Annotated in this window: 101 protein-coding genes and 1 rRNA gene (1 of these 102 running past the window's edge); 74 read left to right on the top strand and 28 right to left on the bottom strand. The window is 47.3% G+C overall.

Annotation, left to right across the window (positions count from 1 at the left end):
* The 8 genes from LRL21_RS46325 to LRL21_RS45730 all read left to right on the top strand — a co-directional run.
* On the top strand, positions 1-1,156 hold the end of the coding sequence (locus tag LRL21_RS46325; protein ID WP_240418000.1) for a stalk domain-containing protein. Its footprint begins 2,303 nt before the window's first position; only the last 1,156 of its 3,459 coding nucleotides appear in the window; its start codon lies off the left edge, out of view; its stop codon occupies positions 1,154-1,156.
* 39 nt (positions 1,157-1,195) lie between these two features.
* The gene (locus LRL21_RS22325; protein WP_240417999.1) at positions 1,196-3,964 is read left to right on the top strand and encodes an adenylate/guanylate cyclase domain-containing protein; all 2,769 of its coding nucleotides are present in this window, start codon (positions 1,196-1,198) and stop codon (positions 3,962-3,964) included.
* A gap of 24 nt (positions 3,965-3,988) precedes the next feature.
* The gene (locus LRL21_RS22320) at positions 3,989-4,486 is read left to right on the top strand and encodes a GNAT family N-acetyltransferase (protein ID WP_240417998.1); all 498 of its coding nucleotides are present in this window, start codon (positions 3,989-3,991) and stop codon (positions 4,484-4,486) included.
* Between the two features lie 72 nt (positions 4,487-4,558).
* On the top strand, positions 4,559-7,615 hold the full coding sequence (locus tag LRL21_RS46320) for a HEAT repeat domain-containing protein (protein ID WP_240417997.1): 3,057 nt from the start codon (positions 4,559-4,561) through the stop codon (positions 7,613-7,615).
* A 23-nt stretch (positions 7,616-7,638) separates the two neighbouring features.
* Positions 7,639-8,067, top strand: a complete 429-nt coding sequence (locus LRL21_RS22310) for an ATP-binding protein (RefSeq protein WP_240417996.1) — start codon at positions 7,639-7,641, stop codon at positions 8,065-8,067.
* A 162-nt stretch (positions 8,068-8,229) separates the two neighbouring features.
* A complete protein-coding gene (locus LRL21_RS22305) occupies positions 8,230-8,568 on the top strand; it encodes an STAS domain-containing protein (protein WP_240417995.1) in 339 nt (112 codons plus the stop codon).
* 36 nt (positions 8,569-8,604) lie between these two features.
* Positions 8,605-10,053, top strand: coding sequence for a PP2C family protein-serine/threonine phosphatase (locus tag LRL21_RS22300; RefSeq protein WP_240417994.1), 1,449 nt, complete (start codon positions 8,605-8,607; stop codon positions 10,051-10,053).
* Positions 10,054-10,200: 147 nt separating this feature from the next.
* Positions 10,201-11,223: an eCIS core domain-containing protein gene (locus tag LRL21_RS45730; RefSeq protein WP_275900846.1), complete on the top strand. Its 1,023-nt coding sequence runs from the start codon at positions 10,201-10,203 to the stop codon at positions 11,221-11,223.
* 130 nt (positions 11,224-11,353) lie between these two features.
* Here the strand turns inward: LRL21_RS45730 and LRL21_RS22285 are convergent, their stop codons facing one another.
* Positions 11,354-11,692 (bottom strand): hypothetical protein, encoded by a 339-nt coding sequence (locus LRL21_RS22285; RefSeq protein ID WP_240417993.1) that lies wholly within the window; start codon positions 11,690-11,692, stop codon positions 11,354-11,356.
* Between the two features lie 166 nt (positions 11,693-11,858).
* On the opposite strand from LRL21_RS22285, the gene LRL21_RS22280 reads away from it, so the two are divergent.
* The 5 genes from LRL21_RS22280 to LRL21_RS22260 all read left to right on the top strand — a co-directional run bounded on the left by LRL21_RS22280 (position 11,859) and on the right by LRL21_RS22260 (position 16,159).
* A complete protein-coding gene (locus tag LRL21_RS22280; protein ID WP_240417992.1) occupies positions 11,859-12,476 on the top strand; it encodes a nitroreductase family protein in 618 nt (205 codons plus the stop codon).
* 620 nt (positions 12,477-13,096) lie between these two features.
* On the top strand, positions 13,097-13,828 hold the full coding sequence (locus LRL21_RS22275) for an amino acid ABC transporter ATP-binding protein (RefSeq protein ID WP_240417991.1): 732 nt from the start codon (positions 13,097-13,099) through the stop codon (positions 13,826-13,828).
* Positions 13,829-13,849: 21 nt separating this feature from the next.
* Positions 13,850-14,731 carry a glutamate ABC transporter substrate-binding protein gene (locus LRL21_RS22270; RefSeq protein ID WP_240417990.1) on the top strand — a complete coding sequence of 294 codons (882 nt, stop codon included), beginning with the start codon at positions 13,850-13,852 and terminating at the stop codon, positions 14,729-14,731.
* Positions 14,732-14,814: 83 nt separating this feature from the next.
* On the top strand, positions 14,815-15,477 hold the full coding sequence (locus tag LRL21_RS22265; protein WP_240417989.1) for an amino acid ABC transporter permease: 663 nt from the start codon (positions 14,815-14,817) through the stop codon (positions 15,475-15,477).
* Positions 15,478-15,508: 31 nt separating this feature from the next.
* Positions 15,509-16,159, top strand: coding sequence for an amino acid ABC transporter permease (locus tag LRL21_RS22260; RefSeq protein WP_240417988.1), 651 nt, complete (start codon positions 15,509-15,511; stop codon positions 16,157-16,159).
* Positions 16,160-16,294: 135 nt separating this feature from the next.
* Here LRL21_RS22260 and LRL21_RS22255 read toward each other — a convergent pair whose 3' ends face one another.
* Entirely contained in the window at positions 16,295-17,524 is a 1,230-nt protein-coding gene (locus tag LRL21_RS22255; protein ID WP_240417987.1) for an aminopeptidase, read from the bottom strand.
* A 213-nt stretch (positions 17,525-17,737) separates the two neighbouring features.
* Here LRL21_RS22255 and LRL21_RS22250 point away from each other — a divergent pair, with 213 nt between their 5' ends.
* Both LRL21_RS22250 and LRL21_RS22245 read left to right on the top strand, forming a co-directional pair.
* Entirely contained in the window at positions 17,738-18,268 is a 531-nt protein-coding gene (locus LRL21_RS22250; RefSeq protein ID WP_240417986.1) for a hypothetical protein, read from the top strand.
* Positions 18,269-19,162 (top strand): Kiwa anti-phage protein KwaB-like domain-containing protein, encoded by an 894-nt coding sequence (locus LRL21_RS22245; protein WP_240417985.1) that lies wholly within the window; start codon positions 18,269-18,271, stop codon positions 19,160-19,162.
* Between the two features lie 39 nt (positions 19,163-19,201).
* On the opposite strand, the gene LRL21_RS22240 is transcribed toward LRL21_RS22245, so the two are convergent.
* The gene (locus LRL21_RS22240) at positions 19,202-20,164 is read right to left on the bottom strand and encodes an SPL family radical SAM protein (protein ID WP_240417984.1); all 963 of its coding nucleotides are present in this window, start codon (positions 20,162-20,164) and stop codon (positions 19,202-19,204) included.
* A gap of 573 nt (positions 20,165-20,737) precedes the next feature.
* Between LRL21_RS22240 and LRL21_RS22235 the strand changes: the two genes are divergently transcribed.
* The 3 genes from LRL21_RS22235 to LRL21_RS22225 all read left to right on the top strand — a co-directional run bounded on the left by LRL21_RS22235 (position 20,738) and on the right by LRL21_RS22225 (position 23,290).
* A complete protein-coding gene (locus LRL21_RS22235; RefSeq protein WP_240417983.1) occupies positions 20,738-20,953 on the top strand; it encodes an ATP-binding protein in 216 nt (71 codons plus the stop codon).
* A 271-nt stretch (positions 20,954-21,224) separates the two neighbouring features.
* Complete coding sequence (locus LRL21_RS22230) at positions 21,225-22,811, top strand: copper amine oxidase N-terminal domain-containing protein (RefSeq protein ID WP_240417982.1); 1,587 nt, start codon at positions 21,225-21,227, stop codon at positions 22,809-22,811.
* 161 nt (positions 22,812-22,972) lie between these two features.
* Positions 22,973-23,290 (top strand): transposase, encoded by a 318-nt coding sequence (locus LRL21_RS22225; RefSeq protein ID WP_240417981.1) that lies wholly within the window; start codon positions 22,973-22,975, stop codon positions 23,288-23,290.
* A 78-nt stretch (positions 23,291-23,368) separates the two neighbouring features.
* Here the strand turns inward: LRL21_RS22225 and LRL21_RS22220 are convergent, their stop codons facing one another.
* Both LRL21_RS22220 and LRL21_RS22215 read right to left on the bottom strand, forming a co-directional pair.
* The gene (locus tag LRL21_RS22220; RefSeq protein ID WP_240417980.1) at positions 23,369-24,163 is read right to left on the bottom strand and encodes a copper amine oxidase N-terminal domain-containing protein; all 795 of its coding nucleotides are present in this window, start codon (positions 24,161-24,163) and stop codon (positions 23,369-23,371) included.
* Between the two features lie 62 nt (positions 24,164-24,225).
* A complete protein-coding gene (locus LRL21_RS22215) occupies positions 24,226-24,423 on the bottom strand; it encodes a hypothetical protein (RefSeq protein ID WP_240417979.1) in 198 nt (65 codons plus the stop codon).
* Positions 24,424-24,613: 190 nt separating this feature from the next.
* Between LRL21_RS22215 and LRL21_RS22210 the strand changes: the two genes are divergently transcribed.
* The 3 genes from LRL21_RS22210 (at position 24,614) to rnhA (ending at position 28,182) form a co-directional block, all read left to right on the top strand.
* Positions 24,614-25,492, top strand: a complete 879-nt coding sequence (locus tag LRL21_RS22210) for a glycosyltransferase family 2 protein (protein WP_240417978.1) — start codon at positions 24,614-24,616, stop codon at positions 25,490-25,492.
* 160 nt (positions 25,493-25,652) lie between these two features.
* The gene (recQ, locus tag LRL21_RS22205) at positions 25,653-27,419 is read left to right on the top strand and encodes a DNA helicase RecQ (protein ID WP_240418119.1); all 1,767 of its coding nucleotides are present in this window, start codon (positions 25,653-25,655) and stop codon (positions 27,417-27,419) included.
* Positions 27,420-27,480: 61 nt separating this feature from the next.
* The gene (rnhA, locus tag LRL21_RS22200; protein ID WP_240417977.1) at positions 27,481-28,182 is read left to right on the top strand and encodes a ribonuclease H; all 702 of its coding nucleotides are present in this window, start codon (positions 27,481-27,483) and stop codon (positions 28,180-28,182) included.
* A 150-nt stretch (positions 28,183-28,332) separates the two neighbouring features.
* Here rnhA and LRL21_RS22195 read toward each other — a convergent pair whose 3' ends face one another.
* Complete coding sequence (locus tag LRL21_RS22195) at positions 28,333-28,464, bottom strand: DUF4023 domain-containing protein (protein ID WP_240417976.1); 132 nt, start codon at positions 28,462-28,464, stop codon at positions 28,333-28,335.
* Between the two features lie 496 nt (positions 28,465-28,960).
* Here LRL21_RS22195 and LRL21_RS22190 point away from each other — a divergent pair, with 496 nt between their 5' ends.
* The 3 genes from LRL21_RS22190 to LRL21_RS22180 all read left to right on the top strand — a co-directional run bounded on the left by LRL21_RS22190 (position 28,961) and on the right by LRL21_RS22180 (position 32,317).
* On the top strand, positions 28,961-29,818 hold the full coding sequence (locus LRL21_RS22190) for an ABC transporter permease (protein WP_240418118.1): 858 nt from the start codon (positions 28,961-28,963) through the stop codon (positions 29,816-29,818).
* A gap of 10 nt (positions 29,819-29,828) precedes the next feature.
* Positions 29,829-30,695, top strand: coding sequence for a carbohydrate ABC transporter permease (locus LRL21_RS22185; protein ID WP_240417975.1), 867 nt, complete (start codon positions 29,829-29,831; stop codon positions 30,693-30,695).
* An 89-nt stretch (positions 30,696-30,784) separates the two neighbouring features.
* Positions 30,785-32,317, top strand: a complete 1,533-nt coding sequence (locus LRL21_RS22180; protein ID WP_240417974.1) for a type 2 periplasmic-binding domain-containing protein — start codon at positions 30,785-30,787, stop codon at positions 32,315-32,317.
* 110 nt (positions 32,318-32,427) lie between these two features.
* On the opposite strand, the gene LRL21_RS22175 is transcribed toward LRL21_RS22180, so the two are convergent.
* Complete coding sequence (locus LRL21_RS22175) at positions 32,428-34,644, bottom strand: DUF4838 domain-containing protein (protein WP_240417973.1); 2,217 nt, start codon at positions 34,642-34,644, stop codon at positions 32,428-32,430.
* 217 nt (positions 34,645-34,861) lie between these two features.
* A complete protein-coding gene (locus LRL21_RS22170; RefSeq protein WP_240417972.1) occupies positions 34,862-37,141 on the bottom strand; it encodes a helix-turn-helix domain-containing protein in 2,280 nt (759 codons plus the stop codon).
* A gap of 268 nt (positions 37,142-37,409) precedes the next feature.
* Between LRL21_RS22170 and LRL21_RS22165 the strand changes: the two genes are divergently transcribed.
* From LRL21_RS22165 to sdaAA, 6 genes are all read left to right on the top strand, one after another.
* Complete coding sequence (locus LRL21_RS22165; protein WP_420832478.1) at positions 37,410-38,186, top strand: glucosamine-6-phosphate deaminase; 777 nt, start codon at positions 37,410-37,412, stop codon at positions 38,184-38,186.
* Positions 38,187-38,267: 81 nt separating this feature from the next.
* Complete coding sequence (locus tag LRL21_RS22160) at positions 38,268-39,254, top strand: Gfo/Idh/MocA family protein (RefSeq protein WP_240417971.1); 987 nt, start codon at positions 38,268-38,270, stop codon at positions 39,252-39,254.
* 272 nt (positions 39,255-39,526) lie between these two features.
* Positions 39,527-40,567, top strand: coding sequence for an NAD-dependent epimerase/dehydratase family protein (locus tag LRL21_RS22155; protein WP_275900845.1), 1,041 nt, complete (start codon positions 39,527-39,529; stop codon positions 40,565-40,567).
* The gene (locus LRL21_RS22150; RefSeq protein ID WP_240417970.1) at positions 40,567-41,637 is read left to right on the top strand and encodes a dihydrodipicolinate synthase family protein; all 1,071 of its coding nucleotides are present in this window, start codon (positions 40,567-40,569) and stop codon (positions 41,635-41,637) included. The genes LRL21_RS22155 and LRL21_RS22150 overlap by 1 nt, the downstream gene beginning before the upstream one ends.
* Positions 41,638-41,656: 19 nt before the next feature.
* A complete protein-coding gene (gene sdaAB / locus LRL21_RS22145; RefSeq protein ID WP_240417969.1) occupies positions 41,657-42,337 on the top strand; it encodes an L-serine ammonia-lyase, iron-sulfur-dependent subunit beta in 681 nt (226 codons plus the stop codon).
* Positions 42,334-43,233 (top strand): L-serine ammonia-lyase, iron-sulfur-dependent, subunit alpha, encoded by a 900-nt coding sequence (sdaAA, locus tag LRL21_RS22140; RefSeq protein WP_240417968.1) that lies wholly within the window; start codon positions 42,334-42,336, stop codon positions 43,231-43,233. The genes sdaAB and sdaAA overlap by 4 nt, the downstream gene beginning before the upstream one ends.
* A gap of 141 nt (positions 43,234-43,374) precedes the next feature.
* On the opposite strand, the gene LRL21_RS22135 is transcribed toward sdaAA, so the two are convergent.
* Complete coding sequence (locus tag LRL21_RS22135; protein WP_240417967.1) at positions 43,375-43,620, bottom strand: hypothetical protein; 246 nt, start codon at positions 43,618-43,620, stop codon at positions 43,375-43,377.
* A 178-nt stretch (positions 43,621-43,798) separates the two neighbouring features.
* On the opposite strand from LRL21_RS22135, the gene LRL21_RS22130 reads away from it, so the two are divergent.
* The 14 genes from LRL21_RS22130 (at position 43,799) to LRL21_RS22065 (ending at position 63,935) form a co-directional block, all read left to right on the top strand.
* Positions 43,799-45,271 carry a SulP family inorganic anion transporter gene (locus LRL21_RS22130; RefSeq protein ID WP_240417966.1) on the top strand — a complete coding sequence of 491 codons (1,473 nt, stop codon included), beginning with the start codon at positions 43,799-43,801 and terminating at the stop codon, positions 45,269-45,271.
* Between the two features lie 100 nt (positions 45,272-45,371).
* Positions 45,372-46,457, top strand: coding sequence for a sugar ABC transporter substrate-binding protein (locus LRL21_RS22125; RefSeq protein WP_240417965.1), 1,086 nt, complete (start codon positions 45,372-45,374; stop codon positions 46,455-46,457).
* A 77-nt stretch (positions 46,458-46,534) separates the two neighbouring features.
* Positions 46,535-48,046 (top strand): sugar ABC transporter ATP-binding protein, encoded by a 1,512-nt coding sequence (locus LRL21_RS22120; RefSeq protein ID WP_240417964.1) that lies wholly within the window; start codon positions 46,535-46,537, stop codon positions 48,044-48,046.
* On the top strand, positions 48,043-49,032 hold the full coding sequence (locus tag LRL21_RS22115; RefSeq protein WP_076230357.1) for an ABC transporter permease: 990 nt from the start codon (positions 48,043-48,045) through the stop codon (positions 49,030-49,032). The genes LRL21_RS22120 and LRL21_RS22115 overlap by 4 nt, the downstream gene beginning before the upstream one ends.
* Before the next feature lie 79 nt (positions 49,033-49,111).
* The gene (locus tag LRL21_RS22110; protein WP_240417963.1) at positions 49,112-49,894 is read left to right on the top strand and encodes a DUF554 domain-containing protein; all 783 of its coding nucleotides are present in this window, start codon (positions 49,112-49,114) and stop codon (positions 49,892-49,894) included.
* A gap of 107 nt (positions 49,895-50,001) precedes the next feature.
* Positions 50,002-51,795, top strand: a complete 1,794-nt coding sequence (locus LRL21_RS22105; protein ID WP_240417962.1) for a cache domain-containing sensor histidine kinase — start codon at positions 50,002-50,004, stop codon at positions 51,793-51,795.
* Positions 51,796-51,838: 43 nt separating this feature from the next.
* Positions 51,839-53,539, top strand: coding sequence for a response regulator transcription factor (locus LRL21_RS22100; protein ID WP_240417961.1), 1,701 nt, complete (start codon positions 51,839-51,841; stop codon positions 53,537-53,539).
* 92 nt (positions 53,540-53,631) lie between these two features.
* The gene (locus LRL21_RS22095; protein ID WP_240417960.1) at positions 53,632-54,549 is read left to right on the top strand and encodes a carbohydrate ABC transporter permease; all 918 of its coding nucleotides are present in this window, start codon (positions 53,632-53,634) and stop codon (positions 54,547-54,549) included.
* A 4-nt stretch (positions 54,550-54,553) separates the two neighbouring features.
* Positions 54,554-55,393, top strand: a complete 840-nt coding sequence (locus LRL21_RS22090; protein ID WP_240417959.1) for a carbohydrate ABC transporter permease — start codon at positions 54,554-54,556, stop codon at positions 55,391-55,393.
* Between the two features lie 109 nt (positions 55,394-55,502).
* Positions 55,503-56,828 carry an ABC transporter substrate-binding protein gene (locus LRL21_RS22085; protein WP_240417958.1) on the top strand — a complete coding sequence of 442 codons (1,326 nt, stop codon included), beginning with the start codon at positions 55,503-55,505 and terminating at the stop codon, positions 56,826-56,828.
* Positions 56,829-56,922: 94 nt separating this feature from the next.
* Positions 56,923-58,638, top strand: a complete 1,716-nt coding sequence (locus LRL21_RS22080) for an MGH1-like glycoside hydrolase domain-containing protein (protein WP_240418115.1) — start codon at positions 56,923-56,925, stop codon at positions 58,636-58,638.
* 188 nt (positions 58,639-58,826) lie between these two features.
* Positions 58,827-60,569 (top strand): ABC transporter ATP-binding protein, encoded by a 1,743-nt coding sequence (locus LRL21_RS22075; protein ID WP_338044661.1) that lies wholly within the window; start codon positions 58,827-58,829, stop codon positions 60,567-60,569.
* A gap of 77 nt (positions 60,570-60,646) precedes the next feature.
* Positions 60,647-62,800 carry an ABC transporter ATP-binding protein gene (locus LRL21_RS22070; protein WP_240417957.1) on the top strand — a complete coding sequence of 718 codons (2,154 nt, stop codon included), beginning with the start codon at positions 60,647-60,649 and terminating at the stop codon, positions 62,798-62,800.
* Positions 62,801-63,002: 202 nt separating this feature from the next.
* Entirely contained in the window at positions 63,003-63,935 is a 933-nt protein-coding gene (locus LRL21_RS22065; protein WP_240417956.1) for an MBL fold metallo-hydrolase, read from the top strand.
* A gap of 148 nt (positions 63,936-64,083) precedes the next feature.
* Here LRL21_RS22065 and LRL21_RS22060 read toward each other — a convergent pair whose 3' ends face one another.
* From LRL21_RS22060 to LRL21_RS22045, 4 genes are all read right to left on the bottom strand, one after another.
* Positions 64,084-65,256 carry a conserved virulence factor C family protein gene (locus LRL21_RS22060; RefSeq protein WP_240417955.1) on the bottom strand — a complete coding sequence of 391 codons (1,173 nt, stop codon included), beginning with the start codon at positions 65,254-65,256 and terminating at the stop codon, positions 64,084-64,086.
* A gap of 138 nt (positions 65,257-65,394) precedes the next feature.
* On the bottom strand, positions 65,395-65,985 hold the full coding sequence (locus LRL21_RS22055) for a guanylate kinase (protein ID WP_240417954.1): 591 nt from the start codon (positions 65,983-65,985) through the stop codon (positions 65,395-65,397).
* Positions 65,986-66,090: 105 nt separating this feature from the next.
* Positions 66,091-68,010, bottom strand: a complete 1,920-nt coding sequence (locus LRL21_RS22050; RefSeq protein WP_240417953.1) for a DEAD/DEAH box helicase — start codon at positions 68,008-68,010, stop codon at positions 66,091-66,093.
* A gap of 242 nt (positions 68,011-68,252) precedes the next feature.
* Positions 68,253-68,939, bottom strand: a complete 687-nt coding sequence (locus tag LRL21_RS22045; RefSeq protein WP_240417952.1) for a hypothetical protein — start codon at positions 68,937-68,939, stop codon at positions 68,253-68,255.
* 331 nt (positions 68,940-69,270) lie between these two features.
* Between LRL21_RS22045 and coxB the strand changes: the two genes are divergently transcribed.
* From coxB to LRL21_RS22015, 6 genes are all read left to right on the top strand, one after another.
* Positions 69,271-70,311 carry a cytochrome c oxidase subunit II gene (gene coxB, locus LRL21_RS22040; RefSeq protein ID WP_240417951.1) on the top strand — a complete coding sequence of 347 codons (1,041 nt, stop codon included), beginning with the start codon at positions 69,271-69,273 and terminating at the stop codon, positions 70,309-70,311.
* Positions 70,312-70,381: 70 nt separating this feature from the next.
* Positions 70,382-72,193: a cytochrome c oxidase subunit I gene (ctaD, locus tag LRL21_RS22035; RefSeq protein WP_240418113.1), complete on the top strand. Its 1,812-nt coding sequence runs from the start codon at positions 70,382-70,384 to the stop codon at positions 72,191-72,193.
* A complete protein-coding gene (locus tag LRL21_RS22030) occupies positions 72,190-72,810 on the top strand; it encodes a cytochrome (ubi)quinol oxidase subunit III (RefSeq protein WP_240417950.1) in 621 nt (206 codons plus the stop codon). Before ctaD ends, LRL21_RS22030 begins: the two co-directional genes overlap by 4 nt.
* Positions 72,811-73,125, top strand: a complete 315-nt coding sequence (locus tag LRL21_RS22025) for a cytochrome C oxidase subunit IV family protein (RefSeq protein WP_240417949.1) — start codon at positions 72,811-72,813, stop codon at positions 73,123-73,125.
* 107 nt (positions 73,126-73,232) lie between these two features.
* Positions 73,233-74,141 carry a cytochrome c oxidase assembly protein gene (locus LRL21_RS22020; RefSeq protein ID WP_240417948.1) on the top strand — a complete coding sequence of 303 codons (909 nt, stop codon included), beginning with the start codon at positions 73,233-73,235 and terminating at the stop codon, positions 74,139-74,141.
* 28 nt (positions 74,142-74,169) lie between these two features.
* The gene (locus LRL21_RS22015) at positions 74,170-74,625 is read left to right on the top strand and encodes a DUF420 domain-containing protein (protein ID WP_240417947.1); all 456 of its coding nucleotides are present in this window, start codon (positions 74,170-74,172) and stop codon (positions 74,623-74,625) included.
* Between the two features lie 82 nt (positions 74,626-74,707).
* Here LRL21_RS22015 and LRL21_RS22010 read toward each other — a convergent pair whose 3' ends face one another.
* On the bottom strand, positions 74,708-75,736 hold the full coding sequence (locus LRL21_RS22010) for a C40 family peptidase (RefSeq protein ID WP_240417946.1): 1,029 nt from the start codon (positions 75,734-75,736) through the stop codon (positions 74,708-74,710).
* A 413-nt stretch (positions 75,737-76,149) separates the two neighbouring features.
* Between LRL21_RS22010 and LRL21_RS22005 the strand changes: the two genes are divergently transcribed.
* Positions 76,150-77,553, top strand: coding sequence for an NAD-dependent malic enzyme (locus LRL21_RS22005; RefSeq protein WP_240417945.1), 1,404 nt, complete (start codon positions 76,150-76,152; stop codon positions 77,551-77,553).
* A gap of 235 nt (positions 77,554-77,788) precedes the next feature.
* Here the strand turns inward: LRL21_RS22005 and LRL21_RS22000 are convergent, their stop codons facing one another.
* Positions 77,789-78,757: an aldolase catalytic domain-containing protein gene (locus LRL21_RS22000; RefSeq protein WP_240417944.1), complete on the bottom strand. Its 969-nt coding sequence runs from the start codon at positions 78,755-78,757 to the stop codon at positions 77,789-77,791.
* Between the two features lie 207 nt (positions 78,758-78,964).
* Positions 78,965-79,243, bottom strand: coding sequence for a magnetosome magnetite crystal formation protein family (locus LRL21_RS21995; protein ID WP_240418112.1), 279 nt, complete (start codon positions 79,241-79,243; stop codon positions 78,965-78,967).
* 444 nt (positions 79,244-79,687) lie between these two features.
* Here LRL21_RS21995 and LRL21_RS21990 point away from each other — a divergent pair, with 444 nt between their 5' ends.
* Entirely contained in the window at positions 79,688-80,572 is an 885-nt protein-coding gene (locus LRL21_RS21990) for a cation diffusion facilitator family transporter (RefSeq protein WP_240417943.1), read from the top strand.
* 114 nt (positions 80,573-80,686) lie between these two features.
* Here LRL21_RS21990 and LRL21_RS21985 read toward each other — a convergent pair whose 3' ends face one another.
* A complete protein-coding gene (locus tag LRL21_RS21985) occupies positions 80,687-81,196 on the bottom strand; it encodes a hypothetical protein (protein ID WP_240417942.1) in 510 nt (169 codons plus the stop codon).
* 91 nt (positions 81,197-81,287) lie between these two features.
* On the opposite strand from LRL21_RS21985, the gene lspA reads away from it, so the two are divergent.
* Positions 81,288-81,758, top strand: coding sequence for a signal peptidase II (gene lspA / locus LRL21_RS21980; RefSeq protein ID WP_240417941.1), 471 nt, complete (start codon positions 81,288-81,290; stop codon positions 81,756-81,758).
* A gap of 108 nt (positions 81,759-81,866) precedes the next feature.
* On the opposite strand, the gene LRL21_RS21975 is transcribed toward lspA, so the two are convergent.
* A complete protein-coding gene (locus LRL21_RS21975; RefSeq protein WP_240417940.1) occupies positions 81,867-83,135 on the bottom strand; it encodes a BaiN/RdsA family NAD(P)/FAD-dependent oxidoreductase in 1,269 nt (422 codons plus the stop codon).
* Positions 83,132-83,755, bottom strand: coding sequence for a DedA family protein (locus LRL21_RS21970; protein WP_240417939.1), 624 nt, complete (start codon positions 83,753-83,755; stop codon positions 83,132-83,134). Before LRL21_RS21970 ends, LRL21_RS21975 begins: the two co-directional genes overlap by 4 nt.
* Positions 83,756-83,937: 182 nt before the next feature.
* Here LRL21_RS21970 and LRL21_RS21965 point away from each other — a divergent pair, with 182 nt between their 5' ends.
* From LRL21_RS21965 to acpS, 4 genes are all read left to right on the top strand, one after another.
* Positions 83,938-84,678 (top strand): polysaccharide deacetylase family protein, encoded by a 741-nt coding sequence (locus tag LRL21_RS21965; RefSeq protein WP_240417938.1) that lies wholly within the window; start codon positions 83,938-83,940, stop codon positions 84,676-84,678.
* A gap of 111 nt (positions 84,679-84,789) precedes the next feature.
* The gene (locus tag LRL21_RS21960) at positions 84,790-85,224 is read left to right on the top strand and encodes a BrxA/BrxB family bacilliredoxin (protein ID WP_240417937.1); all 435 of its coding nucleotides are present in this window, start codon (positions 84,790-84,792) and stop codon (positions 85,222-85,224) included.
* Positions 85,225-85,338: 114 nt separating this feature from the next.
* Complete coding sequence (nadE, locus tag LRL21_RS21955) at positions 85,339-86,148, top strand: ammonia-dependent NAD(+) synthetase (RefSeq protein ID WP_240417936.1); 810 nt, start codon at positions 85,339-85,341, stop codon at positions 86,146-86,148.
* A gap of 65 nt (positions 86,149-86,213) precedes the next feature.
* Complete coding sequence (gene acpS / locus LRL21_RS21950) at positions 86,214-86,615, top strand: holo-ACP synthase (RefSeq protein ID WP_240417935.1); 402 nt, start codon at positions 86,214-86,216, stop codon at positions 86,613-86,615.
* A gap of 58 nt (positions 86,616-86,673) precedes the next feature.
* On the opposite strand, the gene LRL21_RS21945 is transcribed toward acpS, so the two are convergent.
* The 3 genes from LRL21_RS21945 to LRL21_RS21935 are packed head-to-tail and all read right to left on the bottom strand — an operon-like array spanning position 86,674 to position 88,534.
* Positions 86,674-87,054 carry a c-type cytochrome gene (locus LRL21_RS21945; protein WP_240417934.1) on the bottom strand — a complete coding sequence of 127 codons (381 nt, stop codon included), beginning with the start codon at positions 87,052-87,054 and terminating at the stop codon, positions 86,674-86,676.
* Positions 87,051-87,644 carry a hypothetical protein gene (locus tag LRL21_RS21940; RefSeq protein ID WP_240417933.1) on the bottom strand — a complete coding sequence of 198 codons (594 nt, stop codon included), beginning with the start codon at positions 87,642-87,644 and terminating at the stop codon, positions 87,051-87,053. Before LRL21_RS21940 ends, LRL21_RS21945 begins: the two co-directional genes overlap by 4 nt.
* Complete coding sequence (locus LRL21_RS21935; RefSeq protein WP_240417932.1) at positions 87,641-88,534, bottom strand: AraC family transcriptional regulator; 894 nt, start codon at positions 88,532-88,534, stop codon at positions 87,641-87,643. The genes LRL21_RS21940 and LRL21_RS21935 overlap by 4 nt, the downstream gene beginning before the upstream one ends.
* A gap of 38 nt (positions 88,535-88,572) precedes the next feature.
* Here LRL21_RS21935 and mutY point away from each other — a divergent pair, with 38 nt between their 5' ends.
* Entirely contained in the window at positions 88,573-89,718 is a 1,146-nt protein-coding gene (gene mutY / locus LRL21_RS21930) for an A/G-specific adenine glycosylase (RefSeq protein ID WP_240417931.1), read from the top strand.
* A gap of 1 nt (position 89,719) precedes the next feature.
* On the opposite strand, the gene LRL21_RS21925 is transcribed toward mutY, so the two are convergent.
* The 3 genes from LRL21_RS21925 to LRL21_RS21915 all read right to left on the bottom strand — a co-directional run bounded on the left by LRL21_RS21925 (position 89,720) and on the right by LRL21_RS21915 (position 92,461).
* Positions 89,720-90,406, bottom strand: coding sequence for a Crp/Fnr family transcriptional regulator (locus tag LRL21_RS21925; protein WP_240417930.1), 687 nt, complete (start codon positions 90,404-90,406; stop codon positions 89,720-89,722).
* A 25-nt stretch (positions 90,407-90,431) separates the two neighbouring features.
* On the bottom strand, positions 90,432-91,550 hold the full coding sequence (locus LRL21_RS21920) for an HD-GYP domain-containing protein (protein WP_240417929.1): 1,119 nt from the start codon (positions 91,548-91,550) through the stop codon (positions 90,432-90,434).
* A 293-nt stretch (positions 91,551-91,843) separates the two neighbouring features.
* Entirely contained in the window at positions 91,844-92,461 is a 618-nt protein-coding gene (locus LRL21_RS21915; protein ID WP_240417928.1) for a superoxide dismutase, read from the bottom strand.
* Between the two features lie 372 nt (positions 92,462-92,833).
* Here LRL21_RS21915 and LRL21_RS21910 point away from each other — a divergent pair, with 372 nt between their 5' ends.
* From LRL21_RS21910 to folE, 7 genes are all read left to right on the top strand, one after another.
* Positions 92,834-93,256 (top strand): GNAT family N-acetyltransferase, encoded by a 423-nt coding sequence (locus LRL21_RS21910; RefSeq protein WP_240417927.1) that lies wholly within the window; start codon positions 92,834-92,836, stop codon positions 93,254-93,256.
* A gap of 322 nt (positions 93,257-93,578) precedes the next feature.
* A complete protein-coding gene (locus LRL21_RS21905) occupies positions 93,579-94,124 on the top strand; it encodes a DUF402 domain-containing protein (protein WP_240417926.1) in 546 nt (181 codons plus the stop codon).
* Positions 94,125-94,144: 20 nt separating this feature from the next.
* Entirely contained in the window at positions 94,145-94,741 is a 597-nt protein-coding gene (gene lepB, locus LRL21_RS21900; RefSeq protein ID WP_240417925.1) for a signal peptidase I, read from the top strand.
* Between the two features lie 24 nt (positions 94,742-94,765).
* Positions 94,766-95,911, top strand: a complete 1,146-nt coding sequence (gene queG / locus LRL21_RS21895; RefSeq protein WP_420832477.1) for a tRNA epoxyqueuosine(34) reductase QueG — start codon at positions 94,766-94,768, stop codon at positions 95,909-95,911.
* A gap of 108 nt (positions 95,912-96,019) precedes the next feature.
* The gene (locus tag LRL21_RS21890; RefSeq protein ID WP_240417923.1) at positions 96,020-97,051 is read left to right on the top strand and encodes an HD-GYP domain-containing protein; all 1,032 of its coding nucleotides are present in this window, start codon (positions 96,020-96,022) and stop codon (positions 97,049-97,051) included.
* Between the two features lie 97 nt (positions 97,052-97,148).
* Complete coding sequence (locus tag LRL21_RS21885; protein ID WP_240417922.1) at positions 97,149-97,364, top strand: YneF family protein; 216 nt, start codon at positions 97,149-97,151, stop codon at positions 97,362-97,364.
* Between the two features lie 24 nt (positions 97,365-97,388).
* Positions 97,389-97,979: a GTP cyclohydrolase I FolE gene (gene folE, locus LRL21_RS21880; RefSeq protein ID WP_240417921.1), complete on the top strand. Its 591-nt coding sequence runs from the start codon at positions 97,389-97,391 to the stop codon at positions 97,977-97,979.
* 122 nt (positions 97,980-98,101) lie between these two features.
* On the opposite strand, the gene LRL21_RS21875 is transcribed toward folE, so the two are convergent.
* Complete coding sequence (locus LRL21_RS21875) at positions 98,102-99,121, bottom strand: alpha/beta hydrolase (protein ID WP_240417920.1); 1,020 nt, start codon at positions 99,119-99,121, stop codon at positions 98,102-98,104.
* 323 nt (positions 99,122-99,444) lie between these two features.
* Here LRL21_RS21875 and LRL21_RS21870 point away from each other — a divergent pair, with 323 nt between their 5' ends.
* On the top strand, positions 99,445-100,188 hold the full coding sequence (locus tag LRL21_RS21870; protein WP_240417919.1) for an IclR family transcriptional regulator: 744 nt from the start codon (positions 99,445-99,447) through the stop codon (positions 100,186-100,188).
* Positions 100,189-100,372: 184 nt separating this feature from the next.
* On the opposite strand, the gene LRL21_RS21865 is transcribed toward LRL21_RS21870, so the two are convergent.
* A complete protein-coding gene (locus LRL21_RS21865) occupies positions 100,373-101,743 on the bottom strand; it encodes an S-layer homology domain-containing protein (RefSeq protein WP_240417918.1) in 1,371 nt (456 codons plus the stop codon).
* A 283-nt stretch (positions 101,744-102,026) separates the two neighbouring features.
* On the opposite strand from LRL21_RS21865, the gene LRL21_RS21860 reads away from it, so the two are divergent.
* Complete coding sequence (locus tag LRL21_RS21860) at positions 102,027-105,887, top strand: S-layer homology domain-containing protein (protein ID WP_240417917.1); 3,861 nt, start codon at positions 102,027-102,029, stop codon at positions 105,885-105,887.
* A gap of 194 nt (positions 105,888-106,081) precedes the next feature.
* Here LRL21_RS21860 and acnA read toward each other — a convergent pair whose 3' ends face one another.
* Positions 106,082-108,790 carry an aconitate hydratase AcnA gene (acnA, locus tag LRL21_RS21855; RefSeq protein ID WP_240417916.1) on the bottom strand — a complete coding sequence of 903 codons (2,709 nt, stop codon included), beginning with the start codon at positions 108,788-108,790 and terminating at the stop codon, positions 106,082-106,084.
* A gap of 269 nt (positions 108,791-109,059) precedes the next feature.
* Between acnA and LRL21_RS21850 the strand changes: the two genes are divergently transcribed.
* From LRL21_RS21850 to LRL21_RS21820, 7 genes are all read left to right on the top strand, one after another.
* Entirely contained in the window at positions 109,060-110,085 is a 1,026-nt protein-coding gene (locus LRL21_RS21850; protein ID WP_240417915.1) for an amidase domain-containing protein, read from the top strand.
* 76 nt (positions 110,086-110,161) lie between these two features.
* The gene (locus tag LRL21_RS21845) at positions 110,162-111,286 is read left to right on the top strand and encodes a D-alanine--D-alanine ligase (protein WP_240417914.1); all 1,125 of its coding nucleotides are present in this window, start codon (positions 110,162-110,164) and stop codon (positions 111,284-111,286) included.
* A 48-nt stretch (positions 111,287-111,334) separates the two neighbouring features.
* Positions 111,335-111,655, top strand: coding sequence for a hypothetical protein (locus LRL21_RS21840; RefSeq protein WP_240417913.1), 321 nt, complete (start codon positions 111,335-111,337; stop codon positions 111,653-111,655).
* Positions 111,656-111,784: 129 nt separating this feature from the next.
* Positions 111,785-112,771, top strand: a complete 987-nt coding sequence (uvsE, locus tag LRL21_RS21835) for a UV DNA damage repair endonuclease UvsE (protein ID WP_240417912.1) — start codon at positions 111,785-111,787, stop codon at positions 112,769-112,771.
* 133 nt (positions 112,772-112,904) lie between these two features.
* A complete protein-coding gene (fabI, locus tag LRL21_RS21830) occupies positions 112,905-113,675 on the top strand; it encodes an enoyl-ACP reductase FabI (RefSeq protein WP_240417911.1) in 771 nt (256 codons plus the stop codon).
* 265 nt (positions 113,676-113,940) lie between these two features.
* Positions 113,941-114,807, top strand: a complete 867-nt coding sequence (locus LRL21_RS21825) for an inositol monophosphatase family protein (RefSeq protein WP_240417910.1) — start codon at positions 113,941-113,943, stop codon at positions 114,805-114,807.
* Positions 114,808-115,259: 452 nt separating this feature from the next.
* Positions 115,260-115,343 (top strand): 16S ribosomal RNA (locus tag LRL21_RS21820); the annotation flags it as partial.

Below are 115,343 nucleotides of genomic sequence, written 5' to 3'. Positions count from 1 at the left end.
TATCCTGCAGAATGGCGGTAATGGAGGAACAGGGACAGGCGCAGGTGCTACAGGGAATGGTACTGACAATAACGCTGGAGGTGCTGGTGGAACGGGTGGGACCAACATAGGTGGAACCACGGGTACTACTGGCAATTCGGGAAGTCAGGCAGGAAGTGGAGCAACTGGAGGCTCTGCTGGTGGTAGCAGCGGAGCAACGCCTGGCGGTACTGGAAACGGAGCAGGAGCAGGAACTGCTGCGGGCGCAGGGGCCGCTGCTGAGCAGGCCGCACTGGTGAAGCGACAGGAGGAATTGGAGCTAAAGGTGAAGCAGGCTATAACCTCTGGAGATGCCCAGGCAGCAGCAGCACAGTTGACTACACTCATGGACACAGCTGGCAAGCTGGCCATATTGGAAAGCGGTAGCGCAGCTAGTATACAGGCGCTGCAGGATGCGCTTATCAAGCTGCAGGATGCGCAGCAAGCGGCTCAAGCACAAAAGGACACAGGCAAGGTCGAGCAGCTTCAAGGCTCAATCCATTCATTGAACCTGATGCTGCTGACCGTACAGAAGGAAGCTCTTTTCGCCAAGCTGGATACGATTAACGGTTTATCTGCCGAGCTTCTGAAGGATGCACAGGGGAACTTGTCAGCAACGGCGCAGCTGCCGATAGCTCTGACGGAGCAGCTGGCAGCGGAAAGCAAACAGACAATTGCAGAGATCGGCCAAATGGAGCTTGCCAAATATACGCCCGAACAGATGCAGGAGCTTACGGCAGCCACTGCGGAAATCGAACAGTCCTGGGGAGCACGTGCGCGGATTTTTCCGACAGAAAGTGTCATTTCGCCCAATTTAGTAGTCTCTTTTTCCGCTCCGCCTGTTATAATGAATGAAAAGGTATTTTTACCAGTAAGACCTGTTTCCGAAGCATTCGGAGCTATGGTGATGTGGGATGCTGAACAGCATTCCGTAACGATCAGTCTGGATAACACAACGATAGTTTGCAGCATAGATAATCCAGTCGGTTATGTCGATGGAGAGGCTGTTGCTCTGGAGACTATGCCCGTTATGATAGCAGGAAGAACCTATGTGCCGCTGCGTTTTGTAGCGGAGCTGCTGGGCATGCAGGTAGATTGGGACGACGGTACGAAAACCATTCGGATTTCTGCCGACTAGGACAAGCCAAGGCTTGTGAAATCGAGGCGATGAAGAACGATGAAGAAATGGGTAGTAGCTTTGCTGCTCACAGTGCTGATTATGGCTTCAGGTTATGTTGTATATCAAAAAAGCGACGTTATGACAAGCTCACCCTGGCAGCGCAATGTACCATTGAGCAGTATTTCCAAAGCAATAACGGATAAACAGAACAACCTCTATGTGATTCATAACTCCAAGAAGAGCATTGTCAAGCTCGACCCGCAAGGGACCGTCCTCTACACGATCAAGACGAATGATACGTTTAGCGACATTCACAGCTTCAACGGACTGGCAGTAGACAACGAAGGCAACCTGTATACGAGTAAAATGACGCTGGACCCTTATGGGCTCGTCGTCAAGTCGGAGCGGATCGTTAGGTTTTCGCCAACGGGTGAGGAGGTAGACAGCTTCTTTCCTCTGATTTATTCCAATCCTGCAGAGGCGAAGCGATTCAGGTACGGCAGCTTGAAATCGTTGGATGTGCACAATGATGTGCTAACCTTCTTTGTCGAGAACGGTGACAAGGTGACCATGTATCAGATGCCGGCAGGAGGGGAATTGGGAGCAACGCCTCAACCTGCCGGTTCCTGGCAGCTGCCCGCTGGTAAGTTCGTTGCAGGTGTTGTTGGCAATAACGCCAATCTGGTCTATATCACAGCACGCAGTGGTGAAATATACCGCATTAACGAAGGGGGGCAGGCTGAGCAGATTTATCCTTTAGCAGGCGTCGATCGGACCCGGAGGAACTTCCCTGAGCAGCTGCAGCTGGATAAATCAGGGCGTCTGGTATATATCGACTATAATGCTCAAGCGGTAAGCAGACTGGACCCAGCGCAGCCTTATGTGATCGAAGCGCTGTTAACGGTGGAAAAAGCGAAGCGGCAGGGGATCGACCTATCCTTCGAGGATATGACCGGCATCAGTACAGGTGCGGACAACGGATTAATCACTATGCATGAAAGACAAATTATTCGTCAAAATCCGGATGGCACGATCCAACCGCCGATAGTGCAAGGAAGCTATGCTTCTTCACAAATATTGTATAATTGGTTGATTTGGGCAATTGCGCTGGTCGGAGTGCTGCTGCTCGGCTTTGCAATTAGACTGTTTTACCTGCATATCATGCTTCGTCGTATTTCTTTGATGCTGAAGCAGATGATGGTGTTCATTCCGATCATTGTCGGCTCGATGATTTTGCTATCCTATTTTATTTACACCGATTTTACGGAAAAAATGGAGAACGAAACCTTGAGCGAGCTGTCCTTGCTGGCGCGAAACGGTCGTAATTTGATCGATGGTGACAAGCTGGAACGGATGAATTCACCGCTGGATTACAAAACCGCCGATTATAAGGTGTTCCGCCAGAAGATGGATTCGATCTTTGAGGATATCGGAGACAATGATGACGGAGGATTTTACAAAGCGCTGTACAAATACGAGAATGGCACGATTTATCGGATGATTGAAGATGCGGACGATGTGAATATGTTCAATCCGTTCCCCAAAACGCCGAAGAACACGAGGGTCGTGGAGCTTGGTACTGTGGAGACCGATCAGTGGCAGGATGATACCGGATTTTGGATGTATGCAATTGGCCCTATATTTAACAGCTCGGGCAAAATTGTCGGTGTGTTTGAGACAAGTAAAAATTTGGAGGGTATTTTGCAGCACCGCCAAAAGATTTTGCGCAATATTATCCAGACGATTGCCCTTATTACTTTGGTGCTGTTGGCGATTGTGCTGCTGACCTCTTATTATATTCTTTCCTCGATTCGCAAGCTGCGCAATTCGGCACTTGCCATTTCCAAAGGAAATTGGGAGACTGTCGTCGATATCCGTACAAGGGATGAAGTGGCCGATCTGGGAGACAGCTTTAATGTGATGGCATCGCATATTCGCAGCTACATTGCCAAGGTCACTCGGGTTAGCGAAGCGTATTATCGGTTCGTCCCTCAGCAATTTTTGAGGTTTCTGGATAAGGACAGTATTCTGGATGTAGAGCTGGGCGATCAGGTTGAGCAGGAAATGGGCATTTTGATCGTTAACATTCGCTCCTTCTATCTGTTATCCAAGCGGCTGACACCCGAGGAAAACTTTAATTTTGTGAATTCATATTTAAATCGTTTTGGTCCATTTATACGCAATAATGATGGGATGATCAACAAATACCAGGGTGCCGGTTTTATGGCTCTGTTCCCCAAGAGCTCAGATGAGGCGCTGCTGGCGGGCATCGGTATTATCAAGGAGCTGGAGATTTATAATGTACACCGGGCTAACTGCAATTACGCACCGATTGACATGGGCATTGGGCTGCACAAGGGTCCGCTTCGACTCGGTATTATCGGTGAGGAGCAGCGGCTGGAGGGCAACGTGATATCCGACGATGTTTATCTAACCAGCGTATTGGAAAAAATCACTGAGCCGCTTGGTGCGAGCATTCTCGTTTCCAGCTACATTATTGACTCGCTTCAAGCCAAAAGCAGCTTCCAATACCGCAACCTTGGGCTGATCCGGATTGAAGGCAAGGATGAGCCGGTGCAGCTGTATGATGTGTATCAAGGTGAGCCGGACACACTGAGAGCGTTGAAGGAAAAAACAAAGGCAAGGTTTGAGCAGGCGATATTGTTGTATCAGGTTGGACGCTTTTATGACGCAAGAGAAGCATTCCTCCAGGTAATCAAAGCAAATCGACAGGATAAAGCCGCCAAGCTGTACTTCTATTTATGTGATGAATATTTCCAGAATGGTACAACCGAGGATTGGAATGGAACCTTGTCCGTCTCTTAGTCTATTAGAATGGAGCCATCGATCATGAGTAAGGTCATATTTCAGGTGCATGCCATGCAAAATGAAGAGGATGCGGAGAGAGTCAGTCAATTTTTTCTCTCCAAGGATGCTTTTGATGATCAGAACCATACGCCAGGGGAGCTTGTGCATTTTAGCAAATGGCCGCGAGAAAGTCTGCAAATTCCGAATCATCGACATTGGTTTGTGGAGAATGAAGAGAAGCAAATTATCGCTGTTATCAGTACACGGGAAAATGAACACAGAACGGGAGGCTATTTGTGGGATTATCTGGTTGTACATAGGGCATACCGCAACCTTGGGATTGCCAAGCAGTTGTATGAAACCATGCTTGAATTTATAGAGCAGCAGAACGGGCGTTACATTTTGACTTATACGTGCGATCTGCCCCAGTATGCCTCTGTGCAAAACATGTTCGCGAAGCTCGGATTTCAATTGATTGGCAATTATCCCAACTATTATTATGAGGGTGAAGCCCGGCTTGCCTATTGGAAAAAGCTTTAGCCATGTACTGAACCCACTCTGCAAATCACACACGGTAGGCAAGACAGATTATATAGGATTGGACTTGATGATGTGGCTGGTACTTTATTCCGATTACTTGGGCTGCGCACAGAGGACTCGCGTAAGCTTTGGATTATGCTGCCGGTCTTTTATTTTGCCGGTATTGCAGAGTTATTAAGCTATACCGCTTTTATGGCACTTTTTAATCAACGGTTTGGCGTGCAATTCCTGCCATTCGTTTACATTGCTGAAGCGATTATTATGCCGCTTGAGGGGTGGCTGTTGGCTAAGCTGGCGGAAAAGCTGCCTAAGGCTAAGCTGATGCGAACGATGTATCTTCTGATGACAGGGATCCTCCTGGCCAATGGGATGATTTTGCTCGGATTTAAAGCAGGAGGCTGGGATTACCAATGGTATTATCCAATCCTGTTTATTTCATCGAACTTTGTCGTTCGCCAACTGACGCTGCTGCTGTGGAGTACGGCATTTGACCTGTGTCCGACCCAACAGGCCAAGCGGTTAATGCCAATATTCGTAGGGGCTGCTACTGTAGGCGGGATTACCGCCGGTTTTATTGCCCAGCAGGTCGGTAGATGGTCGGGGACAGAAATTGTCTACATGCTGGCACCCTTGTTCCTGCTGATTGGTTTGTTCAATTTCCGCAAGGCGATAGCCAGATATCTGGTTCCGTTAACGCTTAAAGATGACAGGCAGCTGCATAAGCAGGAGCTGACTGCTCAGGGAGAAGCAACGGCTTTATCGGGTCATTACTTTAAGCAAATGATCAAAAGTCCTTTTCTGCTCTGTGCTGTAGGTTTGATGACCTTAATGCCGGCACTTTATTTCTTAATGGAGTACCAATATTTCACGACGACTGAAAAGGCGTTCCCAATTGAGCGTGATTTGACAGCTTATTATGGATTGATTATTACGATCCAGTTCTCGGCCTCGCTGCTGCTCCAGACATTCTCAGGACGGTTGATGAACTGGCTGGGTGCAAGCAATATGCTGCTGGCTATATCGATTGTGTTTATGTTTGGCTTTGGCCTGTCTGCCTTATTTCTGGGTACGGGTTACGCGCTGGCTGTTGTGTCGGCGACCTATGCACTGTTTTATATTTTGTTATATTATACGGCTGAGCCCTGCTACCAGTTGTTTTTCAAAATGCTGCCGATCAATCAGAGGGATGGCATTCGTTATGTATCGCAAGCGATTGCGGCTTCCGGCGGTATATTGCTGGGTGCTTTACTGTCTCTCCTGCATTCTAAAGGGGTCTTAAGCCTGGATTCCGTTGCGATAATCGGTGTGGTTGTCGCTTTATTACTGATTGTGATTGCCTGGTTCGGACGCAGCTTGTATATTAAGGAATTAATCAAAAGCGTGCAATCGTTTCAAGCTGATTTCTCGGAAATGGCTGTTGCCTTTCTGGGAGGTATGCGCAGCACGAAAATGCTGCAGGGGGTGTTGGAGCATCTCCATAATCCCAATGATTATGTGCGCGAGGTTGCGCTTGAATTGATCGGTAAAGCGAAAGACTCCTCTTACTTGCCAAGACTCGTCAAGATCGTTGACGATCATAATCCGCGTATTCGTGTGGCTGCTCTGCGTGCTATGAGCTTGCATAGGGCAACGATCCAGGAGCTGGTGCAGGTGGCTTCCCTGCTGGAGGATGAAGAAGTCGATGTACGAGTTGAATGTGTGAGATTGATAGCGAGAGCCGGGCACATGCAAAGTCAGGCGCATTATTTTATCCGGCTGAAGCTGTTGGATGCGCATCCTCGTGTTGTTGCAGAAGCGGTCAAGGCACTGTATGCGCTTGGCAGCGAAGAAAGCTTTTCCGCGTGTGATGAAGCCATTATTAAGCTGCTGGATAACGGCGGGGATTGGGCTGTGTATGGATGCCGTACGGTTGCTGATTTAGGCTTGTCGAGCTACAGCGATTGGGTCATGTCGTTATTGGAGGATCAACGGCCGGCAGTTCGGGTAGCTGCTGCGCAGTGCCTGGGCAGACTGCAATATGATGAAGCGATAGGTTCATTGCTTCCCATGTACCCTACGGCTGACCAAGAGCTGCGTAAAGCGATTATCCAGGCACTTATCGATATGGGGGACAAAGGTATTGCCGCGCTAATGGAAGGGCTGCAGTATCCGAATCCTTTTATATGGGACGCTTGTGTAGCAGCACTCGCTCATCTGCTTGACGAAGCCCAGATCCGCGAAACCCTGGTTGACTCGTGCATTCAGCGTCTCCAAGGCTCCAATCAGGATAAGGCGCTGTCAGCGGCCATAGCGAAGCTTAAGATGGAAGGTTTGGCGGAACTGGCGGAGCAGCGACTAGGTGAAATTCGCGATGTCATATGTGATGGAGCATGGATTGTTCTGGCGAAGCTGGCCGATGAACGGGTCGTTCAGGTGGTGCGGGAGAGTGTCCAGGATAAGGACGAGGAAATTCGCGAGAATGGTCTTGAGGTATTAGCTGAAGGGCTAGGGGATCGCAAGCTGGCCTATGCTCTGCTTGACATGCTGAAGACCGCTATGGATACGGTAGACCATGGAGAAATCACTGATCCGAGAGCCGTAATTGAGCAGGCTGGACTGGGATCGGATGACTGGCTGCGGGATATCGCACAACATGCGTTAAGTGAGGGGGAGCAAACCGTTATGCCAAATGAGAAGAAGCTGTTAACGATGCTCGACAAGGTACTATTTTTGAAGCAGGTATCTTTATTCTCTAATGTATCCGTTGATGAGCTTGGTCTCATTGCAGGCATTACACATGAAGAGGTATTTCCGGATCAGTCACTGCTGCTGCGCCAGGGAGAAACCAATTCCAACGTATACCTCATTGTAGATGGTCATGTGGAGCTTAGCCTTGTAACGAGCAATGGGGGAGAGGGAACGATTGGTGTATTGGGAGCAAAAGAGGTATTCGGCGAAAGCACGGCATTGGATCAATCGGTGTCAGGAGTTACCGCACAGGTGATTTTTGATGAGGTTCGCGTGCTGACACTGGGAGGCGAAGGCTTGGCGAGACTGATCCGATTGTATCCGGAGATTGGCATCGGTTTACTGCATGCATCTAGTGCGCGTGTCCGTCTACTTGAAGCGATGCTGACGAAGATGGCATAACCCAATGGAAGGCAGGGGATGTTGTGAGCAGCGAGTGTCAACAAATTGAGCTGACAAATAATCTTAAAGAGCTGACAAGATTGGAAGCCTGGTTAGCCTCGTGGGCTGAACAGATGTCTGTGGATTCAAAAACGCTGTTTCAGCTTAACCTAGTCTGTGATGAATTGGTTACGAATACGATTTTATACGGCTGTCAGGCGGATGTCGTACATACGATCAGGATCTCGCTAAAGATAGATAAGGATAGCATTGAGCTGACAATTACAGATGATGGGATAGCATTTGATCCACTTACGCTGCCCTCGCCGGATGTTCAGGCATCTGTGGAGGAGCGCAGAATTGGTGGACTGGGGATCCATTTTGTCAGAGAATCCATGGATGAAGTTGTTTATGAACGCGTCGATAAGTTGAACACGCTGCATATGAAGAAAATAGGGAGGAAAACCCGTTAGCATGTAAAACAAATTTTGTATGAAGACTGAGAGCGGATGCTTACGAAGCGAGTTTTCTACGAAAACTTTAAAGCGGATGCTTACGGAGTGAGTTTTCTTCGAAAACTTTAAGCGGATGCTTACGAAGCAAGTTTTCTACGAAAACTTTAAGGAGGAAGAAGCATGAATGTAACGGAACGAACGGTGGGCGATATTGCAATTGTTGCCGTCGAAGGAAGATTGGATGCCAACACATCAGGCGTGCTGGAGAGCAAGTTTGTGCAGTTGGTCGAACAAGGGCAAACGAAGTTCGTGTTCGATCTTTCTCAGCTTGACTATGTGAGCAGCGCAGGTCTGCGTATACTACTTGTGGCTGCGAAAAAGCTGAAGGCGCTTAAAGGCAGTCTGGCACTGATTGAAATGACTGACAATGTTCGCGATGTATTTGATATGTCAGGTTTTAGTGCGATTTTCTCGATTTATGCGACTGAGGCTGAAGCGACTCAGGCTTTATCTGAGTAAGCCAGAGAGGGATGCCTATAGGCAGGTGACACAAGCATGGGTGTATTACCATATGGCTGGCTGCTCGCGGTCCTGATTTTGCTGCTTGCTTTGGGGGCTGTTGATTGGAGGCGGCGTACGGCTGAAAGAGAGCTGTCGCGCACATTGCAGCTTTTTGAAGTTAGCCAGGAGATGAATTCAACGATCTATAAGCAGGATCTATTGCAAAAAATTATGGATACGACATCCCGTGTTACAGACGCAGAAGCGTCATCAGTAATTCTGGTCGACACGGAGAAAGGTGAGCTGTTCTTCGAGCTGGCGCTTGGCGAAAAAGGCGGTCAGATCCGTGAAATTCGGCTGGCAATGGGTGAAGGTATCGCAGGCTGGGTGGCCCAGTCGGGAGAGTCTGTAAAAATCGATGACGCTGCTAGCGATTCGCGCTGGTCCTCGAAGGTGGCCAATCGGGTGGATTACCCTACGCGTAATCTTATGTGTGTGCCTATGACGAATAAAGGCATGATTATCGGCGTGCTTCAGGTGCTGAATAAACGCAATGGCAAGCATTTTAGCGATAAAGATTTAAAGCTGCTGCAGTCTATTGCATCGCCGACCGCAATATCGTTGGAAAACGCAATGCTGTATGAAGCGTTGGAGAAATCAATTCAGGCATTAAAGGATACGGTTGCAGCCAAAGAGCGGATGGAGAGCGAGCTGCGGATTGCGAGTGATATTCAATTGGGCTTTCTGCCACAGCGTGTTACGTCGTTGAGATCGATTCCCGAAAAATCGGATGCGGGTCTGGTCAATGGCAGCGTGGAAACACCTACGACCTCCGGGCTACTGATGGCGGATTGTGTACGCTCGATGATTCGTCCGGCGAGAGAAGTTGGCGGGGACTTTTACGATTATTTTATGGTCGGAGATTCGAAGCTGTTTTTTACACTCGGGGATGTATCGGATAAAGGGATTCCTGCCGCTCTGTTTATGGCCGTTACGATGACGTTAATTAAAGGTAAGATGAAGGCGGATATGACACCCGGGCAGCTGCTAACGGAAGTGAATCGGGAGCTGTACAAGGACGAATCGGCGATGTTTGCGACGATATTTTGCGGTGTGCTGGATATGGTAACTGGAGAATTAATCTACAGTGATGGTGGTCATTGCACCCCTTATACGGTTCGTGAGGACGGAGGTCTGGAGCCGTTGGTTGGAATTAAAGGGCTTCCTCTTGGGGTGCTTGAGGATATGGAATATTGTGACAATACCGCTTGCCTGCAGCTTGGAGAACGAATTCTTTTGTATACTGATGGAATTAGCGAGGCCGAGGATTTACAGTTACAGCAATACGGGGTGTCGCGCTTGCGGGAGCTTGTGGGTTCGGAGCATCATCTGGATATGGATGCGTTGATGCTGCGGATATTGCAGGATGTGGATTCGTTTACTGCAGGTGCGAAGCAATCTGATGATATTGCGATGCTGCTGATTAAGTGTGTAGGCAAGTAAATCATGATTAAATAGGTTTAGAAATATATTCTCACTTTACAACAATATGGTATAGTTGAGTTAACGAATTTAACAGCAGCGTGTCTCACATAAGATAGATTGTGCTAACGAAGTTAGTTTGCTTCGCAAACTCTAAGGAGGTAAAGCATGCATACCCATCAACCTCGTCATTATAGTAAATCCAGCACAGAAGCCATATTACAAAAAAAGAATGCAGCGGCTAAGGAGCAAGCAGGTCATTCAGCCGCAGCAGGCTCATCCGAGGTGATGAGCTTGCATGAAGTGATCGGAAATCGCAATGTCCAAAGAATGCTGGCTGGCGGCTCTACGGGCAAAATGCCGATACAGGCGAAAATGACTGTAGGACCGGTCGGTGATAAGTATGAGCAGGAAGCGGATCAGGTAGCTGGACAAGTTGTACAACAACTGCAAATGAGATCTGCAACTGAATCGATCCAGCGCGAATCGGAAGGCGGCGAGCTGGAAGAAGAAGAGCTGCAGATGAAGCCGGCGATTGGAGCGATCCAGCGCGAATCGGAAGGCGGCGAGCTGGAAGAGGAAGAGCTGCAGATGAAGCCGGCGATTGGAGCGATCCAGCGCGAATCGGAAGGCGGCGAGCTGGAAGAGGAAGAGCTGCAGATGAAGCCAGCGATTGGAGCGATCCAGCGCGAATCGGAAGGCGGCGAGCTGGAAGAGGAAGAGCTGCAGATGAAGCCGGCAACTGAATCGATCCAGCGCGAGTCGGAAGGCGGCGAGCTGGAAGAGGAAGAGCTGCAGATGAAGCCGGCAATTGGAGCGATCCAGCGCGAGTCGGAAGGTGGCGAGCTGGAAGAGGAAGAGCTGCAGATGAAGCCGGCAGGTGAAGGCTTTGATGTGACGTCTTCCATTGAGCAGCGAATTCAAGCGAAAAGCGGCAAGGGCTCCAAGATGGATGGGAATACCTTATCTGGGATGGAACAGGCTTTTGGGGCCGATTTTGGAGATGTTTCGATCCATCATGACTCAGAAGCGGGAGACATTAGCAGATCAATTGGGGCTCAGGCCTTTACGCAGGGTAAGGACGTATTTTTTGGCAACGGGAAGTATGATCCTGGCAGTCCAGGCGGACAGGAATTGTTAGCCCACGAGCTGACCCATGTTGTGCAGCAAACAGGCGGCTCCAGATCGTAACGAACGAGTACATAAAGATTGAAAATCGTGCAGATTGGTTGATATATAAAAGGCGCTTTGAGGTTAACGACAGCCGTTAACTCCAAAGCGCCTTTTGCTATGCGGTTTAGCATGGCTTCAAGGGTTGTCCCTATTGCTGTGTATAGGAATTCATCGACGACGATTGTGCTTGTGTATTCGTTTGCGAAGCTTGAATTAACCCATTCATTTGCTGAATCGTTTGTTCAATACGCTGCTGGGTTTCAAACAAACGTCTTTTTTGGGCGTCAAGCTGGATATCGATTTGGGACTGAGCTTTTTGTAAATCGTCCTGTACTTGCATCAGCTGCTGTTGGGTTTGTCTGATTTGTTGGGTAAAGTTACTCAGACCGGATGAGGTTAATGCTTGCTGAGCTTGTTGGGCCTGCTGCATCTGGTGCATTTGCTGATCTTGCAAAAATTGCTGATAAGATGGATTCATTGGAGCCATGAATGGCAACCTCCCTGTAATAGTTTACTGTTTGTAAGCCTGAATCTGCTTCTCTTGCCAATTCCCTCTAATAGGTTGTGATAAAAGGATGTACTTTATACAATCTGAGCATCCTAAGATTGTTAAAATGCATAAATATGGAGTTGTTAATAGGAGTGAATACAACATGACTACAACAGATCAACAGCTATCTTCAGAGGAAGTCATTCGTTCGCGGCACTCGGTGCGTAGATATGAACGTGGCGTAGTGATTCCAGAAGCAGAGTGGAATGAAATTCTTGAGCTTGCTCTTCAGGCCCCATCGTCATGGAATTTGCAGCATTGGCGGTTTTTGACGATTCAGGAGCAAGTGAATAAAGATCGTTTACTGCCTATCGCTTATAACCAGCAGCAAGTATCGGATGCGTCAGTGAACGTAGTCGTATTAGGTGATTTGGAAGCTAATCTGGTTGCGCCTGCCGTGTTTGAAAAGGCAACTCCGGAAATTCGTGAGATGATGCTTGGACAAATTAATGGTGCCTATGCTAACAATCCATCCCTTGGTAAAGACGAGGCTATCCGCAATGCTTCCCTTGCGGCTATGCAGCTGATGCTGGCTGCCAAAGCCAAAGGGTATGACAGTGTCCCGATGGGCGGCTATAATCCACAAGCGTTAATTAAAGAATTCAACATTCCCGAGCGTTACATCCCGGTGATGATTATATCCATTGGAAAAGCAGCAGCCCCTGGACGTGCTAGCGATCGTTTACCGATTGAACATCAAGTCATCCAAGAAAGTTTCTAAGTTAAGATACATTCATGAATAGAAGGAGCTTATCCGAATTACGGATAAGCTCTTTTGCTTGTTACTATATTTAGCTCAAATAATCTGCTGCTGCTCTTACCAAAGGCTGCGGGCTGGTTTCTAGTTACCTACAGCCGCATGGAGCTTGTCTGATAGGTGAAACACGGCGATGGCGTTTTTTCACTGCGCGCCGCCGACAAGCCAGACAGTCTCTTACACAGCGGCTGCGGCCGCTGCTAAATTGGTTGCATACATTCGCACAGAAGTTATCGCATCTTCTACTTCTGGTTGTTCCAGTACGTCTTGTTGTATAATTCATGGCTATCACTCCTCTCTCTATAAATTATGTAAATCATAGAGGGGAAGCGTGGACGATCAACAGGGGAAACAGTGTCCAAAATGTTCGAGGCGATAATGGAATCACATCAATGGATTAGGCTGGAATATAGGAAGCATATGATGTCGAAAGCATCAATTTAACTGGATAGTGAGTCATAAATTGCAGGGAGTGGTAATAAGTTGTTAGCTATAGTAAAAACAACGTATATATCACAAGCAGGTAGCACGTATAGAAACGATTTACACAGCTGCTCCATAAAGAAAAGGTTGGGGGGTGTAAAATGATTGAATTTCGTGGGGTCAACAAGCATTATGGGAAGTTTCAGGTTTTGACGCAGATTGATTTAACGATTGAAGCGGGTGAAGTAGTCGTGGTTATCGGACCGTCAGGTTCAGGTAAAAGCACGCTGCTCCGCTGTATCAATCGTCTGGAAACGATCAGTGACGGACAATTAATCGTAAATGGCACCCAACTCCATGACAAACATGCAGATGTTAATAAGCTGCGTCGTCATATCGGCATGGTATTTCAGCATTTTAATTTGTACCCCCATATGACAGTTATTGATAATATTACTTTGGCACCGCTCAAGGTGGCAGGAGTCAGCAAGCAAGAAGCGCTTCAAACGGCTATGCATTACTTGGACAAAGTGGGGATTCCCGAGAAGGCTAATTCCTATCCATCCCAGCTGTCCGGTGGGCAGCAGCAGCGAGTAGCGATAGCCAGAGGACTTGCGATGAAGCCGCAAATTATGCTGTTTGACGAACCGACCTCAGCGCTGGACCCTGAAATGATCGGAGAAGTATTGGATGTTATGAAAAGTTTGGTCCATGAAGGGATGACGATGGTTGTGGTTACCCATGAGATGGGATTTGCTCGTGAAGTGGCAGACCGAGTCGTATTCATGGACCAAGGACAGATTCTGGAGGAAGCGCCGCCGGACGCATTTTTCTCCAATCCACAAGAAGAACGGGCGCAGCTATTTCTAAGTCGATTACTCCAACACAACTAATCGAAATGAGGGGGATTATGGATGATGAAAAAGAGCTGGATGACGTTTACGTTAATGCTTGGTTTGGCAGGGATGGTAATGACAGGCTGTGGAACGAAGACAGATACTCCAACGAATCAAGGTGCGGGTACAACGACTCCGACTGCACCTGCTGCTCCGGCTGGTGAAGCTCCAAAGCCAACAGGCAGCAAAACGCTCGACGATATTCAAAAGCGTGGGAAGCTGGTTGTAGGTGTCAAATATGATACGAAGCTGTTTGGTTTAAAGGACCCCGGAAGCGGTAAAGTAGAGGGCTTTGATATTGATATCGCCAAGGCGTTAGCCAAAAAAATTCTTGGTGACGAGACGAAGCTTGAGCTCAAGGAAGTGACCTCCAAGACGCGTATTCCTCTGTTGAAAAACGGGGACATCGATATGATCATCGCAACGATGACGATTACCGAGGAGCGTAAGCAGGAGGTTGAATTTTCTGATGTGTACTTTAAAGCGGGACAATCACTTTTGGTCAAAAAGGGCAGTCCAATTCAAAGTGTGGCAGATGTGAAAAAAGGTGTGAAGGTGTTGGCCGTTAAAGGTTCTACATCTACAGACAATATTAGAGCCAAATCCCCTGAGGCCACTGTATTGGAGTTTGAAAATTATCAGGATGCATTCACGGCCTTGAAGGCCGGACAGGGAGACACGCTGACTACCGATAATGCGATTTTGTATGGCATGGTGAAGCAGGATCCCAATTATCAGGTAGTCGGTGGAACGTTCACAGATGAGCCGTATGGGATGGCTATTCGCAAAGGCGATACGGGCTACGTTACTTATGTGAATGACTTTTTGAAGGCAATGAAGTCAAGTGGAGACTACGATAAGCTGTATGAGCAGTGGATAGGTGAAAAGCCAAGTAAATAAAGGTTGTTTGGCGATAGGATGAGCGGCCTGCATGGATGGCTGTTCATCCTATTCCATTTCGTATCCAGGAAGGGGGTTGGACGATGGACAAATTCCTTAGCTTCAGCATTTTGATCAAATACTGGGACATGTATCTGGAAGGTTTTTTGAATACGCTTCAGGTAAGTCTGATTGCCTTGGCTGGCAGCTTTATTCTCGGTACCTTGCTGGCCGTTATGCGGATATCCCCTTTGAAGCCGCTCAACTGGATCAGTACGGCCTTTGTTGAATTTATCCGCAATATTCCACTCATTCTGATCGTCTTCTTATTTTTTCTGGGTCCGTCCTCACTGGGTGTACCGATGAGCGGTTTTGTTGCCGGAACGTTGGGTCTTACGATATATACCGCAGCCTTTATTGCTGAGGCTGTCCGTGCAGGGATTCAGGCAGTTCCAAAAGGGCAAACGGAGGCGGCGCGTGCTTCGGGCCTGACTTATGCACAAACGATGCGGTTTATCGTGCTGCCGCAAGCCTTGAAGATTGTTATTCCTCCAATCGGCAACCAGTTTTTGAATTTGGTCAAAAATTCATCAGTACTTAGCGTCGTCGCTGGACTGGATTTGATGTATTATGCTGACCTGATCTCCACTAAAACATTTGTCGTCTTCAGTGTTTACATATTTGTTGCTTTGTTTTATTTGATCATTACGATCCCTTTGAGCCTGGGTCTCGCTTATCTGGAGCGCAGAATGGCCAGGTCCCAGTAAGCTGATGACTATGCATTGGAGGTGAACGTGAATGAATTTTATTGGTGTTTACACCTGGGAGCATATTCGCTTTATGCTTGCAGGGCTTGGAATCACGTTACAGGTAGCGCTTATCGCAATTGTATTCAGCTTTATTATTGGCTGTTTGTTAGGCACAATTCGTTACACGAAGCTCCCTGTGATTTCTCAGCTGACCGCAGCGGTGGTAGAAATTATTCGTAATTTACCGCTGCTGCTCATCATATTTTTCACCTTTTTTGCTTTACCGGAGATTGGAATTAAGCTAAGTGTGATGAATGCGGCAGTAGTTGCGTTAACGGTGTTTGAGGCCGCCATGATCTCGGAGATCGTTCGCAGTGGTTTGAATTCGATTGATAAGGGGCAAATTGAGGCTGCCCGTTCATCAGGTCTTACCTACCTACAGACGCTGCAGCACATTGTATTGCCTCAGGCTTTGCGGCGGATGGTGCCTCCGATGGTCAGTCAGTTTATCTCACTGTTAAAGGACACTTCGCTGGCTGTTGTGATTTCGCTTGGAGAGCTGATGCATAATGCCCAAATTATTAATGGACAGGATGTCAATTTTGTAGTGCCGATTTTACTATTGGCCGCTGTTATGTACTTTGTAGTGAACTTTGCACTTTCCCTGCTGGCTCGCCGGCTGGAAGCGCGTCAGGTGTAATAGTCTCATTGACAATGACCATGCAAGCATTGGATATGGAACATCAAATAACCACGGAAGGCCTCTTAGAGCCAATAATCCGTGGTTGCTGCTATTTTTGCTGGCATATTCCAATAAAAAGGATCAATACGCTATCTATACCCATGCCCCGCGGCGGAATAGAGGCTCGCGAATTCCATCAGCAGTTTCACCGTCAATATCAAGCTCCGCCGAGCCGATCATAAAATCGACATGGGTCAGGCTGCTGTTCGCTCCATGAAGGGCGAGTTCTTCCTTGCTCATCACCGTACCTTCCTTGATACAGAGCGGGTACGCACTGCCGATTGCCAAGTGGGAGGAGGCATTTTCGTCAAATGTCGTATTATAGAAAATGACGTTCATCGCGGAGATCGGCGATCCGTGCGGCACCAAAGCTATCTCTCCCAAGAAGTGCGAGCCTTCGTCGGTTTCGATTAATTGCTTCAGCGTTTCGTAGCCCTCTTCTGCGGTGAAGCTGACAATTCTGCCTTTATCGAAGGTCAATGAAAAACGGTCAATCAGATTGCCGTTAACATTCAGTGGCATCGTGCTGCTTACTTTGCCATGAACCCCTTCTTTTAGCGGTAGTGTGAAGACTTCCTCGGTTGGCAAATTCGGAACGAAGAAGGCACCCTGCTCGTTGTGAATGCCCCCGGCAACCCATTGATGCGCTTCGGGAAGCTCGATAGTCAGATCGGTGCCAGGAGCTTTATAATAGAGCTTTCTGTAATTTTTATCATTTAAAAAAGCCATGCGCTCCTGAAGCTGGCGAATATGCTCCTCCCAAGCGCTAGTCGGGTCCTCACGGTCGAGACGTGTAGCTTGAAAAATATATCCCCACAATTTATCGATAGCTTCATCTGGCGACAGCTCAGGAAATACTTTGGTAGCCCAGGATGGGGTTGGAACCGAAACGATCGACCAACTGACTTTACCCGCTTGCAGGAACGTGCGATATTCCTTCATTTCGTTCATCTGCGTCTTACTGGCCAAGGCAATCTTACCCGGGTCAATATCCTTCAGCAGCTCCGGATTCGGGGCATACACCGTTAAGAAAGCTGCGTCCTGCCGGGCCATTTTGGCATAACCCTCCGCCTTCCAGGTTGGAAATTGCTGAAAGGACTCATCCCTTGCATGCAAAAAGCGAATGCGCCGCAGCGACTCATCGTCCCATTCCACCAATACCTGCCATACTCCCGCTTGATAAGCTTTTTGGGCAATCGTCCTTACAAAATCAACCGCGGCAATCGGTGCGAACACAACGAGTGTTTGCCCCTCGTGAATATTCAAGCCTACCTTTAAAGCCAATTCAGCATACTTTTCCAGCTGTGCGGCGAAATCTCGCATTCTCGATCAACCTCCTTTTGAACCTGCCCTGTGCATATAAATGATTATACGGCATCTTCCGCTTCAATTACGAATCCGGCGGATGGTTCACGGGTTTGAGAGGATCATTCTGCAAGCAAGAAGGGGTGTTTCCCGCTAGTAATAAATGGTAATATAAAGGTAGGGTCAGCATGTCTCAGCATTCCTGCTGCATATCCATCAAGGGGGAGTCGCATGATTGGCAATGTACATAAAGCATTATGGGTTTGCTCTAGCGGTGCGCCCATTCTTATCGCTTTTTCCGCTGCCTGGGTATTGGGCAAATCAACGTTTACGCTGCCTGCTATCTTTGTATTTGTTGCGGTATGGCTCATTGCACTGGCATTGGTTTCTTTCCATAGGATGAAAAGCAGATTGGCTGTCATAGCAGTCAGAGTGAAGAAGGTCACACCTAACGATAAAATCATGATCCAATATGCGCTTTCCTATGTATTACCGTTTACCAGTATTGTTTGGGATAAAATCAATCCTTTTATGTCACTTGGTATTTCTGTTGTCGTGTTAATTGTTCTGCTGCTGGCCCATTCGCCAACCGCCAATCCGTTGTTGTTTTTTATAGGCTATCATTTTTATGAGATTGAGACGGAGAATGGTATTGGCAGCTACACGGTAATGTCCAGAAGGGCTATTCGCAATAAGGACGAGCTGACAAATGTCATTCGGATTACGGAATACCTATTGCTTGATCGATCGGGGGGAAGATGAATGTTCGAAGGTCAGTCTCTATTTGTTATGCTCCAGCAGGAGGAAGAGGCCATTCAGGTTTATCGCATCGAGACTACACAGCAGGCGCAAACAGAGGTTGGTATTTTATTAGGCGAAGCCGCTGCTGTATTCGTTAACCATAAGCAGCCGATTGCTTTCGATGGCGGTTACAAGCCTGAATATGATGAAATGCTCGTGATTCCCGGATTTAAGCTGAGTCCACAAATTGTTCAGGCCTTGAAGGACCCGATCGGTGTGGCCGCATTCATTCCCGATCCGAAGCAGCAGCCGGTGATCAAAGCTATTTTTACTGGCAGACATACAGTCGTAAATGGAAAAGAGCAGCTTGTGGTCGCTTTTCAAAAATTTCGCAAGGAGCAGTACATCACAACGAGAAAAGGAATCAGCCTGTTTCACAGTAAAGAAACGTTTACGATGGATGATCGATTTGGTATTTGTATTACGGATGCTGTAGATTGTGTCGTGGTCAATGATGAGCTGCGCTTTTCGTCCTTCTTTTTCGCCCGCCAGGTGTTCGACCTCTCCGAATACTTCCGCGAAGCGACAGATACGGATGTGGAGAGCTTTATGAAGCATTCGAAAATCAACATCGAGGATGCCAATATTTTTAAAATAAACGCGGATTCCTGGGTACGAAGGAAAATTGCTATCATTGATGAATCACGTATTCTTGATAAATATAAGGTGACGGAAATTAAACATAAGGCGCAGGCATTCGGTTTGACCATCACTGCTGTTAAAAACAAAATCCATTTTCCAAATGATAAAAAAGAGTTAAAAAATATATTAAAATTTTTGGATGATGAAATCTATAAAGGTGTATTCTCTGAACAAATTTTACAAACAAATTCAAAGCGTAAAGCCGAAATTTAATCGTTCGTTCGTCTGATGTAACCACCACTCTTTTTGTATTCAAAATAACGTCAATTGAACAGGTTCTGTACTTGCAGTAGCTTCACCACGAACGCTCGGAGCTTGAGTTGGGGTTGCCATGTACTTGTGATTGGTCATTTTGTGCTTCAGCAGCCAGACATCGATCTTACTCATTACCGGCTCCCGATAGGAGGAAGGCGCATAAGCAGTGCTATGATACAGCTGTGCGTAACGCTCGGTCAGCTGCGGATAATGCTGTCGGAGAGTTTGGAAGAACCATACCTTGACTGGTGAGGTGCTTAAGCGTAAATAGGATGGCATGATGAACTGTGCTCCTGCTTGCGCTGCTGCGGCAATCAGCTCTTGTAAATCCGCTTCATTATCCGTTAAATAGGGCAGGATTGGTGCGATGAATACGCCTGTTGGTATCCCCTCAGCAGTGAGCCTTTCGACTGTGTCCAGACGTTTGGCGGGTGAAGGCGTGGACGGCTCAAATTGCCGCCAGACCTTGTTGTTCAACGTACTGATGCTGATATTAATGGAGATAATGGGGAGCTTCCGCAGGAGATCCAGATCCCTTAGAATTAGTGGAGAGCGTGTAGTGATCGAGACTGGAATTTGAAACTCGGCCAATACCTCCAGACAGCCGCGAGTCAGCATAGCCTTGCTTTCGATCTGCTGATAAGGATCCGTAGCTGTTCCTATAGCAATCGGCTCCCAATTGATGATACGTTTGCCGCCGCGCAAGCGTTTTTTTATTTGTGCTCTGAGCACAGCGGGGGCATCCAATTTCATGAAAATATGGTTCTGAAATGAATCATCCGCGGCAATTCCGAGAAAGGAATGGGTTGACCGCGCATAACAGAAGCTGCACCCATGCTGGCAGCCGCGATACGGATTAATGGACCAGTCAAAAGGCATCGAGGGAGCTTTAACCGGGTTGAGTATGGTTTTGGCCTGCATCGGCTCATAGCGTACTTTGGGAGGTTTGGTTATAAACATATTAGTCGATCACCTCAAATGATGGGAATGTATGTTCTCATTTTATCCTAACAGACAGCGTTCGGGAAATCAAGCGTGAATGGTTATGTCAGACGAATCAGCAGCTAGAGGCATCGGGGCTTCTGTATGGTATACTGGGTAATGGCATATTCTCAGCCTGTAACACTTCTGATCATTGGTGCCGGAATTGGGGTTGCCAGACTATTTTTGGGGTCAGCGCCGCGGCCTATGCTGGTTTCTGGAACATTCTGATTCTGGGTTTGCTGTGCATGCTGCTGAATATTATATTGAGGCGGGTACAATGGAGCTACATCACCAAGATGATGCTCGTGATTGTTACGGTTAATTTGGTGTATTGCATCAACATTGGGATATTGGGTGTCATACCGGCTGACGAATGGAGATTGTGTCAGAGGGTGTGATCGTCAGCGAGATTGCACATGTGCTGCAATTCTATTTTCGCCATATTGCTGAGCAAAAGGGACTTGATTTTGTTATCTATAAGGCACGTGACGCGCCGGAAGTCATTCGAACGGATGCAATGCGTTTACAGCAAATTTTGCGCAACTTGCTGTGGGGATTGGGATTAAGAAAAGCATGCAGGCGGCAATCTTTGAAGCGTTCCAGCAGGCAGATGGTTCGATCAGCCGTAAGTACGGAGGCACAGGGTTAGGGCTGTCGATCAGCCGTGCGATGACAGAGCTGCTTGGTGGTAGCTTAACTGTGGACAGCAGGGAAAGTGAAGGAAGCGCCTTTACTTTATATTTACCAATTCGTGGAGATCATTAAGGGTGGATGCTTCAAACCTGATTTGAATGGGTAAACATTGCTAACTGTCTATATAGCAGTTGGTATACATACATAAGCACTGGCATACAAAAGTGGAGGGGGTTGGTGGAGCAGTGCTCATTTGGAGTGAAGCACGCTTTCCGCTGCCGTCTGATGAACAGGGCATAGCTCTGTTTATGATGAGGTCTTGGGCCTCATTATAGGGTGGAGCTATGTAAAATACGGTGCCCACCAAGGAATTTATAAAGAGAATTAAGGAGATGTGATATTGATGAAGCTTTTGAAATCCAAATTAGCGCTGCTCGTACTTTGTATGGCCCTGATGCTCCCTACCTTGGTAGCTGGAGCAGCACCTGCCAGTAATTCCATTGCAGCTGCTTCTGATCTGCGTGTAGGCCTGGGACAGCTGCTTGGGGAGCATGCCTTGCTAGCTGTACTTGCCATGCAAAAAAATTATGACAAAGCAGTCGATTATAGCGATACAGCCAATCTTCTGAGCAAAAACACAGATCAGCTGGCTGCGGCTATCGCATCGGTATACGGTCCGGATGCCGGAGTGACGTTTAAATCGATCTGGAGCTCCCATATCGGCTATCTGATTGAATATGTAAACGCTACAGCCATTAAAGATGAAGCTGGTCGTGCGGCAGCTGTGGCGAAGCTGGATGACTACCGTGCCAAGCAAGCGGCATTCTTCGCAGTAGCCAACCCGGACAATTTCAAAGCGCCGGCTATTGAGGAAGGCTTGAACATGCACATCGGTCACCTGATCGATTCATTCAATGCTTACGTGAACAAGGATTATGCTGATGCTTACACCAAGGCACGTATGGCTTACAGTCATATGTATGACACAGCGGATATGCTTGCGATTGGCGTGGCTGCCCAGTACCCTGACAGGTTTTCAAATTCCTCTATTCAATCGACAACGGTCGATCTTCGAGGCACACTGGGCCAGGTATTAGGCGAGCATGCACTACTGGCGATTGTGGCGATGCAAAAAGGAATTGATGCAAAGCCGGATTTTGATCAGGCTGCAGCTGCACTTGGACAAAATACGGACGATTTGGCTGCAGCTATCGCTGTCATATACGGTCAAGATGCAGCAGATACGTTCAAACCGCTCTGGGCTTCGCACATTGGCTACCTCTTTGATTACGTCAAAGCGACAGCAGCCAAGGATTATCTGAGTGCGAAGCAAGCTATGGATAACCTGGATGTATATCGTGAATCTCAAGCGCAATTTTTTGCAAAAGTGAACCCGGAGTTTTTTCTTGAAGCTGACATCAGTAAAAGCTTGAAAGAGCATATTAATTTTTTGTTGACGGTTTTTGATACGTATGCCAAAAATGATTATTCCTTTACTTATCCGAATGTAGAAATGGCTTATACACATATGTACAAAACAGCTGATGCGCTGGCAATCGGTATTGCTGCACATTTACCAGCTATGTTTCCGCAGGTGCAGCCGCCGATCGTTACCAACAGCGTAGTAACCTTTACCATCAACAGCACCGAGCTGGATGTAAATGGTCACAAGCTGACGATGGATGTAACTCCTCTAAGAAAAGAAAATTATACGTATATTCCACTTCGCTATGCTGTCGATGCAGTGGGTGCCACCTTAAACTGGAACGAGGCTGATCGTTCCGCAACGGTGGCCTGGAATGGCAACAGTGCGACGTTTTCTTTGGGCTCCGACTTTGTAATTCACAACAGCACCAAGAAAGTTGCGAGCGCTCCATTGACACTGCAAGGTGACAGACTTGTAGTTCCTGTTCAGATCTTCGCAGAGGTGATAGGCTGGACAGTGGATCTTGCTGAAGAGGGTAAAGTTATTCGTTTGCTGGCTCCATAAGTTTTATTGAACTCATACTCATATGTATCAGCAAGGAAAGCGGGCCTCTTGGCTCGCTTTTTTTCACCACAACGTGCGTGAATCGCATTCCTATAAATGCGGCTGTGTTCGTATAATTGTACCGTATATTCCGATACTGAACAGGTGGAGGTGGATGGAGTATGGCATTCGCAATAGGAGCAGCAGTTATTGTGATCCCGATATTTATGTTCTCGGCAGCCAAATGGAATCGCGGTAACGGAGTTGGGCTTGGTTTCGATTGGCTGGCTATCGTAAGCGGCTGGGTGTTTGCGATTATGGCTGCTGTGAAGATTTATGAAATTAATCGGGATCAGGAGGTCATGATGACGACGATCCATAAGCTGTTTGCCGATTTGCGCTTTCTGGCCTGCGGCGCTTATCTGGGCAGTTATCTCCTGTATAGACTGATTGCGGTAGCCTGGGAATCGTATCAGGAAATGAAGCTGCGCCGCAGCTAATAATCCGAACATGAAGCAAGGCACCCCGGACATTAATCATCTGAGGTGCCTTGCTATGCATGATACTGATTTAACTGCTTATTGCATAAAGGGCTTCTTTTCTTTGAGCTCATAAGGCATGGCATCGGGTGGGGTCTGCAGGATCCATTGATCATAGGCGTCTTTATATACATCGCAGGTGAACTCATAGACGACAGATTCGGCAGGTGAGATCGTAATGCCGCTTGTCGATTTGATCGCTTTGGATACGGTGAACCCGGCCTCGAACTTGATTTTGGCGGAGGTGTTATCTCCGTTCATGACGATATCTTTAATGACCATGTCATTTTTCTTAATTCCATCACCACCGGTAAGGGTGACGACGCTTTGAACGAAGCTGCTGCTTTGCGTGACACTATCAATCAGCTTGCGTATCCTCTTTTGCGGTACGTTATCAAAGCTGATTTGCACAGAGCGCTCGGTTTCATCCCAGGCCACATCAGCTCCTGCGGCTTCACTAACAAATCGCAAGGGCATGAAGGTGCTGCCATCACGAATAACCGGAGACACCTCAAGGAAATAAGTCGTTTTATTAACGACTGCCGTTGCTTTATTGATGGTCAGCATAATGGTGAGCCCACCCTTGCTTGCTGTTGCCATCTGTTTGTCTTTATCCCATGATACGGTAAAGTCGAGCTTTTCAAATAGGACGCGCATCGGCACCATGGTATTGCCTTGTATAATAAAAGGCTGCTGCTCCCACTGCTGTTTTTCCTGCGATATATAGATGGGGATCTGAGGGTTGTCCTGAGCACTAGCCGACAAGGGACTGATTAGCAGCATGCACAGACATAGGCCTATAGATATCCATTGTACATTTTTCACTTTAAGCATCGCGGTAAACCTCCTGACTGAATCTTTAAGTTCGTTTCTAGCTGCCACTGTACAGTTCGGATTTATGCATGGTTGCCCTTAAGCTCCTGCTGGGCGTTCTGAAGGGCCTGAATGATCTCGGCGAGCTCCTGCTCGTTCCAATGAAGTGTTATATAATGCGGAACGTATCCGCCGCTGTTCACCTCGAGCATAGCTACTTTCTTGTCATCGTCCACAACAAGAGACAATTGTTCACTATCGTAAATCGGTTTCCATGCCATCCTATGAACCCTCCCGTACACCTAGTTATACATCTAAACACAATTCGACACAAGTAACGTAAATCCTTTTGGTTTAAATAGTCATTATACGGATGAGAGCGTGAATGGTTTCCCTTTTTGCTGATTTTTTGGTATCTTGGGAGTAGCGGCTTTGTATGGAATGACAACATTTGGGGAGGAGACAGACAGGATGGAAGAGATAGTCAGGCAGCAATCTATTGGAGAATCGCCTCTCGTTTCTATTATTATTCCGACGTATAATCGAGCGGATTTTGTGAGTGAGCTGATAGAGTCCTTGTGGAGACAAACGTATCGTCATTTGCAAATTATTATCGTGAATGATGCCGGGGAGCCGGTTGATTTCCTGCGAACGCTTTACCCGGAGCTGGAGCTGAATATCGTCGATATGGAGTACAATTCCAAGCATGTCCATGCCCGTAACCGCGGTCTTACGCTAGTGCGTGGTGAATATATTATGCTGTGTGACGATGACGACCTGCTGCTGCCGACGCATATTGAGCGGATGTTGAAGGAAATTGAAGGCTTCGATATGGTCTATTCCGATGTGGAAATTTTCGATTATAAGGTGGAGGGGCACACAAGGCGGGCGACAGAACGGTTCGTGTTTGCCTATGAGCACGATGTAGCGGCGATGCGCAGATTTTCAACGTTTGTTTCGTCGGGCTGTCTGTACCGCGCGGAGCTGCATGAGCGGTTGGGATTGTTCGACGTGGAGATGTATCATTATTGGGATTGGGATTTCTTTTTACGGGCGGTCGAGCATTATCGGGTCAAAAGAGTGCCGGTAGCCAGCGCCTTGTACGCATTCTCGGAAATAGGCGGCAATATGTCGGGTCAGCATGAGGATATGCGGCCCTACCTGGATAAGCTGTCAGCAAAGCACAGGTTGGGTGAGCTGCCAACCAAAAATTTTCTCGTACTGCTGGAGGAGCCGGAGGTGTTGAGCCGCAAGGCCAAGACCGAAGTGCTATGGGATGGAGAGCCCATCGTATCCAGACGTGCGCTGCAATTCAGGACAAGCCCAGTAGACGGAGCGCATTCCGTATAAAAGATGCGTGTGGACGGAGTAGAACCCATTTAAGCAGCGTATGTAGAAGCAGAGCGAATCTGGATAGACTGTGGTAGTTTCAGGAATCGGATACCTGTGGGTGAGCAGGGAACGGTTCAAGCGCTTATTTAGCAAGGGGGAGCATGATGTGATAGGCACGATGGAGCAAGCGGAAACGCTGCTGAAGACATATTACGGCTACGGTTCCTTCCGTGACGGACAAAAGCAAGTGATTTCAAGTATTTTAAACAAACAGGATACGCTTGGCATTATGCCCACAGGTGGCGGGAAGTCAATCTGCTATCAGGTTCCGGCTATGCTCCTTGAGGGGACAACGATTGTCGTGTCTCCATTGATTTCGCTGATGAAGGATCAGGTGGACGGATTGGACAGCATCGGGGTATCGGCAGCTTACATCAACAGCTCGCTTTCGTATGCCCAGGTGGAGCTGCGTATTCGCAAGGCGCGGCTGGGTGAGTACAAGCTGCTGTATGTGGCGCCAGAGCGGCTGGAGTCGGAGCGTTTCATCGAGCTGCTGGCCAATCTGGAGGTGCCGATGGTCGCCATTGATGAGGCGCACTGTGTCTCGCAATGGGGGCATGATTTCAGACCGAGCTATATGGCGATCAGCCGGCTCGTTACCCTGCTGCAGAAGCGACCGATCGTAGCTGCATTTACGGCTACAGCTACGGATCAGGTGCGTGAAGACATCGTCAAGCATCTGCAGCTGCGTGCCCCGGAAGTGTTCGTAACCGGATTTGCGCGGGAAAATTTGGCTTTGTCGGTTATTAAGGGTGAGAACAAGCGAGATGTGATGCTTGGCTATGTACGTGAGCATGAGGATGAAGTCGGCATTATTTATGCAGCTACACGTAAGGAAGTCGACAATTTGTACGAGCTGCTGCGCAAGCAGCACATTCAGGTTGGCAAATACCATGCGGGCATGACAGATAAAGAACGTGCTGAGGCGCAGGAGCAGTTCCTGTATGATGAAATACGTGTGATGGTAGCAAGCAACGCATTCGGGATGGGTATTGATAAATCGAACGTGCGATATGTCATTCATTATAATATGCCGAAAAATATGGAGGCTTATTATCAGGAAGCTGGACGTGCAGGACGTGACGGAGAGCCGAGTGAGTGCATGCTGCTTTTCAGCTCGCAGGACATCCATATTCAGAAATTTTTGATTGAACAGTCGATTGGAGATCCGGAGCGGCAGGCACAGGAGTATCGCCGTCTGCAGCAGATGGCGGATTACTGTCATACCTCGCAGTGCCTGCAGCGCTACATTGTGCGCTACTTCGGTGATGATGGGGAGGATTGTGGTCGGTGCAGCTCCTGCAGTACCGAGCGGCAGATGACGGATATTACAATCGAAGCGCAAAAAATATTTTCCTGTGTGCGGCGCATGAAGGAACGCTTCGGTGCGACAACGGTTGCATCGGTGCTGAAAGGCTCGCGTAATAAGAAGGTGCTGGAAATGGGCTTCGATAGCCTGACGACCTACGGGCTGTTGAAGGAACGCACGGAAAAAGAAATCGTCGATCTGATCCAGCTGCTTGTGGCTGAAGGCTACTTGATCATTACCGACGGTAAATTCCCTGTACTGCGGCTGCACGCCAGAGCACAGGCTGTCTTGGCGGGCGAGGAGCGGGTCGAGCAGAAGATGCGCATTCGGCAGGCGCCTGTGGCCCGCGAGGTTGAGGCTGACCTGTTCGACGAGCTTCGGCAGCTGCGTATGACGATTGCCAAGCGGGAGGGCATACCCCCATATATCGTATTTCCGGACAGCACGCTTCGGGAAATGTGCGGAATCAAACCGACGAATCCGGCGGCTATGCTGAAAATCAAAGGTGTCGGAGAAGCTAAATTTTTCAAATATGGGGCCTATTTCATCGATTTTTTCAAAAATGTTCAAAGCTAGCCAGTCGGGCTGAATATACAGGCGTTCTTTATTTTATCCTTGTTAGAAGGTGAGCAAATCTGTGGCCAAGCAAAAATATTATGTAGTATGGGAAGGAAAAATACCGGGTATTTACGAGACCTGGGCAGAGTGCCAGCAGCAAACGAATGGCTATCCGCAAGCCAAGTTTAAAGCCTATGAGAGCCTGGCTGAGGCTCAGGCTGCGTTGGCCCGAGGCTGGAAATCGTCCTTTGCGGCGGCCAAAGCAGCGGTCGGTACCAGTATGGGTTCGACAAGCTGGAAGGGCAAGTCAGCAGCTTCAGGAGGCGCAGGCTCATCCAGCGGAGATAAGGCAGCCGGAGGGAAGCAACCTCAACAGGTCGTGCTCGACAGCATATCTGTAGATGTGGGCAGTAAGGGCAATCCGGGTATTGTTGAATACAAAGGGGTAAGCACAAGAACCGGTGAGGTCATCTTCGAGCACCCGCCGATTGCCAAGGGTACGAATAATCTGGGTGAGTTTTTGGCAATTGTTCATGCATTGGCCTATCTGAAGCAGAAGGGCAGCTCGATGACAGTGTACAGTGATTCGATGACAGCGATAAGCTGGATTCGTAAAAAGGCTGTTGCTACGACATTGCCGCGCGACGCCTCAACCGAGGAAATTTGGACGCTTGTCGACCGTGCTCTTAATTGGCTGCATTCAAACACATACAGAAACCCGATTCTCAAATGGGATACGAAGGCGTGGGGAGAGATCAAAGCCGATTACGGTCGCAAGTAGACTAAGCAAGGGCAAGGGAAGCGAATGATTAAGAAGCCTGTTCCGCATGCGGATGTCGAAGGCGAAACTTGCAGCTTGCTGCATGTACATACAAGGAGGCTTTTCCCGAGGCAGTGTTGGTTGCTTTAGGAAAAGCCTCTTTGGCTGTAACTACTTATTGGTAGTGTGCTGCTTGTTGGGCAGCTTGTCCCCTGGGGTTCCTTTACCTTGATGTTTTTTGTTAGCCTCGGCTTTTTTCTGTGTGTCGTGTACTTTCTCTACAAAATCATGTGTATCGTCCATGAGTAAGCCTCCTCTATTGTACAATCACTTGTTACTGTAACCTGTTGATCTCGAAAACATGCATGGCTCAGGTCAGGTAGAGATAGAAAGCAGCCTACAAGAAGCTACATAAACTCAGTACAGCCCGTTACTCAAAAGAGTGAAGCGGGCTATTTGGTATCGTTCATAAGAACAGCGACGCGGTAAACTCGCCATATTCCGTTTTCTAGGTAATCACCATTTTTCAGCGGGTCCAAAAAAGGAACAAGACATAAAAACGTGGAGGTAGCCCGGCATCGGGACTCTCGATATGATGAGATCAATACCAGACGTCGCGAGCTTAGGTCACACAAGCATCATGAAGATCGTGTACATGGACAATCGCTTTTAGAAGGAGGTTACGCTTATGCAATCCCGTTTTGTTACTGGCGATGCGGGTTCGCAATTTGTCGAGAAGCGCACAAGCCGGTTAACGGCTCTCAAACGAAAGTGGCGCAGCAGCAAATATTTGATCTGGATGTTTCTACCTTGTCTATTGTATTACCTCCTATTTAAGTACCTGCCGATATTTGGAATTGTGATTTCATTCAAAAACTACAATTTGTACCGAGGCATATGGGAAAGCAGCTGGGTGGGCTTCAAATATTATCTGATGTTTTTTGAAAATCCCGACTTTTTCATTCTCATGAGAAACACGGTTTTACTTGGGGTGTATAAGCTGCTGTTCGGATTTGCCGTTCCGATTACGCTTGCTCTTCTGTTGAACGAAATGAAGCATGCAGTATTCAAAAGATTTGTGCAGACGGCGAGCTACCTGCCTCATTTTATATCCAATGTCGTTGTCGCCAGTATGGTAGTTTTGTTCCTGTCTCCGACCTCAGGTCTGGTTAATCAGTTGATCAAGGCTTCAGGCTTCGATATGATTAACTTCCTCGTGAATCCGGGCTGGTTTCGTACGATCTACGTGTCCTCGGATGTGTGGCAGCATTTTGGGTGGGAAACGATTATTTATTTAGCGGCATTAACGGCCATAGACCCGCAATTGTATGAAGCGTCGGACATTGATGGAGCGAATCGGTTTCATAAATTGATTCATGTAACACTGCCTGGCATTATGCCGGCTATTACGATTGTGTTTATATTGAATGTGGGCAAGGTGCTGGAAATCGGGTTTGAGAAAGTATTCCTGCTGTCCAATCCGGCTACCTATGAAACCGCCGATATTATCAGTACCTATGTGTACAGGGTTGGTTTGACCAATTCCAATTTCAGCTACGCCGCCGCAATCGATTTATTCACCGGTTTGGTAAGTTTGGTATTCATCATTTCGGCCAATTATGTGAGCCGCAAGCTTTCAGAAAACAGCCTATGGTAGGTGAGATGAGTTGAAGAAAAAATGGAGTTTGTTTTCCGCTGTTAACGTGGTGGTCCTGCTGTTTGTAGCTGTTGTCACCATCTATCCTTTCTGGTACATGTTGTCGATTTCACTCAGTAAGGATATTTTCGTGCTCCGCGGCGAGGTCACGCTATTCCCCAAGGGGCTGAACTTTGATATGTATACAATGGTGCTGAGTGATCCGAGGATTATGCGCGCCTACGGCAATACGATCCTCTATGTAGTGTTAGGTACCTTGATTTCATTGGTCATTACGGCAATGGGGGCGTACTCCTTATCCAAGAAGAGGATGGTTTTTCATAAGGGATTCACCTTGATCATCATTTTTACGATGTTTTTCAGTGGGGGAATGATCCCGACGTTTCTCGTTGTCAAAAGCTTTGGTTTGATGGACACGCTATGGGCAATGGTACTGCCGGGAGCCGTCAATTCGTTTAACCTGCTGGTTATGCGCACGTTCTTCCAGAATGTTCCCGTTGAGCTTGAGGAATCCGGGACGATGGACGGACTGACCGACTTTGGAATTTTTATCAGAATTGTCATCCCATTATCCCAGGCGGCTTTTGCGACAATCGGGTTGTATTATGCGGTAGCGCTGTGGAATAACTTTACCCTGCCGTTTCTGTATCTGACCGATGAGAAACTGTTCCCGCTTCAGGTCGTGCTGCGAAGTATCGTGCTGGCAGGCGCCAGCGGCTACGGGGAGTCTACCGGAATTGGCGGTGATAACGTGATTGTCGAGGAATCCCTGAAGTATACCGTTATTATGGTGGCAACCTTACCGATTCTGATGATTTACCCGTTCCTGCAAAAGTATTTTGTCAAAGGGGCTTTAATTGGTGCTGTAAAGGGCTGAGCAGCAGGGCAAGGCCATATGCATCAAATCTGTATGAACTTTGGAGTCACGCTCTTAAAGAGTATAATCATATGAATGAGGTGAGACGCATGAGTAAAAAGGGTTCAATCTTGTTGTCGTCGGTTGTAGGATTATCGCTGGTTACCGGATGTGCTTCGGGTGGAGAAACGAAAGAAGCCCCACAAGCTGCGGTTCCTAACAGCCCTCCTGTCAAAAAAACGTTCACCATGCTCACAGAGTCCAATCCAAGCTGGCCTTATAGCAAGGACTGGCCGGCCTGGAAGTGGATCGAGGAGAAAACGGGTGTAACTCTGGATGTGCGTACGCCTCCCGGTAAGACGGATGAAGCCGTTAATCTGGCTGTTGCTTCTGGTCAAATTCCCGATCTGATGATCGTTAAGGATCTGCAGCAGGCGAATAAATTCGGCCAGCAGGGTGCGTTCGTCAATATTCTGGACTACAAGGACCAGATGCCGAATTTCAAAAAGTGGATGGAGAAATATCCGGATATTACGAAGGAAGCGATTGCGGCGGATGGCAAGATGTATCAGTTCCCGAACGAGGGCTTTGGTGAGACGAACCGGACAATCTGGATGGACCGCGATGATATTTTCAAAAAGGAGGGGCTTAAAGCTCCTGCGACTTACGACGAGCTGTATGAGGTATTGAAGCAATTAAAAGCGAAGTACCCGGACAGCTACCCGCTCTCCTTCAGAATCGGCGGAAACCGTCTGCAGATCCTGAAATATATGGCCCCTGGCTTTGGCACGCATGATGATTTCTTCTACGACAAGACGAAAAAGGATGTTCGCTACGGCCCGACGGAGAATGAATTCAAGACGATGATCGAGTATATGAACAAATTTTACAAGGATGGGCTGATTCCACCGGATTTTCTTACGCTTGAAACGAAGCAGTGGCAGGATATGATGGCCGGCTCCAAGTCATTTATTACCGTGGATTATATCGGACGGATCGACTTCTTCAATCTGGCGATGCGCAAAGAAAATCCGCAGTTTACGGTAGCCTTGATGGCACCGCCTGCCGGGGGAGCGAACGGCAAGCAGCAGAACGCTTATACGCATACGGTCACCGGAGGCTTCGTCATTGCCTCGAAGGCCAAGGATGTGAAGGATATTATGAAATTCATGGACTTCTTCTACTCGGAGGAAGGCAAAACGTTGGCCAGCTGGGGCAAAGAGGGTGAATCGTACACGGTAGAAAACGGCAAGAAGAAAATGAAAGCCGACTTTGTTGATGTAACCGATTTGCGTAAGAAAACCGGATTGGCTACCTATGGCACCTACCAATGGATTGATTATGACGCGCATCTGTCCCTTTCCTCCAAGGAGCTGCAAGCGGCTTACCCGGAAGCGCGCAAATATGATTCCGAGTATAGACCGAAGCCATCATTCAATGAGAATGAGCTTGAAATCATTTCGACAACCGGTAAAGCGCTGGAAAAAAGCAGAGACGAGAATTTATCCAAATTCATTCTGGGAGAAAGAAAAATGGCGGAATGGGATCAATTTGTTGCCGAGCAAAACAAGCTGGGTCTGGATAAAATCAAAGCTATTTACAAGACGGCTTATGAGCGTACGGACAAGATTACTTTGAAATAGTCAAATAAAGCTCCAAATCCACCTTCGTAGTGGTTTTGGAGCTTTATTCATTCTTATGTGAGGACTGACGCATTCACTCGTCTTATCTTGCTAGTCAGTCGCATTCGCATTTAATCTTTCGTACCATCACCGAACAGTTGCATGTAATTCCGGTAAGCGTCCTCGCACCAACTAGCCTTCAACGCATTATCATACAGCTTGAATCGGCCGGTAGGCTTGGTCGCTTCCGTGTTGTGCTCCAATCTCTGGGCATAGTGCTGCGCATGCGTGAAGCTGTGCTTCGCCAGCTTGTGACGTCCGGACCATTTGAACCTGTTCGTCCGCACCATATAGTAGAGGTAATGGGTCATGTCTTCGAGATAGGTAAACCGCATTTCGTCCTCCAGAAGCCGATCCATAACCTCGTCCTTCTTAGCATGAAGCAATGCATCGTCTATCAGCTTGCGGCAGTAGGCCAGCAGATCCATCGTTTGCACAAGGCTGATGCCTGCGTTGGGATCATCTGACTGCTGCTCGTACTGCATGTGCTTGAGCGGAAACAGGATTTCCGCATCCTGATTCAACAGAGCGGCGAGCGATAGACGCCGGTCTCCGAGGTATTGATAATGCTTCAGGAACTTGGCATTGCGCATCGCGGTCTCCAATGATTCATAGAAATGGCGCATCTCCCCTGCGACTTCCCCATAATACTGAATGAAGTAATCATCAAGCAGTGCTTCTACATTCAGCTCTGGATTCCACAGCATTCGGTACAGCTGGTAGTTGGTGAGAGTCAGGGTTCCCCATTTTTGGTCGGACATGTGCATATAATGAAAGTGGCGGATACCGGTCCGGTAATAAAATGGGATATCCTGCTTCATGATCGTCATGAATGGAACCGGAATCGTGGCGAAGGCTCCCACATTGTAATATTCGCCGATATACAGCTCACCGCGGTAATGCCGGTTTGGATCGGTCGTCCAGGGACGGTACGTGCTCATTAAATCCGCATTGGTTTCGGTGCATGCTTCGTCGTCCAGACGGTGGACATAACAGCGCTCAATTGGAAAATAGGTCGGGTAACAGCTGGCATAGTCGTAATCCTCCGGCAAGGGTCGATCCGGTGCGGGCAGCGTCTCGTGGTAGACGGGGAACAAAATCTTCACATCGCGCTTCAACCGCCCGTCCATGATGGCCTGACGGATAAACTGGCGCAGTCGATGGGTGACGAGAATCATTTTGTAAGCATAGTTGCCTGTCGCTTCGCACTGCTCACAGGAGCACCATTGTCCGTTATCCAGCATCCAGAAGTTTAAGTAATCAACCTGCCTCCAGTCACCGGCTATGAGATCCTCCACCACATTGCTGCACAGCTCATCGGTGGCATCGGCATTGGTGGTACAATAGTTGTCCCCGTAGCCTTCACGGTCGCCTGCGCCGACATTGGCGCTGCGCTCGCCGTTGACCAGCCCGAACCACTCGGGATGGGCTTCAAAATAGGTCGGTCGGCCTTCGATTGCGGCAGATGTATGACCGAGCACATGATCTAAAGGGTATGGATAGGGGGCATGCGGGTTCAAAAATCTTGACAGGACGTTATGGCCTCCGGCGCAAAGGCGAATACCGCGTTTTTTCAATGCGTGAGGATTGTGTATGCGATCGAGAAATACAAAATTGACGCGATTGCGCGCCATCCAGTTGGTCAGGTCTGCCGAGGAGTCATCGATATGCTCGCTGTAGCAGCCCCTTGTCCGAAAGCGCGGAGCCTCGCATATATCTGTGTCCGGCAGGGTGAAATTCACCGAGGCAGGCACAATCCTGCCCTGCTCGCCGAGTCCGAACCAGCGGAAGCCGAGCGTTTCCAGAAACGCATACACCGCATACAAGGTGCCGACGCGGTCCCGGCCGGCTAGCAGCAGCAGCTTGCCGCCCTGGTTGTTGACCGTTACCGCACAGAAGCCTTCGGCGGAAAGGCTGTCCCAGTCGAAGCGCCGAGCCAGCTCGTGATGATCCCAAAGCTGCCGGGCAAATCGGCTGCTTGTCGGTGTTCCGACGAGGATGCCGTCGCATTGAAGCGGCTCCATGTTCTCAAGCTCATCGGTATCGCGCAGCGGGAAGTAACGTTCATCCTGTTCATCCACTCCGGTTAACAGGCAAAGATGGCTGCGCAGCTCGACCGCAGCAAAGCATTGCGTGCAGTGAAGCGCTTGTGGATTGGATTCGTCCCACCAATCGATTTCCTGCTCCGCAAATGCGGCCTCACGAATCGTAGCAAATGCTCCTTTATCTACGATAATGGGCATCGAAAGGTGTTGTACAGGCTCTGTTCTTGAATCCTGAATGTTCATCTTGTGTTCATCCTTTCGTAGGGGCTTAGCATGGCTGAATGCTGCTGTAAGTCCATCATACGAAATTCTGAAACCTTCGGCGATAGACCGTTTTTCGAATCTGTTTCGATTTCATACAATCGCAAACGTACCTTTTTCAATAAAATGCACATTTTTAAAATTTGCTTTAAAACCGTCTGCTGTCGCACTGCCGACTATCCGGCATAAGGCTTCAGAATCAAGGCCCGGTTAACGAGGATTTACGAAATTCACCCGGCGACATTCCTGTGGATCTCTTGAACATGCGGATAAAGGAGTTGACGCTCTGATAACCGACGCTAACGGCAATATCCTGAATCTTGGCGTCGCTGCCAAGCAGCATCTCCTTCGCTTTGCGGATGCGCAGATCGTTCAAATAGTCGATGAAGTTGATTCCGGTCTTGTCCTTGAAATAAGCGGACAAATAGGCGGCCGATACCTTTAATTTATCGGCGAGAATATCCAGTGACAAGTCCTCCCCGATATGGGATTCCATATATTCGGTCATAAACTTGGTGATATGGTCGTAGCCTTCCTTTTTCTTCTGAATCAGCTCTGCGCTTAAGGAAAGATAACCGCTCAGGAACTCTTTAAACTGTTCGTGCGTATAGCAGCTGCGGATTTGTTCGCCGGGGGAGGGAGAATCAGCAGCCGGCTGCATATCGAGCTGCAGCGTGATCAGCGTTTTGTTCACTTTGCTCACAATCTCCTGGGCAAAATCTATACATGCGTGTGCGGTCGCTTCGTTCTTTTGCATCCGATCCAGAGCACGATGCACGAGTGTTATCGTCTGGGCAGCATTTCCGGCATGCAGATGAACCATAAAATCCTGATCCTCCAGGGAAGTAAAGCCCCAGTGGTGAATGGGGGGTTCTGCTGTAGTGGACGGAGCGATAATCTGCGTTTCCTCATTAAGCTTCCTTTTTTGAAGCCGTTCCAGCGACTGCTCGTAAGCAGCAGTGAAATTAGCGGATTCGGGGTAAACATCGCTGACCGCAATCGTCAGAAATATATATTGATTATCAAGATCCAGTACCTGCTTAATATGCAGTAGAGTTTGCTGAAGCCGTTCGTCCAAGACGGTATCGGCAAATATCAGCGTCAAGATCATATCCTGCTCCATTTGGAACGTTAGCGAATTTTCATACTCCTTGAGCATCGTCATCTGAATAAATTCCTTCACATAATAAGAAGCCTTGTCCTTGCCGAACTCCGTGACTCCCTCGAATTCGTCCTTGTAGGTTAATTGGAACGCCGTCATAATAAACGGTTTTTCCAGCATGTCGGGTTTTTCCGCTTGTGGAACGTCGGAATGGGTCTGGATATTTTTGATTTTATTAATGAATGAATAGTACTGCAGCAGGGAGTCTTTATGCGACAGGTCGGCTTTGGCATTACGATCGGACTGGGCGAGTTGGGCCAGCCGCTGACTGATAATATTGAATTCCCGAATTTGAAAGGTAGGTGGCGCGCTGGCATTAAGCTCGGTAACCGATTGAACGATACGCTTCAGCGGATTGTTGAATTTCATACTGAAAAAAATGGAGGTACCGACGCTTATAATAATCGCGATCACCAGTAGGGAAATCAATATGACGTTCATCTGCGTCGTTTGCTGGGAGATGCTTTGCTCCGGTACGATATTGACATATATCAGCCCTGACTCTGGAGAAGCCTTATAAAAGTATAGATTTTTCTCGTGCTTGATGAACAGACTATCCGATTTGCTGAAATCCGGAAGATTGTCCAGTAATGACGTATCCCCTACGTTGTAGATTACTTTCCCGCTGCTGTCCAGAATCAGAAAATTACTGTTGATCGATTGATGGAACTTTTTCAAAGCTTTATTGGCATCGAGAAAGGCTAAAATCGTCGTATTCGAGCTGCCTGACTTTTTGACCATAATCGGCAAAAGCTGCTGTTGGCCTGGTGACGGATCGAATACCTTCTTTTGTGAAAATTCGGCAGCTGGATACAGCTGAAAGCTGAACGGTTTTAAAGCCTCAGCTCTCCAGAATTCCTTGGTGTACAGCTGGGATTCATAATATTTATCAAACAAATCCGCGGACTGGTGGGAACCGTTCTTGTCAATGGCAATCTTCAGGTTCTGGAACTGTACAATGACATTATCCAGAAATAAAGGCTCGTTCCCCATCATGACGCGAAGCTCGTTGTTGAGATCGACGACAGTCGAGTAACTGGGCTGATCCCGGCTGCTTTCCAACGCGATGGCTGAAGTGCTGAATAGCTCGCTCAGCAAGGTTGTCTGGAGCAGATGCAGGTGATTCTCATAATTATCGACGGTATGATTCAGATTGAGTGTATTGTAACGAATGATCTCGTCATATAAATTGTTACGGAAAAAAGCATAGGAAACGAAATTAAAAGTGGTGAACAAGAGGATAATGACCAAAAAACTGAATAACAATTTATTAAACAGAGAACGTGATTTTTCTTTGATATCCAGTAAAGTGCTCATGGTGTTGTCCCCCTTGTAGGCTGCTCCATGCAGGCGATTTTGTGTTCTTACATTATTACATACTTTAAATCGATATCCTCTTTTGCGCTATATTCATTTTTCAGGAAATGCTCTTTTTTTCAGGTCAGAAGGAAATGGTGTGCTTTTTAAAAAGATGTCCGTTTATTTAGCCTTGGATAGGGAATACAATGGCCTTAAGCTAAGCTAAGCTAGCTAAGCCAAGCGGAGTTGGAATTCCGCGTAATTATTGCAGTGCGGGAGGGGATTAATGATGAGCAGGCTGGGAACGATTGTTGAAACCGATGCGGATCAGTTAAAGGTAAAAGTATTCGAAACAAGAGCCGCTATGGGGCAGCGGGCTGCTGCTGATGTAGCCGACAGGATGAAATGCTTGCTGGGCACGCAATCTGAAGTACGAATGATTTTTGCTGCAGCGCCATCACAAAACGAGATGCTGCAGGCGTTAGCCGCAGACAAGGATATCGATTGGAACCGCGTCACCGCTTTTCATATGGACGAATATATTGGACTTCCGGCCGATGCCCCGCAGGCGTTTGGTCAATTTTTGAAGGATCGGCTGTTTGATATCGTACGTCCGGGCAAGGTTCATATTATCGACAGCTCGGCGGATATTGCTGTGGAGGCGCAGCGGTACAGCGGCCTGTTGGCTGAAGCTCCGATTGATATCGTATGTCTGGGCATCGGGGAAAACGGGCACATCGCGTTCAACGACCCACCGGTTGCAGACTTTACGGATCCACTGCTGGTTAAATCTGTCGAGCTCGATTTGGAATGTCGTCAGCAGCAGGTGAACGACGGCTGCTTTGCTGGGCTTGAGGATGTGCCGAAGCATGCATTAACGTTGACCATTCCAGCGCTGGTAGCCGGCGAGCAGCTGTTCTGCGTGGTACCGGGTCCGACCAAACGGGAAGCGGTGCAGCAGACGTTGAACGGACCGATCTCGACCGCATGTCCGGCAAGCATCCTGCGTCGGCACATGAACTGCATGCTGTATGTTGACAAGGCCTCTTATGGACTAGAGTAAAATCGGCTGCTTAATCGTTGATTTAGTATCAGTGAGAATTGTGAGCCCTGCTGGAAGGAGCACTGACGGAGGATGAAAGCGATGGATTTAAAAGCTGCCGTAATCGGGGCCGGGATTATTTCGGATCAGCATTTTGAAGCAATGCAGAGAACGGAAGGCTACACACCCTGCGCGGTCGTGGATATCAACAAGGATAAAGCCGAACAGGCAGCCAAACGTTATGGCGTTCGAGCTTATACGGATTACCGCGAGATGATGGAAACCGAACAACCGAATGTGGCAGCGATTGCCCTGCCGCATTTTTTGCATAAGGAAACGGCCTTGTACGCAGCCGAACGCGGGTGTCATCTGATGCTGGAAAAGCCGATGGCGCTTACCACTACCGAGTGCGATGAGATCATTGCAGCCGCACGTAGAGGGAATATCCGTATTCTGGTCGGACACACGCAGCACTATATAGCTGAGAATCTGGCAGCTAAAGCGATTCTGAATAGTGGCGAGCTTGGCGAACTGGTGATGATCAATGATACCCGGCATATTCATTATTATAAAGATAGCAGACCACAGTGGTTTCTGGAAAAAGCGAAGTCCGGCGGTGGTATCCTGGCGAATCTGGGCGCACATTCCATCGACAAGATTCAATGGTTAACTGACAGCTATGTCCGTCGGGTGCGGGCATCGGTCAGTCATCACGGCAAGCGAGGCGACGTGGAGGGCAGCGGCAGCATTTGGCTGGAGCTGGACAACGGTATCCCTGCTACGATTGTTCAGTCCGGCTACCCAGGGGCGTCGCGCAATGAGACGGAGCTTATATTCACTGGCGGTATGCTGAAGCTCAACACGGGCCAAGACCTCTGGATCAGTCGGGGAGGCGCCTATGAACCAGTTGAAGTGACTGCGATAGCAACGCCGTTCGAGCTGCAGTACAGAGAGCTTCGCGCCGCGATTCGTGAAGCACGCGACCCGGAATGCTCGGGAGCCTACGGCCGCAGCATCATTGCTGCCATAGAGAAGGTGTACCGTTCTGCAGAAACGGGTACGGAGCAGGAAGTGACCCAACCGGTATAAACGACGGGGTCTAGAAGTCCGGTGAAGAACGAGCGCAGCGGCCAAATGATCCTGGAGAAGCGTAAGCGTTCGCCTTTGAAATCGTGAATAAACCGCTTAATCTCATCTAATTTCACGATTTCAACAGTGATCGGAAGGATATTTGGCCGCGCAGCGAGACTTATTCACCGGACTTCTAGAGTCTAGAGGGGATTCTGAGGCTGCCTTTTCCTCTATTTAGCCGGCCAATTGCATAAATTCACATAGGAATAAGTCTAAAGGAGAGTTAAACGATGATTAATCAGGCACAACCAGCTATAGAAACCATCGAACAATTGGAACAAAAGCTTGCCGAGCCGTCAGACGCTTTGGTACACGATTTAGCGCATGTTGACGGTGATATTATGCTGCTTGGCATTGGCGGTAAAATGGGTCCGAGTTTGGCGCGTCTCGCCATGAACGCGTTACGTCGCGCGGGTGTCGTAAAAACAATCTGGGGTGTATCACGCTTTTCTGATAAAGCGCTGCAGGACGAGCTGGAACAAGAAGGTGTTCGTACAATAGCTTGCGATCTGCTGGATGACGAGCAGCTTCAGCAGCTTCCCGACGTGAAAAATATCATTTACATGGCCGGTAATAAATTCGGCACGACCGGACGCGAGCATTTTACATGGGCGATGAACGCCTATCTGCCTGGACGCGTCGCGGAGAAGTTCCGCAACTCACGTATCGTCGTGTTTTCATCCGGCAATATTTATCCGTTTACCCCGGTATTCCAAGGTGGTGCAACTGAGGAGACTTCTCCGGCGCCGCTCGGTGAATATGGGCAGTCAACACTTGGACGGGAACGGGTTTTCGAGCATTTTTCCCATCAATACGCAATTCCAATGGTTATTTATCGCTTGAATTACGCGATTGATTTGCGCTATGGGGTTTTGCTGGAGGTAGCCAGATCCGTACAATCCGGCAAACCGATTGATGTGACCATGGGTCATGCTAACTGTATATGGCAGGGAGATGCCAATGAAATCGCACTGCGTTGTCTGAATGTGTGTACCAGTCCGCCCAATTTTATCAACGTCACCGGACCCGAAACGATGTCGATGCGCTGGATAGCTGAACAGTTCGGTACACGTCTGGATAAGGAGCCGGTTTTTATTGGTGAGGAATCAGATATGGCGCTGCTGAATAATGCCTCCAAATCCCATCAGTTGTTCGGATATCCCCGTGTGTCACTGCTGCAGATGATCGATTGGATAGCACAATGGGTGAAAGAAGGCGGGTCTACCTGGAATAAGCCCACACATTTTCAGGAAAGAGACGGTAAATACTAATGACGGCAGCTCATAAAAACTTGTCAGGCGAACAGCTTCATGCTCTCCACAGCGGATTGGTGATCCCGGCGCACCCGCTTGCTTTGAACAGTGCGCGCCAATTGGATGAGCGGCGGCAGCGCGCGCTGACCCGATATTATATGGCATCAGGAGCCGGAGGTATTGCTGTTGCTGTCCATTCCACGCAATTTGAAATCAGGGAAGAACGCTACAATCTGCTGGAGCCGGTGCTGCGTCTGGCTGCGGAGGAAGTGGATAATGCTCGGTTGACCCGCCCGTTTCTGAAGATTGCCGGAATTTGCGGCTTCACCGATCAGGCCTTGGCCGAGGCTGAGCTTGCAGTCAGACTCGGCTATGACGCTGGATTGCTCAGTATGGGCGGTCTGCAGGGCTGGTCAGAGGAGGAAATACTGCGCAGAACCGAAGCCGTAGCGGAGGTAATGCCCGTCATTGGTTTTTACCTGCAGCCATCTGTCGGGGGGCGCATATTCAGCTTCGATTTTTGGCGGCGCTTTGCCGAAATTCCTGGAATTGTTGCGATCAAAATGGCACCCTTCAACCGGTATCAGACGATTGATGTCGTGCGCGCCGTATGTTATTCAAGCCGCCGCGATGAAATCGCGCTGTACACGGGAAATGACGACAACATCATCAATGATTTGTTGACGACTTATCGCTTCAACGTCAATGGTGTACCCGTAGAAAAAACAATAGTCGGCGGATTGTTGGGTCATTGGGCGGTATGGACGCAGAAAGCGGTAGAGCTGTTGGAGGAAATCAAGGCAGCCCGTCAATCGAAGCCTATCGATTCGGCCTGGCTGACGCGTAATATTGAAGTAACGGAATCCAATGCAGCCTTCTTTGATCCCGCACAAGCTTTTGCAGGCTGCATTCCAGGCATCCATGAGGTGTTAAGACGGCAGGGTCTGTTGGAAGGAACTTGGTGTCTGAATCCACATGAAACGCTGTCGCCTGGGCAGGCAGAGGAAATTGAGCGGATGTACCGCGATTACCCTCATTTAAACGATGATGAGTTTGTGAAAAGCCATTTGGCGGAGTGGTTGAACTAGAGTGGAAGAGAGGGACAGCATGATGCGATTTAAGGATGTATTTTCTATCATTGGCCCCGCCATGGTTGGACCCTCAAGCTCACATACCGCAGGGGCGGTCCGGCTCGGCAGAGTGGCCCGCCGCTTGTTGGCTGTTCAGCCGGAATGGGTAGATATTCAGCTCTACGGTTCTTTTGCTGACACGTATAAGGGTCATGGGACGGATTTGGCGTTGATAGCCGGCCTGTTGGACTATGAGCCTGACGATCCCCGTGTCCGGGAATCGCTCAAGAACGCGGAGTATTTAGGTATACGGGTTACGATAACACCCAGCAGCGGCTTAGCCCAGCATCCGAATACGGCTTTGATCCGTTTGGGCTGCGGTGACCAGCAAATGGCCATTCGCGGCGCATCGATTGGAGGCGGCAATATCGAGCTGGAGCAGGTCAATGGCTTCGACGTCAGATTCAGCGGTGTTTATCCGACACTGCTTGTTTTTCATACGGACCGCACAGGGATGATCTCGGATATTTCCGGTGTGCTCCGTGAATTGGATATCAATATCGGGTACATGGATGTCGATCGTAAGGAACGTAAAGGAGACGCCTTGACGGTCGTGGAAACCGATGGTTCATTTCCAGCTGGATTACAGGCGCGACTAGGCCAATTAGCGGATGTGCAGGATGTACGAATCATCGACTGGGGGGAAGGGAATTCATGAGGTTTCAAACCTTGGATCAGCTATCGTCAATCTGTCAGGCAGAAGGGCAGCCGATTTCCGCTGTTATGCTGCATGATCAGGCCAAGGAGTCGGGCCGTCCGCCCGAGGAGGAATTCGCGAAGATGGCTGATTACTACAGCGTCATGAAGCAGGCCGTTCATAAAGGCCTCTTCGAGCCGACGCCTTCCCGAAGCGGATTAACCGGCTTCGATGCGCAGCGTGTTATGGCTTATATGGCCAAGGGCGAGCCGCTGCTTGGCCCGGCTGCTGCGGCAGCGATGGCATACGCGCTTGCGGTGTCAGAGGTCAATGCGTCGATGGGACGCATTGTGGCCACGCCGACCGCAGGCTCCTGCGGGATTATCCCTGGTGTGTTTGTCAGCACCCAGGAACGATTCGGCTGGAGCGACGAGCACATGGTCGCTGGGCTGTTCAGTGCAGGGGCGATCGGTTATGTGATCGCTAATAATTCATTCGTGTCTGGCGCCGAAGGCGGCTGTCAGGCGGAGATCGGCTCAGCCATCGGCATGGCGGCAGGTGCGCTGGTCGAGCTGAGAGGTGGAACCTCCGCTCAAGCGATCCACGCCGTGGGACTGGCGCTTAAAAACTCGCTCGGTCTGATCTGTGATCCTGTCGGCGGACTTGTTGAAATTCCCTGCATCGTACGCAATGGCTTCGGTGCAACAACGGCACTGGCTGCAGCAGATATGGCTTTAGCCGATGTACGCAGCGTGATCCCATCCGATGAGGTCATCCAGGTGATGCTGGAGGTTGGAGCGGCCATGCCTGAGAAGCACAGAGAAACGGCCAAGGGCGGACTGGCCCAGACGCCAACAGGCAAGAGGCTGATGAAGGAGCTGTATGGCACAAAAAGCAAGGAGAAGCCACAGCCATGACGAAGCTGAGAGCTACCCCTTGTGCAAACAATTCAGCTCCTAAGGGGATCTGGTGGTTGAGAGTTTCCAATCCTCAAAAAAGACAGTCCCATTAACGGAACTGTCTTACGTCATGCTGGACATACCCATCCAAGGGCGTTGTTATCTATCACCGCGTTCAATATGCAGACGAGGCTTCGTATTGGCTGTTGTATCCTTATACATTTCCCGCTCCTGGCTTTCAAGCGGTAGGCTGACGAGCTTCCATTCTGTTTGTCCCATTACCGGATCATAAGGAAATTCATCTCCGCGTTTCAACGTTTCTTCGCGTCCCCATTCGTTTTCATAAATGCCGTCTGTCTCCACTTCATGTCCGGAAACCGGCTCCATGCTTTTATCCTCAGCCATGTGTACCCTTCCTCTCCTAAATAATAGTGATTTCGTTCGTTAGTATGCGCGCGTTTCCTGCAGCCTAATCACTCTATGCATATTGCCGCAAAACGTATATAATCGAAAACAGTGAGCATCGGACCCGGCAATCCTGAGAGTGGAGAGCTACAACAATTAAATAGGGAGAGGATTCGTTTTGTTTGTGCAGTGGCTAAGACAAGGTTTCTTTGGCAATGTCCGCAATGATGTATTATCCGGTATTACGGTAGCGCTCGCCTTGATCCCCGAGGCAATTGCTTTTTCGATTATGGCGGGTGTAGACCCGATGGTAGGGCTGTACGCGTCCTTCACGATTGCAGTCACCATTTCAATTGTGGGCGGTAGACCCGGCATGATTTCGGCGGCAACTGGAGCTATGGCTTCATTAATGGGGCCGATTATCGTGAAGTACGGCTTGGACTATTTATTCGCGGCAACGGTACTGACCGGGTTGCTCCAGCTTATTCTTGGCGTATTTAAGGTAGGAAGGTTTATTACCTTTGTTCCACATTCGGTTATTATTGGGTTTGTGAATGCGTTGGCCATTATTATTTTCATGGCGCAGCTGCCCAATTTTGTCGGTGAATCCTGGCCGATGTATGCGATGGTAGCAGGGACGCTCGCGATCATTTATTTGCTTCCGCTTCTAACTAAAGTAGTGCCCTCCGCGTTGGTGGCGATTATCGTGATGACGGTTGTTGCGATTGCATTGAAGCTGGATATTCGCACAGTAGGCGACATGGGTGAGATTCGACAGGCGCTGCCTTTCCTGCATATTCCGCAAATTTCGTGGTCATGGCATACACTGCTGATCCTGCTGCCTTATTCTCTGGCGTTGGCGATTGTGGGCATGACGGAATCGTTGCTGACCGCAACCATTGTCGATGAAATGACGGAAACTGGCAGTGACAAAAACCGCGAGGTTCGCGGACAAGGGATTGCCAATATGATCAATGGATTGTTTGGTGGCATGGCTGGTTGTGCGATGATCGGACAAACGGTTATTAATATCAAGTCTGGCGGCAGGACGCGGCTATCAACGCTCGTTTCAGGGGTGTTTCTTCTATTCTTGATTCTTGTGCTTGGCGATATCGTGAAGCAAATTCCGATGGCAGCGCTGGTTGGTGTGATGTTCATGGTGTCGATCGGAACTTTTGATTGGGGAGCGGTTCGGACTCTGGGTACAATCCCGCGCAGTGATGCAGTGGTGATGGTGCTGACGGTGGCGATTGTCGTAGCCACATCAAATCTGGCGATTGGCGTCGTATCGGGAGTCGTACTCAGTGCGCTCAACTTTGGCTGGAGAATGGCGAAGCTGAACTGTCAGGTAATTGTACGTGAGGAGTCGAATCTATTAAAATATGAGGATGCACTTAAGCAGTATATGATAACGGGGCCGTTGTTTTTTGGTACGATGACCCATTTTATTGAGCTATTTGAGCCGCATACAGATCCGGATCATATCAGGATTGACCTTAAAGGATCGCATATTTGGGATCATTCCGCAGTCACGGCCATCACCAAGGTTACGGAAAAATACAGGGCTTTGGGGAAAAAAATTACGATCACCGGACTCGACCCGCAGAGCCGCCAATTGATGGAAGCGTATCGAAATATAGAGATATTATGAACATCCTATATATACCATTGACATCCTATAAATAGTGGTGGTAGAGTTAAGACCTAGTAAAAGAGTAGGATTTGCAAAAGATGTAGGGGGAATCGTGATCATGAATAAAATTAAACAAAGCATAGCCTTATTGCTCGTGCTGATTCTGGCAGTGAGCTTGGCAGCTTGCGGAGCCAAACCGGAAGCCAAACCAACCGAAGCTCCAAGCGGTACACCGACGGCAGGTGCGGCATCGTTGGAGAACAAAAAAATTGCATTGATTATGCAAATCAACCTGGGTACGTTCTCGGCACAATATATAGAAGGCGTTAAAGAGCAAGTCGAAAAGCTGGGCGGTAAAGTAACGGTATTTACAGCTGAAGGCGATTTGGCCAAAATGTCCTCCAATCTGGATGCGGCTATCAACCAAAAGATGGACGGTATCCTGATCGACCATGGTACAGCGGAAGCTTTAGAAGCTGGCGTGAAAAAAGCATTGGAGAAAAAGATTCCGGTCATTGCCTTTGATGCGGACATCAAGGTTCCAGGCGTAACGGTATTAGAGCAAGGCGATCAAAAGATGGCTGAGCTTACGCTCGACAAAATGGGCAAGGACATGGAAGGCAAAGGCAATATCGTGAAGATCTGGGTAGCAGGCTTCGCGCCAATGGAACGCAGACAAGTGGCTTACAAAGCATTTATGGATAAAAACACAGGAATCAAGGAAGTAGCGGCATTCGGAGCGGCTTCGGCTAATACGGCGTTGGATACCCAAGCACAAATGGAAGCTATTCTTAAGAAATACCCGAACAAAGGCGACATTACAGCTGTATGGGCTGCATGGGATGAGTTCGCAAAGGGCGCTGCCCGTGCGATTCAACAAGCAGGACGCAGTGAAATCAAAATTTACGGTATCGATATGAGCGACGAGGATTTGCAGATGATTCAGGATACGAAGAACCCATGGGTTGCTTCTGCTGCAGTAGATCCTAAGGATATCGGACGCATTCAAGTACGTTTCTTATACCAAAAGCTGCATGGTGACCAAACTCCGGATAAAATTGTGTTAGATCCGGTTTTCGTATCGAGAGACCAACTGCCGGCTGCGCAGATTTCCACAACGCAATTGAGCGAGCATGTTAAAGGCTGGGGCAAAAGCGAGCAAGGCTATACCGATTGGTTGAAGCAAGCTGAAAAGAAGAAATAATCGAGTTTTAGATATTTAGTATCCCATCGATCTGGATCGATGGGATTTTCCATTGAAATGAGGAGCGTGATGCCAGGATGACGAGTTCCATCACCTTATTGCAAATGAGTCACATCTCCAAGTCATTTCCCGGAGTGAAGGCACTGCAGCAGGTTGACTTTGCGGTTAGCGGAGGCGAAATTCATGCACTGCTTGGAGCTAATGGGGCAGGCAAAAGCACATTAATCAAAGTGATGTCCGGCGCCTATTTGCCTGATGAGGGCGAGATCTCGATTGACGGCAAGCCCCTTGCGATCAGCGGTCCAAGCGATGCCATTCAGAGTGGGATTCAATGCGTTTATCAGGAAGTGGATACAGCTCTTGTACCTAAGCTTACCGTTGCGGAAAATATTATGCTGGATCGGATGACGAAAGGCAGCGGCTGGTTAAGCTGGAGTCAAATCGAGCGGGAAGCCGCCCGTATATTAAGCGACATTGGACTTACAGTTGATGTGCGAAGGCAGGCTGGGGAGCTGAGCATCGCGCACAAGCAAATGGTGCTCATTGCCCGTGCATTAGCGCAAAAGGCCAAGTTTATTATCTTTGATGAGCCTACAGCGCCGCTCAGCAATGAGGAAGCAGACCAGCTATTTCGAATTATGGAACGGCTTAAGGCTGATGGCGTAGGCTGTATATTTATTTCTCACCGCTTGAATGAAGTATTCCGGATCAGTGACAAGGTAACAGTGATGCGTGATGGTCGGATTATTGCTACCCAGGCTGCGGCGGATACGAGTGTAAAAGTCGTCATCGAGCAGATGCTTGGCAGAACCTTCGAGGAAGAATTCCCCAAGGAAGAGGTGCCGATCGGCGGGCCGTTATTGGTGGCGAGAGATTTGACGCTGGGCACCAAGGTTCGCGGAGTGAACTTATCCGTGCACAGCGGGGAAATTGTCGGCATCGTAGGCTTGGTGGGAGCCGGTAAAACCGAGCTGTCCCGTTTGCTGTTCGGAGCCGATCCGCTGGAGCGTGGAGAGATTGAGCTGCAAGGGAAGCGGTTGAAGCTCAGCAATCCAAGCGATGCGGTGCGTGAAGGCATTGCGCTGATTCCAGAGGAGCGTCGCAAGCAGGGTATTCTTGTTGAACAGTCGGTCAAGCATAACCTGTCTCTGCCGCTGCTTAAGCTGTTCAGCCGATTCGGTTTTGTTCAACAGTCGCAGGAAGCTGCCAATGCAAAGGCTATGATCCAGCAATTGGGCGTTCATCCGCCGAATATGGAGCAGCTGGTAAAATATTTGAGCGGTGGCAACCAGCAGAAGGTTGCTGTCGGCAAGTGGCTGCCAACTGACGCGCAAATCTATATTTTTGATGAGCCGACCAAGGGTGTTGATATCGGAGCCAAAAGTGATATATTCCGTTTAATTGGCCGACTTGCCGGGGAAGGCAAGGGGATTATGTATTGCTCCTGCGAAATCGCCGAGATTTTGGGGATAGCGGATCGGATACTCGTTATGAGCTACGGCCAAATCGTGAAAGAGCTGCGTCGGGATGAAGCCACGCAGGAACAAATTTTGTACTACGCGAGCGCTGGGGAGGCTACGTTTCAGTGAAAGATAAATTTCTGGATTACTCATATAAGTATGGGGCATTAGTGATCATTGCCCTGGTTATCGTGTTGTTTTCTCTCAGCAATGAAAACTTTTTGTCCTACGACAATTTGGCCGATATTTTACGTTCGATATCGATCGTTACTTTTGTTGCGATAGGCGTGACCTTCTCGCAAATTGTCGATGGCTTCGATCTTTCGGTAGGCTCGACGGTTTCACTGACGACTGTTGTAGTGGCCTCCATGATGGTATTTTATCAGCTGCCGCTCATCCTGGTACTAACAGTTCCGTTGCTGATCGGCGTATTGATCGGTTTGTTAAATGCGCTGCTGATCGTTAAGGTTCGCATCCCCGATCTGTTGGCGACACTTGCGGTCATGTACATTATAGGTGGGGTACACAAGACGTACACCAAAGGATTTTCCATTTATAACAACATGCAATTACCGGACGGAACGAAGGCGCCGGGCAAATTCACAGAGTCCTTTCTCTGGATCGGCCAAGGCAAGCTGTTTGGTCTGCCTGTTCCTGTGCTGCTGATGATCATTGCGGTTGTGCTTGTGCACATATTTTTGACCTATACTCGCTGGGGACGTCAATTGTATGTAACCGGAGGCAATCAGGAAGCCGCGCGTCTGTCAGGTATTCAGGTCAATCGGGTGCGTACGATGGCTTATGTACTGTCAGGAGTTTTTGCTGCTATGGGCGGTCTGCTGTTTGCAGCCCGTGTCGGATCGGGTCAAATTGATGCGGGTGCTCCCGTATTGATGGAATCGGTAGCTGCCGTATTTGTCGGTTATTCGGTGCTGGGTGCCGGGAAACCCAATGTTATTGGCACGTTCTTTGGAGCTGTTCTGATCGGAGTGCTGTTGAACGGACTAACGATGCTGAATCTGCCGTATTATGCGTTCGATATTATTAAAGGGCTTGTTCTCGTACTGGCGCTAGCTATCACATTTATCCATTTAACACGCCGACGCTCAGCATAATCGGTTATAATGGGGTAACAACTGGAGCTTGTAGTCCTGCTGCAGGAACAGGCATGATGAACGAGAGGGCATACACGATATGGCGTTATGGGGTACGATCATTAATGCGGCAGCCATCATTGTCGGCGGCTTGCTGGGACTGATGCTGAATCGCTTGAGTCAGGGCATTCGCAGCACGGTGATGCAGGGGATCGGTTTGGCTTTGGTAGCACTAGGTTTGTCGATGACGTTGAAGTCGACGAATTTTTTACTCATAGTGGCAAGTCTGGTACTTGGCGGACTGCTGGGTGAGCTGCTGCATGTGGAACGAAATCTGGAGGCGCTGGGCCGACAGTTGGAGCGGATGGTTAATGCTTTAAGCCGCTTCATCCGCAGGCTCTCTGGAGGCAGGAAACAAAGCAAGCTGGCTGATCTGCAGTCAGAAGTCCAAGTTCAAGGCAGGATAGCCGCTGGATTTGTGAACACAACATTGATTTACTGTGTCGGTGCGATGGCGATCCTGGGCTCGCTCGATAGCGGGCTGCGTGGACAGCATGATATTTTATATGTAAAGGCTATGATGGATGGCTTTTTAACAGTCATATTTGCCTCTACAATGGGTGTTGGGGTGCTATTCTCGGCATTCTCGGTGTTTCTTTATCAGGGAGCTATAGCACTTGCCGCTTCAGGCATCGCCTCCTTGGTGGACAAGGCTGCACTTGATGAGATCATTATGCAAATTACAGCGGTTGGTGGTGTTTTGATTATGGGCATCGGCATTAATCTGCTGGAGCTGCGCAAAATTAACGTCGCCAATCTGCTGCCCTCTGTGCTCGTAGCGGCACTTGCGGTTCCTTTCATTCATTGGATTTCGACCTGGTAGATAGAGAGCTCAGCACTGACAATCGTTGTCGGTGCTTTTTGAGATAGAGTTCGACAGTTGGCGCCGCGAAAGCCTGATATTTCACAGCTGAGAAGGGGGATGAGGTCATGTTGTATTCCTTGAAAAATCGCTTGATTGCCTCGTTTGTTGTGCTGCTTGTGCTTTCATTTGGAACCGTTTCCTCTTTGCTGTTTAATGAATCCCGTTCGATTGTCAGATCCTATATAGAATCGTCGGCGCTGGAGAAAATGGACGAATACGGCTCCTATGTCAACATGGCGCTCAATCAAATCTATGATTTATCGTCCCTTGTGTATAATAGCGATGTGACCAAAAAATGGGATATCGCCTTATCTGATCCTTCTTTGTCCTCAGGGGAAAAGATGCTGTCCAACATTGAGCTAAGCGGGTTTTTGACCCAAACGACCAACAATTATTCAGGGGTTTCCTCGGTGTCGATTTATCGTCCAGAGGGCTTGTGGATCAGCATTGGCAATCAGGTGGTTGCGGATAAGGAATTTTTAGAGGAGCCGTGGTACAAGGATTTTATGCAGAATGGGAACCATTGGGTATCTGCCCACAATGATCAGGTCGAATCCAGACAGTCGAAGCCTTATCAGGTGGTGAGCTTGCTGCTGCCGATCGGCACCTTCGAGCCTTCTCTCTACAAAAGCGTGATGAAGGTTAATGTGAGTGTCGATTTTTTTCTGGAGCCGCTCAAGCGGATACATCTGGGAGACAGCGGTACGATCTTTTTGCTGGATCAAAACGGTCTTCCGATTCTTTCGCAACATGAATATGCATCCGATCCCGAAACAATCAGAAATGTAGAGGCTGTCAAGACTGTACGTGCGCGTCAAGGTGTCCTGTATGTACCGAATGACCGGGGCATGAACGATATTGTGGTTTACAAAAAGCTGAATCAGTGGCTGCTGGTCGGCATCGTATCTGAGCAGGATCTGTACGCCAAGCTGTACACACTACGCAATAGCATCATTCTGTTTACTACCTTACTGCTGCTGTGCGCAATCCTTGTGGCGACATGGTTGTCACATGGAATTACGAAGCCATTGTCGCGACTGGCCTCAGCAATGCGTTCCGTGCAAAAAGGCGACTTTGCCCATGCGGAAAGCCGTATTCCTGCCGATCAGATCGTTCGCAATGAGGTTGGTTACGTGACTTCAACATTTCGCAATATGGTGGAGCAGCTGCAGCATCATATCAAAACCGAGTTTGAGCTGAAGCTGCTTCGCCAGCAGGCTGAATATAAAGCGCTGCTGCTGCAAATCAACCCGCATTTTTTGTTCAATACACTGGAGCTGATGAGCAGCCTGTCGATGCAGCAGCGCACCGGAGATACGGTTAAAGTGATCGAATCGCTCGGCAAAATGATGCGGTTTTCGCTTCGAAGCAGTGAGGATCTCGTTCCGCTGCAGGAGGAATTAACTTATCTGAAGCATTACGTCTCGATCCTGCAAATCCGCTTCGGGGAGAGACTGGATATTTCGACCCAGGAAGAGGGGGACATGGACAGCAGGCAAATGGTGAAATTTATTTTGCAGCCATTGGTGGAAAATGCAGTCAAATACAGCTTCCTTCATCAAACGATAGCGAAGGTGGTCATTCGGATATACAGCGAGCCGGAGCAGGTGCGCTTAATCGTTGAAGATAATGGCCCAGGCATAGACGAGGAGTTGATACAGCGGTTGTATGCAGAATCGCTATCCTCCCAGTTCGATCACATCTTGAATACGGGTTCGAGGCAGATCGGATTGCGTAATGTGCTGGCGCGCTGTCAGCTGTATTACGGAGGACGATTTAGCTTCACTATCGAATCGCCGCAGGATCGCGGAACCCGGATCGAGCTGATCCTGCCTGTACAGCAGATGCTGACGAAATGAAATGTATGAGTCTTATCCATACCAAAAGTAGGAGGTACCCCATATGTATCGCGTCATGATTGTGGATGACGAGCCGGAAATTCGACTCGGGTTAAAGCTGAAGGCCGACTGGGACAGCCTGCGATTGATGGTCGTTGCCGAAGCTTCGAATGGCATTGAAGCGTTAGAGCGGTTGGCATCTGACGCCATCGACCTGGTTATAACCGATATGAATATGCCGGTGATGAACGGGGTTTCTTTTCTCGAAAGCTGTCACGAGCAGTACCCAGGACTTAAGATCATCGTGATTACCGGATACGAGGATTTCCATTATGCCAGAGCTGCCGTACGCAATCAGGCACGTGATTATTTGCTCAAGCCTGTTACTCAGGATGAGCTGATGGCTGCTCTGCGCAAGGTGACCCAGGAGCTGAATGAGGAGAGAAATCTCAAAAACGAGCAGGCCGACGTACGTTGGCGGCTTTCCCAATATTATGTCGAGATGAAGGAGCATTTTATTGTTCATTTGGTCAAGGAGGAGCTTAAACCAGGACAGGCTGAGCAGGAGCGCGCAGAGCTGTTCTTGCTGCGTGATTGGAATGAACGGATGGTCAGCTTCCTGACCGTGGGATTTAAGGAGCGCAAACCAGGTCAGACGCTAACGAGCACAGCTGCAACTGGATCCTTAGACAATAAGCACATCAGCACGGAGGTATCCGCAAGTTCTATGTCGGCCGACCCATCTAACCCAGCTGATACACGTACGCCGGATAAGCTGCGTCTTCCATTCGAAATGATTTGCCGGGAGGTTGCTCAGCTTCATACAGGTCAGCCGCAGGTATTTCGTGATCCGAATTATCCAGGGCTGATGCATTTTATCCTGAACCATGACGATGAAGCGGCTGCATCGTTCATCGAAGAGCTGCGTACGAGCATAAGCAGTTATTTATCGTTCGAGCCTGCTATCAGCATCGGGCAGCCGATAAGTGGCTTTAGCAAGTGGAAGGAAGGGTACATGTCTTCCCTGATAGCCTGGAATTTGCTCGAGAGCGATGCAGGCGGTACAGCTAAAGAATACGCAGACAACAGACCGGCATTAGCCGAGGATGTAGCTAAAATCATTCAAAGACAGCTGTCACGCGGCGAATTGGAGCTGTTCACCCAGACGGTTCGTAAGGAGCTGACAGATGCCTTTATCGAGTCACAGGTGCAGTTCGTCAAGCTGGTGCTCCAGCTCTATTTGCTGCTGGACTCCATGGCTTATGCAGCCGGTGTGCAGTTGGAAGCCGGGGAACAGCTGTGGGTAAGGCCGGATATGGTGCTAGCCTTGGATACGATAGATAAAGCTCAAGGCTTTCTGGTCCATTTGGGCCAGAAAATCGATCTTAAAACAAAGGCTGACACGGAGGACCCGGAGCAATCGATGATCCAGGCAGCCTTGCAGTTTATTGACAGCAATTACATGTATGAATTGAATTTGACGATGCTTGCCGAACGTTTTAGCTACAACTCCTCCTATTTCTCAGAGCTGTTCAAATCGAAGGTAGGCAAAACGTTTATCCAATATGTGACTGAGGTGCGTATGGCCCATGCGATACGACTGCTGGTGGATACCCAGCTCAGCTTGTGGGATATTGCCGAATTGAGCGGTTTTTCCAATGCCAGCTACTTCTCCTCCAAATTTAAACGTATGTATGGGGTAACCCCATCCGATTGTCGCCACCGTCCACCTGAAAAATTTAATAATGAACTGCCGAAGAAATAGAATTCATTACAAGTCCTCTAGTCTGTATGATTAGGTTATCGTTCGTAACTACACACGGATCATTTCCATAAGATCAGGATTAGGAGGCCACCATGCAAGCTTCGCGCAAACCAACCCAATACCGACAGAATCGTACAGCATATTTGTTTTTGCTGCCGTGGCTGATCGGTTTTTTCTGTCTGACGCTGGGCCCGATGCTCGGTTCGTTATACTTGTCAATGACCAAGTTCAATCTATTGTCTTCACCACGGTGGCTCGGTTTCGACAATTATGTGCAGATTTTTACAGATGACAGCATGTTCTACCATTCCTTAAAATTAACATTTCAGTATGTACTGTTCTCCGTACCGCTGCGGCTCATCTTCGCTTTATTGGTGGCTATGGCTTTGAATAAAGGGATTCGAGCGCTTGGGATTTACCGGACCGTCTATTATATTCCCTCATTGCTTGGCGGCAGTGTAGCCATTGCGATTGTTTGGCGCAAAATATTCGATGGTAACGGGCTTTTTAATCATTTTCTCAGCTGGTTCGGTATTGAAGGACCGTCCTGGATAGCGAATCCGAACTTTGTGCTGTATACGATAGTTACGTTGTCCGTCTGGCAGTTTGGTTCGGCGATGGTCATTTTTTTGGCTGGCTTGAAGCAGATTCCTGCCGATTTGTACGAAGCGTCCCAGGTGGATGGTGCCGGCAAAATCCGTCAGTTTTTTCAAATCACGCTGCCGCTGCTGTCGCCGGTCCTGTTTTTTAACCTCGTCATGACGATCATCAATTCGTTTCAGGTGTTTACGCCGGGCTTTGTGATTGGAGACGGACGCGGAGGGCCGATGGACTCGACAATGTTCTATACGTTGTACTTATATTTAAAAGGCTTCTCCTTTTTCGATATGGGCTATGCGTCCGCACTGGCCTGGATCATGCTTGTCATGATCGGAGGCTTAACGGCAATCGTTTTTGCAACCTCAAAGTATTGGGTTTTTTATGGAGACGGCAAGGAAGAGAAGGGGTGACGATATGATAACCAAATCCACATATGCTAACGGACTCAAGCATCTCATCATTATTGCGATAGGACTTGTGATGATGTATCCCGTATTATGGCTGCTCAGCAGCTCATTTAAGCCGAACAATCTGATTTTTTCCGATACGACCTTGTGGCCCAAGGAATTTACTTTAACGAATTACATCAATGGCTGGAAGGGGCTGCAGGGGATATCGTTTCTTCGCTTCTTCACCAACTCAGCACAAATTTCCGTTATGTCCGTATTGGGTAATGTGATTACTTGCTCGTTGGCGGCGTTTGCTTTTGCGCGGCTCGATTTCAAATACAAGAAGCTGTGGTTCAGTATGATGCTCGTGACGATCATGCTTCCGTATCATGTTACCCTGGTGCCGCAATATATTTTGTACAAAAACTTTGAATGGATTAATACGTATTTACCCTTGATCGTTCCCAAATGGCTGGCTCACGATTCATTCTTCATTCTGCTGATGGTGCAGTTCATCCGTGGTATTCCGAAGGAGCTTGATGAGAGCGCGACGATAGACGGCTGCGGACAAGGTCAGATTTATTGGAAAATCATTCTTCCACTGCTGGTGCCTGCACTGATTACGACGGCAATCTTTACGTTCATCTGGACTTGGGACGACTTTTTCAGTCAAATGATTTATTTGAATAACGTCAAGCTGTTCACGGTACAGTTAGGTATTCGCTCACTGTTTGACCCTGCCGGAGAGTCGGACTGGGGTGCGCTGCTGGCGATGTCGGTGCTGTCGCTAATTCCGATTATGACCATTTTCCTTACGTTCCAAAGGTACTTTCTGGATGGCATAGCCACCACGGGTATTAAGTAATCCGAAAAAATTAATAATGAAGAGCCGAAGGAAACTGATTCATCCAGAAAGCGTTATCCATTATGATCAGAACACAAGCTTCCATAATCAGTTAAGGGGGATTACAAAAATGAAAAAAACTGTTTCATTTGCTGCTATAGCAGCATTGATGGCTGTTACTTCCGCTTGCGGGGGCAGTACAGGTGGTACGCCAACAGGTACTGCAGACAGCACTGCGAAGGATGCTGCCAAAAAGGAGCCGGTTGAGCTGCGTATTATGTGGTGGGGCGACCAGAAGCGTGCGGACCGGACGAATGAGGCTTTACGTAATTTCGAGAAGAAGAACCCGAATATTAAAATTGTAGGCGAATTCGCGCCAAGCTCAGGCTATTTCGATAAACTAAACACACAGCTGGCTTCAGGCACGGCGCCGGATGTATTTTTCCTCGGAGGCAATGTCGTCGATTATGCAAATAAGGGTGTATTGCTGGATATCGGTTCTTATGTCGGCAAAGAGCTGAATCTGACTGATATGGACAAGTCGATGATTGAATACGGAACGATCAAAGGCAAGCTGCTGCACGTATCAGCGGGTGCGAATGCCCGAGGTGTTCTTGTGAATACGGAGCTGTTCAAGAAGGCTGGTGTCGAGCTGCCAAAAGAAGGCTGGACCTGGGATGATTTCAGCCGAATTGCCAAGGAGCTGTCCCAGAAGCTGGGCAAGGATTACTACGGTACCTATGACTATACAGTGGACGGCATGGACATTTATTTGAAACAGAACGGCAAGCAGCTGTACGATATGGACGGAGGCAAGCTCGGGTTCGAGCAGAAGGACGTAGAGCCGTGGTTCGCCTACTGGGATAAGCTGCGCAAGGAAGGAGGCGTTGTGACCCCTGAGCTGCAGGTGTCCAATCCTCCAGGAGATACGAGCAAGTCGCTTATTGTAACCGGTAAAGTCGCGATGAGTCTGATTGCCTCCAATACACTCGGTGCGCATCAGAATCTGATCAAGGACAGCCTAACACTGGTTCCACTGCCGCGTGGTCCTAAAGGCACTGCTGTTATTTTTGAATCGAGCCAAGGGATGTCTGGCTATAACAAAACGAAATATCCAAAAGAGGTTGCACAGCTGATGAGCTACTGGATCAATGATCCGGACGCAGCCAAAATTCTCGGTAATGACCGCGGTGTTCCGGTAACCGCTCCAATGCGCGAGCTGTTGAAGAAGGAAGCTACGCCGGTTGACCAGATCATCTACGATTACACGAGCAAGGTGTCGGATGCGGCCAAGAAAGAACCGGTCAAAGTCAGCTACAACCCTCCGGGTTTTACGGAATATTCCAAGCTGGCGGAAACGACCGTTCAGGAAATCGGATTTGGCAAAAAGGATGTTAAAAAAGCAGTCGACGACTTTTACAATGGTGTTATGAAAATTTTCAATAACAATAAATAATCCAATTAGCAAGGAATGGGCAGCTACTCGAATACATTCGGGTGCTGCCTGTTCTTATCGCACAAGTAAATACGAATGAGAAGAGGCGGGTATGATGAGTGAACCCCTATTAGAACGGCTGCGGCGTATCAATATTGACGACAAGGTGGGCATATTGAAGAAACCGTCCGATGCGGATGTGCTGGCGGAGTGGAAGCGATCAGGAGTCCGTTTTGCTGCATCCTCGGCACGCTTTGAGGGTGTGTATGACAGCGCTGTGCGCAAGCTGCTCGATTGTATCGTGCCAACCGGCGGTGTTGGAGGCAGCGAGCAAGTCTCTCAAGCCGTTACGGGTAAGGGTAGTGATATAAGCAGCACTGCAAGGAAGCCGATTCTTCACGAAGGAGGTATCTATCTCGGCTGTTGGCTGGAGAGCACCGGTTCCATTAACGCGGAATTGTTGTCACGCTTCATTCCTTCTGTCTCTGAGGCTTCCTTTGAAAGCTTTGCTGATTTTCAACGCGAGGATGGTCAGCTGCCCTATAAAATAACGGAGCATGGCGCTGCCTATCGACAAATTCAGATGGTAACGCCGCTCGCCAGAAGCGTCTGGAATCACTATTTGCTGAATGGGCGCAATCAACCATTTTTGCGAAAAATGTATTCCGCCATGCAGCGCTTTGACGAATGGCTGGCTGCCTATCGCAATACGCGGGGAAGCGGCTGTGTGGAAGCTTTTTGCACATTTGATACCGGACATGATTTATCGCCCCGATTCTGGCATGTTCCTGACACGCCGCATGGGGATGATGCACGGTACTGTAATCCCGATTCGCCGATTCTTCCTTTTCTCGCACCAGACCTGACGGCTAATGTATACTGCCAGCGTCTTTATTTGCACAAGATGGCTGAAGAACTGGGCGAAACCGGTACGGATTGGAAGGCCAAAGCGGAGGAAAGTCTGAACAGCTTATTCAACTATTGCTATGATGAGCAGGATGAATTTTTTTATGATCTGGATCGTAATAACGAATGGGTTAAAGTACAATCCGATGTACTGCTGAGAGTGATGGCTTGTGAGGTTGGTGACCGTGATTTTTTTGATAAGACGCTGCGCCGCTATTTATTGAATACCAGCAAATTTTTTGCCAAATATCCGTTTACCTCCATGTCCATGGATGATCCGCGATTCGATCCCTTCTCCAGCTATAACAGCTGGGGCGGAGCCTCCAATTTCTTGAGCTTGATCCGCACCCCGCATGCTTTTGAGCATCATGGACGTTATGTGGAGCTGACCTGGGTGATCTTTCCGATTTTATCGGCATTTTTGAGTGTGGAACGTTTTGCGCAATGCTTGAGCCCTTGGACAGGGAAGGAAGGATACACGGAAACGTATTCGCCGGCGATTTTGTGTATGCTCGATTATGTAGAACGGTTGAGCGGTATACTGCCAACCCCGGAGGGACAGCTGTGGTTTACCGGATTGGTTCCTTATACGATGGACCATGGTGAAGAGGTTGCCAATGAAACGGGATACAGCCGCACGATTGAAGGAAGCGAGTTCGAGCTTGTGAATACACGCGAGCAGGCGGTTGTTTATCGAAACGGTGAGCTGTATTTGCAATTTCCGAATGGGATTCGGGCTATAACCGACCGTCAGGGCTGCTTGAAATCGATTATCGGGATGTCGGTACGCATGATCGAGGGTGAGCTTCGATATGAGGGGAAGGATTACCCCATCACAATCAAAGGGAATGAAATACAGCAGTTTGATCTTGGGGTGTTTACAAGTGTGTCTGACCCTGGAGTTATAGCTCCAACTTATCGATAAGTAATATTAAGTAAAATGACCACCTCCAAAACTACTTTTAAAGTGGCCTTGGAGGTGGTTTTGTTATGCATGTTGGCGATACTGCGATGTAAGGGGGGAACATTTTCTTTTAACGATAAAATCCGCTGTTTGAATCGCCAATTTATGGTATGGTAGAAGGATGAATTGACAAGTAAGGAGGAGTTTGGGTGACGTTTGTAAAAAAGCTCTCATGGTTTTTTCGACAACAGTGGGCTAAATATGGTATGGCGATTATCCTCATGGCAACGGTAAACCTGTTAAGCATTATTCCACCCAAAATGATCGGTAACGTCATTGATCAAATCCGTACAGGAGGATTGACCGAAGCAGAGCTTTATCGAAGCGTCATGATGCTGGTGGGCTTGGCCGTGATGATTTATGTCATCGTGTATATATGGATTACAACCTTGTTTGGTAATTCTATTTTGTTGGAGAAGCTGCTCAGAGGCAGATTGCTGAAGCATATGACGAAGATGTCACCGTCCTTCTTTCAACGAAATACAACCGGTGAGCTGATGGCGCTTGCGACCAATGATGTGCTTGCTATCGGCCAAACGGCTGGTTACGGGGTGATGACGCTGGTCAATACGTTGGTCGGTACCGCTGTTGTACTCATCACGATGGTGTCACTCATCAGCTACAAGCTGATGCTGGCTGCATTGATTCCGCTGCCGTTCCTGACGATTGTCATCAATATGCTGGGGAAACGTATGCGCAAGCGGTTCGTGGCCGCACAGGCCTCCTTCGGTCAGATGAATGATCGTGCGCTCGAATCGATATCGGGAATGCGTGTCATTCGGTCCTATGTGCAGGAGGAGCATGATATTGCCAAGTTTGATGAGGTTACGAAGGACGTTATGACCAAAAATATGAAGGTCGCCGCGATCAATTCGCTGTTCCATCCATCAATATCGACGATTGTCGGGCTAAGCTATGCGATTGGGATCGGTTACGGCTCCTATATGGTATTTCATAATCAAATATCGCTTGGGCAGCTGGTTTCCTTCAATATTTATCTCGGTATGCTGATTTGGCCGATGATTGCATTCGGTGAATTTATTAATATATTACAGCGTGGGACGGCATCCGTGGACCGGTTATCAGCAAGCTTTGCTCAAACCGCAGACGTTCAGGATCATGACTCTGTAGTAGCTGTAGCTCAACCGGGACGGATTGAGCTGCAACAATTGAGCTTTCGTTACCCCGGAGCTGAACACGACAGCTTGAACGGAATTTCATTGCAGCTGGAGCGCGGACAGACGCTTGGGATCGTCGGCCGGACCGGCAGCGGGAAAAGTACGTTGCTGAAGCAGATGCTAAGGCAGTATCCGATTGAGCCGCAGAAGCTGTTGATTTCGGGCATTCCTATAGAACAGATTGCACTGACTCAGGTTCGCGGCTGGATGGGCTACGTGCCGCAGGAGCACCTGCTGTTATCCAAGCCGATTCGCGATAATATAGCCCTTGGCAATCCGGAAGCGTCGGAAGAGGACATTCGCAAAGCGATTGAAATGGCTTCCTTTACCCAGGATCTGGAGCAGCTGCCGGAAGGCTTGGATACGATTGTTGGCGAGAACGGAGTGATGCTCTCAGGCGGGCAAAAGCAAAGGGTGAGCATTGCGCGCGCCTTGCTGGTCAATCCGGAGATTTTAATTTTGGATGATTCGCTATCAGCCGTCGATGCACGAACCGAAAGCATGATTCTTAACAATCTCCGCAAGGAACGCTCAGGCAAAACAACGCTGATCGCGACACATCGGCTATCTGCAGTGATGCATGCCGATTGGATCATCGTACTTGATGATGGACGAACCGTCGAAGAAGGAACACATGAGCAGCTGATGCTGCACGGCGGGTGGTACAAGGAGCAATTTGACCGTCAACAGATGGAGGCAACGCTTGCAGGTTGAGACAACACGCAAATAAGATGATCAGCAAATAAGAAGATCAACAAAAATGCAGCGCGAAGCGTGAAAGGAATGGAACTATGGCATCCCAACAAACGGTAGTTCGAAGGCTGGCCTCTTACGCATTAATCTACAAAGTGCGTATTATGGCCGCGCTGCTTGTACTGTGCTGTGCGGTAGGAGCGGAGCTGGGCGGTCCTTATATCGCAAAAACGATTATTGATAAACACATCAGCAGCGTACAGCTGCCTTGGTACGAAGCCAAGGAATATCCGGCATTAGCGCAAACCATGAAGGCTGTCGAGTTAAACGGCCTTATTTATTACCGCAGCGATTGGCTGCATGCCGATCCGTCAGAAGCGAGACAGCAAGCGATTCGTTCAGGCTGGAAGGAAGTCCGCTTCATGCAGTTGGAAAGCGGAATGTACCTGATCAATACGGCTCAGGATTTTGATGGCAATTGGTCAGTACAGCCTGCTTCGGCAGCTCAGCTGAAGGGAGCAGCTTCGGAATCTTCACAAGTAACCGTGCAGGTTATTCGGAAAGGGGCTGCACCTGAACTGTACCCGGCCCACAAGCTATCCTCATCGGAGGTAGCATCGCTTTATCAATACGAGGTAGGTCCTGTATTGGGCTGGCTCGGGGTATTCATTGCTTTGCTGGTCATTGCCAGTACCCTGCATTATATCCAGGCATACACGCTGCAATCGACGGCGCTGCGAATCATTCAGCGTATGCGGATGGACCTGATGCGACATATTCAAAAGATTCCATTACGTTTTTTTGACAACACGCCAATTGGTCAGGTTGTCTCCCGTGTTGCCAATGATACGGAAGCGATCCGTGACCTTTTTATGAGCTTTATGGCTACCTTCGTGGTCAGTACAATTAATGTTGTAGGTATTTATGTAGCCCTGTTTTTACTGAATGTCCAATTGGCTCTGGTTACATTGATTTTGATCCCGTTATTTATCGCTGTGATGTGGGTGCATCTGAAGTTTTCCAAAGGTTATATAGCTATCATGCGTGCCCGATTGAGTGATATGAACGCAATGATCAGTGAATCGATTGCCGTGATGCCGATCATACAAGCCTTTCGTCAAGAGAAGGCCCGGTTGAAGGAATTTGAAGTTTTGAATGAGGACCGTTACCGCAGCAATCAAAAGCAATTGCGTGTATTTTCGCTATCCTCCCGTAATTTTACCGGTCTGGTCGGATCGTTATTCACAGCCGGAACCATCTGGTATTTTGGTGGGCAATCGCTGCAGACGGCCATTTCGTTTGGTGTGTTTTATGCTTTCATCGATTATCTAGGCAGGTTTTTCCAGCCGATTATCGGGATTTTTGACCAGTTGACGAACGCCCAGCGGGCTGTTGTGTCCGCAGAGAAAGTATTTTATATTCTCGATCTGGAAGGTGTTGAGCTGGAGAACGCGATTGGCCTGGCCAGACCGGAGGGGCATGTTGCCTTTGATAATGTAACCTTTGCCTACAAGGAAGGCGAGCCGGTGCTAAGGAATATCACGTTCGAGGCCAAAAAAGGCGAGACAGTTGCGCTTGTCGGTCATACAGGTTCGGGCAAAAGCTCAATTATGAACCTGCTGCTAGGTTTTTACGAGCCGTCCGGAGGCGAAATCCGTATTGATGGGCGTAGTATTGCAGGAATATCGAAGCAGGCGCTGCGCAAGCATATGGGGATTGTTCTACAGGATCCGTTTCTGTTCGCTGGCGATATTAAATTCAATGTAGGCTTGTATAATGAAGCGATTGACGAGCGCAAAGTCAAACAGGCGCTGGCTGATGTGGGAGCTGCCGGGTTCATTGAAAAACTTCCCAAAGGCTATGATGAGCCGGTAGTCGAGCGGGGGAGCACACTATCAGCAGGTCAAAGACAGCTCATTTCCTTTGCAAGGGCGCTTGCCTTTGATCCCTCGATCCTGATATTGGATGAAGCGACTGCCAGTATTGACAGTGAAACTGAGGGCCTAATTCAACAGGCGCTGCAAGTTGTCAGCGAAGGCCGGACAACGTTTGTGATCGCCCACCGGCTGTCGACGATTCGTGATGCCGATCTGATTCTCGTTTTGAATCATGGCGAGATTGTGGAGCGCGGCAATCATGAGCAGTTGATGGAGCTGCAAGGACGCTACTACAGGATGTATCAGCTGCAAAAGGGCGGGGACAATAACAAGCATGAGACAGCTCACATCCAGCCAACTTCTACAACGTTATAGAATGGGACACATTTTGGATTGACTGCAACCTTACTATCTGAATATTCGTATTGCTATATAAAAAGCATGAGCAGAAAAAAGACCTCACGTCTGCAGCATGCTTTTTTAAGCCGATCATCTACGAGTATCTGTCCAACAGACTCTGGGCCATCAAAGCAAAAAGGCTATAGTAAAGAACAGACACTCAAGAGGGAGGGACACGATGAAGGGAAAACGTTTTGAAAATATGAATGGCGTCCGCCACGGCAAGGTCCTTAAGGATTTACGTCAATGGCGCAAAGAACGCAAGGAGAAAATAAAAGACTTATCCTATGTGGTACCGACCTGTGAGCAAAAGGAAATTGATTTTCTTCGCAGTAACCGGGAGAAGACGACGATCACCTGGATCGGACACTCCACCTTTTTGATTCAAATGGGCGGGATCAACCTGCTGACGGATCCGGTTTGGTCGGAACGAATGGGATTGGAGCGGCGTCTGGCGCCCCCAGGCTTGCGTATGCAGGAGCTTCCCCGAATCGATGCCGTACTTATTTCGCACAGTCATTATGATCATATGGATATGCGCACCTTACGCGCGTTTAAGGATACACCTTTATATGTACCCGAAGGACTCAGCGGGAAGCTGATGGCCAGAGGCTATGCCCATGTAACGGAGCTGAGCTGGTGGGGGCATGCGCAGGTTGAAGGAATTGTGCTGCACTTTGTGCCCGCGCAGCATTGGACGCGCCGAACGCCGTTTGATATTAACCGCTCGCATTGGGGCGGTTGGGTTATTCAGCCGGCGACACGTACCGGCGTGGAGCGTGAGGCCGTGTATTTTGTCGGGGACAGCGGATACTTCCCTGGCTTTCAAAGTATCGGTGAACGGTTTGAGATCCGCTATGCGCTAATGCCGATTGGTGCTTACGAGCCGGAATGGTTTATGTCCTTGCAGCATGTTTCGCCTGAGCAAGCGATACAAGCTTTCATCGATGTCCAGGCGGAGGAATTTATCCCGATGCACTACGGAGCTTTCCGACTGGCAGATGATACCCCGCGTGAAGCATTGGATCGTTTACTGGTGGAATGGAGCAGGCGGGAGCTGCCCCTTGAAAAACTGCGGATATTGAAGCACGGTGAAACGCTGATCAAATAATAAATTCATCTATACAACGAATAACCCTTCGTAATCTCGCCCAAGGTAAGGTGAGTTTTGGAGGGTTATTTGTTATAGCAGCCTATACTTACAGACTTGCAGTCATATGCTTGGATGGGCTTATAATCAAACAGCTGTTGCTCTTCAATTATTCAGATCTTCGCGTCATTTGCTGCCAGACCGAACCTTCTGCTGCGTGGCCGCCTTCAATACGTTCAATTGCCATCTTGATCTGCATACGGACTTCAAATTCCGGATCATCCTCGGCTGGCCGAAGTGCCGCAAGAGCTTGCTCGTCTCCGACTTCATAGAGGAAACGCGCTGCCCGCCAGCGAACGAGCTTATTGGGATCCTTCAGTGCTTTCATCATCATAGGGACAGCGCCCGGATCGCCAATATCGGACAGCGTATCGCCCGCCGTTCGCCGCACCGAAGCTGTCGAATCCTCAAGAGCAGGCTGCAAATATGGCAGCACATCCAACGTATCCTTTAAATCACCTATATATACGGTCGCGAGACGTCGAATAGACGATTTTTCATCCTTAAGAGCATGTGTCAACAGTGGCAGCGTTTCAATAGAGGGTTTAATTTGCTGTAAAGCTGCGTAGCGCTGCTTCCAATCAGGAGCCGCCAATTGCAGCAGCAGCTCTTCTTTGGATAAGGTAGTTCGGCCTGCCGAGCTTACGGCAGACGCGCCTTCTACTGCTGCACCACCCAGCTGCAGTGATTGCTCGATTAAAGATTGCAGTCGAGTCTCGTCATAAGCTGCATCGATTTCCTGAGTAATTTCTTCTAATACTTCCTTCAGTTCACCATAACGAATACCCCAATCTTCAAGTGAACGTTCCTTGATCAAATTGGGTGCTGCGGAGGCAGCACGAATAGCTGCATCATTAAAGCGCTGCGGCAGTCCAGCACGCTGCTGTTCCATGCCGCTTGTGACTCGAACCTGAAGTGGAATACCCCGAAAATGCTGCAGCAGTACCTGAACTTCACCAAAGGAGGAGATACTGCTCGGATCAGCTGCCTCTGAAGCAGACTGTAACTGATCGATGGTGGAGGGGGAGCCACCCAGTACTTCGTGAATTTGTGCCAAAATAGGCTGCCAATCATTGCTTCCAACACGATCGACAGCTAGAAAGTTAGCAGCGTGATACACACTTTTAACTCCCTGGATGGCGAACAGCTTGGCGATAAAAGCCGGAGCTTGTTCGATATTAGCTTTGGAATAAGTCGTCCGAATGCCATCGGGAATACGCTCGTCTAACTGGATTTTCATGGAATTAGGGCTTGGTGTCGGTTCGATAGATACAATATGCAAGGGTATTGCCACCTTTCTAAGCATGAATTAACGGTAACAACTGCACCGTCAAGCGAATACGGATGCGGACATTATATAAAAAAAGACCGTTCACGCACGTCCGTGCAAGTACCGGTCTTTTAGTATGTGCTGCTGAGCCTAGTCCTTATCAACGAGATTACGATGCAAATAGTTGTCGTCCAACGTCTTGGTTAAATCGAACACGGTATGAGCGAGATCCAGGTTTTCAAAAATATGCTCACACTGTTCCTTGTATGCGATCTCTTCATCATAATGAGCTGTCGATTTTTCAATGCTGTCAGCCGAATAACCGCGTAGTTCTTCACGTTTGATAATAGTTTGCCGATCTGTATAAATGAAGATACGAATTGCTTTTCGTCCATAGAGCCGCTTCACGGTATCGGCACCTTGTCGATTTAGAACCAGATAAATCACGCCATGTGCTTGCAGTGAATTAGCCAAATCTTGCTCGAGAACACCATAACGATTGCCGTCTAATTCAATAACTTCGATAAATTCATTGTTCTGCTGTGCTTGTGTAAAAGCCTCAGGGGTTACAAAATGATAATCCAGTCCATCCTCTTCTCCAGATCGGGGTGCTCTTGTAGTGTGCGAAAGAACTTGTTTCATGCCAAGCGTATCACCCAACATTTGTGCTACGGTTTTCCGACCAGCACCATTAGGGCCGGTGAAAATGAAAATAATGTCATGGTCCTTTAATTCGTACATAGAAGCCCCTCCTTGAGTTGAGAGTTGTTGCGTACCCTTTATTTTACATGGTTTCTCTCTCACGGTAAAGGCTTCTTCTGTATTTATGTTGTGTAAATTAAGGCTTTAACGTCCGCTGCGACCACGGGGTCCACTGCCCTTGCTGCCTGGACGGGCACCCCGGCCTGCAGGTGCAGAGCCTCTAGGGGCTGGGGCGGATTGTGGATTCCGATCCTGCCGTCCGCCGCCTGCTGCACCGGTACGATCATTGCCACGGGAGGCTGCTGCTCCACGGCCTGTGCTTGCCCTGGCTCGCTGCTGAGCATCACGCTTGCTTGTCCATTCTCCACCGTCACGTGCTGCACCACCTTTATTAGCCCGACCGGCCCCTGTCCCAGCTCCATATCTGGAAGCAGATGCACCGGCGCGGCTATCGGTCGATTCCACGTTATCACGACTTGGTCTTTCTGACCGTGAAGAGCCAGCTGAACGGTTATGCGTGCCGTATTCACGATCACGATTCCGATTAGGAGCGCCGGGCTTGCCGAAAATCCCGCTCAGGCCTCTTTCGCCGCTTGCGTCTTTACGCTGTGCATCGCCTCGCACCGTGCGAGCGCCACCAGCGTTGGCGCGCTCATCGCCACGCGCTGCAGGCGCTGCGCCGCTGCGATCGCGCCAGCCGCCGGCATCTGCGCCACGCTGGCCGCCAGCGCGTCCGCGCCCGCTTGGAGCGTTGCCGCCGAAGCCACTGCGGCTACGGCGAGGCCCATCGCTTGCGCCGGATGCTCCGCGGCGTACGCCGCCACGCTCCCCGCGTCCGCGTGCTCCATCGCGTTCCGTCCGCTCTGTGCTCATGCTCACGCGATCCTTATCGACGCTGCGGACAACACGGGTGCGCCCGCTGGTTTGCTCTGCGCTTAGCTCGCCGTCAGCATGCATCGTACGAATCGGCAGCTGTGCATTAATGCCCTGCTCAATTTCGACAAGTGTCTTCATATCACGCTGAGTAAGCAGCGTAATTGCCATTCCGCGCTGTCCAGCTCGTCCGGTTCGGCCGATCCGGTGAATATAAGCCTCGGTGTCATGCGGCATATCGTAGTTAAATACGTGGGTAATCCCTTCAACATCAAGACCACGAGAAGCGATGTCCGTCACGACCAGAAACTGAATTTTGGCATCACGAAACCTTTTCATCACCTGCTCACGCTTGCCCTGGGTCAGGTCGCCATGCAGCTCGTCGGACACATAGCCCATTTCCTGCAAGGCTTGATTCAATTCAGCGGCACGCAGCTTGGTACGGCAAAATATCATAGCCAAATATGGACGTAATTCTTCCATTAAATGGACAAGGGCATCCTGCTTCCCACGGTCTGTTGTTTTGATGGCAATTTGCTCGATTTCAGTGAGCGTGATTTGTCGGGATTTGACCTTGACTTCCTCTGGTGACCTCATATAGCCTTTGGCGAGATTGCGAATCGGTGTCGGCATCGTTGCGGAGAAGAGCAGGGTTTGTCGTTTAACCGGTGTTTGCATAATAATTTCCTCAACGTCCTTGAGAAAGCCCATATGCAGCATTTGATCGGCCTCATCGAGCACCAGAGTAGACAGCTTATTCAGCTGCACCGTTTCGCGTCGTATATGGTCGAGCAGTCGTCCCGGGGTCGCAATGATCAAATGGATTGTACCCGCAAGCTTTTTCAGCTGACGCTCGACATCTTGTCCACCGTAGGCAGCCAGTACATTCATGCCTTTGAGCGGAGCCCACTTTTGCACCTCAGCCGTAATTTGAATCGCCAGCTCACGAGTAGGTGTCAGGATCATAGCCTGTGTGTAGCTTTTGACAGGATCAAAATTTTCCAGAATCGGCAATACAAAAGCAAGGGTTTTGCCTGTTCCGGTTTGTGCTTGAGCGATGATATCCTTGCCAGTCAGCACGATCGGTATCGCTTCCTTCTGGATCGGTGTCGGCTCGGTATATCCTTGTTGAGCCAGTGCTTCCGCGACTTCTTCACTAATGCCGAGTGCGGTGAACATATTGGATTTCATTGTTAGTTATCTCCTTCATCTATCGGTTCATTCCTTGATCACATCTTGCAACTGCAGGTATATGTGCAAACAGTTTCACTATTCAAACTAATAATGTGGTGGTATTTCAAGGCGCTTACCTTGCATTCTACAGGAATCGGTAGGAAAAAGAAACCAGACAATCACGCAATTCACGTCAAAAACCCCTCCTGTTTCTTCATATATATTAATGAAGGGAAACTTTGAGGGGGCTTTGAATTGGTTTATTGCTCCGACTGTGTCGGAATCGTAGGCAGCGTGCCGAATATACGTTCAGATAAAGCATCGAATTCAGGCAAATAAGGCGTCAAATCATGACCGTTCCAAGCCTTCTGGGCTAATCGGTTCAATTCGTTGACATAATCCCGATTCGCGGAAATATACACATCGGACACATCGGGCTTCAGACCGCGGATTTTTTCGGCAATTTTTTGCTTGAACAAATGTGTGATCTGGTCGTGAAATCGAGTAGTTTCGTAATTATTGTTACCGTTCGTCAGCAGGTTAGGATCCATATAGTCGTTGAATGGAGTTGACGGATTGTACAAGCCTCTTACCGTACCCGCATTATTGGTTTCCAGCGGCCCGCTTTTTGTTCCTGAAGCCGTGTTATCAGTCAAGATGGCTACGTAAGCCGTTTTGTCGGCCATCATTACAATACAGCTGTTAACACCATTCATAGCGGCCACCTTTTCACCCAAGGCCTGATTGAATTGAAGGGTGGAATGGCGGTGGGAAACGATTGAATTTTGCTGTTCAGTCTGATAAGCACGTGTTGTATCCTGCGGTGTATTTCCAGTACGGCTTCCATAATTCGTAGCACTGTTCTTGTCATAGATACTGAAGCAGCCACACAGACCCAATAAGGAGCTGATACATATAAAGGTTAGACCAAGACGCAGATTTTGCATGAAGTCCTCCTTGAGTTTATTTATGGTATAGATTCAAAAAGTCGACTTTTTGAACTCGCACTATTATAGTAGCATTCATCAAAGAAACAGAATTATGCGTGGAAGCTCAAATCAAAGCGATGCATAAAATAGTCTGAACAAGGGTATAAAATCAGAGAGACATATTTGGAAAAAAACGAGCAGCGGCGCAGGTTGAGAACAATTTGTGAACTTCTCCAGATTGATTGACAAAAAAGGGGTACGAATTTATAGTTAATATGGTAAATAGGCTCATTGACAATATGTGACCTTTTGTTCGAAAAATATTTGCTTTAGAGGTGGGATTAATTAGATGAATCGATGGCAGAATCTGTGGCGTTACATCCCTCTTGTCGGGTTAATGTTACTATTATCGGGCTGTGGGAGCGATACGCTTTCAGCGTTGAGGCCAAGAGGTCCGGTAGCTAGAGATCAGCTGTTTTTGATGGAGCTGAGTCTGGGCATCATGGTATTGGTAACCGTGATTGTATTTGCGATTTATATTTATGTGCTCGTACGCTTTCGGAAGAAAAAAGGCGATAAAGATATTATTCCGAAGCAAGTGGAAGGCAGTCACGTTCTGGAAATTATATGGACGGTAGTGCCTATTATTTTGCTGCTCATTCTGGCTGTACCAACCGTTAGCTATACCGTTAAGCTTGCAGACAATCATATTGGCAGCAAGGACGCGCTACATGTTAAAGTAACGGCGCATCAATTCTGGTGGCAGTTTGAATACCCAGAGCTTGGAATTTCAACAGCACAGGATTTGGTTATTCCAAAAGGTAAGAAAATTGCCTTTGAGCTTACTTCAGCAGACGTATTGCATGCCTTCTGGGTGCCTTCACTTGCGGGTAAACAGGATACCAATCCGGGCATGACCAACACCATGTATTTTGAAGCGGATGATGCCGCTGTCTTTATGGGTAAGTGTGCGGAGCTCTGTGGAGCGTCACATGCATTGATGGACTTCAAGGTTATATCAAAGAGTGAAGCCGATTTTACCAAGTGGGTTGATAAAATGAAAGCTCCTGCAACTATTTCCGCAGATGCGCGGAATGGTGAACAGGTGTTTAAAGATAACTGTCTCGCCTGTCATGCGGTCAGTCCCGAAGGCCTTGGGATGGGACCGAATCTGAACGGTTTTGCTTCACGTGAAATGATTGCAGGTGTAATGTTCCGTAAAGACAAGGATGGCAAGGATATCAATGATGCACAGCTGCATGCTTGGATCAGTAATCCTCAGTCCGTGAAACCAGGTAACAAAATGCCTGCTTTTGGTCCTACAGGATCGAAACCGCTGCAGGATCAACAAATCAACGATGTTATCAAATATTTGAATAGTTTGAAATAAGCTCGATTTTGGAAAAAGGAGGTAAAATACGTTGGCAAACTCTCATCCAGTAAAGCACTACAGTGGACTTATGGATTGGTTAACTACGGTTGACCACAAAAAGATCGGTATTTTGTATTTAATCGCAGGCGGCTTCTTTTTCTTACTAGGCGGACTGGAAGCTATATTGATCCGGATTCAGTTGGCATTTCCAGATCAGAAAATTTTTGTTGGCGATTCGTTTAATGCTCTGACAACGATGCATGGTACAACGATGATTTTCTTTGCCGCAATGCCTATCATATTTGCATTTATGAATGCGATAGTGCCTCTCCAGATTGGAGCGCGAGATGTAGCATTCCCTTTCGTTAATGCACTTGGCTTATGGTTATTCTTCTTTGGTGGCGTAATGCTGAACGTGAGCTGGTTTCTGGGCGGTGCTCCTACGGCTGGTTGGACGGCTTATGCTCCATTATCATCCATAGTCGATACCACGTCCTCATATCATGGGGTCGACTTTTATGTGCTAGGTCTGCAAATCGCAGGATTGGGTACACTAATTGGGGGGATTAACTTCCTCGTTACAATTATTAATATGCGGGCGCCTGGCATGACTTACATGAGAATGCCAATGTTTACTTGGACGGCTTTTATTACCTCGGCTTTGATCCTGTTTGCCTTTCCGGCGATCACGGTTGGTTTGGTTGAGCTTATGTTCGACCGGATGTTTGGCGGTGCTTTCTTCGAAATTTCCAAGGGCGGGAATACTGTGCTTTGGGAGCACTTATTCTGGATATTTGGGCATCCCGAAGTTTACATTTTGATTCTCCCTGCTTTCGGAATCATTTCCGAAATTGTCAGTACATTTTCCAAAAAACGTCTATTCGGATACAGCTCCATGGTATTCGCAACAGCGTTGATCGGATTCCTGGGTTTCATGGTTTGGGTTCACCATATGTTTACAACCGGTATCGGTCCAATAGGTAACGCGATTTTTGCGATTGCTACCATGGCGATTGCCATACCTACAGGGGTTAAAATATTTAACTGGCTGTTTACTTTGTGGGGCGGTCAAATTACGTTCTCGACAGCTAATATGTTTGCTACAGCGTTTATTCCAACCTTTGTTATGGGTGGTGTAACCGGGGTTATGCTCGCAGTTCCTCCGGCAGATTACCAGTATCACGATACTTACTTTGTTGTCGCGCATTTCCATTACGTTATCGTAGGTGGACTTGTACTGGGATTATTCGCAGGTCTATACTACTGGTGGCCTAAAATGTTCGGACGTATGCTTAGCGAAACGCTTGGCAAAATTCACTTCTGGACATTCTTTATCGGTTTCCATCTGACATTCTTCCCACAGCATTTCCTTGGACTTATGGGGATGCCACGCCGCGTATTTACATACCAGCCAGGCGTAGGGCTTGAAGAAGGTAACTTCGTCAGTACGATTGGTGCTTTCCTGATGGGTATTGGTACTATCGTATTCCTGATCAATGCAATTGTAGCAGCAAGTAAGCCAAAAAATGCACCTGCAGATCCTTGGGATGGTCGTACTCTGGAGTGGTCGATTCCTTCTCCTGCACCTGAATATAACTTTAAACAAACTCCGCTTGTTCGTGGCTTGGATGCATTATGGAAAGAAAAAATGGCTGGCAACAAGGAAATGACGCCTGCCGAGCCTATTGGTTCGATTCATATGCCATCGGCATCGATCCTGCCTTTAATATTCTCTATTGGATTTTTTATTGCAGGCTTCGGATTTATGTATCACACGTATTCTGTCGCAATTATCGGTGGAGGCATCATGCTGGTTTGTATGTTCCTTCGTTCGGTATATGATGACAAGGGCTTTCATATTGAGCCGGAAGAACTTGAAGATAAGGGGGCTAAGGCATGAGTGCGCATCATGAAGTAGGTGGTGCACTGCCACCTCACGCGGAAACCGCGACATTGGAAGGCAAGAATAAGGTCACAGGCTTCTGGCTCTTCCTTGGCGGAGAGTGCGTATTGTTCGGTACGTTGTTCGCAACGTTCATCGCATTACGTAATCAGGTTCCTGACGGCCCTACCGGACAAGAACTATTTAATCTGACAACGGTCGGAATTTCCACACTTATCTTGTTAACGAGCTCCTTGACCAGCGTATTCGCTACAATGGCCATGCATCGCAATGATTTGAACAAGCTGAACTTGTGGATGGCTGTTACTGTATTGCTAGGTCTGGGATTCCTGGGTCTGGAAATTTATGAGTTCATGGAATATGTTCATGAAGGTCATGTATTCACGAAGAGTGCATTTGCTACTTCCTTCTATACACTCGTTGGCTTCCATGGAGCACACGTAGCGTTCGGTGTACTGTGGATCACATTGTTAATTATTTCTTCGTTCAAAAAAGGACTTACCGTCGTAACTGCCCCTAAGTATTACGTTGCCGGACTTTATTGGCACTTTATCGACGTAGTATGGGTATTTATCTTCACCGTAGTGTACTTATTGGGGAAGGTGGGACCGTAAATGAGCAGCCAACAGCATGCAACACCAGCGGCTAAGCGCCATAAAGCGGAAAGCCCTAAGAACCATTACTTGTCTTATATTGTATCGATTCTTTTAACCATAATTGCCTTTGCCGCAGTGCTATATGGCGGTTTGGATCGTTGGTTCCTGATTCTTTTCTTAACTGGTCTTGGGATCGTACAAGCGATTTTTCAATTAGCTTATTGGATGCACATGAAGGAAAGAGGCCATCTGTTTCCAATTGTCGGGATTATATTTGGATTTATCGTAGCTTTAACTGCAGTAGCGGCAGCCGTCTACTGGACTTGGTGGTAAGTAGAGGAGGCTTTTAGAAATAAAAGCCTCTTCTTTCTTTTGAGCATGCACTATTTTTCACAAAGTAAGATGCTGGAAATCAAGGTTATTTAGAAAGGAGAATCAACATGAACATGGAAGCAATGGGTCATATGGAGCACACTAGAGGAGATTTAATGTCAGCAGGTTTTGCCAATTTGTGGAGTCCAGGGTTGCTCCTTATTGTTGTCATTATTGGCTGGCTGTACACTCTGGCTGTAACTCGCTGGCGACATCGTTTTACGGATAACGCACCTGTGAAGACGAGTCGGATGGTTTATTTTTATCTGGGGTTGTTGATGTATTATGTAGCAGAGGGATCGCCTCTCAGCTTGTATTCGCATCTATATAGCTTTAGTGCTCATATGCTGCAGCAGTCATTTCTGTATTTAGTTGTACCCCCGATGCTTCTGTTCGGCTTGCCGGGCTGGCTGCTTCGTCCTGTATTGAAACCGAGAGCGATGAAGGCGTTTATGCAGGTGTTCACATCGCCATTGATCTCTTTGTTCGTGTTTAATATCGTGTTCTCCTTTTATCATATTCCGATCATTATGGATACTTTGATGGCTAATATGCCACTGCATGAGCTGTACAAAGCTATTTTTCTGCTGGCTGCCTTCCAGCTGTGGTTTCCGGTATTTTGCCCGCTACCAGAATATAATCGGATGTCCGAGCTTAAGAAGATGGGATATATCTTTGTTAACGGGATCTTGCTTACGCCTGCCTGCGCATTGATTATATTTGCAGGATCGCCTTTATATCAAGCCTACGCTGATGTTCCTGAACAGTACTTGTTCATGTCGGTGCTTAATGATCAACAGCTTGGCGGGGTCATTATGAAAATTGTTCAGGAAATTGTTTATGCTGTAGCTCTTGCTTATACCTTCTTCGGCTGGTACCGGAGAGAGCGTAAAATGGAAGCCGAGGAAGATCTGATGAATGAGTCTTTAATTCAGCATCCACAAGCTCAGCCTTCTGTTCAAATGAATCGAGCTTAAATTTATGATGGGTTAGGTGGGACTCAGTATGCCTATTTTACCAACGATCAGCACTAGCTTTATTGTGATCAGTGCGATCTTTGTCGCCTGTGGATGGTACCAGATTGTGAAGGGGAACCGTCAAACACATCAAAAGCTGATGGTGTGGGGTGCGGTGTTTGCACTTGCGTTTTTTATTATTTATTTATCCAGAACGTTATTTGTCGGCAATACAAGCTTTGGGGGTCCTGAGCATTTAAAGCTGCCCTATCATCTATTTTTATTTTTTCATATTGCCTTGGCTACGACAGGCGGCGTATTCGGGATCGTCACCCTGCTGCTTGCGTATAAACAAAGGTTTGCCAGACATCGCAGAATCGGGCGGTGGACAGCCGTAATCTGGCTTCTAACAGCACCTACAGGTGTAGCCGTATTCATTCTTCTGTATGTGCTGTATCCGGGTGGAGATACCAAACCCATGATCAATGCGATCTTTGGCATATAAAATCAAGAAGCAGATGCTTGTCCATGAGATGGATGCATCTGCTTCTTTTTGTTACGTATTGATTATAAGTTCGGGATGCAGCTTAAAGCGCACTACCTCCAAATATAAACCGGTATTCCCAGTGTCTATTTGCAATACTGTCAATACGGACTCCACCGGATTCCTTGGAATAGGTGTGCAAGATTTGACCATCTCCCAGATAGATACCAACATGTGTAATCGTCTGATTAGCTGTATTGCTCGGATATAGGGATTTGCTTGTTCCTTTGTAATCCATGAAGAACATCAGGTCGCCTACCTTGAGGTTGTTCCAATTGGTAGTGGTTTTACCGATTTTGCGGACGTAGTCACCCTGCTGTCTGGAGTCGCTTGGCAGTGTGATATTGGCACCATCTTTAAAAGCCTGGCGTACAAAATCAGAGCAATCGAAGGTGTTGGTGTTGGAACGGTCGGAACCATACTCATAAGGGGTACCTAAATAGGATTTGCCCGCTTTGATAACACTATTAATGATGTTGCTGGTATTACCGCCGTTATTACCTCCAGTATTACCTCCACTTCCACCATTGCTACCACCGGAAGTGGACGGTTTGATGTATTGGCTGTTGGTGGATACATAACCTGTAACCCCGTTGGAATCACTAACCTTGTACCAGTAGTCATTCACTTTTGACAAAATCTTAACGGTTTCTCCGGCCTTCAAAAACCTGATGCTGCTCGAATCAGTCGATGCACCAGTTCTGAAGCTAACGCTGCTCACAATGACGGCCGAGGAAGGATCGGTGGTACCACTGCCGGTACCGCCACCGCTGCCTGTACCACTACCGCCGGAAGAGATCTCTTTTATGTATTGACTGCTGGTTGATACATAACCGGTTTCTCCTTTGGAATTACGGATTTTGTACCAGTAGTCATTAATTTTAGATAAAATTTCAACAGTTTCTCCGGCTTTCAAAAATCCTTTGCTGCTCGAATCGACGGACGCTCCAGTTCTGAAGTTAACGCTGCTGACAATGACGGCTGATGAAGCATCGGCTTGGTTCGGGACGAGTAGACCGACGCTCGTGGTGAGAGTGGTGGCTAACAGCAATGTCGCAAGATGTTTTTTCAAAATGTAATACCTCCAGTTGATATTTTCAAACCTTATGTATATAAACATTCTCGTTGCTTATAAGCAGGAGAACGAGGTTTGCCAGGGATCGATAAAAAAAGCTGTAGCTAGTTATTGAAATTGTTGATTTGACATCTAGCCCGTTTGACAGCCACAATGGGATTAAGAATCCACTTGTTAGTCCTATATAGGAGTCCACCGCTTCATAGGGTTCGAGGCTTGTCTCAAGATTTGGCGGGGTACCCATTATATCGTCGCTTGAACCAGCTAAGTTTAGTGGTAAATGTTGACATGGTTTTTATGGTGTTATGGGCAGAAATAAGATTAGCATTGTAACTGAAAAGTCAACATGATATGATAGTAAAAACAGTATCAAGAACAAGGTTCATTATGATGAACAGAAGGAGGATTTTATGGCAAATACAAGTATCATCTTACGGGTAGAGTTAGCACATGATTTAGTAACTTTTGGTGATGTGGCTGCAGTTATTAGCCGTGCGGGCGGAGATGTAACTTCGATTGACGTTATCCGTGTCGGCAAGGAATCCTCGGTTAGAGATATTACGATAGATGTGCAGGATTCGATTGAGACTGAAGTCGTTCAAGCCATTAAGGACTTGAAAGGGATCACACTCATCAACGTGTCGGATCGTACCTTTCTTGCTCATCTAGGCGGTAAAATTTCTGTTCAACCGAATATGCCGATCAAAAATCGGGATGACTTGTCCCGTGTATATACACCAGGGGTAGCCCGTGTCTGCACCGCTATTCAAGAAAATCCACTCAAGGCTTATTCCTTAACTATCAAAAGAAATACGGTAGCTGTTATTACGGACGGCACGGCTGTTCTGGGGCTGGGTGATATTGGACCGCAGGCTGCTGCTCCGGTTATGGAAGGGAAAGCGATGCTGTTCAAGCAGCTGGCTGGTGTGGATGCGTTCCCGATCTGCCTGGACACGAAGGATACAGAGGAAATTATTCGTTCGGTGAAAGTGATCAGTCCTATCTTTGGAGGTATTAATCTGGAGGATATCAGCTCGCCGCGCTGCTTCGAGATTGAATCCCGATTGGAGAAGGAACTCGATATACCGGTATTTCATGATGATCAGCATGGAACAGCTGTAGTTATGATGGCTGGCCTGATTAACGCGCTGAAGGTTGTGGACAAGCCCATTGAATCCATACGTGTTGTAGTCAATGGAATCGGGGCTGCTGGTGTATCGGTTTGCAAAATGCTGCTCGCGGCAGGGGTTAAGCATCTTGTACCGGTTGACCGTGATGGTGCGATTGTCCGCGGTCAAACCTATGATCAACCGATGTGGCAATGGCTTGCTGAACAACCTCAGGTTGAAGATGTTGCTGGCGGCTTGGACAAGGTTATTCACGGGGCTGATGTATTCATTGGGGTGTCGCGTGCGGGACTGCTGAAGGTTGAGCATGTTCAGTCGATGGCTAATGATGCGATTGTGTTTGCTCTTGCCAATCCTCAGCCGGAAATCGATCCGGAAATTGCTCAAGCGCATGTTCGTGTGCTGGCAACCGGACGTAGTGATTATCCGAATCAGATCAACAATGTGCTGTGCTTCCCGGGGCTTTTCAGAGGGGCATTGGATTGCAGAGCACGCCGTATCCATGAGGATATGAAGCTGGCTGCCGCTCGTGCTATTGCTTCGGTCGTGAGCGATGATGAGCTGAATGAGCTGTATATTATCCCAAGTATATTTAACGATCATGTGGTTGCCAATGTTCGCCATGCTGTTATCGAGGCAGCGATTCGTACGGGTGTTGCCCGCCGGATTCCACCAGATTTTCGTTAAAAGCGAATGACCCTTGAACAGGTGTTATCCGACTAAATATGATACTTCTGTTGAAGTAACTCTAATGTAAACAAAGCTTAAGCAGTCGGAAGCCTCCGGCTGCTTTTTCTGTTGGTTATAGATAATTCCGTCTAATCACTGACGCATCTCTATAAAAGGGTACGTCATGAACGCACAAAGAGAGCAGACTGCCGAAGCACCTGCCCTTTTTTGTACAGCTCAGTTCACGAACATTTTAGTCAGAATGATGATTGGTAGGCATAGCCTCTGGAGAAGTTAGCCTGTCGTAGAATTCAACATATTTGTCCTTATCGGAGCTTGACCGCAGAGCCATACCAGCACGTGGATGCTCATTCAATACACCAGCGACCATGTAAGGAATAATGTAGCCCCACTCCACTTTTTCGCGCATAGGGATCAAGTGTCTTTCGATCAAATCCAATACGGGACGAATTTCGTATCTAGGATTTTTCAAATAGCTTACCAACAGCTCAGTTGGGCAGTTGCCAGCGGCGCGGCCCATACCGAATACGGAAGCATCGAGAAATTCAACGCCTTTGGCAGCTCCAACTAATGTGTTGGCGAACGCAAGCTGCATGTTGTTATGCATATGAAGTCCGAGCTTTTTATTTGGAAGCAGATTCTGGAATTTGGATACCATATAATCGACATCACGATTGTCCATGCTGCCATAGGAATCGACTACATAAACGACATCGACAGGGCTTTTAGCGATATCTTCAAAAGCTTCTGTCAATTCATTTTCCATAACGTGGGAAAGAGCCATAATGTTAATACTTGTCTCATAGCCGTAGCTATTGAACTTGTTGACCAGCTCCAGCGCCTTGTCCACATCTTTGATATAAGTCGCTACACGGATCATATCCAGATGGCTTTGCTCACGAGGTAAAATATCATTCTCATCCACACGGCCGATATCGACTAATGCAGACAGTTTTGTATCGGTTTTTGTTTTAATAACTTCCTTAAGGAAATCCTCATTCAAAAAGCGCCAAGGACCAGCATCGGCACCCTTTAACAGCTTAGCTGAATTTTTATAACCAACTTCCATATATTCCACACCGGCTTCGCTTAAGCCAGCATACATGTCCTGAACCATTTTTACGCTAAAATCCCAGTTATTGACGAGTCCCCCGTCACGAATCGTACAGTCCAAAATTTTGTGGTTAAGATCTTTTGTCATCCGAATTTGCTCCTTTTCTGTCAGTGCGCCGTTAGTCAGACCGCAGCGGTCTGCTTCATTGTTCTTTAACGCTTTTTGGCTTTTAAGCGGTAAAGTAAATTTCCTATATTTAATATGCCATAGTATAAACAATCTTGTCAATAAAAACAATCCGACTTCATCACGAAGCCGGATTGTTCGTTGCGTATTTATGAACGATAATGAGTGCTATGGAGTTTTGATCAGGGTATATTTACCGATCAGAGGCAATGGCTTTATTTGGCCATTAGCGGCATTAATGATACCCAAAATCGTTAATACAAGTGCACCCAGATTGGCAATGGGCACCAGAATCAAGTTAAGGAACGGAATAGCACCTAATACAATGTTACAAGCAATGCAGACCAACAGCAGCAGTAAGCCTTGATTGGCATGGTACATGGCAAATCGTGATTGCTTGGCAACGAGGAGGGGCAGGAAGAAAATTATGTAGGCTAGAATGCCCATCACTTTGTTCTCAGCGGCATCGGCTGGATCGACTGAAAGCTGTTCAGATGAACGATTAGGATCTTCTGACGGGGATGACAACATATCCACCTCTTTCTTGTAAATGGTATACACTGTTTGATTATGTTGTAACCATCGTATGCAAAATTGAAACAGCATATGTCCATTTTATTTGGAATATCTTCTTTTTTCAAGGGAAATAATAGAACTTATGGCTAATAACGGTTTTTGGTTTGAAAGAAACCATCGGCCGTTGGCAATCAGTACATATTAATGGTAAGTGAGCTTGGGTGAAAAAGATTTGCCATGGAAAACAAAGTTGTGCTACCCCTATTTTTCGTTGTCAGGGTAACACTGTTTCTCTAGACCCACACGAGATTCGTTTGTTATGATGGACATATAGATTACGAGCATGTTTCATCATGGTCTGGAGGAGTGTCAGAAGTGAACGCATATGATAATCTGAAGCAGGGTGAGAAGGGCGCATGGGTCAGTATTGCTGCGTATATTCTTTTATCCATATTCAAAATCAGTATGGGCTATATAACGGGCTCTGAAGCGTTGACCGCTGATGGTATTAATAATACAACCGATATTATTGTATCTCTGGCGGTGCTGATCGGTCTGCGTATTTCTCGTAAACCCCCTGACCACGATCATCCGTATGGTCATATGAGGGCGGAAACGATTGCTTCGCTGGTGGCTTCCTTTATTATGTTTGCTGCCGGTATTCAGGTTATCATTCAATCTGTGCAAAGCTTGATATCTGCAGAACGCCAGGCCCCTGATATGCTCGCGGCATGGGTTGCTCTCTTCTCGGCTGTCGTGATGTGGGTCGTATATATGTATAATAGAAAGCTCGCCAAACGTATAAACAATCATTCGTTGATGGCTGCGGCTATGGATAACCGTTCGGATGCTTTTGTCAGTATAGGCGCAACCGTTGGTATTATAGGATCGAGATTCGGTTATCCGATATTGGATACGATAGCTGCATTTGCCGTAGGACTGATTATATGCAAGACAGCATGGAATATATTTTCTGAGGCAACACATGCATTGACAGACGGCTTTGATGATAAGCGGTTGAAGGTGTTTCAGGAAACCGTACGTGAAACCCCTGGTGTGAAGAGCATTAAGGATATTCGGGCTAGAGTCCATGGCAGCAGTGTGCTGCTTGACGTGGTGGTAGAGGTAAGTGCGGAGCTGAGCGTGGAGCAAAGCCACCATATAAGTGACGAAATCGAGCAGCGTATGCAACTGCAGCATAGTATTGATAATGTGCATGTACATGTAGAGCCTTACTCCAATCTAAAAGAAGAAAGCTAGCTCCTGGTGAGGGTTCAGGCTCTCGGGATTAAGCGATACACATGAGCTGGCTTGTCCAAGAATACCAAAAGAGCTTCACCAGGATCGAATCAGATCCGGTCGAAGCTCTTGTTTTTATGGAATATACTGTTGCACGATTTTTACGACCTTCCCATCCTTAACAGTCAAATGGTAGGGATACTCATGAATAACAGCGTCCTTACTAAAAATAGCTTTGAATTTGTTCAATGTTAACGGTTCATTCCAGACAATCTGGGCTTCCTCAGGACGATCATTCCGATTATATATTTGCATCAAAACCGCTGCATCACTCTGAATTTCAAATGTTTGCAGTTTAGTGTTATCATTAACGATATAGTAGCCGCTTGGCGCACCCATCTGCCCGAATTCAGGCTCTTTTTGTGCAAAAACAGCATCTGCTTCTTTACCTTCATACCATTCGATATCATCAACAACGATATAGGTCTTTCCATTATCCGTATACATATCCTGAATGTAGGCCGGATGGGTATCGCTGCTTTTGGCTACGGGGGCATAATCTCCATTGGTTTGTGCAGAAGTAAGACCGGACATGATTAATGATAATAAAGAGGTAATGAGAACCGTTCGCCACATTTTTTTCATTACAATTCCCCTTCACACATTGGATACTTATCATTAACGCGAAATTGACGAATTGAATCGCGCAAGTCTTAACAAGAGAGGAATCAGTGCCATGCTTTTTTATATGATTGCTGCTGTTGTCATGGTGATTGACCAAGCTTCAAAACTTTTGGTTCGCTTGTACATGGAGCTCGGAGAATCGATACCTGTTCATCGGCTTTTGCAATTGACTTATATTGAAAATGATGGAATGGCTCGTGGTCTATTCCCAGGATATGCACGCCTGTTTGCTTTGGTTGCCGTATTATTTGTTGCAGGTATTCTGTATTATCGCAAAAAAGGCGAGCTTCGCGGAACACTGATGGACATAGGTACCGGATTTATGGTTGGGGGTGCTGTTGGCAATGCAATCGATCGCATCCTGCTGGGCACAGTCACTGATTTTTTGGCATTTGGTTCAGGCCGAGGAGTGATGAATATTGCCGATTTGGCAATCAATATAGGGGTACTCTTTATGATAATAGCGATGATTCAAAATTATGTCTCACAAAAATCCAAGTCTGAGCATGTGAATGAGAGCTAGAAGCGGGATGAAGATGGAATGAAGCAGCCCAATAATGCTGGAGAAGCACCCGTGATTGAAGATCGGGAGGATATTGGGCCGCAAAGCAACACGTAATTACCTTACTCGCTACACCTTTTGCAAGGAAAGTGAAGCATGGGTTCCAGCTGTATGTCCAGTGGCAAAAGCCGCCGAGATATTATAGCCTCCCGTATAGCCATGGATATCAAGGATCTCACCACAAAAATACAGCCCGCTCATTAATTTTGATTCCATAGTTTTCGGATCTACCTGCTTAAGATTAATACCCCCGCCTGTAACAAAGGCCTCTTCGATCGATAGCGTCCCATTTGCCTCAATAGGAAAAGCTTTGACGAACTTGCACAATTCAAGCCATTGCTGCTTGGGGATGTTGTCATAGGTGATGTCTTCCTTTAGCTCCGCTTTGTGCAGTAAGAGCGGAATAAGCCGTTCAGGCAAAGCCGCCTTTAATACATTTTTGATTGCCTTTTTGGCGTCTGTCCGTGCTAATCCTAACGTATAGTCATGGACCTCTTGCAGACTATGCTCGGGAAGAAGGTCTATCGTTAACGGTATCGTAGGCGTTCCAAATTGCTTGAGGGCCTTCACTACAAATTGGCTGCATCGCAATACGATAGGTCCAGATATGCCAAAATGCGTAAAGATCAGGTCGCCTTCATGCTCGATGAGCTTTTTCCCCTTCGGATTCCATACGGATAGTGTGACGTTGCGCAAGGATAGTCCTTGCAGCTCCTTGCTCTTGATAAAAGGTTCCTTGGAGGTGATAGGCACCTCGGTAGGGAAAAGCTCAGATATCGAATGCCCGGCATGCTCGGCCCATGGATAGCCGTCACCGGTTGAGCCTGTTTGCGGCACGGACTTGCCTCCTGTAGCGACAATAACACATGCTGCATGTATCAGCTCTCCGGATTTCAGTCGTACACCTGCTGTTCGTCCATCCTTGTACAGAACCTCCGCAACAGGAGCATTCGTCTGAATATGAACGCCTTGGCGCTTTACCTGATTGATCAGCGCGTCGACTACATTTTTGGCCTTATCAGTAACAGGAAACATCCTCCCCCTGTCCTCTTCCTTCAGCTTAATGCCAAGCCCCTCAAAGAAAGAGATAATGTCCTTGCTGCCAAAATGGGTAAATGCACTATATAGAAAACGCCCGTTGCCGGGAATGTTCTTGATCAGCTCATCAATATCCTTATTATTCGTGACATTACATCGTCCTCCACCAGAAATACCGAGCTTGCGCCCCAGCTTGTCACCCTTGTCAATCAATAATACCTTCGCGCCGCCAGCGCTTGCCGCAATACTTGCCATAAGACCGGCTGAACCGCCGCCGATAACAATTACATCGAACTTCATGAATCCAATCTCCCTTTGGTTAACAACCTCCGTTGTTTTTTCCATATTCTTATCACGATATATACGATCAAAGCGATCGCAGGCAGCCATAACAGCTGTAACCCGTACCGATGTACCAAAATTGCCAGCTGGGGCACATGATCACCGGCAACGTAGCCTAATGAGAAGAATAACAATGTCCATACAAGACCAGTTGAGTATGAGATGAGGGCATAACGCCGAAAGGACATTTTGTTGAGTCCTACAAGATACGGAATGATATGACGAACTACTGGAAGAAAATAGCTAATCACCAATGCATAGGAACCATAACGGGCAACAAGCCGCTCCGACTTGTCAACATATATAGCAAGCTTCTTCTTACGACGCATTCGGTTTAATGCCGGTGTGCCAATCCATCGCCCTATAACATAACCCAACGTCAGTCCTGACACAACTCCCAAATACGTAAGTAGAAAGGCAGGAATCGGCAAAAGCACACCGCTTGCGGTCACGGCTCCTCCAGTCATGACAATCCCTTCATCCGGAACAGGCATCCCAACGATTCCCAACCATAAAGCAAAAAATAATGCTGCATACCCATATTGTCCAATCATCGTTATCAGCGTTTCATAAGTCATATTCAAGCTCCATTTCTCCATTAGGCTCAAACTTAATATACCAATAAAAACCTCGAACAGCAAAATTGGCAAACTATCTGTTGTGAAGCTGCCTAATAAGGAAATTCATAGCAGGTGAACCAGTAATCGTACAGCCTGCTGCAGTCCGCTTACGTCCATAATAATCGTAGGGGAGGATTGCTATGAAATACCTGATTTGCTCGATCATTACCGCTTTGTGTACGATGATTTGTGTCGTAAGCTCGTCATCTCCAGCAGCTGCAGCTGCAACGTCATCAGACAAGATAGCGTACTTAACCTTTGACGATGGACCTTCGAAAAGTACTTCACGTATTTTGGACATTTTGCAGGAAAATGGGATCAAGGCTACATTTTTTGTTACAGGAAAAACCTCTGAACACAGCAAGCAGATGTTCCATCGAATTGTAGATGAAGGACATACGCTTGGCAATCACACGTATTCACACGATTATAACCGTATTTACCGTTCGGTAGGGGCCTTTAAGGCTGATGTGGAACGGCTGAACCGATTATTGGAAGAAACGGTTGGGGTCAGGCCGAATATATTACGTTATCCGGGAGGATCTAATAATCACTTAAGCTGGCGATCAGGGGGCCGTCATATCATGAGTGCTATTACCCGCGAGATGTCGGCGCTTGGCTATCAGTATTTTGATTGGAATGTGAGCTCCACTGACGCAGCAGCTGTTATTCAGAGCAAGGAAGCGATTGTCGATTCGGTAAAAAGCAACAGCAGCGGCAAAAAACAAATTATTGTGCTTATGCACGATATGGATGTGAAGACGACGACAGTGGAAGCTTTGCCGGAAATTATTTCCTACTTAAAGCAGTCTGGGTATCATTTTGATGTGCTGGGCAAGGATTCTTTTACGTTTCAATTCCTGCGACCGGGAAATCGCTGACCGAAGTTTATGGTGAGCGTACAAAGAACCTTTGCTTTCCAACCTTGCCGATGTATAATGAGAGTTAGAATAGTTTTTATATCATTATGTTAGTAAAGGAGATGAGCTAAGATGTCGATGTCATTTGAATCGTACATGAAAGATATGGTCCAACCGATGAGAGATGATTTAACCCGAGTCGGAATTACTGAGCTGCGCACGCCGGAGGAAGTCGTTGAAAACCTCGCAGACGTGAAAGGTACAGCTCTTCTTGTTATTAATTCGGTATGCGGATGCGCCGCTGGCCAATGCAGACCCGGTGTGGCCAAAGCCTTGCAAAACGAGGTAAAGCCAGACCATTTGTTCACGGTATTCGCCGGACAGGATAAAGAAGCAACTGCCAAAGCACGTGAGTATTTGGCTCCTTATCCACCATCATCACCATCAATCGCTTTGTTTAAGGATGGACAGCTTGTTCATTTTATTCAACGTCATCAAATTGAGGATCGTTCCGCTGATTTAATCGCTAACGACCTGATCAGTGCTTTTGAAAACTACTGTAAGTAGGAAGCTGTTTATTCGATAGACGCTTCCGATATACGAAGACTCCCCCGGCCTCAGGAATTCCTGGGCTGCTGCGGGAGTTTTTTTGTAAAAATGGATGAGGAGAGGTGGAGAATCATGAGTCTGCAGCAAGAAATTATCGCCAAGCTGGGCGTGAAACCGACTATACAGGTGGATGAGGAAATCCGTACACGGGTGGATTTTTTGAAGCAATACATAGAGAATGCGGCTGTTGATGGGCTGTTGATTGCAATTAGCGGAGGTATTGACAGCGCCGTGGCTGCAGGCTTGTGCAAGCAGGCCACCGATGAGCTAACGGCAGAGAAGGGCAGGGAGTACAAGACGATTGGTGTATTTCAGCCATATGGCGAGCAGTCGGATATCACAGACAGCTATGCGGTAGCTGAAGCCTTCGGATTAACCTACAAAATCGAGACAAATATCGAGGAAACCGTCAATGAAATAGCGCTTGAAGCCGAATATGGGCTGAAATCGATCGGCATTCATCGTCATATAAGTCGTGCGGGCAAAGGCAACGTGAAGGCAAGAACGCGGATGGTGCTGCAATATGCATTGGCCTTCGATTTGAATTTGCTTGTGGTTGGTACCGATCATGCATCTGAGGCGATCACCGGATTTTTCACGAAGTATGGAGACGGGGCCGTTGATATTACGCCACTCAGCACGTTAAACAAACGACAGGTACGACAGCTTGCGGCAGTGCTGGGGGTTCCGCAGAGCGTATTGGATAAAGCTCCAACGGCTGGATTGTGGGAAGGACAGACGGATGAGTCTGAGCTTGGCATCACTTATGAGGACAACAGCGATTATCTGGAGGGCAAAGAGATTTCTCCTGCAGCCAAGGAGAAGCTGGAGAAGCAGTATCTGAAGACCGAGCACAAGCGAGTAACTATTCCGGGGATATAACAGGGGATAGGCTAGCTTAATTGGACGAAGTTTTCATAGAAAGCATGGAAGAAGGTCAAGCTTCAATGATAATAGGCATTGGAATCGACTTAGTCGATATCGCCAGAGTGAATAAGATTATGAAAGGCGACGCGGGAGAGCGATTTGCTGCCCGCGTACTGACGCCGGGAGAACGGGAGCTGGCTGCCACGCGGCAGGGACGTCTGGCCGAATTTATTGCCGGCCGCTTTGCCGCCAAGGAAGCGGTGAGCAAGGCGCTCGGCTGTGGTATCGGCAAGCAGGTGTCGCTGCAGCATATTGAGGTGCTGCCGGATGGACGCGGCAAGCCGATTTGCACGGTTGATCATGCAGCCTTGCAGCGGCTGGAGCTTGATCCGGCCTGCACTGTCATTCACCTCAGCATCACCCATACCGATTCGACAGCAATGGCATATGTGATGGTTGAGAACAGAGGGCTACTCCCGTAGCAGTTAGCCGTTCAACGAAGCCTGAGCCTCCACAGAAGACAGAAGCGCAGGTCGCCTTTTAACGCTTGGTAGCCAGCCAATCTACCAACGCCTGCGTTTCTTCTGGCTTCAGCTTGCTTCCAAAAGCCGGCATTCCGTTGCCGCCGCCAGTAATCTGCTTGTCAATCTGCTCCTTAGTTAATCGTGAGCCAACCTGCTGAAGATTCGTTTTGGGTCCTACACGCCCTTCAAGCCCGCCTCCGTGACAGGAAAGACAATTTTGCTTATATACGGATTGGACCTGCTCGGGCGCCCCTACCAACGCATCATTTGTATTCGCATTTTTAGCCGCTCCAAAAGGCTCCTTGCCGCTGTTTTGCGTGTTGCTGCCACAGCCTGATATGACGCCAATGGCTACCATAATAATCGCGGTTAGCATGTATTGGGTCCGTTTCTTCATTGGATAACCCCCTCCGATTGTTTATTTCCTATGTACAACATCCACCCTAACGCAATCATACTTAGTCCTCCAGCGCCACCAAGCGCCACCGAAGCCAAGCCCAGATATTGAGTCGCAACCACAAGCGTCAGCACAAACTGCCATATGCCTATATAAAGGATGGGTTTTCCAAGCCATACACCGAGCTGAGCGAGAGAAACGGCCACAATGAAGGATTTCAACAAGGGTATAAAGGACGTATCCGCAGCGTGTACATATCCAAGCGTCCAGACTGCTATAATGAGCATTATAACAGCCCATACCGATGAACCTGCTGGTATCGTTAATCTGGACCAGACGCCAAGCCGGACATCCCTCCATAACACAATAGCACTTGCTGCAAGTGCTATCCACAGTGGTAGCGACTGCCAGGGAGCGACATTCAGCCATTGTCCGATAAATTCCAATGTGGACGCCAGCACCGATTGGATACCCCAGATCATCAACCATACGAGATACGGTCGTGAGCTTTGAATGTTTTGCAATATAGTCTGCTTCGGGTTCATGGCTTCAACTGATTTCATCATCTTCACACCTTTTCTGTGCATCAATTGCGATCTGCTGACGTAACAAAACGATGCTTTTTGGCATAGTCACGTGGAGATACACCGGTTACTTTTTTGAAAATTCGACTGAAATAAAACTCATCTGTGTAGCCTACGCTGCTTGCTATCGATTTCAGACGATAATCGGACAGCATCAGCAGCTCCTTGGCGCGGTCAACGCGGAGATGCGTCAAATAATCGATGGGGCTGTAGCCTATGTATTTTTTGAATAATCGCGAGTAATGGCTTATACTCAACCCAGCCATTTGCGCAAGCCCTTCTAGAGTCAGAGGCTCCTGGTAGTGGCCTACCATATAATCCTGGGTTAGTTCTATAGCTGCTGTCGTGTTTCCGGCGACCTTTTGTGCGCGGAAATCCTGAATCAACGTCATGAAAAACTCCAGCAGCAATATTTTACGACGCATGGCGGTCATATGCCCTCTACGCTTCCATAATATGTCCAATTGCTCGAACAAATAAATAAGCTGGGGTGTGTTGTGTACGGTGTACATGCCCTCCAGAGGAAATGGCGATTCTTCAGAGCTTCGGGAAATCCACTGTTCCTTCTCGTCGAAAGTTTCCGTATAATGAAAACGAAAGAAATAGTATTCCAACGGCTGCTCGGGATCGGTTTGCCGTTCAACCTCCATACCGGGACTGAAGGAGAAGAACTTGCCAGGGTCCGCAGGATAATGGGTTCCATTAATCGTAAAGCTGCCTTTTCCTTTAATAATCAGCCAAATCGAATGATGACGGATCGTTCGGGGCAGCTGTCGCCATTCAGGGCTGCATTTTTGATGGCCGACAAGCAGCAGGGAAATTACTAGTTTATTCAGTCTGGCGGCTAGTTCACCAGGAGTCAGCATCGGTCCCACTCCTTCATTAAAAGCTGCCATTTATTATACCACAATATGTATCACCAGAAGGAGAACTCATGGACACGACACATAAACAACAATACTTTTCAAATGAACTGCTGGCGTGGTATCTTCGTCACCGCCGTGATTTACCATGGCGTCGCAGTCGTAATCCCTATTATATCTGGATTTCCGAGGTTATGCTGCAGCAAACGCGGGTAGATACGGTCATTCCTTATTTTCACCGTTTTATCGAAAGGTTCCCTACTGTGGAAGCATTAGCTAAGGCACCGGAAGAGGACGTGCTCAAGCTGTGGGAAGGTCTTGGCTACTATTCACGGGCACGTAATCTGCAAGGGGCGGTTAGGGAAGTTCATGAACGATACGGAGGCATAGTGCCCGAGAGTAAAGAAGAAATTTCCTCCCTCCGAGGCGTGGGTCCGTATACATCAGGGGCCATTTTGAGTATTGCTTATAACAAGCCTGAGCCTGCAGTGGACGGCAATGTGATGCGGGTATTATCGAGGTACTTTTTGATTGAAGAAGATATTATGAAGCCGAGCACGAGAGGGATAATGGAAAGACTGGCAAAAGCATTGATTCCCGAAGGGGCTGCAGGGGATTTTAATCAGGCTTTGATGGAGCTTGGAGCTATGGTATGCAAGCCGCGTTCCCCGAACTGTCTGACTTGTCCGGTTATGGAGCATTGCTCAGCCCGTGAAGCGGGGTTGGAGGAACAGCTGCCGATTAAGAAAAAGGCCAAGCCCCCACGTCCAGAGCAGCGGGTAGCGGCATTAATTGCAGGCAGCGGTGATCACCAAGGTAAAGTTCTGATTCGTCAGAGGCCGCAGGAAGGGCTGCTGGCCCGCATGTGGGAGCTGCCTCATACAGAGGTTCCGTTTACCTATATGGACGTCAGTCCATCCTCGCCGGAACTTATACCAGAATCATTCAAGCTGCTGACGGACCAATTGGCAGAGGAAACGATCGGTATTATTCCGGAAAGATGGTTTATGCACGCTGAGCATACGTTCAGCCATATTCACTGGGATATGGATATTATTGCATGCAGACTGGAGCCTGGTATCATTCCAAGCCCTGCAGGCATGCTGCTGCCTTCTCATTATCAATGGGTGGATAGCGCCACAATGGACAATTTTGCATTCCCGAACGTGTTTCTGAAAATATTGAAAGCATATTTTGCAGCCTGTACAGAGCTGTAAGCTACAGGGGGAGAAGTCTTTTCATGGCTTCCATTTTGTTAATGTAAATCATTTTCTTTTCGATGGTGATGATCTGATCCTCCTGCAGCTCCTGCAGCACCTTGGTTACGGATTCTCTGACGGTACCAGCCAGATTGGCAATCTGCTGGTGAGTCAGCTTCATGTTGATCATCAGTCTTCCCTGCTTGATAATGCCGTGATCCTGAGCAAGTCTGCATACGACCTTGATAATGCGCATCCGCACGTCGAGAAAGGTAAGATCATAAATTTGCTCATTCGCTTTACGGAGTCTCTCCATCGTGACTTCAAGAAGTCGCAGACTCAGCTTAGGCGTTTGTTCGAGAAAATGATAAAACTCCGAACGCATCAAGGTGTAGATTTTACAGTTTTCAAGCGTTTCCGCTGTAGCCGAACGGGTCAAGCCCTTTTGAATCAGCGACATTTCTCCGAAAAAATCTCCATCACGAAATAGTGCGAGAATAATTTCTTTGGCATAATCAATCCGGTAAATTTTGACGACACCGGATTGTATAAGGAAAAATTCCTCTCCCAAATCTGCCTCGAAAAATAAAATCGTACCTTTTTTAAAATCGCGTTCAACAAACAATGGAGCAATGATCTCCAGATCACTGACTGCCAAATCTTGAAACAAGGGTACATTTTGTAACAAAGGAATTAAACTTTTCATGAAAGAATTCATCTCTTTTCCAGTCTTAATGAACGAGTGCATCCTCTCCGATACGATAGATCATGATGTGTAGATGACGGGATAAATCTATCTCTTCCGGATATCTTAGCTGCTCACCCCGCTCATTGGTCAAAATTCTTACCACAGGTCGCTGCTTGAACGACGGGTTGATTTTGGATACAATGCCGGTTTGTCCGGTGCTTAAGCGAACGCTAAGGCCGACTGGATAAATAGCCACCTTATTTCGGAAAAATTCCACCTTACTCTTATCATACAACGTTCCAGCTCCGGTGAAAAGATTTTCTAATGCATGATCTGGCGGCAGGGAAGCGCGATAGGGTCGTGGATTTGTCATCGCATCATAGGCATCCAATAAACCGACCCATTGAGCGAATGGATGTACGTTAGTACCGGAGAGATTTAATGGGTAGCCGGTGCCATCCACCTTTTCATGATGCTGGAGCGCACAGTGAGCGGAGAGAAGGGGGATACCAGGTATTTCGCGCAGAAGCTTGAAGCCATGCTCGGTATGCTTCTTGATTTCTTCAAATTCCAGATGGGACAAGGGAGTCTTTTTGGTCAGCAAGGAGTGGGGTACAAGGGAATTTCCGATATCATGGAACATCGCTCCCATGCCGAGAGCTTCCAAATCCGTTGCACTATAGCCTTCTATCATTCCAATACGTGTCGCATAGACAGCTACATTGAGTGCGTTCTGGAAAAAGTGCTCGACCATCGAAAAGGTGCTTCGATTCATCACCATCAGCATAATTGTGTCGTCAGAAGGGCGAATATGAGATTTCAGATCGTCCCTGAGCAGATTGATACAATGATTGGCGGTCTTGGATAGTTGCTGCCGTTCGCTAAGCGTTATCGATTTGGTGGAAAGCAGCATTTGAAAGCTGCGGGTCAGCTGGCTGCGAATGATCAGGCGTGTTTCTTCTCTTATGGAGTCCTCAATGTAGATGTCATCGGTCCGCTTGTCTTTAATATAGATTTGCTGGAAGCCAAATTGGATCAGCTTGTTGATTAGAGATTGACTGAGTTCCACGTTGTAGCCGATTAAGGTTTGACCTTCCTCTGAGATGATAGGCTTACCTAATCGCATACCGGACTGAACCATAGATAGAGGGAGTAATCTCATAGTATCAAATCACCTTTTACTAGTAGTTTAGACACTATAACGATGATGGAATACTTGTCGTAATGGTTCTTGAGTCATGCGTCTATGTGCTACATTATTCCACAAAGGCTGCCATAATTCTGTGTATAATGCTACAAAAATCAAGAATTCATCAAATTTTGTCGTACAATGATCAAATCGTCCTATAAAATGAAAATGCATCCTACGGTGAAGTAATAATAAATAACACAAAAAACCGGGATTGGAGGGTATCCAGTCCCGGTTTTTACATGAATGCAATGACTGCACGATTATTATTTACTAACAGCTGCTGCGTAACGTTTGCCAACTTCATCCCAGTTAACAACGTTCCAGAAAGCTGAAATATAATCAGGGCGTTTGTTTTGATATTTCAAATAGTAAGCATGCTCCCATACATCCAGACCCAGAATTGGCGTGTTGCCTTCGGAGATCGGGCTGTCTTGGTTAGGTGTGCTGCTTACAACCAATTTACCTGCTGGAGTTACGGAAAGCCAAGCCCAGCCGCTGCCAAAACGAGTAGCGCCAGCTTTAGCAAGATCTTCTTTGAATTTGTCAAAACCGCCAAGCTCAGCATTGATAGCATCAGCTAATGCGCCGGATGGTGCGCCGCCGCCGTTAGGTCCGATAATTTCCCAGAACAAGGAGTGGTTAGCATGTCCGCCACCGTTATTACGAACTGCTGCACGAATGCCTTCTGGAATGCTGTCCAGGTTGGAAATCAATTCTTCAATCGATTTGGACTGCAGATCAGGATGAGCTTCCAAAGCCGCATTCAGGTTAGTTACATATGCGTTGTGGTGACGATCATGGTGGATCATCATCGTAGTCTCGTCGATGTGTGGTTCCAAAGCGTTGTTTGCATAAGGAAGAGCTGGTAATTGATGTGCCATTCGTAAATACCTCCTAATAGTTATGTAGATTCCAATTCAATCCTATTATCGCCTATATTCGATATAAAAGCAACATGTATGTATATTAAGTATCTACTATGCTGCTCAACCGGATGTAGACGCTAAGTCTTATTATTTCGAAAGACCTATGAATTTATCCGCCCTCTGAACCATTGAATCATCCAAATTACAGAAAAAATGAATACGAATACCCTTGAAAACGCTTCATATACAGCGCTTTCGGTCGATTATAAATCATTTGTAAAGTTTTTTGAGTATTTTCCGTTAAATAAAGAAGGATTTTAGCTATATTTGTCGTATTTTATACCAGATAGAAATAAACAAAACCATGCTGTGGGGAGAGTTCCGTTGATGCTTGTTCGTCCCTTTCAATTGTCCGACTATGTTTCCGTTACTGATTTATTCAAGCACGTTTTAAGCGAGGCCTGTTATGATGAAACAATGGAAGCTTTTGCAAGGCAGCTTTCTTGGGATAGCGAGCTTGTATTAGTCGCTGCCGAGAATGAACAAATCGTAGGTGTCATCGTAGGTACGATCGACAATCACAACGGCTATTATTATCGTATCGCTGTAAGCACTGAATTTCAGCGTCGCGGTTATGGTAAGGCATTGATCGAATCGATGAGACAACGTTTTGTACAGCGCAAGGTACGCAAGATCATGATCACTGTAGATGTTCATAATGAGATGGTTATACCGGTGTATGAATCCGCCGGCTACCAGGACACCGATTTTTCGCGTTCCGCACACCGCTTGAGCATCGTAAACGGATAGTCTCCGTTTTCCAAACAATACACGGAGTGTTTATAATGGGCACGGTCTGTTCGCTAACAGCGGAGGCTGTGTTTTTTTGTGTTGGCATAACTGTTTTCCATGATCCAGATGTGTTATCATTTACGCAGGTACGTGCGACGTATAACCGATGTCAGGCTTAGTCAGAGCTAGTTAAGAAGAAGCCTCAAGCAATTAGTAAAAGTCAGAACCAACCGATATAGAATGAGGCGATAGAGAAGGGTGAAGTCCCATCATTTTCCTTGGGGAAAGCCTGCTGAAGTCTTCGTTGGTCTTATGTTACATATAGAAGGGTATGGACCTCATGGCGACTTTTTCCACGCATATCATCAAAAGCTTTAAGCATGACGGACATTTGCACCGGACGTGGGTCGAGAACGCTTTGGTCCCTGAATCGCTCCATCATGAATCTCACAAAGCGGAATCGATGATGATCCTTATCAATAGCCAGACGAAAATTATTGAGGCGGACGGGAAAGAGTGGGTTAGCCGAATTCCAGGCGTCTCTTTTTTTATCCCCAAGCAGTGGTTTAATGTTGTCGCTCTTTTGGAAGAATCCGGTGTGCGTTATTATTGCAATGTGGCTTCTCCTCCTTATTTGAGCGGCAACGTCATTACGTATATCGATTATGACCTGGATGTAATCCGGATGCCGGGCGGCGCAGTACACGTTGTCGATCAGGATGAATATGAGCAGCACAAGCTGATGTATCATTACTCTGCGATTGTAGAAGGTAAAGTTAAGCAGGGGTTGAACGATTTATTAACCCGCATTCAGCTTGATCAAGCGCCGTTTTGCGATGAGTGGGTGCATTATTATTATCGAGAGTGGGAAAAGTGGAAAGGTTAAGTAAGGAATGGAGGCATAAAATGGGCTTCTTTACTTCCAGAAAATCGGAAGAACGATTATCAACAGACATGTTGGCAGCAGATCATTCAGCCGGGCTTTTGACAGAGGTCTGGAGTTGGACCAAATCCATTCTTATTGCCCTATTCATTGTGGCGATGGTCCATCAATACGGATTTCACCTTTCTACAGTAAAAGGAGCTTCCATGCAGCCTACTCTAGAAGAAAACGAGTGGTTATTTATCAATAAAACTGTTCAGTTCATAGGGAGTCCCAATCGCGGCGATGTTGTGGTCGTTAAGGAGCCAGAGGCTAGTGAGCCGCAGCCTATTTTTCTGGTCAAGCGAGTTGTTGCCGTGGCTGGTGATGAAGTTCGGATTCAACAGGGGAAGCTGTATGTGAACGGTTTGTTTGCGATGGAGAGCTATACGGATTCGCCAATTGAAGACGGGAGTCTGGAGCCGTATACGATACCACAGGGATCGCTGTTTGTAATGGGAGATAACCGCCATCGCCTTGCCAGTTACGATAGCCGGAGCTTTGGGGCTGTGTCTCTGGATAAAATAGAAGGGCGGGCGGAGTTAATTGTGTGGCCGCTGTCCAAAATCAGGATTCTTTAATTCTCAAACGAGGTGATGCAGAACATGACGGAAGCTGTACACAATAGTAACCGCATTGACTGGCATCAATTAAAGCAAGACATGCGTGAGGCCGCATCGGCACTTGGTATTGACAAAATAGGGATCTCCAGCGCTGAGCCCTTTGTCGAATTAAAATCAATTCTGCTGCAGCATCGCTCCAAGGGCTACGAATCCGGCTTTGAGGAGCCCGATCTTGATAAACGGACCGAGCCTGCGCTCAGCTTGGCGGAACCCCGTTCCATCATTTCCATCGCTGTTGCTTATCCATCCAAGTTAGCCAATGCGCCGCGCTCGGAGCCTGGGGCCTATCGAGGTATCTTTTCACGCTCGGCCTGGGGGTTGGACTACCATCAGGTGCTGCGCAATCGGCTGCAGCGTCTGGAGGCTTGGATTCGTGAGCGCGTTCCTGATGCAAGGATGGTAAATATGGTGGATACAGGTGCATTGGTAGATCGAGCGGTTGCGGAGCGGGCGGGGATTGGTTTTATTGGAAAGAACTGTTCGATAATAACACCCGAATTCGGGTCGTGGGTATATTTGGGGGAAGTGATTACGAATCTGCCATTGCCCTCTGATGTGCCGGTTACTGAAAGCTGCGGTGATTGTACGCTCTGTATAGATGCATGTCCGACAGGCGCATTGGTAGGCCCCGGACAGCTGAACGCGCCCCGCTGTATTTCGTATGTGACCCAGACCAAGGGGCATGTAGAAGAAGATGAAATGAAAGAAAAGATCGGAAATCGTCTATATGGCTGCGATACGTGCCAGATCGTATGTCCGAAGAACAAGGGTAAGAACTGGACGCATCATCCTGAACTCCAGCCGGATGCGGAGCAGGTCAAACCGCTGCTGGTTCCGCTACTCAAGATGAGCAACCGTGAATTTAAAGAGCGTTTTGGTACAAGCTCCGCTGCATGGCGCGGCAGAAAGCCCATTCAACGCAATGCGATTTATGCATTAGGACATTTTAAGGATCAATCCGCCATACCTGTTCTTCACGAACTGCTACTTACAGACGAGAGGCCGGAAATCCGTGCCTCCGCCGCATGGGCATTAGGGAGAATCGGGGGCAAACAGGCTGAAATGGCCATTGAAGAAGCACTTGGTAAAGAACAGCATCCAACGGTTCTTATGGAGCTGAATAAATAGATATGGAATTGAAAGGGCAGAATTGGCTCTGTCAAATCAAATATGGACGTGGTACACACGATTATTTACAGCATTGTGAGCCGTTAACACGTTCGGAACGGAGACCCGATGAGATACGTACACATTGATAATGTAGAGCCTGGCGAGTATTTGGGCAGAACGATTTTTTCCGGCAATGGCGCTGTATTATTGTCGGATGGGGTACAGCTTACAGTTTATATGATCAACACTTTGAACCGCATAGGCGTTACGATGATTTACATTAAAGACCCGCTGTTTGAGGATATTGAGATTATTGATATCGTTTCCGAGGAGACGAAGCGGGCAGTCATGCAGCGGATGGGACAAACATTTGACTCGATCCGTTCGGGTAAAGATTTTAATACGCGTAATATGAACGTAAGCATTGATAATTTACTAGATGAGATTATGAAGAACAAAGATGTGCTGGTCCAACTGTCCGATATCCGGACCAAAGACAACGAAATGTATGTGCACGCGCTCAATGTGAGTATGATGTCTGCACTGATCGGAATACAAATGGAAATGCCTATGAATCAGCTGCGGGAGCTTGTAATTGGGGCCATGCTGCATGACATCGGCAAGGTTGAGTTAATAACGGACGACACGTCCGAGGATTTGAAAAAGCATCACACCTGGCGCGGGTTTGAGCTGTTAAAGAACAAACGTGAGCTAAGTCTGCTCATCGCCCACGTTGCTTTTCAGCATCATGAGAAGATGAACGGCAGTGGTTTGCCAAGAGAAATGCAGGGTGATCAAATTCATCTGTATGCGCGAATTGTAGCCGTTGCCAACACCTACGATAATTTGCTGTTTGACTTGTCACTGGGGCGGCGTATGATGCCGCATGAAGCTTGTGAGCACATGATGGTATTGGCAGGCGAAGAGCTGGACAGGGAAATTGTCATTCAGTTTTTACGTACAATTTCAGTTTATCCGACAGGTACATCGGTAAAATTGTCTTCTAAAGAAACAGGAGTAGTGGTTGGGCAGCATAGAGGGCTTCCAGGACGCCCTGTCGTCAGAGTCGTTAAATCGGAATCAGGAACGGATTTGGAGGTCGTAGAGGTCGATCTTGCCAAGCATACAACCGTGTTCATCGATAGCGTACTGCAGTGAGTGCTGTGCAGAACATTGTCAAAAGTGAGTTGTACGTATTCCTCTTATTTGTTAAGATACAATAATGATCAATAGTTAATGAGGTGAATAAGCAACGATGTGGAACTATATTATTCCAATTCTAACTTTGCTTGTCGGTGCGGTAGGCGGATTTTTCGCGGGTGTGTATTATTTGCGCAGACAGCTTGAAAAAATGCAAAGCAATCCGGAGATGCTGCAGGAAATGGCCAAAAAAATGGGTTATAACCTGGACAAGAAGCAGCTCGGCAAAGCCCAGCAAATGATGAAGAATAATCGAAAATTTCGTCCTTAATTCCAGAGAGGTGGAACCGAAGTCATGCCAGCTAAAGATTATAGGAATACGAGTGTAATAAACAACCGTGCATTAATCGAAGGGCATGTCCGCGAGATTTTACGGTTGGTTGGTGAAGACATTGATCGGGAGGGCTTGTTGGAAACACCGGCAAGAGTAACCCGGATGTATGAAGAAATATTCGCAGGCTATGAGGCAGACTATAAGGATATTTTAGGTGTAACCTTCGATGAGAAGCATGAAGAGCTTGTAATCATAAAAGATATCGTCTATTACAGCCAATGTGAGCATCATATGGCACCTTTTTTCGGTAAAATCCATATCGGATACGTTCCAAGCGGTAAAATCGCCGGCCTCAGTAAATTTGCCAGATTGGTTGACGCTGTGACCCGTAAGCTGCAGGTACAGGAGCGGATTACATCGGATTTGGCCAATATTTTGGAAGAGGAATTGACACCACATGGCTGCATGGTTGTTGTCGAAGGAGAGCATCTGTGCATGTGCTCCAGAGGTGTGAAAAAAACAGGCAGCCAGACGGTAACCTCAGCAGTCCGCGGTACTTTCCGTACCAATGCGGCCCTCCGTTCAGAATTTTTGTCCTTACTCAAGCAATAAACGACAACAATAAACAGGCTAACGTCCGCCCTACTTAGGAAGGATGCCAGCCTGTTTTTTATAAATTCTTATATCGATACAATTGGATTCCCTGCAAGGGGATTTTGACGCAATGGCCTTACTTAAATCCCGCTGTTAGCCGCGAGAGCAGGCTTGGTATTCATACCCTTAAGAAATCCCATAGTCACTGATAAATAGGTTTTCTTTTGTGCTTTAAATATAAGCTCGTGCGTATCATTAGGCGTAAGCCACAGCTGTGCGTTGGAGCTTGCAGATTGATTACGGAAAATCTCCTGAACCATTTCATAAGGAGCCCGTTGGTCTTGTTTGCCATGAATAAACAAAATGGGCATCTGATATTGCGCTTCCTTGACTTGAGTATATGGAATTTGATTCAGACTAACACCATTAATAAGTGGGAAAAATAAATGTACAAGCGCGAGTGAAGGGAACTTAGGCAGATTAGCCATTTGCTTCATGTTGTGATACATCGTTTCCGGTTCCAGAATGAAGGTGCTATCCAGAATCATCCCATCGATATCCTTAGTCTGAAGCGCGGCTTGCAGAGCTGTACCTGCCCCCATGGAGAAGCCCCAAATATATACGGATTCCGCACCCTTTTCCTTGGCGTATTTGACGGCACCAAGCAGTTCCTGAGACTCACGAATTCCACCGGTTGCGCTGATTTCAGGTTGTACATATCCATAGTCGAACATCAGCACATTGTAATTTTGCTTATGAAGCTCTTGAGCCAAGCTGTACAAAGGCACCCAGATTTCCTCTCTGTTGCCGCCGTAGCCATGTGAGAATATAACGGTTTTACCGATATTTGCAGAGGATGCCGCAGGGATATACCAACCTGATAAGACAGAGCTATCGTTCAAGCTTGGAAACGTAATATCTTCATACGCGGCTCCGAACGACAAGCTTGGATTGGAACGCAGCGGATCGATATGAGGCCTTGCCAAGGACCAGGCAACATAGGCATGGAACGCCATAAGAAGGCTGAATAAGAGGAGTAGTAAGGAAAGCAGTGCAATAAGCACCTGTTTCACTCTGCGTTTGATTTGAAGCGACCGGGTGAGAGCGGTTTCTATTTGTGCAGTGGTTAGTTGAACGGATGGCAAGGGGTTGGTATCCATCGAAATCCCTCCTAGTTGACTAAATTAACATGATGTTGAAAGTGCACAACGGACGGCTATTTGCTAAGATAATAGGATCACGAGGATGTGCTATAAAACATTCATAAATTGTTGTTAATTCGTCTAATTACTTCTAATAGTAAGACCGGAATCGTGTATCGTCAATCAACGGGGAGAAATGTAAACCTCCTGTAATATACATGTAATAGTAGAACCAAGTTATGGTTTATCGGCAATAAACTCTTTGCGGTATATGCAGACATGAGTTATACTATATGTAACAGGGTTTCATCAAGTGAAACTAAAAATCGGGGGAAATCGTGATGGAGGACGGCAAATTAACAGTGCGTGCGGTGGAGCGCGCCTTGGATATACTGCTTTGTTTTACAGATGAATCTGATCTGAGCTTGACGGAAATTGCCGTCCGCGTGTCCCTTCATAAAAGCACGGTGCACCGTTTGCTGGCATCATTGGAGGGAAAGGGCTTTATATTGCGTGATTTTGCAACAGATAAATACCGATTAGGCTTCCGAATATGGGAGCTGTCCGCCAATATGGTGCATACTCATGATCCTGCCATGATTCTGCTTCCGGAAATGGAAAGACTGCGTGATCAGTTGGATGAGACGATCAGTCTATATGTATGTGATGGCTTGGAGCGGGTTCGCGTGCAGGCGGTAGAAAGTAACCAAGCGATAAGACGCGTGGCTCCGATAGGGGCAAGGCTGCCGCTGTATGTCGGTGCATCGAGCAAGATTCTGGTAGCCTTCGCCGAGCCGCAGTTGTTGGAGGCGTTGATGAAGGCTCACAATTTACCAACGGCTCTGGAACGCACCGTCTTTCTTCAACAATTGGCTGAGGCCAGAGCACTGGGCTATGCAACAAGTGTGGAGGAGCGAGAGCTTGGGACTGCAGCCGTTGCTGTACCGATCTATAATCAGGCACAGCAGCTGGTAGCTTCCTTGGCGGTCAGCGGTCCTTCCAATCGGTTAACGTTAGCAAAGATGAAGGAGCATGCTCCTGTATTGATCGAAGCTGCCCGTCGAATGGGTAAGATGCTCAGATGAATGAATCCCATAACCAACCTCAGCACAGCTTGCCGGATTGTCGGAAAGCTGTGTTTTTTGCTGACCACACATCAGTTGTATAACCTAAACATGCTCATCGCACCCGACAATAAAAACAAATAAGCCTCATATACCATTGAACATGGTGTATGAGGCGTAAGAATTGTACTGCATGCTGTACAGCTTATGGATCGACAGGCAATGGCTTTTGCTTATCCAGCTTGACGGTCAGCGTAATGGTGCCGCCCTTTTTATTGATGATTGATGTGTTCCTTTGCTGTGTGCGCAGCCCAACCGATTGGGCACCGCTAACCTCTAGAGTCAAAGGAAATGATTCCTGTTTATACAAATTGGATTTACCATCAATATTCACTATAAGGTCGACCATTTCCGTTTTATCCTGACTTACCAGGTTGATAGTGAGATACTTGTAATCCAGAGGAGTGACTGCGGTTTCGATCTCTCCGTCTTTTTTGACATTTTTGGCCAATGTGCCAATGTCATTGTTAGGTCCTTGCAGCTTGAAATAATCACGTACCTTGACTGTTGTTGGATTGGAGCCGCTGCCCCCGTTCGTTCCTCCGTAACCCCCAGAGCCGTTGCCTATAGAGCCTGTTAAGCCACCTCCACCAGCACTGTTTCCTTGGTCTCCGCTGTTGGCTTGCTCAAGACTGATGTTGGAATAGTCGGGCAGCCAGTAATTTTTCTTGAGAAAGTTGTAAATACGGTTTAGGATCGTTACAGCTTCGGCACGTGTGACTTTATCCAGTGGACGAAAATATCCATCGGCAGTTGCCGTCATGATTCCGGAAGCTTGCAGACTGGCTAAGCTGCTTGATTGTGCATTGGAAAAACCATCGGTTCCAAAACTGCAATCGACCGCGTCTGTTCCCATAAATAAAGAGGGTAAAACGCCGTTGCTGGTCGTGATCTGGACATTTGCGTTATCCAACCGACCGTCTGCTTTTACGGCCGCATCATAATCATCTTTATTTTTGAAAAATTTCACAGGCATATCCCTGAGACTCGCTGTCACAGAGCAAACGTCGTTAGAGCTTAATCGCCGATCTATCAAACGGGTATCAAAGAACGAGTACAGCATATTGGACAGCTCTAATCGGCTTAGCTCTGTATCAGGCTGGAAGGTTAGCTGCCCATCTGGAGCAACTCCATATACGCCCCACTGAAACGAATAGTTGAAAATTTCTGAAATAGGCTGGTAAGCCCAATGCTGCGTAGTTACATCGGCAAATCCATTGATTTTTTGCTGCCCTGTTGCCGTTAAATTAGGACGGTACGTATTAAATAGCTTGTAAATCATTTGCGTCCATTCCGCTTTGGTAATTGTCTTATCTGGTCGAAAGGTTCCATCCGTGTAACCAGTCAGCACCTGTTTTTCCGCCATTACATAAATGGAGCTGACTGCCCAAGCCTTCTGCTGCATATCGATATCGCTGAACGAAACTTGAGCTTTAGCTGACGGGCCGGGCACAATTAATGCGATGGCTAACAGCCATGCAGCCGATTTCATCTTTTTAACGTACTTGTTTATCATGTTTCAATCCTCCAATCTCTCCCATTATATCGGTAAAACTAAAGGGAAAGTTGATATTTGTATTGCAAGATTGTTAGAGGGGAACTTTTTTCAATGATTGTTAAAAAAAATATGCTCTCAAGCCGATATAAGTATCATAGTCTATTGGGGAAATTCTGTTTTCAGGTCAATAATGCTAGAGGGGTTAGAATTAGGGTGGTGATGGTAGGACAAGTTCGGGGAAAGTTGGAGCCAAATTACGATTTATAAATAAGGAGCGATTGCATTGAAATACTTGAAACACATGAAGAAATTAATAAATTTTACGCTTATGTTTGCATTGCTGGTCTCGATTCTTCCGTTACCTGCGGCCCAGGCAGCATCCAGTTTTTTTATTCCAGATGACGCGTCACTATCTGTAACTGGAAATATGGATATTTCCTCCACGCCTGCTGCTCGCGCCAACCTGAATCGGACGACAGCGAAGGTTACGAATGTAGGCACTCTTTCCGTCACAGGTTCATTCCAGCAAATGACCGGAAGTACCTTGACGCTAACTGTCGATCAAATTGTTTCCATCAACAACTCAGCTTGGACAGCACAATCCGGCAGAACCTTTAATACGTCCGTCGGTGCTACCAATAATCGGTTTCAGATTAGCGGTGTTCAGTTGTTTCCCGGTTACAATCGTCTGACCTTTAACGGGTCGCAGGGCGGTGCAACGAAAACCGATGTGTTCTACGTGTTGTACGATACGGCACCGTTAATTAATACATTGCAAATTACGTCGAATAACCAAAACTATGACTTGAATGAGAGCACAGGTTTGGTTCTGACGAATAGTGTGGCTTACATTCAAGGGAATGCAAGTAATGCCACGAAAGTAACTGTGAATGGGCAAAGCGCCTCAGTACTAAGCAATGGGCTCTATTATGCTCCTGCCATTACATTGACTCCCGGATTGAATAAATTCGACATCACCTTGTCCAATAACACGGATTCCGTTAATGTAAAGCGTCAGGTGTATTACTATGACCCGACTCAGCCTTTCACTGCAGTCAGTATCACTGAAGGATCGGAAACGAAGGATATTCTGGGTACAATTCCGACATTGACCGACCCAGCTACTACAGCATCACTTACGATGGAAGTGCTGTATCCTTTCCAAGCTGAAACCTTCGATGATACGAATGTTGGTATTACTATAAACGGGCAGGCTGCAAGCCTACTTCCTGATCCTCCCGCCCCTGCTCCCAAAAATACTGTAGAAACGGTAATTACCAATACGTATGGCGACCCCGCTTATAAATTGGTCAAGTTTAAGACTACTGCATTTAGCCTGCCGGCTACAATCAGCGATCCAAGCTCCACACAGCCGGTTATCGTGTCTCTAACGTATCCTACATTAGCAGCGGCTCCGATTGCTATTGGTAAAGCTTTTAGCTTCAAGCATGTATCTGGAACAGTAATAAGAGGTGTTGAGTTGCTATCGCCTGAATATACAGGTGGTGCTGTTGACGACAGTACTTCAGCGGTTCCTTTCAACGGCTCAAGTGTAACCGGATCGGATTTTTATATCATGGTTGATCCGTCGCAACCTTTGACTGCGGCAGGTACGGCTAATGAATTAAAGGTTGCCATCCAGCCTCTTGGAACCGTATCACTGGGAGTGACATTGGAAGCAGTTGTTCCAACTGGTACGGTTAACGCAGGCAAGCAAATTTATAAAATAACGGGTTTGCCAGAAGGGACCCAGACTCTGGCATTCTCCGCTGGAACGGCTCCGGTTTCCTATACAGGTAAAATTACGTTCGTAGCCAAGCTGTACGTCGACCTGGATAATATTTACAACGACCAGGTGTTCAATATTAATTCTTCTTCAGCATCGGTTCAAAGTATCACGTTAAAAGGGAAAATCATTGGATTTGGCGACAGTATGCTGGCCAAGCAATTAATTATTAATAATACAGTTGTTCCATTTCCTAATATTTCCGCAAAACAGCCAGATGGTTCATATGATATCGACCCAACTCAATTAATCATTGGAGACTCCGATCTGGCCACGCCGGGCATACAACCAGGTCCACTCTTTACAGGGCGGAACGTGCTCAAAATTATTGTCGATTACAGTGATAATATACTTCCAACACCAGGGATTTTACGTAAGTATACGAAGGAAGTAACGTTCTACGTCGTGGATGAGAACACACCTAACATCAATATCGTTCGTCCGCTAACGCCTCCAAACGGGCCGCGCGGAGATATTAGTAGTACAGACCCAACCGTCTATTTACCGGCTTCACCTGAGCTTATTTTAAGTAATAGCACGTATACTACAACGTTGGCTAAATTCGACTTTTTCATTGAAGGTGCAGGAGCGAATCTTGTTACTGTCAGAGAAGGCCAGAATCTGATGTATACTGGTAGTCCTACACCTGGTTCTACTGCTGGTAATGCGTATTACAGCTCTGTTAACTACGATGGGACAACAAGCGGGTTTAAAATTCGTATGAATGATGTTCCCCTTTCTGCCGGAACCCATGTGTATACGATTGAATTAACCAATGCTGCAGGTGCCAAGGTAAACCAGACGCTTACGGTTATAAGTCAAAGCGTTCCGTATCGTTTGCTCGCGCCTATTGCCAATACTGGCGATAAGATCATTGTAAATAGAAATTTCATCACCTTTGATGTAGAAGCAGTTGGAGCTTCTGATGTGAAGATCAACGGAAATTCTGCAAAGCCTCGTACAGACGTTGCGAATCGTTTTGTCTATACGTTAACGGGTCTAAAGGGTGACACTGATAATAAAATCAATTTGGTAGTACAGAATGGTACTAACCAAGCTAAAGAAACGATCACTGTACGTTATGTAACAAGTACTGGTGTAGGCACCATGTTCATGGAGCCGCTTGGAACCAAACATGATGTATTCAACAAAAGTCTGCAATTGACGTTCCCTAAGACGAACGTATTGCGCCGTGTCATTGATGGAAAGATTGAGCCGACAGGTAATATATTGTTCGGAATTGCCGATCCTAAGAACGGTAATACCGATCTTGTGAATGATTATAACCAAAAATTAGGTACGGATATTGACTTCCGGACACCACAAACGTCACAAACCGTTATCCCTATCGATAGCTCGTTGTCTACGCAGTTCTCGAATGATTTGGGTCGTGACCATTTTACAAGAGTATCGGATTATTTCTGGATTTCCGCAGGACTTGGTGAGCAATCCAAGGTAGGAGCTTCTGATTATAAGTACGTTACAGGAGGACTAGCACCATATTCAACAGAAGGTACCTACACGCGTTATAACAATTACGCCAATCGTAAGATTTTACCAACTGATCGTGGAACATTAACCCTTAAATACAATGATGCTGTCGTGGATCAATCGGCTACGGAAGTAACGGTGTTTTATTTGGGAGACGATGGAATTTGGAGAAATATTGGCGGGGAAGTCAATGTTAAAGCAAAAACAATTGAGGTTCCATTTGATAACTTCGGATACTATATGGTTGGTAAGCTGAAATATGGTTATGAGGATGTATCCAATCATGAGTGGGCAAGAAACATTTTGCAAACACTGCTGGCTAAAGGGTACATGCCTGCACTTCGCAGCAACGATTTTGGAGCTTCCGATTATGTAACTCGTGGTGAATTTGCTGCCCTGCTTGTTCGTTCATTAGGTATGAGATTGAATTATGATGATAAAAAGACGTTCTTCGACATTATCCCAGGAAGCCGTTCGGCCACTTGGAATTACGAAGAAATCGAAACAGCGGCAAGGGCTGGTATTGTTCAAGGCTTGAACGATCTCGTATTTGCACCGGATTTACAATTAACACGACAAGATGCGGCTGTGATGATCTCACGGGCATTGAATGTGAAGCTGGCCGTTAATGACGATAAGCTTAAAGCGAAAATTGAGAAAGCTTTTGCTGACAGTGACTCTATCAACAATTATGCCCGTTCGTCGGTTGACGCATTAAACTCTGCAGGAATTATGGTCGGCAGCAATGTTGTGTCACCAATTCCTTCCAAGAACAAGCCGCTTGTCAATTTCTATCCGTTAGCTAATATGACAAGGGCAGAGGCTGGACAAGTTGCTGTCCGTTTGCTGCAAAAATATTTGAAGGCTTTGCCAGCTAACCTGTAGGTTGTAGCAGCAGGTAGATGAAGGCATTGCATTCGGAAGGAGGCTGTTCCTCAAGCAGATTGTGTGCTTGCGGAACAGCCTCCTTTTTGTGCTTTTCACTATTCGTATATAGGATAACTCGTAAATAAAGAGGCTATTTCTGAAGTCGATGGACCTCAGAAATAGCCTCTCATACATTATGCTATTACATCAACTTATTCGGCGATCATTTGACGAAGCACCGTTTGGAGAATACCACCATTACGATAGTAATCAATATCAACCGAGCTATCCAAACGGACAACAACTTCAAAGCTGAAGCTGGTTCCGTCGAGACGAGTAGCAGTAACTGTTACATCCTGACCCGGCTGTACATTGTTATCCAAGCCTGTAATATCAAAAGTTTCAGTACCTGTAATACCAAGTGTACTCCAGCCATGTCCTGATTTGAATTGAAGAGGAAGCACGCCCATACCTACAAGGTTGGAGCGGTGAATACGCTCAAAGCTTTCAGCAATAACGGCTTTAACACCCAACAGGAATGTACCTTTTGCAGCCCAGTCACGAGAACTGCCTGTGCCGTATTCCTTACCTGCAATAACGACAAGATTCGTGTTTTGATCTTGGTACTTCATGGAAGCATCGTAAATCGATTCGACTTCACCCGTTGGTAGGTACGTAGTTACGCCGCCTTCGGTTCCAGGTGCTACCTGATTACGAATACGAATATTAGCAAATGTTCCACGCATCATAACTTCATGGTGACCGCGGCGGGATCCATAGGAGTTAAAATCTTCTTTTTTCACGCCATGCTCCATTAAGAACTTACCAGCAGGGCTGTCAGCCTTAATGTTGCCTGCAGGAGAGATATGGTCGGTTGTTACCGAATCGCCCAGCAGTGCCAATGTTTTTGCGCCATGGATATCAGCCATATCGGCAACACCCTCACCTAAGCGCTCGAAGAAAGGAGGATTTGCGATATATGTTGATTTTTCGTCCCACTCGTACAGATCGCCTTCAGGAACCTCGATTGCATTCCACCGCTCATTAGCACGGAACACATTGGAATATTTCTCGCGATAGATGCTTGGGCTCATGGCTGATGCAATAGCTTCTTGAATTTCCGCGTTGGAAGGCCAAATATCTTTTAAATAAACAGGTTGATTGGCTTGGTCATAACCGATTGGATCGTTAGCCAAATCAATGTTCACCGTACCAGCAAGAGCATAAGCGACAACTAGTGGCGGTGATGCCAAATAGTTAGCTTTGACTTGAGCATGCACACGGCCTTCAAAGTTACGGTTACCGGATAATACGGCAGCTACAGTCATGTCGTTATCTGTAATGGCTTGACTCACTTCATCCGGCAAAGGACCGGAGTTTCCGATACAGGTGGCACAGCCATAGCCTGCAACGTAGAAGCCCAAAGCTTCAAGGGATTCCAGCAGCCCTGCATTTTTTAAATAGTCAGTTACAACCAGCGATCCTGGAGTCAAGCTGCTTTTTACGTAAGCAGGTTTTCTTAAGCCGCGGGCAACTGCCTTTTTGGCTACTAATCCGGCACCGAGCATAACGCTTGGGTTGGAAGTGTTGGTGCAGCTTGTAATAGCGGCAATAACAACAGCGCCTGTACCCATCTTGCTAACATCGCCATTGGCATGCTGTACATCGACAACTTCTTCGATTTTGGCGTCACTTAAGCCGTATCCGCCTTTTTCGATCGGTGTGCGAACAATATCATGGAAGGCTTGCTTCATGGAAGTTAATTCAACACGATCCTGTGGACGTTTTGGACCTGCCAAGCTTGGTACGACTGCTGACATATCGAGCTCAATTACGTCACTGAATACAGGGTCAGGTGTGTCATCAGTACGGAACATGCCTTGTGCTTTATAGTAAGCCTCAACCAAAGCGATTTGATCATCCTCACGGCCAGTTCCTTTTAAATAATTAAGTGATTCGGAGTCAACAGGGAAAAATCCTACAGTAGCACCATATTCGGGAGCCATATTGGCAACTGTTGCACGATCAGCCAGACTGATATTGCTAAGACCTGGACCATAGAATTCAACGAATTTACCGACAACACCTTTTTTACGAAGCATTTGGGTAACAGTCAGGGCCAAATCGGTAGCAGTTGAACCTTCTGGAAGATTGCCAGTCAGCTTGAAGCCAATGACTTCAGGTGTGACAAAATACAAAGGTTGTCCAAGCATACCAGCCTCAGCCTCGATACCGCCAACTCCCCAGCCTACGATACCAAGACCATTGATCATCGTTGTATGGGAATCCGTACCCACCAGTGAATCTGGATATACTTCGGTATCGCCGTCGACTAGCTTGGTAGCAGCTACGGAAGCCAAATACTCCAGGTTAACCTGATGCACGATACCTGTAGCAGGCGGAACAGCGCGGAAATTGTCAAATGCTGTTTGAGCCCAACGAAGGAAACGATAACGCTCTTCATTACGCTCGAATTCGATATTCATATTGGTTTCCAGAGCTTCTGCGGTTCCAAAAGCATCAACCATAACGGAGTGGTCAATTACAAGGTCAACAGGTACAAGCGGATTAATTTGCTTAGGATTTCCCCCTGCAAGCTTAACCGTATCTCTCATAGCGGCCAAGTCAACTACAACCGGAACCCCTGTGAAATCCTGCAAAACAATACGAGCGGGAATAAAAGGAATTTCCTTCTCTTCTCTGCCTTCCGTCCAGGTTGCGATTTGTTTTACGTGCTCGGCAGTGATAGCTCTGCCATCAAACTGACGAACAGCTGCTTCGAGAAGCACCTTAATGGAAAAAGGCAGCGCGGAAATATTGCCATGTCCTTGTTCTTGAAGTTCAGGCAAACTGTAATATTGGTAAGTTTTACCATTAACTTCGAGCGGTGTACGTACTGAGTAATGATCTTTTCTAGCCATGTGTGAATGTCCTCCTTTGAATGATAAGTCTGTTAATCAGGATGAGCCAATATCCAAAACAACTTCTGTTTCACAGAATGAAACAAGATTTCATAATTGTTATAAGCTAAGTATACATGCTGCGGAAGGCTACGTAAAGGTTAAATTGAATCATTATCAGACGTATTCCTTCATATATTGGAATCATTAAGGTATGTGCATATGCTTGTCCTGACTGTGATACAAATTGGATGAAAATCGGTCATTTGATATCAATGGAGGTAGACCGCATGTCATGGAAAATGCTGCTTTACGAATATGTTCACCATAAAAATCAAATGAATCTGGATTATTCGGTTGAGCCCTTACTGCCATTCGTCACGGATGTTCCATTTCTGCAGGCACAAATCAGGCGTCTGGCCAGAGCTTCTCAAATCGATCAGGACCGACGTTATTCCCCAATAAAAAATGAGACAAGACTTACCATTACGAAAACTGCTGAGCAGCCCGCATATGTGACTGCATCCATCAGACTCAGGCAGTCCATGGTCGGAATCATAGGGGTAACTGAGCATGAAGAGGAACGCCTGGAAAATGAACAGCTGACCTTCGAAGAGCAAGAAGGGAAATGGGTCATTACAAATATTCAATCAACAGGTAATGAGCTGCTTCAGCCTGCCCAGCAGGTAGTTGTGTCACCGGCCGCGGCCTCAGTCCCCCTAACCGTTGATCAAAGCTTACTTAAGCTATCCTCCATGCCATTTTTAAATTATGAGGTGCTTCCTTATCTGGAGCCAGGTGTTAGGAAAAATTACTATGATCGCCATAAAGCCGTTCAGTATGCCGATCGGTGGTGGGATCATGCTAATCCAGCCTATCTGGAATTCGAAGTAGACTGCAGTAATTATATATCTCAATGCCTCTTTGCAGGTGAAGCTCCTATGCACTATACTGGAAAAAGAGATTCTGGCTGGTGGTATAAAGGCCGCAATAACAGTCAGGAGCTGTGGAGCTTCAGTTGGGCTGTAGCACAGAGCCTACAAGGATATTTGACATCCAGTGATCATGGACTGCGGGCGAAAGAAGTCCATAAGGCCGAAAACCTTGAACTGGGAGATGTCATTAGTTACGATTGGAATGGTGACGGACGTTATCGCCACAGTACGATTGTTACTGCTAAGGATGCCAATGGGATGCCCTTGGTCAATGCGCATACGACAAACAGCAAGCATAGATACTGGAGCTACAAGGATTCGTATGCTTGGACAGAACAAACGCGGTATCGTTTTTTACATGTGATCGACGACCAAGACTGATGGTTAGACATGTCCTTAGCTTACGGGATTCAGCAAGTTACTATTCACATCTTACAATTCATTTTCGGAGGTTATTATGAACGACAAAATTCGCATTGGCTTAATTTACGGTGGAAAGTCTGGAGAACATGAAGTATCACTTCAAACTGCACTTGCCGTTACTGCAGCCATTGACATGAGTAAATATGAAATTATACCTTTTTACATAACCAAACAGGGTGAATGGCGCTCAGGCTTGCAGCTGCAAGGGCCACCCAAGCATATCGCGGAGCTGCAGTTTGAATCCGCTGCAAGCCCAACAGAAGCTTTTTCCATTCAACCTATTTTCAATTCGCTGCAGTCGTCAGGTTCGAGTGCAGCGGATGGAGCTGCATCCATACAACAGATTGATGTGGTCTTACCTTTATTGCACGGTACATTTGGAGAAGACGGTACAATCCAGGGCTTGCTGGAAATGGCGAATATTGCATACGCAGGCGCAGGCGTTCTGGCTTCGTCGGTCGGTATGGACAAGGTCATGATGAAAAGAGTATTTGAGCAGGAAGGCTTGCCTCAATGTATATTCCGCCACTTTACAAGAACACAATGGGAGAAGGACAATGCTTACTTCATTATGGAGATTGAAGTGGCCATAGGATATCCTTGCTTTGTAAAGCCTGCTAATCTCGGGTCGAGTGTCGGAATCAGCAAAGCCAAAAATCGTGAAGAGCTTATCGAAGCCATTCATAGTGCCTTTCGATACGACCGCAAAGTTATTGTAGAAGAGAATGTGAATGCACGAGAGGTAGAAGTTGCGATTTTGGGTAATGATGATCCTGAGGCATCAGTCGTGGGTGAGGTTGTTTCCACAGGCGAATTTTACGATTACAAGGCCAAATATGTAGACGGTACCTCCTCGATGATTATACCGGCCGAAATTCCCGACGAGCTGTCAGAGCGGATCAGAGAGCTTGCTATTCGTGCTTATCAGGCAGTGGACGGCTCCGGTTTGTCCCGAATTGATTTTTTCATTCGTAAAGAGGACAATCAGCTATTCATTAATGAAATTAATACGATGCCAGGATTTACGCCTTTCAGCATGTATCCTTTACTATGGAAGGAAACCGGCAAGCCTTACGCTCAATTGTTGGATGAACTGATTGGACTTGCACTGAAGCGTCATCAAGACAAGCAGCGGCTGCAGTATTCCTTTGAGGTATGATCGGATGATAGGGCTAAACCAATAAATAATGTTGAAAGGGGAATTCGTATGGGGTTCCAAACAGAGTTCAATTCCGTATGTAAGTTCAAATCCGAGCAGGAGCTCTATGAGCTGTTGGAGTACGGCCGAAGCAAAATGGTTAAAAGCGGTTTTCGTGTGTACCCGACAGGCCAAATGGTTATTGCGTACAGTCTTGATAACAAAGCGGTTGCCATAGTCAAAATATTGGTATCGATCGCTGAAATTAATTTTCAAGGCGAAGAAATTACCCAGGTTGAGATGGAGCTTGTTCGCCGATTAACAGAAGAAGAAGCACGCATTCAGACTGCTTTGGCTGACGAAATGTATTTTAGCCAGGTTTCCAACTAATAGCTAGCTTAAACTTGAGCATCTTGCGCAGCAGTGGCAAGGTGCTTTTTATTGTAGCGCGATTTTATAGACCTTGTGTTTGCAGGGTATCCTATGGATATATCTGAAAATCGGAGCTGATTTGCTACTATGATCGTACGTCTTGGTTATGTTGCGATGTCCATGCAAGTATCTAATGCGTCTCCATCCAAAACAATGACAGCCACCAGCTTTGAAAAATTGAATAATCGGGCCGCAGCCATCCGCAAGCTGGAGCGAATAGCCATAGAAAATATACATAATACGCTGCGTCTCCTTAAGCACAACCGGGCACACGATATCGAATTATATCGATGCTCCTCCAAACTGATCCCTCTGCGTGGACATGAGATGCTGAATGACTGGAACCCGATGGAGGTGCTTACGGAAGCATTTGCGGAGCTCGGAAGCTATGCAATTCAAAATGCGATGAGACTCAGCTTTCATCCCGATCATTTCACCGTCCTGAGTACTCCGCGTGCAGATGTGCTCGCAAACTCGCTCGCGGATCTGGATTCCCACGTTGCTATGCTGGAGGCGATGGGTCTTGATGAATCAGCTAAATGCAATATCCACGTTGGCGGTATGTATGGAGACAAAAAAGCTGCTTCACAGCGATTTATCGAACGCTTCAAGGCGTTGCCGGAGCGGATCCGCAATAGAATGACATTGGAAAATGATGATAAAACCTTCACAGCCTCCGAGACACTGGAAATATGTGAAGTAACGAATACACCTATGGTGCTCGATATACATCATCATGAAGTGAATCATGAGGAGGAAGTAGCAGATTGTGCGGTCCTGTGGGCACGTATTTTGCAGACTTGGAAAGGACAGAGAGAGCAGGGAGGACAACTCGAGCTCCCACCCAAAATTCATGTTTCCAGTCCCAAAAGTGAAAAAGATGCGAAGAGTCATGCCGACTTTATTGATCCAGTAAGACTGCTTGCATTTCTCCGTTCAATAGCACCGCTGACGCCAAGGCTGGATGTGATGATTGAGGCCAAAAAGAAAGATGATGCCTTATTCCAGTTGATGAAGGAAATCGCTGAGGAACCTGATCTGGAGGTTTTAAGCCAGGCTTCCTTTAAGCTCTGAGAGCTGACTGTAATGGCTTTCAAGGATTCGTATGAAAAAGTTCGTTACTGCTTGAATATTTTGTCCAAATGAAGTACCTTGAGAAAGGAGTGATAATGAACGTATTTTAATATTGAGAGGGGAATTTATTAGTATGAGTGGACTTTTATCCGGTAAAAATATACTTGTTATGGGTGTTGCGAACGACCGCAGCATTGCATGGGCAATTGCCCAATCTTTATCTGCACAAGGGGCGACACTTGCTTTTACGTTTGAGAATGAACGTGTGGAGGAACGGGTACGCAAGCTGGCGAATACACTTCCCAATACAACGGTTTTGCCTTGTAATGTAACGGTTGATGCAGAAATCGATACATTGGCTGCGATCGTCAAGGAGCAGTTTGGTGTGCTTCATGGTTTGGTACATAGTATTGCATTTGCCAAAACAGAAGAGCTCGAAGGCTTGTTTGTAGATACTTCACGTGAAGGCTATGCGCTGGCTCAGGATATTAGTGCCTACTCCTTGGTAGCGGTAGCTCAACGGATGTACCCGTTGATGACCGAAGGTGGCAGCATCATGACAATGACTTATCTTGGTGCTGAACGCGCGATGAAAAATTACAATGTTATGGGTGTTGCCAAAGCTGCTCTGGAAGCAAGTGTTCGTTACCTGGCTAGTGATCTTGGACAGTTTAATGTACGTGTGAATGCCATTTCTGCAGGTCCTATTCGTACATTGGCAGCCAAAGGCATTAAGGATTTTAACTCCATTCTGCGAAGTGTTGAGGAAAAGGCGCCGATGCGCCGTACTACCGAAGTTGCAGAAGTGGGCGATACTGCGATGTTTTTGATGAGCCATTTGTCCCGCGGCATAACTGGAGAAGTTATATATGTAGACAATGGATACCATATCGTAGGGGTATAATTCAGAATACAAGTAAATAGTATAGATAAGCCGGCAAAGCTGTTGACACCTCAACAGCTTTTTTTATTGCTCTTTTATGCAAGCCAATGAAGAGTAAGTATCATAAGATGACATTAGAAATCTACTAATAGATTATCTTTTAGGTATGGAGTGTCGTAATTCGGAAGTATGATGAAACTTTGTGGCATTTAAAGCGTATATTCACTATACTAGCTAGTAGTTGTACCACTACTATAAAACTTTTTTGGAAAAAGGGCTGATTGGAATGTCTAATGAAGGAAATAACTCCTTCTCGGTTGGAAGTAAAAGCTTTACCGCTGTAGCCATTAATACGGCCTCCAAGGCAGGCGAATGGGTTCAAAGCAAATTGGGAGATTTCAACAGCTTGAATACCAAATATTCTTCTCACGATCTAGTAACTGAAGTAGATAAAGGTGCGGAAAAAATGATCCGCAATTTGATTCAAACCCATTTTCCGCATCACTCGATTCTGGGGGAAGAAGGGGTTGAACCAGGACCAACCGCTTCGGTCCTAGCATTAAAGGATGTTAGCGAAGCTGAATATTTATGGGTAGTTGATCCTTTGGACGGTACTACCAATTTTGTTCATGGTTTCCCATTTTTTAGTGTCTCGATAGCACTGGCGCACAAAGGGGAAGTCATCGTGGGTGTGGTTTATAATCCTATTCACAATGAACTGTTCGTAGCTGAGAAAGGAAAAGGCGCCTATTTAAGAGGCAAAAGGATGCATGTATCGAAGGAAAGCAAGCTCATTGAGAGTCTTGTTGCGACCGGATTGCCGGCTGATCGTGAGGGGGCATTGCCTGTCAACCTGCGTGGCTTGAATGCATTGTCGCCTAAGGTTAGAAATATCCGTGTTGCTGGTTCCGCAGCTTTGCATATGGCATATGTAGCTGCTGGCCGCTTGAGTGGCTTTTGGGAGATAGGCCTGAATTCGTGGGATATGGCAGCTGGAGCTTTGCTTATTAAAGAATCGGGTGGATCAATAACGGATACGGAAGGTAATCCTTATACATTAAATGTACGGAACGTGCTTGCCTCCAACGGTTTGATCCATGACCAGCTTCAAAATGAGCTCACTGCAGCCAACGCGATATCAATTGAGAACTAGGATTAGATTACTCGTAATACAACCTCTTCTTGGTCCGTAATATTGGACAGGGGGAGGTTGTTTTCTTCTATTTTGTATCCGTTTGTATTTCCTGATTATTGGCTTCGAGCATCGATTGTCGACTCCTCGAAATTTTATTTGATTTATGCCTTGACTTCTATGATTGTCCTATGATATATTACTTCTCGCCGCTAAAAACGGTGTACGTGTTACGAAAGATTTTCATTTGAAAGTAAAATGAAATAAAAAATAACACTTGCATAAATAACTAGCGATGTGGTATAGTATAAAAGTTGCCGATAAAAACAAACGATTAAAATTGTTGAAATAATACGGCACAAAATATTAATAAGAATTGTCCTTTGAAAACTGAATCAACGAGTGAGTAAATAGCAGTACAAGAGAATGCAAATTCTCGTCAGCAAGGAATGAGTACAAATCAAAGTTCTACCTTTATGGAGAGTTTGATCCTGGCTCAGGACGAACGCTGGCGGCGTGCCTAATACATGCAAGTCGAGCGGATTGTTCCTTCGGGA

This window comes from Paenibacillus periandrae, assembly GCF_022458865.1.
Taxonomy (GTDB): Bacteria; Bacillota; Bacilli; order Paenibacillales; family NBRC-103111; genus Paenibacillus_S; species Paenibacillus_S periandrae.
The sequence above is the reverse complement of the archived record's forward strand: the minus strand, read 5'-3'. Positions and strand labels throughout refer to the sequence as shown.

What these genes read in the sequence shown, in the direction of transcription:
- LRL21_RS22230 (WP_240417982.1), top strand. Translation starts at nt 21,225, where the DNA reads ATGAAGCTTTTGAAATCCAAATTAGCGCTGCTCGTACTTTGTATGGCC.
- LRL21_RS22240 (WP_240417984.1), bottom strand. Translation starts at nt 20,164, where the DNA reads ATGTTTATAACCAAACCTCCCAAAGTACGCTATGAGCCGATGCAGGCC.
- LRL21_RS22265 (WP_240417989.1), top strand. Translation starts at nt 14,815, where the DNA reads ATGGACAAATTCCTTAGCTTCAGCATTTTGATCAAATACTGGGACATG.
- LRL21_RS22090 (WP_240417959.1), top strand. Translation starts at nt 54,554, where the DNA reads ATGATAACCAAATCCACATATGCTAACGGACTCAAGCATCTCATCATT.
- LRL21_RS21860 (WP_240417917.1), top strand. Translation starts at nt 102,027, where the DNA reads ATGAAGAAATTAATAAATTTTACGCTTATGTTTGCATTGCTGGTCTCG.
- LRL21_RS22000 (WP_240417944.1), bottom strand. Translation starts at nt 78,757, where the DNA reads ATGACAAAAGATCTTAACCACAAAATTTTGGACTGTACGATTCGTGAC.
- LRL21_RS21840 (WP_240417913.1), top strand. Translation starts at nt 111,335, where the DNA reads ATGGGGTTCCAAACAGAGTTCAATTCCGTATGTAAGTTCAAATCCGAG.
- LRL21_RS22170 (WP_240417972.1), bottom strand. Translation starts at nt 37,141, where the DNA reads ATGAGCACTTTACTGGATATCAAAGAAAAATCACGTTCTCTGTTTAAT.
- sdaAA (WP_240417968.1), top strand. Translation starts at nt 42,334, where the DNA reads ATGAGGTTTCAAACCTTGGATCAGCTATCGTCAATCTGTCAGGCAGAA.
- LRL21_RS21890 (WP_240417923.1), top strand. Translation starts at nt 96,020, where the DNA reads ATGAGATACGTACACATTGATAATGTAGAGCCTGGCGAGTATTTGGGC.
- LRL21_RS22015 (WP_240417947.1), top strand. Translation starts at nt 74,170, where the DNA reads ATGCCTATTTTACCAACGATCAGCACTAGCTTTATTGTGATCAGTGCG.
- LRL21_RS22180 (WP_240417974.1), top strand. Translation starts at nt 30,785, where the DNA reads ATGAGTAAAAAGGGTTCAATCTTGTTGTCGTCGGTTGTAGGATTATCG.
- LRL21_RS22280 (WP_240417992.1), top strand. Translation starts at nt 11,859, where the DNA reads ATGACTACAACAGATCAACAGCTATCTTCAGAGGAAGTCATTCGTTCG.
- LRL21_RS22245 (WP_240417985.1), top strand. Translation starts at nt 18,269, where the DNA reads ATGTTCGAAGGTCAGTCTCTATTTGTTATGCTCCAGCAGGAGGAAGAG.
- LRL21_RS22210 (WP_240417978.1), top strand. Translation starts at nt 24,614, where the DNA reads ATGGAAGAGATAGTCAGGCAGCAATCTATTGGAGAATCGCCTCTCGTT.
- mutY (WP_240417931.1), top strand. Translation starts at nt 88,573, where the DNA reads ATGGACACGACACATAAACAACAATACTTTTCAAATGAACTGCTGGCG.
- lspA (WP_240417941.1), top strand. Translation starts at nt 81,288, where the DNA reads ATGCTTTTTTATATGATTGCTGCTGTTGTCATGGTGATTGACCAAGCT.
- LRL21_RS21960 (WP_240417937.1), top strand. Translation starts at nt 84,790, where the DNA reads ATGTCGATGTCATTTGAATCGTACATGAAAGATATGGTCCAACCGATG.
- LRL21_RS22175 (WP_240417973.1), bottom strand. Translation starts at nt 34,644, where the DNA reads ATGAACATTCAGGATTCAAGAACAGAGCCTGTACAACACCTTTCGATG.
- LRL21_RS22050 (WP_240417953.1), bottom strand. Translation starts at nt 68,010, where the DNA reads ATGAAATCCAATATGTTCACCGCACTCGGCATTAGTGAAGAAGTCGCG.
- LRL21_RS21925 (WP_240417930.1), bottom strand. Translation starts at nt 90,406, where the DNA reads ATGAAAAGTTTAATTCCTTTGTTACAAAATGTACCCTTGTTTCAAGAT.
- lepB (WP_240417925.1), top strand. Translation starts at nt 94,145, where the DNA reads ATGGGCTTCTTTACTTCCAGAAAATCGGAAGAACGATTATCAACAGAC.
- LRL21_RS22325 (WP_240417999.1), top strand. Translation starts at nt 1,196, where the DNA reads ATGAAGAAATGGGTAGTAGCTTTGCTGCTCACAGTGCTGATTATGGCT.
- LRL21_RS22165 (WP_420832478.1), top strand. Translation starts at nt 37,410, where the DNA reads ATGATGAGCAGGCTGGGAACGATTGTTGAAACCGATGCGGATCAGTTA.
- LRL21_RS22045 (WP_240417952.1), bottom strand. Translation starts at nt 68,939, where the DNA reads ATGCAAAATCTGCGTCTTGGTCTAACCTTTATATGTATCAGCTCCTTA.
- LRL21_RS22135 (WP_240417967.1), bottom strand. Translation starts at nt 43,620, where the DNA reads ATGGCTGAGGATAAAAGCATGGAGCCGGTTTCCGGACATGAAGTGGAG.
- LRL21_RS22320 (WP_240417998.1), top strand. Translation starts at nt 3,989, where the DNA reads ATGAGTAAGGTCATATTTCAGGTGCATGCCATGCAAAATGAAGAGGAT.
- LRL21_RS21850 (WP_240417915.1), top strand. Translation starts at nt 109,060, where the DNA reads ATGTCATGGAAAATGCTGCTTTACGAATATGTTCACCATAAAAATCAA.
- LRL21_RS22255 (WP_240417987.1), bottom strand. Translation starts at nt 17,524, where the DNA reads ATGCGAGATTTCGCCGCACAGCTGGAAAAGTATGCTGAATTGGCTTTA.
- LRL21_RS22160 (WP_240417971.1), top strand. Translation starts at nt 38,268, where the DNA reads ATGGATTTAAAAGCTGCCGTAATCGGGGCCGGGATTATTTCGGATCAG.
- LRL21_RS22105 (WP_240417962.1), top strand. Translation starts at nt 50,002, where the DNA reads ATGTTGTATTCCTTGAAAAATCGCTTGATTGCCTCGTTTGTTGTGCTG.
- LRL21_RS22065 (WP_240417956.1), top strand. Translation starts at nt 63,003, where the DNA reads ATGAAGGGAAAACGTTTTGAAAATATGAATGGCGTCCGCCACGGCAAG.
- LRL21_RS22025 (WP_240417949.1), top strand. Translation starts at nt 72,811, where the DNA reads ATGAGCAGCCAACAGCATGCAACACCAGCGGCTAAGCGCCATAAAGCG.
- LRL21_RS22120 (WP_240417964.1), top strand. Translation starts at nt 46,535, where the DNA reads ATGACGAGTTCCATCACCTTATTGCAAATGAGTCACATCTCCAAGTCA.
- LRL21_RS22100 (WP_240417961.1), top strand. Translation starts at nt 51,839, where the DNA reads ATGTATCGCGTCATGATTGTGGATGACGAGCCGGAAATTCGACTCGGG.
- recQ (WP_240418119.1), top strand. Translation starts at nt 25,653, where the DNA reads ATGGAGCAAGCGGAAACGCTGCTGAAGACATATTACGGCTACGGTTCC.
- LRL21_RS22305 (WP_240417995.1), top strand. Translation starts at nt 8,230, where the DNA reads ATGAATGTAACGGAACGAACGGTGGGCGATATTGCAATTGTTGCCGTC.
- LRL21_RS22275 (WP_240417991.1), top strand. Translation starts at nt 13,097, where the DNA reads ATGATTGAATTTCGTGGGGTCAACAAGCATTATGGGAAGTTTCAGGTT.
- LRL21_RS21995 (WP_240418112.1), bottom strand. Translation starts at nt 79,243, where the DNA reads ATGGGCATTCTAGCCTACATAATTTTCTTCCTGCCCCTCCTCGTTGCC.
- LRL21_RS22225 (WP_240417981.1), top strand. Translation starts at nt 22,973, where the DNA reads ATGGCATTCGCAATAGGAGCAGCAGTTATTGTGATCCCGATATTTATG.
- LRL21_RS21920 (WP_240417929.1), bottom strand. Translation starts at nt 91,550, where the DNA reads ATGAGATTACTCCCTCTATCTATGGTTCAGTCCGGTATGCGATTAGGT.
- acnA (WP_240417916.1), bottom strand. Translation starts at nt 108,790, where the DNA reads ATGGCTAGAAAAGATCATTACTCAGTACGTACACCGCTCGAAGTTAAT.
- LRL21_RS45730 (WP_275900846.1), top strand. Translation starts at nt 10,201, where the DNA reads ATGCATACCCATCAACCTCGTCATTATAGTAAATCCAGCACAGAAGCC.
- LRL21_RS21825 (WP_240417910.1), top strand. Translation starts at nt 113,941, where the DNA reads ATGTCTAATGAAGGAAATAACTCCTTCTCGGTTGGAAGTAAAAGCTTT.
- LRL21_RS22270 (WP_240417990.1), top strand. Translation starts at nt 13,850, where the DNA reads ATGATGAAAAAGAGCTGGATGACGTTTACGTTAATGCTTGGTTTGGCA.
- LRL21_RS22260 (WP_240417988.1), top strand. Translation starts at nt 15,509, where the DNA reads ATGAATTTTATTGGTGTTTACACCTGGGAGCATATTCGCTTTATGCTT.
- LRL21_RS22190 (WP_240418118.1), top strand. Translation starts at nt 28,961, where the DNA reads ATGTTTCTACCTTGTCTATTGTATTACCTCCTATTTAAGTACCTGCCG.
- LRL21_RS22070 (WP_240417957.1), top strand. Translation starts at nt 60,647, where the DNA reads ATGGCATCCCAACAAACGGTAGTTCGAAGGCTGGCCTCTTACGCATTA.
- LRL21_RS22095 (WP_240417960.1), top strand. Translation starts at nt 53,632, where the DNA reads ATGCAAGCTTCGCGCAAACCAACCCAATACCGACAGAATCGTACAGCA.
- uvsE (WP_240417912.1), top strand. Translation starts at nt 111,785, where the DNA reads ATGATCGTACGTCTTGGTTATGTTGCGATGTCCATGCAAGTATCTAAT.
- LRL21_RS22020 (WP_240417948.1), top strand. Translation starts at nt 73,233, where the DNA reads ATGAACATGGAAGCAATGGGTCATATGGAGCACACTAGAGGAGATTTA.
- LRL21_RS21935 (WP_240417932.1), bottom strand. Translation starts at nt 88,534, where the DNA reads ATGGCAGCTTTTAATGAAGGAGTGGGACCGATGCTGACTCCTGGTGAA.
- LRL21_RS21870 (WP_240417919.1), top strand. Translation starts at nt 99,445, where the DNA reads ATGGAGGACGGCAAATTAACAGTGCGTGCGGTGGAGCGCGCCTTGGAT.
- fabI (WP_240417911.1), top strand. Translation starts at nt 112,905, where the DNA reads ATGAGTGGACTTTTATCCGGTAAAAATATACTTGTTATGGGTGTTGCG.
- LRL21_RS22195 (WP_240417976.1), bottom strand. Translation starts at nt 28,464, where the DNA reads ATGGACGATACACATGATTTTGTAGAGAAAGTACACGACACACAGAAA.
- coxB (WP_240417951.1), top strand. Translation starts at nt 69,271, where the DNA reads ATGAATCGATGGCAGAATCTGTGGCGTTACATCCCTCTTGTCGGGTTA.
- acpS (WP_240417935.1), top strand. Translation starts at nt 86,214, where the DNA reads ATGATAATAGGCATTGGAATCGACTTAGTCGATATCGCCAGAGTGAAT.
- LRL21_RS21965 (WP_240417938.1), top strand. Translation starts at nt 83,938, where the DNA reads ATGAAATACCTGATTTGCTCGATCATTACCGCTTTGTGTACGATGATT.
- ctaD (WP_240418113.1), top strand. Translation starts at nt 70,382, where the DNA reads ATGGATTGGTTAACTACGGTTGACCACAAAAAGATCGGTATTTTGTAT.
- LRL21_RS21845 (WP_240417914.1), top strand. Translation starts at nt 110,162, where the DNA reads ATGAACGACAAAATTCGCATTGGCTTAATTTACGGTGGAAAGTCTGGA.
- LRL21_RS21945 (WP_240417934.1), bottom strand. Translation starts at nt 87,054, where the DNA reads ATGAAGAAACGGACCCAATACATGCTAACCGCGATTATTATGGTAGCC.
- LRL21_RS22285 (WP_240417993.1), bottom strand. Translation starts at nt 11,692, where the DNA reads ATGGCTCCAATGAATCCATCTTATCAGCAATTTTTGCAAGATCAGCAA.
- LRL21_RS21985 (WP_240417942.1), bottom strand. Translation starts at nt 81,196, where the DNA reads ATGAAAAAAATGTGGCGAACGGTTCTCATTACCTCTTTATTATCATTA.
- queG (WP_420832477.1), top strand. Translation starts at nt 94,766, where the DNA reads ATGACGGAAGCTGTACACAATAGTAACCGCATTGACTGGCATCAATTA.
- LRL21_RS22155 (WP_275900845.1), top strand. Translation starts at nt 39,527, where the DNA reads ATGATTAATCAGGCACAACCAGCTATAGAAACCATCGAACAATTGGAA.
- LRL21_RS22110 (WP_240417963.1), top strand. Translation starts at nt 49,112, where the DNA reads ATGGCGTTATGGGGTACGATCATTAATGCGGCAGCCATCATTGTCGGC.
- LRL21_RS22125 (WP_240417965.1), top strand. Translation starts at nt 45,372, where the DNA reads ATGAATAAAATTAAACAAAGCATAGCCTTATTGCTCGTGCTGATTCTG.
- LRL21_RS21865 (WP_240417918.1), bottom strand. Translation starts at nt 101,743, where the DNA reads ATGATAAACAAGTACGTTAAAAAGATGAAATCGGCTGCATGGCTGTTA.
- LRL21_RS22085 (WP_240417958.1), top strand. Translation starts at nt 55,503, where the DNA reads ATGAAAAAAACTGTTTCATTTGCTGCTATAGCAGCATTGATGGCTGTT.
- LRL21_RS22150 (WP_240417970.1), top strand. Translation starts at nt 40,567, where the DNA reads ATGACGGCAGCTCATAAAAACTTGTCAGGCGAACAGCTTCATGCTCTC.
- LRL21_RS22005 (WP_240417945.1), top strand. Translation starts at nt 76,150, where the DNA reads ATGGCAAATACAAGTATCATCTTACGGGTAGAGTTAGCACATGATTTA.
- LRL21_RS22250 (WP_240417986.1), top strand. Translation starts at nt 17,738, where the DNA reads ATGATTGGCAATGTACATAAAGCATTATGGGTTTGCTCTAGCGGTGCG.
- LRL21_RS22215 (WP_240417979.1), bottom strand. Translation starts at nt 24,423, where the DNA reads ATGGCATGGAAACCGATTTACGATAGTGAACAATTGTCTCTTGTTGTG.
- sdaAB (WP_240417969.1), top strand. Translation starts at nt 41,657, where the DNA reads ATGATGCGATTTAAGGATGTATTTTCTATCATTGGCCCCGCCATGGTT.
- LRL21_RS21975 (WP_240417940.1), bottom strand. Translation starts at nt 83,135, where the DNA reads ATGAAGTTCGATGTAATTGTTATCGGCGGCGGTTCAGCCGGTCTTATG.
- LRL21_RS21905 (WP_240417926.1), top strand. Translation starts at nt 93,579, where the DNA reads ATGGCGACTTTTTCCACGCATATCATCAAAAGCTTTAAGCATGACGGA.
- LRL21_RS21910 (WP_240417927.1), top strand. Translation starts at nt 92,834, where the DNA reads ATGCTTGTTCGTCCCTTTCAATTGTCCGACTATGTTTCCGTTACTGAT.
- LRL21_RS22055 (WP_240417954.1), bottom strand. Translation starts at nt 65,985, where the DNA reads ATGTACGAATTAAAGGACCATGACATTATTTTCATTTTCACCGGCCCT.
- folE (WP_240417921.1), top strand. Translation starts at nt 97,389, where the DNA reads ATGCCAGCTAAAGATTATAGGAATACGAGTGTAATAAACAACCGTGCA.
- LRL21_RS21970 (WP_240417939.1), bottom strand. Translation starts at nt 83,755, where the DNA reads ATGACTTATGAAACGCTGATAACGATGATTGGACAATATGGGTATGCA.
- LRL21_RS22030 (WP_240417950.1), top strand. Translation starts at nt 72,190, where the DNA reads ATGAGTGCGCATCATGAAGTAGGTGGTGCACTGCCACCTCACGCGGAA.
- LRL21_RS22300 (WP_240417994.1), top strand. Translation starts at nt 8,605, where the DNA reads ATGGGTGTATTACCATATGGCTGGCTGCTCGCGGTCCTGATTTTGCTG.
- LRL21_RS22080 (WP_240418115.1), top strand. Translation starts at nt 56,923, where the DNA reads ATGAGTGAACCCCTATTAGAACGGCTGCGGCGTATCAATATTGACGAC.
- LRL21_RS21885 (WP_240417922.1), top strand. Translation starts at nt 97,149, where the DNA reads ATGTGGAACTATATTATTCCAATTCTAACTTTGCTTGTCGGTGCGGTA.
- nadE (WP_240417936.1), top strand. Translation starts at nt 85,339, where the DNA reads ATGAGTCTGCAGCAAGAAATTATCGCCAAGCTGGGCGTGAAACCGACT.
- LRL21_RS21915 (WP_240417928.1), bottom strand. Translation starts at nt 92,461, where the DNA reads ATGGCACATCAATTACCAGCTCTTCCTTATGCAAACAACGCTTTGGAA.
- LRL21_RS22220 (WP_240417980.1), bottom strand. Translation starts at nt 24,163, where the DNA reads ATGCTTAAAGTGAAAAATGTACAATGGATATCTATAGGCCTATGTCTG.
- LRL21_RS21875 (WP_240417920.1), bottom strand. Translation starts at nt 99,121, where the DNA reads ATGGATACCAACCCCTTGCCATCCGTTCAACTAACCACTGCACAAATA.